Genomic DNA, 109,918 nt, shown 5'->3' with positions numbered 1-109,918 from the left:
AGTCCTCTATGACGTTTCTTTGACAGCGATTACGAGAGAACCCAACCATGCGTCTGGACCTAGGCGACGGGTTGTCTTTGTTCAAGGTTTGTCGCGTTCAAAAGGATGATGTTCGCGGCGCTTATCTAAAATCTTCATGCCCGTGCGAGGCCGCGATGGATGAAGATTGAGTAGGTTCCGTCCTCGTGGCTCCAAATCCGGGCCACCCTTTCCTCGACGATCTCCTCAACCATATCGCTGATGACGTCGAACTTGCTCTTGTCCGTCCATCGGCCGAATTCTTCGAAGATTTCAGCGCAGGCGATTGCGAGGCGATCAAAGTATCGGTCGAACCAGGAACTGGCCAACGCAGTTGTCACCTCCGGAACGTCGTCGCGACTTCTCCCCGCACCCGCAAGTGCGCCTTGGAGATAGCAGGCGAACTTCATCAGGTTGCCAAAGGCTCCGAAAACCGGACCGACGAGCGTGTCCGCGTTGCCGCCTTCGAACCCGGCCACGAGGTTGTCTACGTTGCCGTCGATCTCGGACAGAACTTTGAGGAATGTCTGGGCATAGCCGGGCACGGGATCGTAGCCGATATCGCCGCAGATTCGGCAGGCGGAATATTCATCCCAACAAGCAGACATAACCTGCGATCGCCAGGCATCCAGATTGCTTCGATAAGAAGTCCTCAACAATTCGCCGGGAAAGCATCGATCCCACGCAGCCGTCGTTTCAACATGGGCGGACTCGTGCGCGAGAGTGTGAACAATTCCCCGTTGGCGGTCGTCGTCAGCGTCAAGGAGCCCGTCTGCGATGTCGCCGGAAATCACGATGTGGCTTTTAAGGACATCATTGCGCAGGACTGAGGGTGTCATAGCTATGCCGATTGCGACGTCATTCGTTCTTTCGAGCACGAAACTCGTTTCGTAGCCACGGTCGAGTTGAGCCAGAGCATCGTCGTAATCATAGGCGACGGTCACGCCATCGAGACCCGCGATATCGATAATGCGGCCAAGTGACCGCAGAGCGCCCCCGATCTCTGCACCCAATCTCTCGGCGGCGTCCTGCTCATAGCCCCTGAAGCTGACGACGAAGTCTGGGCAGGTCGATGGGTTGGACCGCCAGTCGGAGGAACTCTCTTCTTCAGGAGATGCAGTATCCGCTTCCATCCATGTGCCTTCTAAAAGGTGACTCGGTTGATCCTGTTTTGTTCTGCTTGCCATTTCCAGGCGCCGAAGCGCCTGGAAATTCATGATATTACTGTGTCCTAATGTGGCGCGATGTCGAATCCAATGGCGCGCCACAAACACCTCCAGATTTAAAGTGCACCAATGTGACTTTTTGGCCCGTAGGTGTCGCATTTCTTGCAGGTGCCGTTGCAATCTGCCTCGCACCACATTGTAGGCCTTTCGTCCAGGCGCCGAAGCGCCTGGACCTCTTGCTGTGAAACATTTGCGACCTGTTTCACGTCAAAATGACAAAGTCCGTGTCAGCCTACAACTGAAGAACCGCAAGCCCGCTCAGCTGCACCCGCTCGTAGCCCCGCACGTGTCGCACTTCTCGCAGGTACCATTCCGCACCATCGTGAAGTTCTGGCACTCCGAGCACATATTGCCGGTGTACCCCTGCATGATCGAGCGCTGGCGGCGCTCGGCTTCCACCTTCTTGGCTTCCGTCTTGGCCGTCGCCGCGTCTGCTTCCGCCTTGTCGGAGAAGAGGGCGGTTGCGTCGCTGGCGATTTCCTCGAGCACCTCGTCGGCAATCTCTTCCGCCAATTCCTTGGCGCGCTCCTCGTAATCGCGCTTGAAGGCCACGATTTCAGAGGTGGAGATGGCAACCGTCGGTTCCAGCTTGCGGGCCGCGGCACCTGCAAAGGCAGTTACCGTGCCGGTGGAAGCGGCGCGGGCAGGGGCTGCGGTGGCGGCACCCTTGGGTTCACCCGCCTGGCGTTCGCCGCCGGTGCCGGAGACCAGGGTCGGCTTATAGCCGCGGGTCCAGCCGGTGGAGAGCAGGTTGGTCTTGCCTTCCTGGATGCCCTTGCCGAGCGCCGTGTTCGAGAAGTCGGACGTGTCGACATGCGCGAGGTCGTGGCGGCCGAGATAGGAGACGGCAAGTTCGCGGAAAACGTAGTCGAGGATCGACGTGGCGTTCTTGATCGCGTCATTGCCGATGACCATGCCGGCCGGCTCGAACTTGGTGAAGGTGAAGGCCTCGACATATTCTTCGAGCGGCACGCCATATTGCAGGCCGAGCGAGATGGCGATGGCGAAGTTGTTCATCATCGCACGGAAGGCAGCCCCTTCCTTGTGCATGTCGATGAAGATCTCGCCGAGGCGGCCGTCGCCGAATTCGCCGGTTCTGAGATAGACCTTGTGTCCGCCGACGGCGGCCTTCTGGGTGTAGCCCTGGCGGCGGTTCGGCAGCTTCTCGCGTTCACGCGAAACCCGTTCGATCACCCGCTCGATGATCTTCTCGGTGACGGTGACGGCCTGGGCGGCGACGGGCGCCTGCAGCAATTCCTCCAGCGCGTCCTCGTCGTCTTCGTCCTCGATCAGCGAGGCGTTGAGCGGCTGCGACAGCTTGGAGCCGTCGCGATAGAGGGCGTTGGCTTTGAGGCCCAGCTTCCAGGAGAGCAGGTAGGCGTTCTTGCAATCCTCGACGGTCGCCTCGTTCGGCATGTTGATCGTCTTGGAAATCGCCCCCGAGATGAAGGGCTGGGCAGCCGCCATCATGCGGATGTGGCTTTCCACGGAGAGGTAGCGCTTGCCGATCTTGCCGCAGGGATTGGCGCAATCGAAGACCGGCAGATGCTCGGCCTTGAGGAAGGGCGCGCCTTCCAGCGTCATCGCACCGCAGACATGGATGTTGGCGGCTTCGATGTCCTTCTTCGAGAAGCCCATATGGTCGAGCAGGTTGAAGCTCATGTCGGCGAGCTGCTCGTCGGAAACCTTCAGCGTGTCCTTCAGGAAGTCGGCGCCCAGCGTCCACTGGTTGAAGACGAACTTAATGTCGAAGGCGCTCTTCAGCGCAGCGTTGACGGCTTCCACCTTCTCGTCGGTCAGGCCCTTGGCCTTCAGCGTCGACGGGTTGATCGCCGGCGCCTGGTTCAGGTTGCCGTGGCCGACGGCATAGGCCTCGATCTCGGCGATCTGGCTTTCCGAATAGCCGAGCGTGCGCAGTGCTTCCGGCACGGCGCGGTTGATGATCTTGAAGTAGCCGCCGCCGGCGAGCTTCTTGAACTTGACGAGGGCGAAGTCGGGCTCGATGCCGGTCGTGTCGCAATCCATGACGAGGCCGATCGTGCCTGTAGGCGCGATGACCGAAACCTGGGCATTGCGGTAGCCGTGCTTCTCTCCGAGCTCGAGCGCCTTGTCCCAGGCCGATTTGGCATGGGCGACAAGATCCTGGTCCGGGTTTTCCGAATGGATCAGCGCGACCGGATCGATCGACAGGGCCTCATAGCCGGAGGTTTCACCGTAAGCGGCGCGGCGATGGTTGCGGATGACCCTGAGCATGCTCTCGCGGTTCGGCGCGAAATTCGGGAACGGGCCGAGTTCGCCGGCGATCTCGGCCGAGGTCGCATAGCAGATGCCGGTCATGATCGCCGTCAGCGAACCGGCGATGGCGCGGGCCTCGGTGGAGTCGTAGGGAATGCCCGACGACATCAGCAGGCCGCCGATATTGGCGTAGCCGAGGCCGAGCGTACGGTATTCGTAGGAGAGTTCGGCAATGCGCTTCGACGGGAACTGCGCCATCATCACCGAGATTTCGAGCACGACGGTCCACAGGCGAACGGCGTGTTCGTAGTCGCCGATATTGATGCGCTTGGTGGCCTTGTCCTTGAACTGCAAGAGGTTCAGCGAAGCGAGGTTGCAGGCCGTGTCGTCGAGGAACATGTATTCCGAGCACGGGTTCGAGCCGCGGATCGGGCCGCCGGCCGGCGAGGTGTGCCAGTCGTTCATCGTCGTGTTGAAATGAATGCCCGGATCGGCCGAAGCCCAGGCGGCATAGGAAATCGTTTCCCATAGGTCGCGCGCCTTCAGCGTCTTCATGACCTTGCCGTCCTTGCGGGCGGTCAGGTTCCATTCGCCGTCGTTCTCGACGGCGCGCAGGAAGTCGTCCTTGATCGAGACGGAGTTGTTGGAGTTCTGGCCCGATACAGTGAGGTAGGCTTCCGAATCCCAGTCCGTGTCGTAGGTCTTGAATTCGAGATCCTTGTAGCCCTGGCGGGCGAACTGGATGACGCGCTGGACGTAGTTTTCCGGAACCTGATCCTTCTTGGCGGCGCGGATCTCGCGCTTCAGGGCAGGGTTCTTGGCCGGGTCAAAGCAATCGCCGTTATCGCCTTCGCAATTGAAGCAGGCCTTCATGATCGCCTTCAGGTGCTTGGCGACGATTTTGGAGCCGGTGACGAGAGCGGCAACCTTCTGCTCTTCCTTGACCTTCCAGTTGATGTATTCCTCGATATCAGGATGGTCGATGTCGACGACCACCATCTTGGCGGCGCGGCGCGTCGTGCCGCCCGATTTGATGGCGCCGGCGGCGCGGTCGCCGATCTTCAGGAAGCTCATCAGGCCAGAGGAGCGGCCGCCGCCGGAGAGCTTTTCGCCTTCGCCGCGCAGCATGGAGAAGTTGGAGCCGGTGCCGGAGCCGTATTTGAACAGACGCGCTTCACGCACCCAGAGGTCCATGATGCCGCCTTCGTTGACGAGATCGTCTTCGACGGACTGGATGAAGCAGGCATGCGGCTGCGGATGTTCGTAGGCCGACTTGGACTTGGTCAGCTTGCCGGTGAAGGGGTCGACGTAGAAATGGCCCTGGCCCGGCCCGTCGATGCCATAGGCCCAGTGCAGACCCGTGTTGAACCACTGCGGCGAGTTCGGAGCGACGCGCTGGGTGGCGAGCATATAGGCAAGCTCGTCCTTGAAGGCGGCAGCATCTTCTTCCGAAGAGAAATAGCCGCCCTTCCAGCCCCAATAGGTCCAGGTGCCGGCGAGACGATCGAAGACCTGGCGCGCATCGATTTCAGAGCCGGTCTGCTCCTCCTTGGGCAGGGTCTTCAGCGCGGCATCGTCGGGAACGGAGCGCCACAGGAAGGAGGGAACGTCGTTTTCCTCGACCTTCTTCAGACGGGTGGGAACGCCGGCCTTGCGGAAATACTTCTGCGCCAGAACGTCGGTCGCGACCTGGGAGAACTGGGCGGGAACGTCGATATTCTCGAGGCGGAAGACGATCGACCCATCCGGGTTCTTGATCTCGCTCGTCGCCTTGCGGAATTCGATATCCGCATAGGCGCCTTGGCCGGCCTTCGTGAAACGACGTTCGATGCGCATAGTCTTGACCTCGCGTTGGCGCCTGTCCCCAGGGCGCAAATTTCCTATCCGGCGGCACATTGTCGTCGTGCAGCCAGTCTCGTTTCCGTGTCGTGACAGGGGTGTCATCCGGAGATGTCTTTCCTGTATCTTGTGGTGATGGTGGCTGCAAACGCTAAATATAGTATTAACAGCTTATTATCGCCAGTCCCGATGTCACTACTTTTGGAGGCAGAAAACCGCGCAGAAATCCACTCTGGCCTGGGCCGGTTCCGGCGCAACAGCCTGATTCTGCGTCTTGTTTTTCAAAGGGAACCGGGCTCGTTACCTCCGGTCCTGTCGCCGCCGCAACATCAGGAACAGTAAAGTTTGAAACCGCTGATTCCGTCAAGGGCTGGTTTTTAATTGAATGGTAACCACAACATCTTGTGGATGCGCCTGTGGAGATTGGGGAAAGCCGGGGAGTGCTGAAAATACAATGACTTGCGGGCGTTGCCGGTTAAGGAAAATGCCGCAGCGGCAAAAAAGTGTCCTGCGGCAAATCTTGTGATGGCATTTCCGGCGCAAATGCGCATGCCGATTCGCTGATGAAGCGAGCGCTGTCAAAGTGCGCCGATGGCGGCGCACTCCGTATTTGCGGCGATCAGCGCGCGCCTTTGGCAATCGGTTCCTGGTAGGTGAAGCCCATATCCCAGGGGAAGTAGATCCAGGTGTCCTGGCTGACCTCGGTGATGAAAGTATCAACAGTCGGCACACCCTTCGGCTTGGCATAGACACAGGCGAAATGCGCCTTCGGCAGCATGGCGCGCACCTGTGCGGCGGTCTTCCCGGTATCCGTCAGATCGTCGACGACGAGCACGCCTTCGCCGCCGTTTTCGGCAAGCTCGGGCGCGATTCCCTTGAGCAGCACCATGTCGCCCTGGTTCACATAGTCATGATAGGAGGCGATGCAGACAGTCTCAATCAGCCGGATATTCAGCTCGCGCGAGATGATTGCGGCCGGCACCAGGCCGCCGCGGGTGATGCAGACGATCGCCTTGAAGGCCTGATCGAGGCCGGCAAGCCGCCAGGCAAGGGCGCGCGCATCGCGGTGGAACTGATCCCAGGAAACGGGAAAGGCTTTATCGGGAAGGGACATCTGGCTGCTCCGCGGCATGAATAGAGATGAAACGCCGTTCACCGGCGACCGAACGGCTTGGAGCGGCAAAATGCAAATCGCGCAGCCGGAACTGCGCGACAGGTCGCCGGGGCTGGAAGCCTTCATCGGTCGCAGCAATTAGCGGGATTTGCCGGTAAAACGCAAGAGCAGCCGCTATCGCGACAACAGGGTCAGCGCCGTCATCGATTGCAGTAGGCTCTTCGTCGTGCCGCCGAAGATCGCCTGCCAAAGCCGGGAATGGGTATAGGCGCCCATGACGAGAAGATCGATGCTGCTGTCCGACAGCCGGTTTTCGATGACATGCGAGGTATTCCTGTCGACGCTGTGGCCCGTCGCAAGCGTCGTCTTCACGCCATGGCGTGCAAGTGCGGCGGCGATTTCGGCGCCTGATGTGAGCGGCGACTGCAGAGCGGTATCGGCCGGATCGACCGAAAAAATCTCCACCTCTTCGGCCGCTTTCAGGAAGGGCAGCGCATCGAAGGTTGCGCGCGCCGCCTCCTTCGAGCCGTTCCAGGCGATCAGCACACGCTTGATCGGCTTCGGCTGGCGGATGACGTAAGGGATCATCAGGACCGGCCGGCCGGCTTCGAAGAGGAAGCCGTCGACGTCGACATGGCTGTCGGAGGGGTTGGCCGGGTCGGCCTGCGATGCGATCAGAAGATCGGCGCTGCGGGCGCTTTCGATCAGCGGTGCGGAACCGTAGCCGGTGGAGGTGGCAAAGCTGCGCCATTCCGAGGAGGCGCCGGCGGCCTGCGCTTTCGCCTGAAAGATGCGCTCGACGGCGACCGTTTCACCATGCGCCATATCCTGCAGCGCCTGCACCGCGACGGGATCGGGAATTTCCATCGGCGCCACCAGCGGCACGGCCGATATGATTTCGGCATGCAGGCCGATCACGTGAGCACCGCTTTCTGCGGCAATGGCAAAGGCAAAATCGGCAACGGCGGCGCTATTGTCTGCCGTATCGAGAATGGCGAGAATGGTTTTGTAAGACATATCAATTCTCCTTGCGCTGAAATGACGTGCGCGAGGGACGGAATGCACCGGACGGTTCTCCCGTTCCTTGACGGGAATCAAGTCCGGCCCCTCATGCCTCGGCGGAATGGTTTTCTGCGATCTCCTTGTTCCGGCGGATGGCGTCGATCATCGCGTGCACCTCGGCGCCGGCTGCATCGATTGCCGGTTGCGAGCGACCGCGCACGACGATCTCGGTCGAGAATTTCTGGCCGATATAACGCGGATAGGAACCGATGCTGGTATCCGGATGCGCTTTCTGGATCGCGGCAAGCGGGGTCCCGATATCACCTTCGCCATAAGGGCAGGCGATGGCGAGCGAGAGCACCGGCGTGCCGGTCCGAAGCGTCGGCAGCACATTATCGACCATCGCCTGAAAGACCTGCGGTACGCCGGCCATGACATAGACATTGCCGATGATGAAGCCCGGCGCCGTCGACACCGGATTGGGGATATGGACGGCACCCCGTGGCATGCGCGCCATGCGCTGGCGCGCCTCGGTGAATTCCATCTCGCGGCGACGGTACATATCGGCAAGCAGGGTCATTGCCGCTTCGTCATATTCGCAGGGCAGACCGAACGCCTTGGCGATCGCATCGGCGGTGATGTCGTCATGCGTCGGCCCGATGCCGCCCGAGGTGAAGACGTAATCATATCGGGCGCGAAGCGCATTCAGCGCCTCGACGATCGCCTCCTCGTCATCGGCAACGATTCGCACTTCCTTGAGATCGATGCCTGACAGGGTGAGCAGATCGGCGAGGTGGCCGATATTCTTGTCCTTGGTGCGGCCGGAAAGGAGTTCGTCGCCGATGGCAAGCATGGCGGCGGTGACGACGGTGTCATGGCTCATGGGATGTTCCGTGATGTGAGGCTGGTCAATAGGTAGCGCCCTTGGGCCGCTTTGCAAACACGCGCGCGTAATGCCGAAAAATGTGAGCGGTTTTCGGAGGATATCATGCTCTTTGGCACCGGCCGATGCGTCACTTTCGCGCTGAAATGCCTGCTCATCCATTCCGTGGCGCTGCCGTCAGAGCCGATATTATTTTTACGCCCCACGGCTCTTCCCATAGTCAATGACGCGAGATATTGAAAACGCCGCAAGCGGGCGTGGCGAAACTGGTAGACGCAAGGGACTTAAAATCCCTCGGCCTTAGGCTATACGGGTTCGATCCCCGTCGCCCGCACCAGCCTACGCTCTGTGAGCTTCGGCTCGGCGAGCCGAAGAGAGCAGCCAAGCGAAGGCTGTCGCGCCGTAGTTCTGTTGGGAACGAAGGCGGACTGGTTCGATAATGCTCCGGTTAGCCGCAACAATCTTCATAATCGTGTTTGAATATGCCTGTATATTGCGCGCAAAAGCGCGTTATTGCTTGACAATGACATTTTCGGTGCAAGGATTGCGCCGCGGCGAGTAAGTGTTGTCTTCTGGGAGTAAGACGATGGTTTACGATTGGAGCGGGACCAGGGTTCGGCGCGTCCGGATATTCAAGACGAGCGTCGCACTTGTTCTTGCAACTGTTGTGGCTGCGATACCGCTGTTTTTCTGGGCACTGGATTTGCCGGGTTTCTGATCGGCAATAATCAGCGTTCTGCGAAAGGCAGGCTGTCTGGAGCTTTGCTCTCGCGCCATCTGTTGATCACCCAGCCGGCGACGAGGCCGACGGCGGCGCCCATGGCCTTGATGCCCGCGTCATGCAGGCGCGGATGGCGGGTCGGCGAGAAATACTGCAGATATTCGATGGCGACTGCCCCAATGATCAGCAGCACGGCCACCAGTTTCCACTGTTTCGGATAGGCGAGGGCAAAGGCGAGGCCGAGAAGAACATAGGCGGCGCCGCGGTCCGTGTCGACCGTCGTGACAGTATCCGGTCTCAGCCCGATCGGCGAAACCGTGACAAACAGGATAAGGGCGAGCAGCAGCCAGGCTACCGGTCTTGCGAATTTGAAGATCATCATCGCTCCATATAAGTGGCAGGGCTTTCCATTGACAGTTAAAATCAGTTCATCTGCCGTCGATTTTGCGATTGGCTTAAGAAAGGCCCTATGGGCTTAGCCGGCCGGTCAGTGAACCCTTTCCTTTGGCCGCCGGCCTGTGCCATAGCGGCGGTGACCAATCATGAGAATGGACCACGCCCGTGACGAGACTTGAAGTCGAAAGCGCCGAAGAGGCAATGCGCAGCCTCTTTCCGGCAACGCCGCTGCAGCTCAATGACCATCTCTCGGCCCGCTACGGCGCCGATATCTGGCTGAAGCGCGAGGATCTGTCGCCGGTGCGCTCCTACAAGATCCGCGGCGCCTTCAATTTTTTCCGCAAGGCGATCGGGCAGGGGGCGGCTGGCAAGACCTTCGTCTGCGCCTCGGCCGGCAATCACGCCCAGGGCTTTGCCTATGTCTGCCGTCATTTCGGCGTGCCGGGCGTCGTCTTCATGCCGGTGACGACGCCGCAGCAGAAAATCGACAAGACCCGCATGTTCGGCGCTGAATTCATCACCATCCGGCTGTTCGGCGACTTTTTCGATCAGTGCTATCAGGCGGCGCGCGAGCATGTCGAGGCGGTCGGCGGCGTCATGGTGCCGCCCTTCGATCATGCCGATATCATCGAGGGGCAGGCGACGGTCGCTGCCGAGATCATGCAGCAACTGCCCGAGGGAACGGTGCCCGATATGGTGGTTCTGCCGGTCGGCGGCGGCGGACTGGCCGCCGGCATCACCGGTTATCTCAACGGCATCGTGCCGAAATCGGCGTTCGTCTTCGCCGAACCGTCCGGCGCGCCGAGCCTCAGGCGCAGCATCGAGGCCGGCAAAGTGACGACGCTTGCCAAGGTCGACAACTTCGTCGACGGCGCAGCGGTCGCCCGCATCGGTGACCTGAATTTCGCCGCCCTTCGCGATTTTCCGGCAAGCCAAGTGCAACTAATGCCGGAAAACGCCATCTGCGTCACCATCCAGGAGATGCTGAACGTCGAGGGCGTGGTGCTGGAGCCAGCCGGCGCCTTGTCGCTGACGGCGGTCGCCGCGATGGATCGCCAGGCAATCCGCGGCAAGACCATCGTCGCCGTCGTCTCCGGCGGCAATTTCGATTTCGAGCGCCTGCCTGACGTAAAGGAAAGAGCCATGCGTTACGCAGGGCTGAAGAAATACTTCATCCTGCGGCTCGCCCAGCGCCCCGGGGCGCTCAGGGATTTCCTCAATCTGCTCGGCCCCGACGACGATATCGCCCGCTTCGAATATCTGAAAAAATCGGCGCGCAACTTCGGCTCCATCCTGATCGGCATCGAAACCAAGGCGCCGGAGAATTTCGCCCGACTGATTGCAAATTTCGAAGCTTCCGGCATGGGTTACGAGGACATCACCGAAAACGAGATCCTTGCCAACCTGATCATTTGACTTGGCGATCGCAAGGCCGCCGTGCTAGGACGCGTCATGGCTTCATTCATTTCAAATCTTTTTTCGATGTTCTCCGGCGGGGCCAAACCAGCCTCGCAGGCGGCTGGCCCGTCCAGCGAGCCGCAGCTTTACGGCGATTGCACGATCTATGCGGAGCCGCGCAAGGAAGGTAGCCAGTATCGTCTGGCCGGCCGCATCGAAAAGAAGGTCGCCGACGAGGTGCTGGTGCGCAATTTCATCCGCGCCGATATGTTTTCCTCCTCCGACGACGCGATCGAATGCACGGTGCGCAAGGCGCAGCAGATTATCGATCAGCATGGGTCGTCACTCTTCAGTGATGGCGAGAAGATCCGCCAGGTTTGAAGTCGGAATCCAGTCCCGTTCGGCGATTGCTTTTCAATCGTATGTCCTCGGTTCTGATTCCGCTCAGATGATCTTGCACACGCAATCTTAAAGGATTGCGGCGAAAGCTATCGTTTGCAGGATTTGCGGGGCCGCTCTTGTGCTTCAATTTTTCAGACGATCGATCAAAGGATCCGCTGTCGTGATCGCAGTGCCCGCCCGGCCGCGAAGACGCCTCCCGGACGTCTCGGTGCCGTGATGGAGGCACTCAACCTCGCGCTCTTCGTTGTCGAAGCCATCGCCTATTTCGTGCTGATGGTGACGCTTCTGCATTTCCGCCATCGGCTCGGCCTCGGGGTTTTCTTAACGGCGCTCGGCGTCATGCATTTCATGGAGACGTACCTGGCGGCGGTCTTTTACGTCTCGCTGCCGTTCGGCGATGTGTCCCCGGGCTCATCGGTCTTCTTCTCCGGCAAGCTGATGATGATCCTGATGCTGTATCTGTGGGAGGATGCCGCGACGGTGCGCCAGCCGATCTACGGTTTGTTTCTCGGCAATCTACTGACCGTCGGCATCGCCTGGGTGCTGCAGTTGCACCAGCCGCTGCAGCTGTCGTCGAGCCACACGCCCGACGTCGATTTCCTGAAGGAGATGGGCTGGCTGATGATCTGGGGCACGGCGCTGCTCTATGTCGATTCGCTCGGCATCATTCTGCTCTATGAAAAACTCGGCGATTTCTTCCGCAGGCGTGTCGTCCTGCGTTTCGTGATCTCCGGCTTTGTGCTGCTGACTTTCGACCAGGTCGGCTTCTTTGCCGCACTGCACTATTTCCTCGATGTTCCGGTCGCCGTATTCTGGGGTGGCTGGAAGGCGAAGATGCTCTCCGTCTGCCTCTATGGGGCGATGTTTGCCGTCTATGAATATCGGATCCGCCGCCTTGGCGCCGACGCCGCCGCGCGCTCCATCAGCGACGTCTTCGGTGATCTCACCTTTCGCGAGCGCTATAACGACCTTCTGGAGCGCACCGGCCGCGATATGCTCACCGGCGTCTATGACCGCACGCGTATGGAACTCGAAGCGCCGCTGATGCTGCGCGAGGCCTTGAGGCAGGGGCTGTTTGCCACCGTCCTTATTATCGACGCCGATCACTTCAAGGATGTCAACGATGGTCATGGCCATCTTCAAGGCGACGAGGTGCTGAAGGCGATCGCCGCCCGGCTCGGCTCGACGCTGCGATCCAGCGACCGCATCTTCCGCTTCGGCGGCGAGGAATTCGTCGCCGTCTGCCCCGGCACAAGCCACGAGGAAGGGCTGCTGCTTGCCGACCGGCTGCGCTGGACGATTGAGACCAGCGTCAAAACACCGGACAACAAGCCGGTGACGGTCAGCATCGGCGTTGCCACAGCTGACGAGGACGGTATCAGCTTTACGACGGTGCTCACCGCCGCCGACGGCAGGCTCTACGCGGCAAAGAAAAGCGGCCGCAACTGCGTCGTCGGCCGCTCCGGCATGATGCAACCGAGTTAGGCGGCTGATCGCGTCGATCACCGCAGCGCGAAGCTGCCGGCAACCTGATCGTTTCCTCCGGGATCCAGGCCATGCTGCAGGTCCTGCTCCTGCTTAGCCATTCTCAATGCGGCAATCGTCCTGTTTCGTATTACTCATCGCGCTATGCGTAAGAGCTGAGACAAAGTAGCCGTAGCAAGACTGGCTGCGCAGGGAACGGGGCTGGGCAGATTTGACTTGCCAGCCCCGCTTTAATCAGGGAGCGCGGAAGATCTTGGCGCCGGATGGCGCGCCCGTCATACCGCCGTCGACGGTGATTTCGATGCCGGTGACGTTGGCGGAATCATCCGAGGCGAGGTAGAGCACTGCCTTGGCGATTTCCTCGGCTTCGCTCATGCGACCGAGCGGGCTCAGGCCGCCCATGCGAGCTTCGAGCGCCGACATCGCATCTTCCGTTGGCGCCATCGGCGACCAGATCGGCGTCTTCGTGCCGCCTGGCGTCACCTGGTTGACGCGGATGCCGCGCGGCGCAAGTTCCGACGCCATATTGCGCGTCATGGCACGCACCGCCGCCTTGGTCGCCGCATAGGCCGACCAGCCGGGAGCGCCGAGCACGGCATGCACCGAACCGTTGAGAATGACCGAGCTGCCGTCGCTGAGATGCGGCAGGGCCGATTGCACGGTGAAGAACACTGCCGTCAGATTGGTGCTGATGATCCGATTGAACTGCTCCGGCGACGTGTCACCGAGTGGCGTCGCGCCGCCGATGCCGGCATTGGCGAAGACGATGTCGAACTTGCCGACCTTCGCGGCAGCTTCCGCAAAAGCCTTCTCGGTGGCGGCGGCATCGGTGACATCGACCTTCAGCGCCAGCACACCGCTCCCAAGCGCCTTTTCGGCGGCGGCAAGCGTTTCCGGGTTGCGGCCGGTGATCACCACCTTGGCACCCTCGTCGATGAAGACTCGGGCGGTCGCAAGACCGATACCGCTGTTTCCGCCGGTGATCAGGGCGACCTTGTTTCTTAGACGCATGATTCATGCTCCTCTTGGAAATGGCAACGATCTGGATTATGATCGTTATCTATAAGGATTATGATTGTAATCCACGGGAGTCAAGAGACAATTCGAGGAGGTTCCGATGGGGCGTTCGCAGCTGGAAAAACAGAAGACGCACGAGAAGATCGTCGAGACCGCGTCAAAGCGGCTGCGCGAAGAGGGGCTTGATGGCATCGGCGTCGCCGACCTGATGAAGGAAGCCGGCCTGACCGTCGGCGGCTTCTACAAGCACTTCGCCTCGCGTGACGATCTCGTCGCCGAAGCGATCAAGTCCGCCTTCGATTCATGGGGACACAGGCTCGAAGCAGAGGGGGTTGACCCGGCGAAGATGACGGCTGCCGACGTCGCCGATCGCTATGTCAGCGCCTATCACCGCGACAATCCGGGGGAAGGCTGCCCTTTTGCCGCGCTGACCTCCGATATCGCGCGCAGCGGCGAGAAGGCGCGGCGCATTGCGACGGAGCGGCTCGAACGCAATTTCGAGGCTTTGGCCAGCAAGGCCACGGGAGCGAATGAAGGGGAAAGACGGCGAAAGGCCATCATGGCTTTCGCCATGATGGCAGGCGGCGTCGGCCTTGCCAGGGTTTCCTCGGATGAGGGGCTTTCGGGCGAAATCCTGGAGACGATCCGGGATTTTGTCGCCGATATCGGCAAATGACGAACGGCCGGCAGGTGCCGGCCGTTCAATGGAGGGCTCTGAAGCCGATCAGGCTGCGAGTGCGATTTCCTCGACGCGCGACTTGGCGGCGCCGATGGCCTTTTCAGCGGCTTCCGGGCCGAAAGCCAGGCCTTCGACATAGATGGTTTCGATGTCGGTGATGCCGAGGAAGCCGAGAACCGATTTCAGGTAAGGCACGGCATGGTTCAAAGGTGCCGCCGGTCCCTGCGAGTAGACGCCGCCCGAAGCAAGCACCACATAAACCTTCTTGCCGGTCACGAGGCCGACCGGGCCGCTTTCCGTGTACTTGAAGGTCACGCCGGCGCGGGCGACATTGTCGATCCACGTCTTCAGCGACGAATAGATGTTGAAGTTGATCAGGCCGGTGCTGATGACGATCGTGTCGGCGGCAAACAGTTCGGCGACCAGTTCGTCGGAGGTCTTGATGGCGGCGATCTCTTCGGCGGTGCGGGCTTCCGCCGGCTTGCGGATCGCGCCCGTGAAGAGGTCGTCGATATGCGGCAGCGGGGTGGCGGCAAGGTCGCGGCGAACGATGACGCTGTCCGGCTTCTGGTTTTTCAGCTTTTCGGCGAGATCGGCGGCGATCGGCGTCGAGAGCGATTCGGCACGCGGGCTGGACGTCAGAAGAAGAATGGACGACATGGATCATTTCCTTTCGAATTGAACGGAACGGCTCGTTGCTGGGAGGTGAGCCGCGGTGTCGAACAGGAAAATAAGTCTGGCTTGCTATCGAAAAAACGGAGATAATGTCGATCGAAACTATCGATGGAATGGATGGAAGATGCTTCCGAACCCCACCCTGGATCAATTGCAGGTGTTTCTGACCGTTGCCGAAACCGGCAGCTTCTCGGCCGCGTCGCGGGCATTGAACCGGGCGCAATCGGTTATCAGCTATACGATCGCCAACCTGGAGGCGCAGCTGGAAGTGGCGCTTTTCGAGCGTTCCGGCGCGCGCCAGCCGAAGCTGACCGAGGCGGGCAAGGCGATGCTCGAGGATGCGCGCCGTATTCTGGGTGATCTGCAGGTCATGCGGGCGCGCGTCAAAAGCCTGAGGGAAGGGCTTGAAGCCGAGGTTTCCGTGGCCATCAGCGTCATGGTGCCCTCGCGGGCCGTGGTGGACGTGCTGCACGAATTCCGCGAGACGTTTCCGACCGTTTCATTGAACCTCAATGTCGGCGAGCTCGGAATGGTCATGGATCTCGTATTGAGCGGCAAGGCAACGATCGGCATCGGCGGCGCTGTGCTGAAGCAGGATGATTCGATCATCACCGAGCGGATTGGCCATTCCTTCATGTTGCCCGTTGCCGCGCCCAACCACCCGCTTGCCCAAATCAGCCGGCCGTTGACACTCGGCGATGTGCGCGAGGAAGTGCAGCTCGTCGTCACCGACGCCTCGGGCCGCACCAAGGGACGGGACTTCAATGTCTTGTCGTACAAGACGTGGCGGGTCAGCGATATCGCGACGAAACACCAGCTTATCAAGGCCGGTCTTGGCTGGGGCGGTCTTCCGGCTTCGATAATGCATGATGATTTGCGCAGCGGCGCACTCGTCCATCTCGATCTCGATGCCTATGAACAGGGCGAGTACGCCATCTATTCGATGCGCCAGCTCGCCAACCCGCCCGGGCCAGCCGCCAGCTGGATGATCGATGCGTTCCGCACGCGGCTATCCCACTGCCCGAACCAGGCCGATTTCCATGCCGAAATGGCGGAACTGCGTGACACCGCTCCGCCGCTTGCCGCCGAATGATGAAGGCGCGGAACCGCGCCTTCATTGGTATCCCTTCGCTTAAAGGACCAGCCGGAACTTCGAGAAGCCGTCGGCACCGTCGCCGGCATCCTCGATCTTGACGCTCTTGACCGCCGCGAGGAACTGCTTTGCCTTGGGACCACTTTCGAAGGTAACGGTCGTGCCCGGCAGCGGCTTGAAGGTCCAGTTCGCATCAGCCGACGGATTGATCGTGCCCTGGTCGTGGACGTAGCGGACGATGACGTCGCGATTGGTATCAGGCGCCTGGAAGATCACCTTGTCCGCTGCAACCTCCGGGAAACTGCCGCCGCCGCCGGCGCGGTAATTGTTGGTAACGACGACGAACTTCTGAGCCGGATCGATCGGCTTGCCATCGAAGGCGAGGTTCTGGATGCGGTTGGAGTCCGGATTGATCGTCTTGCCGGATGAATCATATTTCGGCGGCTGCGATAGGTCGATCTGATAGGTCACGCCGTCGATGACGTCGAAATTATAGGATGGGAAGTCGGTGTTGAGCAGCGGCGTATCCTTCGAGCCGGCTTCGATGTGATTGAACATGCCGGCCGACATTTCGAGCCAGTTCTTCACTTGCGCGCCGGTGATGGCGACAGCCTGCACCGTGTTCGGATAGAGGTAGAGGTCGGCGACGTTCTTGATGGCGATATCGCCGGCCGGAACGTCGGTATAATAATCCGCGCCGCCGCGACCGCCGGCCTTGAAGGGAGCCGCGGCCGAAAGCACCGGCAGATCCTTGAATTGCGTGTCGGCGAGCATCTGCTTGATGTACCAGGTCTGGGCCTGGCTGACGACCTGCACGGAAGGATCGTCGGCAACCAGCGCGAAATAGGAATAGAGCGGCGCGGAGGTCTTGCCGACGGGCGTGCGGACATAGGCGAGCGTCGCCTCATGCTCCGATTTGGCGGCCTCGACCACCTCTTTCTTGTCGGCGTAATCGGCAACTACTTTCTTCTTGTCGTCGCGATGATAGATCGGCCGGGCTTCCGAGGTGAAATCGACGATCTTCCAGCTGTTGCCGTCCTTTTCGAGCAGCAGGTCGATGAGGCCGAGATGCGAGCCCCAGAAGCCTGCCATCACGGCGGGCTTGCCATGCAGTGTGCCCTTGACCGGGTCGGCATTGGCGACGCCGTCCCAGCTCTTCGGGCCGGGGAAGACGAGATGCTGATGGCCGGTGAAGATCGCGTCGATCCCCTCCACGGCGGCCAGATGCAGCGAGGCATTTTCCATTTTTTCGGACGGCGCGCTGCCGTCGATGCCGGAATGGGAGAGGGCGATGACGATGTCGGCGCCGGCTTCCTTCATTGCCGGAACCCACGCCTTGGCGGCCTCGACGATGTCACGCGTCTGCGCCTTGCCCTCAAGGTTCTTGATGTCCCAGAGCATGATTTGCGGCGGCACGAAGCCGATGAAGCCGATCTTGACCGGGCTCTCCTTGCCGGCGCCGTCCTTGATCTGCTTTTCCACGATGACGTAAGGCTTGAAGAAGAGGTCGTCCTGCTTCGGGTCCGAGGCGAGCTGGCCCTTCGTCAGGTTGGCGCAGACGAAGGGAAAGTTGGCGCCCGACAGCACCTTGAACATGAAGTCGAGACCGTAGTTGAACTCGTGATTCCCGAGCGTGCCGACGGTATAGCCGAGCGTGTTCATTGCCTTGATCACGGGATGGACGTCGCCGTCCTTCATGCCGTGCTGATAGGCCATATAGTCGCCCATCGGATTGCCCTGCAGCACGTCGCCATTATCGATCAGCAGCGAGTTGACGGCTTCCGCACGGATATTGTCGATGATCGTCCCGGTGCGCGCCAGACCCATCGTGTCGTTCGGCTTGTCGGCATAATAGTCATAGGGGAAAACGTTGACGTGAATGTCCGTCGTTTCCATCAACCGGAGATGCGCCTGGTTGGCGCTGGCACGCGCACTGAATGGGTGCAGCAGCACCAGGGCGGAGGTGGCGGCAAGGCCGCCAAGCAGGGAACGACGGCTCATCAGGCCGACATCGAAAATGGAAGACATGGAAGCTCTCCTTCAAAGATCATGCATCGTCCGGCCCCTCAGCATTAGGACGATTTGGCGAGGAGTACACTGCGAAAATGACAGGACGGAAACAATCCGTGGCAAAGGGGAAATGGTTTTAAAACGCAACTTATCGCGAGATCTTCCGACCGAATCCCTCGGAGAGGGGTGCGAGCAGGGTCGTCATTGCAAAGGGTCAAAGATTTCGGACGCACCGCGCCCAGTGTGGTCGACAAAGCGCAGGCGCTTTACGGCGGCGATGTGCCTCGGCGCAAAAGCGGTGCGGCCTCACGATTTCAGCGTCGACGTCGCCAAATGAGATGGGCGGTCGCCGCTGGTCGCGGCTCTCAGCTGACGAACCGCCAGCACCGGCCGTATTTCCTTATGAAAAAAGCGGAAATAGGAGGAGACCTGTGCCCGCGCATTCGAATTCACATCGAATTGCACGCCGATCCGGCCATTGTGCTTCCAGCGGATGATGCCTTCGAGCAGTCCGATATTTTCGGCTTCGATGCGCACCTTGCTGCCGGAAGCAGCATGGAGCGGCGTCTTCGTCTCCAGGGCGGCGCCGGTCACCGACAGGTTGAGAATGCGGACATCCACTTCGCTGTTCAGATATTTGACGATGCCGAAGACACGGCAGTTTTGCCGATCGGCCTTTCTCGCCGTGATTTTCAAGTTGCGGGTCATACTGTCTCCCTCGGATACAGTCGAAGAGCATACCGCCCGAAAATTGAAATGGTTTTAGTGGCTTGGCTAAAATTGCAATGAAACTGCCGGTTGGCGTTACTGCATGTCGCCGAGATGCGTGCAGCGATTCTGGAAAGCCAATGGTGTAGGACCGGTTAACGCAGGTCGCCTGAATCAAATGCGACGCCGCGGGCGTTGCCCCTTCTGCGCGCCACCACATGTTCGCGCCAGACCGTGAAGATGCCGGCGGCGACCACGATCGCCGAGCCGATGACCGTGTTGAGGCTGAGCGTTTCGCCGTAGATAGTCACGCCGATGATGGAGGCATAGACAAGCGACAGATAGGTCAGCGGCTGAACGGCGGCGGCATCGAGACTGTCGTAGGCGCGGATCAGGAAATAATGGCTGGAAATGCTGGTCACGCAGACAAGCGCCATCCAGCCCCAGTCGCCTGATGACATCCAGCTCCAGTAGAACGGCCCGATCAGCGTCATCGCGGCGGCGCCGACGACGCCGGTATAGAAGAAGCTGGTCGTCGAAGAATCGTCGCGGCTGACGAGGCGTGTGGCGATGACGTAGAAGGCGAAATTGAAGCAGGAGGCGACGGCAAGAAGCAGCTTCACGTCGAAAAAATCGCCTTCCGGTTTCAGGATCAGCAGCACTCCAAAAAGCCCGGCGCCGATTGCCGCCCATCGCCGCCATCCGACTCGCTCGCCGAGGATCGGCATCGCCAGCAGTGCGATCAGGATCGGCGTCGCGGAAAAGATCGCCTGTGAACGAGCAAGGCCGATCACGGCAAAACAGGTGATGGCCAAAACCACCTGAACCGCAAGCAGCAGACCGCGCGCCATCTGCAAGGCGGGGCGTTTGGTGCGGGCCGTCGCCTTGAGACCGCCGCGCATCTTCGAAGCGAGAATGACTGTGAAAAGCCCAAAAGCCCAGTAGCGGATCATCGTCACGAAGATCGGCGGATAGGCGGATGCCAGGTGTTTGGAGATAGCGTCCTGCAGCGAAAAGATGGTCAGCGCCAGCAGGGCGAAAATGTAACCGTGGGTCTTCGATTTCATGACATGCCAAAAAACGGGAGACGCCCGCGCGCCCGAAAGTCTGGTCAGGCATTCGGAAAATAAGCAAGGGCTCAAAGCCCCACATTCGGCCTGTCGATGATTTCTCTGAGCGCGAAACTCGAATTGATCTTGACCACATGGGGGAGGGCCGACAGCCAGTCGCGATGGATACGCTCATAGTCTTCGAGGTCGCGGGCGGCGACCCTGAGGATGTAGTCATATTCGCCCGACATCAGGTAGCAGACGAGCACGTTCGGGCAGAGCTTCACCGCCGACTCGAACTCCGCCAGCGTCTTGGCGAACTGGCCTGAGAGTGAAATGTGCACGATGGCGATCATCTTGTAGTCGAGCGCCTTGTGCGAAAGCCGCGCATGGTAGCCGTCGATGACCCCGCTTCTTTCAAGAATGTCGAGCCGGCGCGAACAGGCCGAAGGGGAAAGCCCGATCCTCTCGGCGAGCTCGGCATTGGTGATGCGGGCATCGGCCTGCAACACCTTCAGAATCGCAAGATCGATGGTGTCGAGATCGGCCATTCGAAGAACCTTCGAAGATAGGAGGTGGAGACGCAATAATCGCCGAAAAATCGCGTCTGCGCAAACCGTCTTTGCAAGGACATTTCGCAGCCTTGGTGGTTGGATCGGTCGCAGAGGAGATCCGCGACCGCGGAGACAAAAGGAGAGGAACGCGAAATGCGTGTCGGTTGCCCGAAGGAAATCAAGAATCATGAATATCGCGTCGGCCTGACGCCTGCTTCGGTGCGCGAATATGTGGCGCATGGCCACGAGGTCTGGGTCGAGACCAAGGCGGGCGCCGGCATCGGTGCCGATGATGCCGCCTATGCCGCGGCTGGCGCGAAGATCGCCGCCTCCGCCAAAGATATTTTCGAAAAGTGCGACATGATCGTCAAAGTCAAGGAGCCGCAGCCCACCGAATGGGCGCAGCTTCGCGATGGTCAGCTGCTCTACACCTATCTGCATCTGGCGCCCGATCCCGACCAGACCAAGGGTCTTCTCGCCTCCGGCGTCACCGCAATCGCCTATGAGACGGTGACCGACGAGCGCGGCGGCCTGCCGCTGCTGGCGCCGATGTCAGAAGTCGCCGGGCGCCTGTCTATTCAGGCCGGAGCGACAGCCTTGCAGAAGGCCAATGGTGGTCTCGGTGTCCTGCTTGGCGGCGTGCCCGGCGTGCTGCCGGCCAAGGTCGCAGTCATCGGCGGCGGCGTCGTCGGCCTGCATGCCGCCAGAATGGCCGCCGGACTCGGCGCCGATGTCAGCATCCTCGACAAATCCCTGCCGCGCCTGCGCCAGCTCGACGACATCTTCGCTGGCCGTGTCCACACCCGTTATTCCAGCATCCAGGCGCTCGAGGAGGAGGTCTTCTCGGCCGATCTCATCATCGGTGCCGTGTTGATCCCGGGTGCTGCCGCTCCGAAGCTCGTTACCCGCGAGATGCTGTCCGGCATGAAGAAAGGCGCCGTCATCGTCGACGTCGCCATCGACCAGGGCGGCTGCTTCGAAACCTCGCATGCGACGACGCATTCCGATCCGACTTATGAGGTCGAGGGCGTGGTGCATTATTGCGTCGCCAATATGCCCGGCGCAGTACCGGTCACGTCGGCGCATGCGCTGAACAACGCCACGCTGGTCCATGGTCTGGCACTTGCCGATCGCGGCCTGCGCGCCATTGCCGAGGACAAGCATTTGCGGAACGGTCTCAACGTGCACAAGGGCCGTATCACCAACAAGCCGGTCGCCGAGGCGCTTGGTTACGAGGTCTTCGCTGCGGAAAGCGTGCTGAACGTAGCGTAAGCTGCTTGACCCACGGTCAGGTGAGGGCGCCGGTCTCTGCCAGGGCCGGCGCCTTTGCCTTGTCGATCCGACACTGGAAGCAATTGTTGCGCGCCGAACGCACATGGACATAGGCGATGTCGGCTCGTGCCAGCAGTGTCTCGGCATAGGCCGGGATTTCGTCGATATCGGTCACCGCGCCGGTGCCGTAGACGATGCGATCATTCGCACTGTAGCCGCGGACGATGAAATCGGGGCTCATCATCAGCATCGGCGGCTGGACCTCCTCGGCGACGTAGCGTCGGCACCGCTGTTTATGCAGGAAGATCGGCCCAGTTTCGGCGTAGGGCTGCAGCGCTGGGAAGGGCCGGTAGGCGAAGACCAGCAGTTCCTCGCCCTCCTCGATATTCTTCAAGCAATGGCGGCAAGGGTTGCCGTCACCGTCGGAAACCATCGTCTCGGGCGGCCTGTCATAAGCGTCGCGCCCGCCGTTCCAGAGATGCTCGGCGTCTCTGGTCGGCATGGCGACAAAACGAATGGCGGTCATGACAAATCTCCTTTGTGATTGCCATGAAATGCACCCGCATCCATCTATAAGCCACCCGTTTCTTGCGAAGCGGGATCGTGAAAGGAGACTTGCCTTGGCTGAAATCAATTTGGCGCTGCTGGCGCAGCAAAATGCCGAAATATTGGAAGAACTCAGGGCTTTGCGTCGGGAGGTGGCGGAACTGAAGGAGCAGTCGGACCGCACGCTCGACTTCGAGCGCCGCAATGATCCACGCCGCCCAACCAGCCTAACGCAGCGTTAGCTGCTTCTGCTCCCGTCTCTAGCTAAGGTCCTGCCACAGCAGCACATCTGGCGTGTCAGCCGTGGGCCTGCACAGATTCGGGATCTCCCGCGACCGGCATGGGAGCAGGGGCGAGTGCCTTGGTGATCAGAAGCGCTGTGACGACAACAGGGACGACCGCCCAATAGGAAAAGCGGATACCGAAATATTCGGCGATGAAACCGAGCAGCGGTGGACCAGCGAAAAAAACGACGAAGGTTGTCTGCCCCAGCGCTGCGACGTTGACCGGAGCCGGCCGGTCCTTGCGTCGGGCCGCAGCTGAGATGGCGAGCGGATAGACCGACGAGCAGCCGACACCGGTAAGGCCGAAGCCGATAAGGGCAATGACGGGGTGTGCCGCCGTTGCGACCATGAGAAGCCCGACGACGACGATTGCGAGAAGAACCGTTGCGACCGGGTATGGATTGAAGCGATCGATCACAGGGTCCATTCCAAGCCGGCCGACAGCGATGCACAGCGAGAATATCGTCACGCTGAGCCCACCGACGAAGGGTGCGGCTGCAAAGACGTCACGCATATAGATGGCCGCCCAATCGACGCTCGCGCCTTCAGCCAACAGCGGCGCCGCGCCTATCAGGCAAAGGGGTAACAGCCCGATGGTGGGAAAAGCGACGCGCGGATTCTCTCCGGTGTGCGCGCCCTGTCGCGGCGGCGCTGTCTCGATCTTCGAGAAAACGACCGATCCTGTAATAAGTATGGTCAGGAGAACGAGGAGGATGTGCAGTTCGATGGAGACGGCGGCTTGCCGCATGCCGGCGGCAACAAGGGCAGTCATGCAGAAACCGAGGCTCCACATACCGTGTGCACGGCTCATGATGCGCCGTCCAAGCAGCGCTTCGTGTCGGTCGGTTTCGATATTGGCATTGATCTCGAATGCGCCGGTGAAAAGACCGGCGATGAAGAACAATGGCATGGCGGAGAGGGCTGAAGGCATCCAGGCGATCACCGCAAAAGATATGGACGCACCGAAAACCGTGACGAAGGCGGTGGTGCGGGCACCGAGCCTCTCGATGATCCTCACCGAAAACGTCAATCCGCAGAGAACCCCTGATGACATAACAGCCAGCAGAAGTCCGAGCTCGCCTTCGGTTAGGCCAAACTTGCGCTGAAGATCCGGCAGTCGCGAAAGAAAGGCCCCCACGCAAAGGGCTACGGCAAACTGGATGAAGAAAATGCGGTGGTGCGGCTTCATCTCGGGACCTGCTCCGATCGGATATGGATTGAAACCCAGCTGATGCCGGCATAGCGAGGCTTTCCGGTGAGATAGCGACCGGTTCAGAAACCGGCGGCTTCCGGATTATCTACACCGCTGCTGACAGCTGCTGTCAGCATAAATCCCACCATGGGCAGCAAGTCTCAGCTTTTCCGCGCAAGTTCCAAGAGCTCCTTGTCACTCAGCGGCCGCACGATGCCGGTGCCTGTGGACACAGGGGAGAAGCCGTACATCTGATAGAGCTGCAATGCGCGCGGATGGTCGAGATTATTGGTGGTCGTGGTGACGCGCTTCGGATCGAGCGCCCAGATGGCATAGAGCGCCTGCAGCAGAAACCATTTGCCGATGCCGAGCCCGAGCGCATGTTCGATCAGGCCGAAATGGCTGAGTTCGATCGTCTCCTCGTCCTCGCAGAAATATTCGTAGAAGCCGGCCGGAGCGCCGTTCACGTAGAGGACGCTGATATTGTTGCGCTTGTCGTTCAGCGTTTCTGCCAGTTGCTCGTCGCTCATACGCAGCCGGTCCACCCACTGCCAGCGCGCGCCCACCTGTCGGTAGAGATAGCGATAGAAGGGCAGCGGTATACCGGGCGCGCGCATGATCGCCGTCTGGATATTGACGGGCACCGGCATGCTGGCCTTCGGCGGCGCCGCCATTTCAAGACGGGTGATATGCGCTTTGAGAGAAGCGGGCGTCTTTCCCATGGCGGTCAGGCTTTATCAGGCGTCGGCGGGCCGGTGACGACAGGCGTATCGTCACGGCTGCCCCATTCGCTCCATGAACCGTCATAAAGCTTGTTGTCGTGATGGCCGAGCGATTCCAGCGCCAGCGTGATGATCGCGGCCGTGATTCCCGAGCCGCAGGAGGTGACGACCGGTTTGGAGAGATCGATCCCTGCCTCTTCGATCGTCTGCCTGAGTTCGGGCAGCGATTTGAACCGACCCTGGTTGGTGAAGACACCGGAGGGCAGGCTTCGGGCGCCGGGCATATGGCCGGAGCGCATGCCTGCACGCGGCTCGGCTTCGGTAGCGGCGAAGCGGCCGGCGCTGCGGGCGTCGGCGATCTGCATCGCACCGCTGGAGACAATGTCGCGCATGGTATCCAGCGTCACCACCCGGCTGTCGTCGAAGTCAGGCGTAAACGTCGCCGGCGCATAGTTGGGGGCCGCTGTTTCGAGCGGACGGCCCTCGGCCTTCCAGCCGTCGAGACCGCCGTCGAGGACGAAGACGTTCTTTGCCCCCATCACCCGGAACAGCCACCAGACCCGGGGCGAGGCAAACACGCCGATACCGTCATAGACGACGATGCGATCATTCTCGCTGATGCCGAGCTTGCCGACTTCGGCGGCGAAGTAATCGGGCGAGGGGATCGTGTGCGGCAGCGCCGTCGAGTGGTCGGCGATCTTGTCCTGATCGAAGCGGATGGCTCCGGGAATATGGCCGGCCGCATATTCGGCGTCGGCGTCACGCTTCTGCGCTGGCAGGTAGAAAGAGGCGTCCAGCACCCGCAGATCCGGCTTGCCGAGTTCGGCCTGCAGCCATTCGGCCGAGACGACGAAACGGCTCTTGCTCTCAGTCATTCTGGTCTCCCTTGTCAGGCTTCTTGGCCGGGCGTGCCGAAGCGGATGCGGAAGCGCCGATTCTCCTTGCCCTTCTTTTCGATCTTGGCGATGTGGATCTGGCCGACTTCCTGCGTCTCCGACACATGTGTGCCGCCGCAGGGCTGGCTGTCAATCGAGGAGTTTTCGCCGATGCAGACGAGGCTGACCCGACCGAGCCCCATCGGCGGGCGCACGTTCTTCGACTTGACGATGTCGGGGTTGGCCGCCAGCTCGTCGTCGGTGATCCATTGCAGATAGACCGGGTGGTTCTGGCCGACCAGTTCCATCAGCTTGGCCGTGACTTCGTCCTTGTCGATCGTCTCGCTCATGTCGAAGTCGACGCGGCTTTCCTCCTCGCCGACGGCGGCCCCGGTGATCGGATGGGAGCAGATGACCGACAGCAGGTGGCAGGCCGTGTGCATGCGCATCAGCCGGTAGCGGCGCGGCCAGTCGACATGCAGCACCAGCGTCTCGCCAACCTCCGGCCGCGGCTCGTTCTCGAGCGGCACGTGGATGATGACGTCCTTGCCGGCGCCGTGTTTCGTCTGGCCGAGTATGATCTTGGTACCGTCTGCGCGTTCAAGCTGGCCAGTGTCGCCGGGCTGGCCACCTGATGTGGCATAAAAGCAGGTCTGGTTGAGTTCGATGCCCCCGTCGTCGTGAATGGCGGTGACGACCGCCTCGCACGTCGAGAGATAGAAGTCGTCGCGGTAGAGGGCATTGACGCGCATGAGGTCTCACACGGGCTCGTAGGGAACGTTTATGTCGGACGCACCAGTCATCCAGCCCGGAACGGGCAGTCCTTTCGACCGCAGAAAATCCGGATTGAAAAGCTTCGACTGGTAGCGGTTGCCGTAGTCGCAGAGGATTGTCACCACCGTGTGACCGGGTCCGAGATCGCGGGCGAGATTGACCGCGCCGGCAATGTTGATCGCGGTCGAGCCGCCGAGGCACAGCCCCTCGTTTTCGACGAGGTCGAAAAGATAGGGAAGCGCTTCGGCATCGGAAATCCGATAGGCATAATCGGGGGTAAAACCCACGAGATTGGCAGTGATGCGGCCCTGGCCGATGCCTTCGGTGATCGAGGATCCCTCGGATTTCAGCGTGCCGTTCTGATAGAACTCATAGAGTGCGGCGCCGTCGGGATCGGCAATGCCGATCTTGATGTCGGCCTTGAAAGCCTTCAGGCCAGTCGCCACACCCGCCAGCGTGCCGCCGGAGCCGACGGAGCAGATAAAGCCGTCGATCTTGCCATCCGTATCGTTCCAGATTTCCGGTGCGGTCGTTTCGATATGCGCCTGGCGGTTGGCGACGTTGTCGAACTGGTTTGCCCAGATCGCACCGTTCGGTTCACTCTTCGCCATTTGTTCGGCGAGGCGCCCGGACACTTTCACATAGTTGTTCGGGTTCTTGTAGGGAACGGCGGGCACCTCGACGAGTTCGGCGCCGAGCAGTTTCAGCGCGTCCTTCTTTTCCTGGCTCTGCGTTTCCGGGATGACGATGACGGTGCGGTAGCCGAGCGCCTTGGCGACCAGCGTCAGCCCGATGCCGGTATTGCCGGCCGTGCCTTCGACGATGATGCCGCCGGGCCGAAGCAGCCCCTTCCGCTCCGCATCGCGGATGATGTAGAGCGCGGCACGGTCCTTGACCGACTGGCCGGGGTTCAGGAACTCCGCCTTGCCGAGAATGGTGCAGCCGGTTGCCGCCGAGGCGCCCTTGAGTTTGATCAGGGGCGTATTGCCGATGGCTTCGAGGACGGAGGGATGGAAGGTCATGGAATCTGCCTCTTTCGAACTCTTACTTTAGGAACGGTCTTTTCCCTTCACAAGGCTGTGTTGGCAAGAAATGCTATTCCATGCCCCTGGCTGCCACGATAAAATTTCGCTTTCCTTACCCGAAACAGCGCTCGACCGCGATCCCACCGTGTCGCGGTGATCCGAAGATTGACGTTCCCCGTACGGATGATGACAAGGCGACAACGGAACACGGGTAGCCGGGCGTGGCCGAAAACCGAGATGATTCACGAGCAGATTGCCGACCGCGGGCAGCGCCTTGCGGCAATCTTCTCCTCCATTTCTCCCGATTCTGAGCCGCAGGCCGCCAGGAGACCCGAAACCGCCCTGTTTCCCCGGGCATTGCGCGCTCTTGTCGGCTTCGAGGTCGCGGACGTCCCCTGGCGCAAGTGGCTGCCCGGCCTTAAGGAATATTCGCTCGACATGGACGGCTGCGAGGTCCGTCTGATGTGGATCCGCCCTGGCCGCGCCTTGCCGGCGCACACTCATAAAGGCGTGGAGCTGATCCTCGTTGTCGACGGCGCTTTCAACGATGAGCGCGGCCATTTAGGCCCCGGCGACATCTCGATTGCCGACGAAACTGGCGGTCATCGGCCGGTTGCCGAACAGGACAGGCCTTGCATTGCTTTCGCGGTGTCCGACCGACCGATCCGGCTGACCGGGTCCTTTCGTCAGATAATCGGCGACCTGATCGGCTGAAAGCAGCCACAATGGTGTGATAGAGCCGTAAATCCGGGAGGCGCAAAGAACTTCCGGACCTGTTTTCGTGCTGGTTAGGCAGAGCCGGAGGAGCATGTGATGCGTGATTTCATTGCCCGTCCCGAACATGGAATCGTCTGGATATCAGGCGCGAGCTCGGGTATCGGCCGGGCCCTTGCGCTCAAGCTTGCCGCCGAAGGATATAAGGTCGCCGTCACCGCCAGAAGCCACGAGAAGCTGGTCGAGTTGCAGGCCGAAGCCAGCGGCCTGTCCGGCAATATTATCGTCCTCGACGGGGATGTCACCGATGCCGAGGACATGGAACATGTCCTGGCCTCCATCGAATATGAGCATGGCACGCTGGCCATGGCGATCCTCAATGCCGGTGTCTATCTGCCGGTCCACGCCGAGGACCTGAACCGCGCCGATTTCGAAAAGAGCTTTGCCGTCAATCTTTCCGGCGTCGTCAACTGTCTGTTGCCTGCGATCCGCCATATGAAGGCGAAAGGGCAGGGACAGATCGCCATCGTCTCTTCCGTCACCGGTTATGGCGGCCTGCCGACGGGGGCTGCCTATGGCGCCACCAAGGCGGCGTTGATCAACATGGCCGAAAGCCTGAAATTCGATCTCGACAAGATGGGCATCCGCATCCAGCTCATCAGCCCGGGCTTCGTTGACATGCCGACGGTGGGGAAGAGCGCCTTTCTCATGCCGGCGCCGGTGTCGCTCGAGGAGGCTGCCCGCCAGATTGCCGGCGGACTGAAATCGCGGGCTTTCGAGATCGCTTTCCCCAGGCGCTTCACCACGATGGTGAAGCTGGCGCGTCTGCTACCCTATGGCGCTTATTTCCCACTGATGAACCATCTGACTGGCTGGCGGCAGCGACCGCCGCTGGATGATCATCATCCGGTGATGCCGCACCCTGCGGAATGATCAACAGCGCAGGAGGACGGGTAGTCGGAACGCGCGGATCAAAAGTCTGATGCGGAAGAAGTCTCTATCTGCCGCGACATGAAAAGGCCGGCATAAACCGGCCTTTCCGAGGTGGTGCGCTTTTGCGCGACATGTTTCAAAGCGGCGATTACCTGCTCAGTTGTCGTATTCGCGGCAGGCTTCGCTGATCGATGCGCCGCTCTCACCGCCGCGCGTATCGACACCGGTCCCCTGCTGCGGCATGCCGGCGCATTCCATCGCCTGCGGCGGTCGGATGCTCTGGGTCGTGGTCGGATCGACGGGCGCGACCTGGACGGGGTGCATGCCATTGTCGCTGTTGGTGTAATCGGACGAATAGTTACCTGAACCCGGATCGGTCGAGCCGCCATTCGTCGGTCCGATGGGATCCGGATTCGACTGGGCAAAGGCTGACGTTGCCATGCCGATCGCGAGCAGCGAAGCGGCAATGAGGGATTTGGTCATGAGGATATCCTCCTTTGATTTTCATCATGGATGACCTCTGGGTAACCACCTGCAGGAGCCATTGTTCCGATATTTTTGAAAAACCTGCACGCGGAGTTTGCATCGTGCGCAAACCTTAATGGCCGAAGTTGCTGGAAAGGCTCCAAAGCACGCAGCGTCGCTGTCCTGCCCAGGCTTGCAAAACGCAGCGATTTGCCGTTTCATCGGCACCACCACCATCCGACACTCCTCCTTATCGAGATACGCTCTTGTACCCGCCGATGCCCCACGGCTTCGAGAAGCCTTATGCCGCCTTCCTCTTCGACATGGACGGCACCATCCTCAATTCGATCCTCGCCGCCGAGCGTGTTTGGAGCGACTGGGCAAGACGCCATGGGCTCGATGTCGCCGCCTTCTTGCCGAAGATGCACGGATCGCGCGGCATTGACACAATCACCCGGCTGAACCTGCCGGGTGTCGATCCCGAACATGAGGCAAGGCTGGTGACCGAGGCTGAAGTTGCCGATGTCGGCGATGTCGCTGCCATTCCAGGCGCAGCCGCCTTCCTGGCCTCGCTGCCGCCCGATCGCTGGGCGATCGTTACCTCGTCGCCCCTGCGCCTTGCCCGCCGCCGGCTGGAAGCGGCGGGCCTGCCTCTGCCGAAATTCATGGTGACGGCGGAAGATGTGACGGTCGGAAAGCCCGATCCGCAATGTTATATTCTCGGCGCCGAACGCCTCGGCGTCAGCACGCGGGATTGTCTGGTGTTTGAGGATGTCGCAGCCGGCATCAAGGCCGGCGAGGCGGCCGGCGCCGATGTCATGGTCGTTACCGCAACCCATCACCATAAGATGGAGACGCCGCATTCGACGATCTCGTCCTATGACGAAATCGCCGTCCGCATCTCAGCCGACCATAAAATGCTTGTGGTCCCGAGCGCCGCCTGACATCGCCAGATTCGCCGGTGCGCATTCACTCCGCCGCTGCGGCGAGACAGCGATCGATGATCCTGCCGATTTCGCTGCGGCAGGAGCCGCAATTGGTTCCGGCGCTCGTTTCCTTGCCCACCTCTTCGACGCTGTGGCATCCGCCGCGCACCGCGGCGGCGATCTGGTTGACCCCGACACTGAAGCAGGAGCAGACGGTCGCACCGGGATCCGGTCGGCCGCCGCCGGGACGACCTGCGACCAGCGCAAAGCGTTTCCTGAGGTCGCCATGCACGACAGAGAGTTGCGAGATTGCCCAGTTGCGTGCGACGGCAACCGGTTCGCCTGCAAGAAACAGTGCGGCAAGCAGGATCTCGCCATCGAAGAAGGCGAGCCTGAGGTCGCCCGATTGCCGGTCGGCGTAACCCAGGGGTTCGATCTCGGCCGGAATGGCGAACACCCTCCGGCACCAAGCCGTCCAGTCTTCGACAGCCTCGGTGAAGGCAAGTTCCAGCCGCCAGCCGCCGGCAGCCTTCGCCACCGCCCAATAGGCCGCGTCGGGTTTGTCCGGTTTGATGGCCGAGACCGCGAAACCATAATGGCTGGCGCGGAAGGGCCGAACGGCGACGGCAACGTTCTTCGACGCCGGCTGGCCGGAAAGAGGGTCGGTGATCGGCGCGACCACGGCGTCGATCCGCGCTTTTGCCGCGAACTGGTCGTTCCAGTGCATGGGTGCGAAAACACCGCCGCGCGCCTGGCGGTCGGTCACCAGCGCTCGCACGATCGCTTTGCCGTGGGGGCTCTCGATCTCGACGAGGCCGGCGCTTGATATGCCGTTCTCGATCGCATCGCGCGGATGGATCTCGGCAAAGGGTTCGGCGATATGGGCGGAAAGCCGCGCGCTCTTCCCGGTTCTTGTCATCGTGTGCCACTGGTCGCGGATGCGGCCGGTGTTCAGCGTGAAGGGGAAATCGGCATTGGTGCGATCGGTTGCCGGTGGTTTGACCGCGACGAAGCGCGCCTTGCCGTCGGGATGGTAGAAGCCGCCCTCGGCGAAGAAGCGGGTGACGCCAGGCGCCGTCCCTGCCGGCTGCGGCCATTGAAAGGGCGACAGTTCGTCGAAGGCGCAACCGCTGATGTCGGCGTGGACGCCGATGTCGAAGTCGCGGCTGCCGTTGTTTTCGAAGGCGGAAAGCGCTGCATGTTCCGCAAAGATTGCCGCCGGTGCGTGGAAATCGAAAGCGGCGCCAAATCCCATGCGCCGGCCGACCTCCGCAAGCTGCCACCAGTCCGCTCTGGCGTCTCCCGGGACATCGAGAAACGGCCGCTGCCTGGAAATGCGGCGTTCAGAATTGGTAACAGTGCCGTCCTTCTCGCCCCAGCCGAGCGAGGGCAAAAGCACATGGGCGTGGCGGGTCGTATCTGTCTCTCTCAGAATGTCCGACACGACGACGAAGGGACAGGCGGCAATCGCGCTTTCTACGCTGTCGGCATCCGGCATCGACACAACAGGATTGGTGGCCATGACCCAGAGCGCCTTGATGCGCCCGTCCGCCACCGCGCGGAACATGTCGACCGCCTTCAGGCCGGGCTTTGCGGCGATGACGGGCGAATTCCAGAAGCGCTGCACGCGGTCGCGGTCATCCGCATTCTCGATCGCCATATGGGCGGCAAGCATATTGGCAAGGCCGCCGACCTCACGCCCGCCCATGGCGTTCGGCTGGCCGGTCAGCGAGAACGGCCCCATGCCGGGGCGGCCGATGCGGCCGGTCGCCAGGTGGCAATTGAGAATGGTGTTGACCTTGTCGGTGCCGGAGGAGGATTGGTTGACGCCCTGGCTGTAGCAAGTGACGACTTTCTCAGTCGTCTCGAACAGGCGGAAGAGCTCCCGGATCTGCATGGCCGGCAGGCCGGTCCGTTCCAGGAGGTCGTTGATGTCAAGCGCGGCCGCTGCCGCAAAAGCATCGCCGAAACCTTCGGTATGGGCGGCAATATAATTCTGGTCGATTGCCGGGCTTGTCGCGAGATGCGCAAACAATCCCATGAACAGCGCGACGTCGCCGTCCGGGCGAATTGCGAGATGCAGGTCGGCGATGTCGCAGGTCATCGTCCGGCGCGGATCGATGACGACGATCCGCATGCTGGGGCGTGCCGCCTTTGCGGCGGCAAGCCGCTGGTAGATGACAGGGTGGCACCAGGCGAGGTTGGAGCCGGTCAGGACCACCAGATCGGCGAGTTCGATATCCTCATAGGTTCCGGGCACCGTATCGGCACCGAAGGCGCGGCGATGCCCCGCGACGGATGAGGACATGCAAAGTCTGGAATTGGTGTCGATATTGGCTGAGCCGACAAAACCCTTCATCAGCTTGTTGGCGATGTAATAGTCTTCGGTCAGCAGTTGCCCCGAGACGTAGAAGGCAACCGAATCCGGCCCGTGTTCGGCGATCGTTTCGGAAAAGCGCTGGGCGACGAGATCAAGCGCCTCGTCCCAGCCGCTGCGTTCGCCCGAGACTTCGGGATAGAGAAGCCGGCCGTCGAGATCGATGGTTTCGGCAAGGGCCGAACCCTTCGAGCAGAGCCGGCCGAAATTCGACGGATGCTCGGGATCGCCTTTGACGCTGACGGCGCCCGCCTCATCGACCGTGGCGATGACGCCGCAGCCGACGCCGCAGTAGGGACAGGTGGTCTTGACCTCTGTCGTCATCTATTCCGCCGCCATCATCAGGCTTTCGAACGCGATGAAGAGGGCGCCGCCCTCGTTGCGGACCGGTATGGTCCGCACCGCGCCCTCGTCGGCGCCGAGCGCCTTACCGGTTTCGAGAGAGATCACCCAGTTGTGCAGCGGGCAGGTGACGGCCTTGGCATGCACGATGCCTTGGGAGAGCGGACCACCCTTGTGCGGGCAGTGATCCTCGATGGCGAAGACCTCGTTTTCGGCGGTGCGGAAGACGGCGATTTTGCCCTGCGGTGTCTTTACGCAGCGCGCACCGCGAAGGGGGATGTCGGAGATGTCACCGATCGGATGCCAGTTTTCATTGGACCAGGTCATATCAATCTCCTTATTCAGCTGCCTGCGGATAACCGATCGTCGCCATCGGCTTGAATTCATGCTTGTCCTTGCCGGAGACACGCTCCGACCAGGGGTCGACCTGGGCAAATTTCTGAGAGAAGACAAAGCGGTCGTAATAGGCTTTGCGCTTTTCGGCGTCGCCCATGATCTGCCGACGGATTTCCTCCAGGCCGATGCGCTTGGCCCATTTGTAGATACGCTCGAGATAGCGGGCCTGCTCGCGGTACATCTGCGTCAGCGCCACGATATGCTCCAGCGCCTCGTCTTCGGTCTTCACAAGCCCGAGCACCTCGGTGCCCTTGATGTCGAGACCGGCCGCACCGGCGAAGTGGATCTCGAAACCGGAATCCACACAGATCACGCCGATATCCTTGCAGGTTGCTTCCGCGCAATTGCGCGGGCAGCCGGACACCGCCATTTTCAGCTTGGCCGGGGTCCAGGAGCCCCACATGAACTTCTCGATGCGGATGCCGAGACCGGTAGAATCCTGGGTGCCGAAACGGCACCAGTCCGAACCGACGCAGGTCTTTACGGTGCGCAGGCCCTTGGCATAGGCCTGGCCCGAGACGAAGCCGGCTTTGCCGAGATCGGCCCAGACGGCGGGCAGGTCTTCCTTCTCGATGCCGAGCAGGTCGATGCGCTGGCCGCCCGTCACCTTCACCATCGGGATCTCGAACTTGTCGACGACATCGGCGATGGCGCGCAGCTCGTTCGAATTGGTGACGCCGCCCCACATCCGCGGAACGACGGAATAGGTGCCGTCCTTCTGAATGTTGGCGTGGACGCGCTCGTTGATGAAGCGCGACTGGTAGTCGTCGGCATATTCATCCGGCCAGTCGCAGACGAGGTAATAGTTGAGCGCCGGCCGACATTTGGCGCAGCCGCAGGAGGTCTTCCACTCCAGCTCCTGCATAACGGCGGGAATGCTCTTCAGTCCCTTCGCCTTGATCAGCCGGCGAACGTCGTCATGGCCGAGTTCGGTGCAGGTGCACATCGGCTGAACAGCAGCCGGGTTATAGCTGTCGCCGAGCGTCAGCGCCATGAGTTGCTCGACGAGGCCCGTGCACGAGCCGCACGAGGCCGACGCCTTCGTATGGGCGCGCACGTCGTCAAGCGACGTCAGTCCCTTGCTCGTGATCGTCGAAGTGATCTTGCCCTTGCATACGCCGTTGCAGCCACAGATTTCCGCGTCATCCGGCAAGGCTGCAACGGCCGCCATAGGGTCCAGCGGCGACCCTCCCTGATAGGCCTGTCCGAAGATCAGCGTCTCGCGCATCTCCGAAATATCGGTCGCTTTCTTTTTCAGGTCGTTGAACCAGGCGCCGTCGGCGGTTTCGCCGTAAAGCACGGTGCCGATGATCTTGTTGTCCTTCAGCACCAGGCGCTTGTAGACGCCGGCACTGGCATCGCGCAGCACGATCTCTTCACGATCGTCGCCATCGGCGAAGTCGCCGAGCGAATAAAGCTCGATGCCGGTGACCTTGAGCTTGGTCGGCGTATCCGCGTGAACGAAGGCGGGCGAGCGATCGCCGGAGAGATGCGCCGCGGCGACGCGGGCCATTTCATAAAGGGGGGCAACGAGGCCGTAGACCATGCCGCCCACTTCGGCGCATTCGCCGAGCGCAAAAATGTCGCCGTCCGAGGTCTGCATGCCGGCATCGACGACGATGCCGCGGTTGACCGCAAGGCCGGCATCCTTTGCCAGACCGACGCTAGGACGAATGCCGACGGCCATCACGACCAATGTTGCCGGAATGATGCGGCCGTCATCGAGCTCGATGCCCTCGACCCTGCCGTTGCCGACGATCGCCTTGGTATTGGCCTTGCAGATGACCTTGATACCGCGTTCTTCGACGGCCCTCTGCAGGAGATAGCCGGCGGCGGGATCGAGCTGACGCTCCATCAGCGTCGGCATGACGTGCAGTACGGTGACGTCCATGCCGCGCTGGGCAAGACCGGCCGCTGCTTCCAGGCCGAGCAGGCCGCCGCCGATGACGACGGCCTTTTCACGCGCCTGGGCGGCAAGCAGCATCGCCTGCACGTCGTCGAGGTCGCGATAGGTGATGACGCCGGGCAGATCCTTGCCGGGAACCGGGATGATGAAGGGCACCGAACCGGTGGCGATCACCAGCTTGTCGTAGCTTTCAGTGACGCCATGGTCTGACGTGACGGTCTTGGCGTCACGGTCGATATTGACGATCCTGTGGCCCTTGTAGAGCGTGATGCCGTGTTTGATATACCAGCCGTCACCATGAATGATGATCTGCTCGTAGTCCTTTTCGCCGGAGAGAACCGGCGACAGCATGATGCGGTCGTAATTGACGCGCGGCTCGGCATTGAAGATCGTCACTTCATAGCGTCCGGGCGCCTGTTCGAAGAGGTGCTCCAGCATGCGCCCGGGCGCCATGCCATTGCCGATGATAACGAGTTTTTCAGTCATATTTACAGTCCTTGGATCAGGTTGCAGCCACGGGCGCAGAGTGCCCCTGGCGCGACAATTGCTTAACGGACAGGTGCATCCAGATGAGCGAGATCGCGACGATCGCGAAAAGCAGCAGGAAACAGCTGGACCAAAGGCCGGTCATGTCCTTGAGGAGCCCAAAGGCGATCGGCAGAATGAAGCCGCCGAGCCCGCCCATCATGCCGACGATGCCGCCGACCGCGCCGACGCTGTCGGGGTAATAGGCCGGAATGTGCTTGTAGACGGCGGCCTTGCCGAGGCTCATGAAGAAGCCGAGCACGAAGATGACGACGATGAAGATGACCGGAGTGATCGCGGTGGCCGGCAGCGAAAGGATGAGAGTGGCCACAGCCGACACCGCAAACATCGCGTACATGACGCTGCGCGCGCCTTTCTTGTCCGACAGCACGCCGCCGAAGGCACGGAAGATGCTGCCCGGGATGGAGTAGGCGGCCGCGATCATGCCGGCCGTTTCCAGGTTGAAGCCATAGACGCCGACGAGATAGCGCGGCAGCCACAAGGACAGGGCGACGAAGCCGCCGAAGGCGAAGAAATAGTAGAGCGAGAAGCGCCAGACCTGAACGTTCTGCAGCGGCGCGAATTCCTGGGCCAGGCTCTTGGAGGCGACGCCGCGCTCGCGGCGAAGGCTGAAGGCCGGATCATCTGTCGTGGTGAACCAGAAGACGATGGCCATCAGCGCCAGACAGACGGCCCAGATCTCGGCAACTGCCTGCCAGCCCCATGCGAGCAGAACGAAGGGGGCTGCGAATTTGGTGACGGCCGCGCCAACGTTACCGGCGCCGAAGATGCCGAGCGCCGTCCCCTGCTTCTCGGCCGGGAAGAAAGGCGAGACATAGGCGACGCCGACTGCGAAGGAGCCGCCGGCAAGGCCGACACCAAGGCCGGCGATCAGCATCTGCGTATAGGTGTGGGCGTAGGAGAGCAGGAACGTCGCCAATGCGGCGGCAAGCATCGTCAGCGTGTAGACGAGACGACCGCCGTAACGCCCGGTCCAGATGCCGAGAACGATGCGCACGATCGAACCGGTGAGCACGGGCGTACCGATCAGCAGGCCGAACTCGGCCTCGTTCAGCCCGAGTTCCTGTTTGATGCGGATGCCGATGATCGCGAAGATCGTCCACACCGCAAAACAGAGGGTGAAGGCCACAGTGGAGATCCACAGTGCTTTGGCTGGTTCGCCGGCTGACATGGGCTGCACTTTCTCGATGGCAGACATAGCTTCTCCGTGGCCCGACAAGGTCGTGCCGATCCATTGCTGGGGGTTAAAACAAAAAAGCCGCTGGTCAGGACGCGCTTGCACGAGGCGCGCGAATATCCTGATCAGCGGCTTTGCTGGTGGCGCCCGCCGTTGGACGCCCAATCATTGGCCTTCCGGCCTATCTATCTCAAAGCAATCCGAACACCGGGTTGCTGAAAATTTGATCGACTACTGTTTGCTTTGCATGTCGCAACGTAGCCCGTGTCTTGATGAGCGCCTGCGTGTGCCCATTTTGCCCCGATCGCCGTTGATCTGTGCAATACAAGCTAAGCAAGTCGCGTGCCAATTTTCCAGGTGTTGCTCAAGTCTTTGAAATAAAAGCTTTTCGAGGGAGATTTCAGCCTTGCCTGTTTTTCGCGCAGCGGCAGAGGTGCAAATCTTTTGTGCGTTGCGATAGGGCGAGCGGCGATCCGTGCTGGCGTTTTGTGCAGGCCGGTTTGGTATCAGGTTTCGTCGTTGCCGGTGAAGAAGGGCAGGGTGCTCCTGACGGCAAAGCCCGCGACATAATCCGGCAGCTCTGCGGGATCGAAGATCCGACCATCCATGAAGCGATCGTTCTCTTCGCCGCCTTCGACACGAATATCGGCGTCAACGGGCGCGTTGTTGTCACCTAGAGCTGCGCGATAGAGATCCGGCCGGTAGGCGGAGGTGGCGGCCCGTGCCTTGTTGAGGCTGGTCTCCGCCTGCCCCCAGCGGATCATCTGGCTGTAAATCCAGAGGGCATGGCTCGGCCTCGGATAGTTGGCGAAATCGGAGTGGAATTGAAAATATTCGGGAATGACGCGCCGGTTGCTCCTGGCATCGAGGTTGAATTCGCCAGCGAGGACGCGGCGGATGATGTTTACCGGGGCGGCGATGTAACGGGGATCGGCAAGGGCCGCTGCCAACGCGTCGTGATTGTCCGGGCGGTCGCACCAGCGCGCTGCAGCGTCGAGCGCCACGATCAATCGGGAAACGGTCTCGGGATGGCTTTCGGCCCAATCCGGCCGCATGCCGATCACCTTTTCAGGAGCCGAGGGCCAGATATCCTGCTTGGCGGCGACGATACGGCCGAGCCCGCGCTCGGAGGCAACCATATTCCACGGGGCGCCGACACAGAACCCGTCGATCGCACCGGCCGCCAACGCGTCTGATGTCATGGGCGGCGGCACGACGACGAGCTTGACGTCCTTGTCGGGATCGATGCCGCCGGCCGCCAGCCAGTAACGGAATTCGTAATTGTGGGAGGAGAAAGGATAGGTGACGCCGAAGGTCGGCAGCGGCTCTTCGCGCGCCTTCATTGCCGCCAATGTTTTTGCCAAGGCGCGGGCATTGTCGAGCGCGCCTGCCGTTTCCGGCAAGCGGGCGTCCTCGCGCATCCTCTCGAAGAGCCGGGCCGATAGGGTGATGGCATTGCCGCCGCGCCCCAACGAAAAAGGCGTGATCGTCGGCGACGGGTTGGAGCCGAGGCCGAGCATCGAAGCGACCGGCATCGGCGAAAGCATATGGGCGATGTCGAATTGGCGAAATGCCAGGCGGTCGCGAACATTCGCCCAGGAAACGTCCTTGGCGAGATCGAGCGTCAGGCCTTCTTTCCGTGCAAAACCGAATTCTGCCGCCGCAATCAGCACCGATGCGTCGACAAGCGGAATGAATCCCGCCCGCAGCACCTTCGCGCCTTCATTGTTCACGCGTGCGGGCAAGGGCAGCCCGCCGGAATTGCCGCTCTTCGTCATCATATCCACTCCGGTTTCCTCCGGAAATTCGCAATATCGGCCATTACATCAAAAGCCCCGCGGCGGTGACGACGCTCTGGGCGATCTCCGACATTTTCTTCTTTTCGTTCATTGCCGTCTGGCGCAGCAGGGCGAAGGCCTCTTCCTCGGAGAGGCCGCGCATCTTCATGAGTATGCCCTTGGCGCGCTCGATGAGCTTGCGTTCTTCAAGCGCCGAGCGGGCATCGGCGAGCTCGCGCCGCAGCCGGCTGAAGGCATTGAAGCGGCTGACGGCCATGTCGAGGATCGGCTTGACCCGCTCCTTCTTCAAGCCGTCGACGATATAGGCCGAGACGCCGGCGTCGACGGCGGCCTCGATCGAGGCCGTATCGGAGCGATCGACGAACATGGCGATTGGGCGGCTGACCGTGCGCGTCAGCTGGAACAGGTGTTCCATCATGTCGCGGTTGGGATTCTCGATATCGATGATGATCACGTCGGGCATCAGCGTTTCGATCGTTCGCGCGATGCCGTTGACCTCGTGCACGACGGTGACGCGCGCATGCCCTGCCTCGCGCAGTCCTTCCTCGATAATGGAGGCGCGTATGGCATTTTCGTCGATCACCAGAATTGTCAGATCGCGATGCGTCATTCGTATATTTATGACGCGCTGCAGCAATTTTTGCAAGGTGTCCGCCTGAAAAATGTGCATAAAATTGCATGCATAAAAAATAATCAAATGCCGTAGTTTCAGGCTCGCGGCGAGGTCGAGCGTCACCGTGCAGCGCGGGTCGTGTGCTTTGGGGGCGGCGATCGTTCGCCCGCGTCTCTTTCGTCGCGCATCTCTGCCGGAAAAATAATGCCGCAGCAGGCCGGAAATCGAAAGAGCATGCCTTCGGTTATCGTGGTATATGACTTACTTAAAGTCCTGGGATGGGATTTGCCTTTGGCCGGCGCGATCAAAGAGTCGCAATCTCACGGCCGCTTCCGGCGGACAGATCCTATGGCCTCGATTTTAGATGAATAAGATTGGACACAAGGCTTTGGAGGGCCGACCATGAGCTTACGTATCAACGATATTGCCCCCGATTTTACCGCCGACACCACACAGGGACCAATCAGCTTCCATGATTGGATCGGCAGCGGCTGGGCCGTCCTGTTCTCGCACCCGAAGAATTTCACGCCTGTCTGCACGACGGAGCTCGGCGCCATGGCCGGCCTCGCCGACGAGTTTTCCAAGCGCGGCGTCAAGATCATCGGCATCTCCGTCGATCCGGTCGAAAGCCATGCCAAGTGGAAGGGCGACATCAGGACCGCAACCGGCTTCGACGTCGATTATCCCTTGATCGGCGATAAGGACCTGAAGGTCGCCAAGCTCTACGACATGCTGCCGGCCGGCGCCGGCGACAGTTCCGAAGGCCGCACGCCTGCCGACAACGCGACGGTGCGTTCGGTCTTCGTCATCGGCCCGGACAAGAAGATCAAGCTGATCCTGACCTATCCGATGACGACGGGCCGCAATTTCAATGAAATCCTGCGCGCCATCGACTCCATCCAGCTGACGGCCAAGCACCAGGTGGCGACGCCGGCAAACTGGAATCAGGGCGAAGATGTCATCATCACCGCCGCCGTTTCCAACGACGACGCGATCGCGCGTTTCGGCTCCTTCGATACGGTTCTGCCCTATCTCAGGAAGACGAAGCAGCCGGCGGCCTGAAAACGGCTTTTCAAACCCGTTCCCGAAGCCGCCGGGGCCATTGCCCGGCGGCTTTTTTCATGCCTGCATTGCGAAATGGGGAAGCTTCACGCCTTGATCGATGTTATCTAACATGAGCGTCGCGATGGAAGTTAACCTGCTGAGATCCGATGATAGGGCGGAAGCGTCAGTCCGGCATTTTGAGGAGATCGGCGAAGGCCCTGCTTTCGCTCTGTTTTCTGTTTTCCGTCATCGATACGCCGAAAGCTCAACCGGAAGAGAGTGCTGCCGAGCCGGCCTGCCTCTATTCGGGACCCTCGGCTTCCGGTTCAGGCGAGCGGCTCTGCATCCGCAAGGACAGTTTCAATCGTGACCTCTGCAATGCGATCGAGCATTTCGCCGAGGCCAATCGGTTGCCGCCGGCTTATTTCGCTCGGCTCATCTGGCGCGAAAGCACGTTTCGCCCCGACGCGGTCAGCTTCAAGGGCGCGCAGGGCATTGCGCAGTTCATGCCCGGAACGGCGAAACTCCGCGGTCTCGAAGACAGCTATCAGGCGCTGGAAGCCTTGAGGAAATCGGCGCAATATCTTGATGAACTGCGCAACCGTTTCGGCAATCTCGGCCTTGCCGCCGCCGCCTATAATGCCGGCGAAAACGGTCTTGCGATTTATCTTACGTCAGGCAGGTTACCCTACGAGACGCGCGGCTACGTGATGGCGATCACCGCGCATACGGTCGAGGAGTGGAAGGACAATCCGCCTGAGGATGCGGCCGTCCCGCTCGACAAGGACAAGCCCTTCCTCGATGGCTGCGTGGCGCTTGCCGAAAGCCGAATATTGAAGGACACGCCTTGGCGTCAGGAGGGCATTTGGGCTCCCTGGGGCGTCCAGCTGGCGGCGAATGCCGATGTCGCAGTGGCCCGGCGCATGTTTCGCGATGCCGTGCAGGATCTACCGGCGCCATTGAATGCGGAGCAGCCGTTGATCTTGCGCCAGCGCGATCGCAGCTTCGGTTTTCGGCCGCGTTATGCCGCTCGCATCGCCCGGCAGACACGCATGGAGGCCAACTATGTCTGCAATCAGATCCGCAGACACGGCGGTACCTGCCTCGTTTTCAGGAACCAATAGCGGGCCTCCCCCATTCGCAATGAAAAGTCTGCTTGCAGGATCGCTGGACGGCGCAGCATAGTCGCAGCGGATCATGCCATCGGGAGGGAAGACAATGCGCGTTTTGGTCATCGGGGCAACGGGCCATGTCGGAACCTATCTCATTCCCCGTCTGGTGGAGGCGGGTCACGACGTCGTCACCATCAGCCGCGGCACGGCAAAGCCTTATACGGCAAACCGCGCCTGGGCCTCCGTCGATCAGCGCCAGATGGATCGGGTAGAGATGGAGCGGGCCGGTGATTTCGGTCCGGCCGTGCGGGGAGTGAAAGCCGATATCGTCATCGACATGATCTGCTTCACGCTGGAAAGCGCCGAGCAGCTGGTGACGGCGCTGTCAGGGCATGTCGGCCATTTCCTGCATACCGGCACCATCTGGACACATGGATACCCGGTGGCCGTGCCGGCGCGGGAGGAAGCGCCGAAGTCTCCCTTCGGTGACTATGGCATCCAAAAAGCCGCGATCGAAACCTATCTGCTGCAGCAGGCAAGACTCCGGGGCTTTCCGGCGACCATCATCCATCCCGGCCACATTGTCGGCCCCGGATGGGCGCCGCTCAATCCGGCCGGCAATTTCAGTCTGCAGGTCTTTTCGACCCTTGCCCGCGGAGAGGCTCTGGCGCTGCCCAATTTCGGCCTGGAGACCGTTCATCATGTCCATGCCGATGATGTCGCAGCGATGTTCATGGGTGCGATCGCCCATTGGAACGCATCGATCGGCGAGAGTTTCCATGCGGTTTCGGAACAGGCGTTGACGCTTCGCGGCTATGCGGAGGCGATGTCGCGATGGTTCGGGCATGAGCCGAAGCTCACCTTCTCGCCCTTCGACCGCTGGGCCGAAGGCCAGACGGCCGAGGACGCGGAGGCGACATGGGAGCACATCGCCCGCAGTCCGAACTGCTCGATTGCCAAAGCCCGGCGCCTGTTGGGCTACGCCCCGAGATATACCTCTCTGCAGGCGGTGCAGGAATCGGTCGGCTGGCTGGTCGGGCAGGGGCTGCTCAAGACCTGACCGCCGGTTAATCGTTCATGGGCTCTAACGGATGAGGATCGCTCGGAAATCGTTGACGTTGGTTCCGGTCGGACCGGTCTCGAAGAGATCGCCGATCGCCTTGAACGCCGAGTAGCTGTCATTGCCGTCGAGCCGCCGGCGCGGATCGAGCCCGGCGGCGCGAAGACGTTTCACCGTGCCGCCATCGGCAAAGGCGCCGGCATTGTCTTCCGAGCCGTCGATCCCGTCCGTGTCGGCAGCCAGCACATCAATGCCGTCCTGTCCATCGATCGCAAGCGCCATGGCAAGGGTGAATTCGCCATTGCGCCCGCCCTTGCCGCCCTTGGCTCTCAGCGTCACCGTCGTCTCACCGCCGGAAAGGATGACGACCGGCTTCGAGAATGGCTTGTTCCGCCCCAGGACCTCGCGGGCGATGGCCGCATGCACCAGCGCCACGTCACGCGATTCGCCTTCGATGGCATCCGAGAGGATTGCCGGCGTGATCCCTTGCGATGTCGCCCTGGCGGCCGCCGCCGCCAGCGAAACGCCGGCAGAGGCGATGATGTGATGCTCGTGCCGCAGGAATACCGGATCGTCCGGCCGCGGCGCATCAGCCTTCGGCGAGTTCAGGTGGTCGAGCGCTGCCTGCGGCAGCTGCAATCCATATTGCCTGATAATCTCGAGCGCTTCCTGCCGTGTTGAACCATCAGGCACCGTCGGCCCGGAGGCGACATGGGCCGGGTTGTCACCTGGAATGTCGGAAACGATCAGGCTGACGACTCTCGCTTTCGTCGCCGCCGCAAGTCTGCCGCCCTTGATGGTGGAGAGATGTTTGCGCACCACATTCATCGCCGAGATCGGCGCGCCCGAAGCGAGCAGCATTTCGCTGAGCGCAATATCGTCTTCGAGGCTCAGCCCCTCCGGAGGAGCGGGCAGCAGCGCCGAGCCGCCGCCGCAGATCAACGCGATCACCAGATCGTCTTCGGTCAGCCGGTTCACCGTTTCGGTCAACCGCTTGGCCGCCGCGAGCCCCGCAGCGTCAGGCACCGGGTGGGCTGCTTCGACGATCTCGATGAAGCGCGTTTCGCAGCCATAGCCGTATCGGGTGACCACCAGGCCCTCGAGCGGTCCATCCCATGCACTTTCGAGCGCCCGCGCCATCTGAGCCGCACCCTTGCCGGCGCCAATCACGACGGTTCTTCCCTTCGGTTTCTCCGGCAGGTGCGATTTGATGCCGGTCAGCGGATCGGCGGCGCGAACCGCCGCGTCGAACAGGCTTTTCAGGAAATCGCGGGGGGCGGTTATCGTCATCGTTGGTCTCTGCTGCCTCAAGGTGTCGATCATGATGGGGACTGTCGGCGCATCGGCGTGGCGGCGTCAAGGCCGAAGATGCGGTGATCTGACAGCAGTGACGCAGAGTCTCGCCATTGAAAGAGGCGAACGAATAGAAAGCATTAACCATCCTCCCGTAGACAACATATAGGATCAAAGGAAACCTGTGTTCGATGGCCACTGAAACGACCCGCCGCCCCGCCGCCTCCCACGAAGGCAAGGTTATTGCCTTTCCCTCCGCAACCGGAACTGCCAATGTCGAGCGTTGCGCTCGGGAACTCGGCCGCCGGCATGGCGCGGACGCGATCGAATTCTGGAAGGCCGAGTGCCGCAGGCTTGCCGATCAGCTTCTAGCGGCGGGAATGCCGGAGAGCCTTGTCGGTCAGCGGGTGATGGAGTTTCAGCAAGATGTCCAGATCGAACTAGTCCTCAGCCATCAGAGGCAGGCCGTTGCCAAATCGCAGAAACGCTGATTCATCAGGTCCGACACGTCTGACCTGCAATCTCACGCATTGAGCATGCCGTCCGGATCGAGCTCGACGGCATAAGGAACTTCCGCCCGGATGTGGAGTTGATGTTGTCGATTGACAGCATTGATGCTGCGGGAGCCTTCTCGAATGTCGAACAAATCCAACTTCTTCTCTTCCTTCGCAACCGCCGTCGCCGAGCTGTCGGGAAGGCCGTTCACCTTTATCGCAGCCCTCATGCTCGTCCTCCTCTGGGCGATATCAGGGCCTTATTTTGACTATTCCGAAACATGGCAGCTTGTGATCAACACGACGACCACGATCATCACCTTCCTGATGGTGTTTGTGTTGCAGAACAGCCAGAACCGTGACGGAAAGGCTTTGCAGGCCAAGCTTGACGAGCTCATTCTGACGAGTCAGGCCGCCAATAAATTTGTCGGCATCGAAAAGCTCGACGAGGGCGAGCTCAGGGAAATGAGCAAGACGCTTGCAGAAAAGGCCGAAAGCGTCGAGGAGAAGGCGGATGAGAAATCGGACGAGAAATCCGGCGCAGAGGCAACGTCCGGTTAGAGGCGCCCATCTCCTCACACTCGCTTCGCCGAAATCTGGTCTTGATGTTGCTGCCGCATCTCTTCAATGGCGTCGGCATCTTTCTTCTCGGCTGCAATCCAATGGTTTCCTGCCTCGCTTGATCGGATTAGTTCGTCGAGCTTGGCATGGAGTGCCTTCATGTCCCGATTTTGGGAGTGCTGCAGCAGCAGCAAAATAAGGAATGTGACGAGCGTGCCCACCATGTTGGTCAGCAGAAACCACTGCCGGGGAAAGGAAAATCTTAAACCGACTGCCGTCCATAGAGTTATGAACCCAAGCAGCGCGACAGGAACCACACGGTGCCCTGCCCATGAAACGGCGAGGTCGGAAATCAGTCGAAAGCGCCAGCGCATATGGCTCTCCACAGTCCCATAAAGGAAGATGGAGCAGATCGTAGCCGTGTCCATCACCAGGCGTGTGGCGATTATTCAGATGCGCTTTGGCGTTTCACGTCTTCATACGCTCCTCTACCGGCTTTAGCGTGACGTGCGTGCTTTTAGTCAGGCTGACTGCCGAGCCGAGGACTGGGGCGCGCCGTTGAGACCGCGCCCCCCTCAGTTAGAGGCGGGATGTGACGACGAGATCTTCCTCTGCGTCGCGTTGCGATCCTCCCAGAGCCGCAGCCGCAGCGGCTATGAAGGCGCCGACCAGAAGCGACAAGGATCCCAGCAATGCCGTGGTCGAGGCGGCTTTTCGTGCCTCGTCGGCAGCCTTCTGCGTGGCGGCCTTAGCGTCGTCAATACGCTTCAGCACAGCATCCACGCGGGCGCGTGCATCGGTTTCGGAGAGACCGGTCCGCGCAGAGACGATGGTGGCAAGATAGGCCTTGTCCTCATCTGGAACTTGCCCTTCGGCAGCGCCATTGAGGAGGATGCGGGAGACTTCCGACGTTGCCGCAGCATCGTTGGATGTCGCTGCCGCACGCGCCTGGTCAGGGCGTAGCAATGCGTCGGTAAAATAGGCGGTGGAAAGATCCAGCGGCGAGGTTGACGACGTTGCTGCTGCCGTACCGGCGGCCGCGGCGGTCGAGCCTACGGCTTGCGCGGCCGATCCTACCGCCTGTGCACCGGCGCCGGCGAGCGACGTCAGCGACGACGCAAGGAATCCGGCGACGAAGATGGTTGCCAGAGCCCAGCTTAGGAAACCATGCGCGGTGTCGCGGAAGAAAACCTCGTCGGTGTGGACGGCGGCCCATTTTGTGCGCAAGCGGCCGGTTACATAACCTCCGAGGGCGGAAGAGAGCCACTGCACGAGAACGAGCCAGATCGCCGCTGTGATGCCGAGTGTGCCGAGCGAACTGCTTTGTCCCGACCAGGGCGACACCATGGTCAGCCCAAGGCCGGATCCTAGAAGCAGAAGAATGAGGGTCACTCCAATGGCGGCGGCTGCGCCACCGAAGATGGGTCCCCACGTCATGGCGGATTTGGAGGATTCGACCGGAGTGGCAACCTCTCCGGAACCTGTCATTGAAACCGACATGATCCGTTCCTATCGCATAAACAGAGCCAAAAGAATGATGATAGGCAGTGGAACGCCAAGCAGCCAGAGTAGAATACCGCGACCCATGAGAGACCTCCTGTCAAAGGCGACGTTACGTGGTTGATGCCACACAACTTTTAAGCACGGTGTTTGTTCCCGGCTGGTGGGAGCGGTCGGTTTGAAGTGCGCGGTTCCTGTCAATCGCGCGGCAGCATTCGAAGGAGCAGCAGATTGCCGGAGCGGTTGCCGCATCCTTGGCATTGAAGGCGTTTGGCCAGACTGGCGAGAGACAGGTTCTGGCCGCAGCGCCGGGCAATATCCCGTCGGTCGATAAACATCTGGCGGCGACATGCGCGGCAACGGCCGTAAATGACGAACCACTCCGGTAACGTCGCCAATGTTGCCTCTTCGATTTCGACTGCGTGGCGATCAGGGGGCGCGAGGCCGATACCGCGACGATGTCTCATGGCCCTTCAAAACGTGTTGTCCGTTCACAGGCCATGCCGCGGCTCACGCCTTTATCTCTCAGGGCAAGCTGAAGTCTGAGATGATGGCAATCCAGCAGCAGCGTCGTAATGGCGGCACGGACATCCCCTTGGTGAAAAGCGACAACTGCGTCGACTTCTCCTTTCAACGTTTCTTCTGCTAATTTCTCGGCTGCCTGCGGACGCACGACCTCGATCTCCTTCAGAGCTTCCAATCCGATTTTCACCTGCCGCCTCGCCGATGTTCCTATTATGTTCTCATTGGCTTCCGAGTCAAGAATGAAGGGCGTTTCCGAGAACCGTTCGCTCATCATCCGAGGCGGTGCGCGACGCAGGAACGTTCGTGTACGTTTTCGAACTGAAACAATCTCCAGAGGCTTTTGTTTGCTGCCTATCGGCAATGAAGCAGCGAGGAGGAAATCCAATGCTTCTGAGAATGATGGCAGTAGCAGCAATCACGATTGGCCTGGCAACGTCGGCAATGGCGCAATCAGGTGGAGGCTCGGGATCGGGCAGCGGCAGCAGCGGCGGAGTTTCAGGTTCCGGCAGCGGCACCATGTCTGGTTCGGATGCTAGCGGTTCCGGCAACACCAACTCCAGCGGTGCCGGCGCAAATAAGACTACCGGCGCCGGTGCGACCGGTGCGAACGGATCCGGCGGCGATCCGAACGACTGCCAGCGCCAGCAGGCCGGCGGCACCGGCAACCCGGCTCCCACATCCGGCGATAGCTCGACACAACCCGATGCGGCAAATGCATGCCAGTGAAAGCTCGAGCCGCTTCGTCGACTTGCCCCGGAAGTCAGCATCGCTTCCGGGGCATGCGTCGGGTGCTTTCTGGTAATGCCGCCGGATTAGCCGGCGATACCCCGGTCTGGCATCCTAATTTATAAAGGCGGGCAGAATTTTCGCGACTGAAGCTGATGTCCGTCGAGGAGAGCGCCTATATTTTCAGGTGTAAAGTGATTTCGGGGAGATGAGCTCGGGAAATGCTCCCGTATTCTCGAAGGAGGGGCTCTCGCTTACCGACCGCAGCGGAATGGGAGAAGTATTTCATGAGCAGATTTCGCGCATCTTTAACAGCCGCAGCCATTTTTGTGACGGTCATTGCCTCAGCGTGCTCGACGCCGCCGAATTCATATGGCTCGGCATCGGGGTATCAGCCGGGCGATTCGATGAACCCGGCCTGCGCCGACGGCTTCCGACCCGGCGATGGGCGTTCGTGCAGCTATTAGGGCCTGCGCCGCTTCAAATCTGATGCGGGCATACTGAATCCCATATCGAGCCCTCCGGCGGCATGAGCGAGGGCGAATCCTGTCACTCGCTGCCCACATGAAGAATTTTGGTTCTGCAATGGTTGGCGGTTTGCCGAAGCGGAACCCTTATCGCTCGTCTCCGTTCCTCTTTCCTAACGACAGGAGGAATAAGCCATGGATTGGAACCGCGTCGAAGGTAATTGGAAGCAGATGAAAGGCAAGGTCAAGGAGCAGTGGGGCAAGCTGACGGACGACGATCTTGACGTCATCAACGGCAAGCGTGATCAGCTCGAAGGCAAGATCCAGGAGCGGTACGGCTACGAGAAAGACCGGACGCGCAGAGACATCGATGATTGGTATAATCGCCAGACCTGGTAAGTCGCTTTATCGGAGAACGGATCGTAACTCGGCACGCCCAACTTAATGGGCGTGCCATTTTCACATATTATCGGACATGCCGGCGGCAAGGCAGCAGCGCCGTCCGCGCCGCGTCGATAGCCGGTCGCCGCCTGCTGACTGCCCGTGGGCGCTTGCCCTGTCGCCTGTACACAGCATGAACACTAATGGCCGGCTCGAGCACCACCCGCGAGCACACAAGCTGCGCGTCGGCTGGTGTTCTCTATGAGCGGGCAGTCGTTCATCGGAGGTTAATGCTTATTAACCCAGAATCGCAGCCTGAAAGGATGCGCCGATGAAGATGCTTTTTTCCTCACTTGCAGCCATTGTCTTGTCTGCATCTTTCGCCCTGCCGCTAAGCGCCACGCCGATTGTCGTGCCAAAAGCGGTAGCAATGCACGCCGCCGACATCGATCTGGTCCATTATCGTCGCCACGGTAATGGACATGCGTATGGCCACTGGAAGAAACACCGGTACGCTTACCGCGACTGCCGGTATTACGGCGCGTGCTATCGTCCGCGATATTACGGCCACCGCGACTATTACGGCTATCGCGACGATTATCCCTATCGTCGTAGATCAGGTGTGACGGTGTACTTCGATTTTTAGTCGCCAGTGCCAGGGCCTAACAAGCGCGCCGCCAAACTCACCTGCCGGCGCGCGACAAGCGCTGGCCGCCCGGCATTGCACCGCTTGAAGGCGAATCTCGTTGAGCGGTTCGTTCGCACTTGCCATCGATGCCGAGCTCTAGACTGGGTGAAATTATGATTTCCCTTTAGGCGCTTCCGAACAGACGTCCAAAACGAGGCATAGAAGGCGTCATGTTGGGAGTCTTCACCACCAGGTGAGTTATCGACGACGCTTTCTGATGTGTTCTTCGGAAGTAACTGCCTGCCTTCAGATTTCTCAACAAAGACAGATATCTCTAGAAATGGCTCCCCGGGCCGGATTCGAACCGGCGACCTGTCGATTAACAGTCGAATGCTCTACCGCTGAGCTACCAGGGATCACTGCTTGGCGCGGTGTGAGTGGGCTAATACAAATGCTTGCCCGATTTGCCAAGCGGTTTTTTCAAAAAAATGAAATGAACTTGTATTTGGACGGTCTGCGCCCATCTCTGGGAAATGACAAATAGGAATGATCGCCAAGAGACAAGGGTCAACGAGAAGCGCAGAAGGCGGGCAGGGCGCTTCGGTATCGACCACGTAAACCACAGGCTTGTGCTCGGCTCTTTCAGCATCGGCATGCCGCGCTCACGCATCGGGCGAATGGCAATCGGCACGGCCCTCGTTTTCTGTGGATTGCTGGGTTTCCTGCCGGTCCTCGGTTTCTGGATGCTGCCGCTCGGCCTCCTTGTGCTCTCGCATGATCTTTCCATCGCCCGGAGGCTTCGGCGCCGGCTCGCAGTCTGGTGGCACAGGCGAGGAAAGCCGGCCGGGTAGCGCGGTCGCCGGAGGCGCCCTGCGGAACCGTGGATCGTTTGCTGCATTGGTGGTTTGGAGCTGAAACGCGCCGCGATGGTCGGGTGAGGATATGAAGCCATTTTTTGTTGCAGTCCTGTCGGTGGCGGCAATTCTCTCAGCCACATCAGCCGAGGCCCAAGCCGTAGACAGCCGCGGTTTTGACGCAAGCGGTATCTGCCGCCGCCCCGAAGGCTGCGTCATCGATCAAGGCCAAGGTGGTTATAACGGGCCTCGCAACTATCGCAATTTTAACGGCCGTAACGAGCGTGACGGCAGGAACGACCGTGGTCGGGACGATCGCCGCTTCCGTTCCCAGAACAGGACCTCGCTTGAGAGCGTTGGTATCATCGTTGGCTGATCACGCAGTCGCGGTCGTCGAGTTCGATCTGCCTGCATCCGGATGAATGCGATTCTAATTCGATCGCAGTTCGCTTTCCTCGAAAATCCCGCCATGGCCCTGATCGAGCTCGGTTGCCATCAAGAGACTGCAGGCGGCAAGAAGCAGAACGAGTTTCAGTCCGTGGACGACCATCGAGACCGGTTGACGACGGGCCGGTGAGACTCGCGATGGCGCGATATAATACCGGTAATAGAAGTGTGGATCGTCCGTTTCCAGAAGGTTCTGGTAGATATGTGGCGGAATGTTCGCATGTCTCACCGGCGCGGAACCGGCGAACTTTACGTGGAGATCCCGGGTCTCGGCATCATATGCCGCACGTCCCTGCCTTTCTTTGAGGGCAGCCCATTCCATCACAGCTCCTATCCCTCCCACGGCGATAAGATGGCGGGCAGGCGCTCTAAGTCAAGTTGGGAATTTGTTCGAATGCCGCCGGTGGTTCTTCGTGTCCCGAGTGGCAGGCAATTCACCAGGATCGGCCGGCGTCGAAATCTTCGCACTCTTCCTCGGTCATCTGGCGGTGAACAAACTTGCCGTCGACGACCTTGCGCATCACGTGGCCGGTGATCGGCATCTTCGTGTTGATGTCGGTCACAGGTTCGGTAACGAGGGCATAGCCCCACTCGTCTTCCTTGCCTCCGTTCACATAGATCATCGAGATGCGTTTGAGCGTGGCGAGCAGTGAAAAGAAGATGTCTTTGGCGGTCCCGCCGAATGTCGCGTCGTGCATGATTTCTCCCCAGAAGATGGGGATCAACCAAATCGGTTCGCATTACAATCGTAACTATTTGGGGTGATGCCGAAGGGCCGGACTTTTATTGGTATGTAGTTAACCGGCTATCATCATCCAAGCGTGGAGCCGGTCACGCAGGATTGTCCGCTAACGCCTAGTCGGAATGAAAAAAGGATCACATTCAGAATGAAAGGTCTTGCGCTCCTTCTAGAGCTGGTCTAAATCGCGGCCACCAAACGATATTTTTCGATGTCGGTCACAGGTGAGGCCTCGTGGCGGAGTGGTGACGCAGAGGACTGCAAATCCTTGTACCCCGGTTCAATTCCGGGCGAGGCCTCCAACAAATTCTCCAAGAAAAGCAGCGGCTTAGGAAAAGGCTCCGGACTTTCGGGGCCTTTCATGTGCCATTCATGTGTCACAAAACTTTCCCAGCAATTACAACCAATTTCCGTGAGTCTCTTTTGGCTACCGGCAGCTCCACGGCACATAGAATGGCACATGCGATGCCGGCCTAAACCCCGGCGGCGCCTCTCTTTTCCTGCCCTTGATGTTCTGTCATCCTTCCTCCATGCCCGATGTCCTCGAAACGCCGTCCACCGATCCGCATCGCTCCTTGCGGGCGGTGACGGTCGCGAATCCGTACACTCCGGCGCATTACGGTGAGGCGAGCAACCCGCGAACCGTTCCAGCGATCGTCAACCAAGAAAAGCGCCATCACGATGTTGGCCTCACGCGGTCGGATCGACGCCGCTCAGCTTACCGCTGCAACGAGATTCCGCGCCTTGTGGGAAGCGATGTGCCGGAGCACGCCTACGGTCGTGAGCCGGTGGATGGTGGCGGTCGTTCGGACCCGATCACCCACCGGCAGATGCATGCGGCCGAGGAGCTTCGTGTCGGGCCGTGCAGAGCGTCGCTTGGGAGCTGACCGGAAAATTGCCTCCGCACGACCCAACTCCAGGATGGGTGGATCGCTAAGAGGAAGGCATTATGCGAACTGGAACTAACTGGCTTTCTCCCGCGATCCGGTGAGTTAACCTCATTGTCCAGATGTGGTTCCGGTACGATGCCAAAAAAGCCCCGCCGAAGCGGGGCAGTTGACAACACTGGATCGCACAGGAGAAACACCCGTGCTTTCCTGATGCTACAACGAGATGAGATTGGTAAGGTTCCACGTACGGTCTCGTACTGAGGATCTACTCGCACCAGTCATTGCGCTGTTCCGGGCTCCAGCCACGAGCGAATCCTTCGGTAAGCAGCTTTTTTCCTATTTCCTTACCATTCATACGATAGATGTTCACAGCGGTGCCTATTGTTCCCGCTACGATAGTTCTTTTTATGAAGCCTTTCGTCCGGCCATGTAATTCCAGCAGCTTTTAGTAGTGCTCCTCGATCCTCCTGCATGCCTCCCGGGACTCACTTCCACCGCCGGTAATTACATCCAAAGGACGCCCCAATCGTCCTTTGAGCAATCTGGCAATAAGCGCAACGTCAGGATTAAGCTGTACGGGTTCGTGTTTGGAGAAGTGCCATGGTGCTGGTCGAATACTGCCTGCACAAGCTTGGAAGCTTTTTTTACGGCACTTACTATCTGAATGGTCGGGCAATGGTGCTCAGTTTCGCCATTTCCATTGGCCTGGTTCTGACGGTTTTCGCGGTGGAACTCACCTATGTGGGGTTCGGCAATTCCGGGTTCCGTCGGGTTTTCTTCGAACGCAGCAAATCCACAATCACCGACATCGTCTATTTCGTCCTTCAGGCGACGGGAATGATTACGCTGTTTGCGGCGCTCGCATCATTTGGTCTGTCCTATGCCATCACCCGCGCGGCTCAGGATGCCCCCCACCTGGACCTTGCCCGGAGGCTGCCAGGCTGGGCACATGTTCTCTTGTTCCTAGTGCTGTCAGACTTCTTGAGCTACTGGCAGCATCGGTTGATGCACCGGCTGCCCGTACTATGGCGGCTGCACGAATTTCACCACGCAGCCGAAGAGTTCAACGCGCTGACTTCGTCGCGGGAGCATCCGCTGGAGAAGGCCATAAACATGGCCATTATGGTCGTTCCGGCGCTGCTTATCGGCCTGCCAACGGCCGAATTCGCCATCGTGACCATCACCTTTGGCGCCATTGGTCTGGTCAAGCACAGCGCCATTCCCTGGCATGGCTGGTTTGGCAAATACGTGATCCAGTCACCACGCGACCACTTCATCCATCACTCCCGAGTGCGGGAACATCACGACAAGAATTTCGCCAATTATTTCCCGATCTGGGATCATTTGTTCGGCACCTATTACGAGGGCGATGCAGACGGTGCAAAGCTCGGTCTGGACCGCGACTACTTCAACCAAACCGATCCGTTCCGCGAAAGCATCGCCACAGAAATCCGTTTCTTCCAACGCGCGGGGCAAGCTGCCAAGGCCAAGTGCGGCATAAGCCCCATAAGCGGAAAACCTGCCTCGCCGCAGGGGCTGTCGGGCCCGGAACAGCGCCGGTAGCGCGAAGCTGGTATCGCTCTGTTGTGATAAGCGGCAGCTTTCTGGAATCCACGAACTAGCTAGGCCTCCAATCAACTTTTCACCCCGCGATAAGCGTCTAATTTTTCTGTAGAAACTTTCAGGTGTGGCAATTTGGACTTGAACAGTTCCGCCACACCAGAAGGCAGGTGTGGCAGTCTGTTCCCCATTCACCCTTCTGCAGCCTCGGCCTCGTCGGCGACTGCGTCAGAGCGCATGTACTCCATGCAGAGCCAACGGAAGGTGTTGGACTTCACGCCGCCGACAGGGCCTTCGCCTCTCCAGCGCGCTCTATGGCCCGCTCTGCGGCTTTCCTTGCCTTCCAGTAGGCCGTCGTGCTTCCCGCCAATAGGTAGAAGCCCATCGTGCCGTGTCGGCGGGGGGCGGGAGAGGCGGCCGCCGAGAACGGGAGCTCATTGGTGTCCCGCCCGCGGTACCTCATGGGGATGCCAGCGGCTCGGAATGCCGCGTCCGCAAGCATTTGGAAGCCACGACCACATTATAAGCCGTCACGGTGCGAAGCGAGTCGAGGTACTCGTTCTCGTCGTAAACCGCGTCACTTAGAAACAGGCGCGCAATCTTGTCTTGTGACTGAAGCATGAGGTCCTCTTCGGGCGAAAGCGGCAGATCATCGAAGAAGTTCATAGCGTTGTAGTTTCTGAAGTACGTCTCGTTGCCGCAAGCATATCTTATGTCATTCTGAACACAGAATTTGGCGATGGGGACAGCTATCCGATTAAGAAATTGAGATTGCTCGTATTTTCCGAACTCTCGGAGATACTCGATCGGAAATGCGACAAAAAGCAGTACAGGGAAGAAGATGATGAAGGCTGATGCCGCGAACAATATCTTGCGCACGATTGAGTAACATCCTCTCTGTAACGCGTTAGCGGGGTCCATCTGAGCCGATTAGCATATCAGAGTGGCGAAGACCCTACAGAAGATGCTGACTTACTGCCCGGTCGTCAAAAGCGTACATGTCATTAATCCGAGGAAGAGGTGGGAGCCGGACATTGTCACACGCCTCCTGGCAGAAATAGCTGTATTCGGCATTGCCGCCGGTGGACTGTTCTGGCTAGTGGCCGCCGCCGGCATCGAAAGACAGCCCGCTTCTGAAAACGTGTTTGAATAGCGGCTCTCGATATCGCGCCAGCCACCCTATCATCAAATGCTTGAGCATCCGGCTTTCAGGATTTTGACATGCGCTGCAGGAAACTCGCACGATTCGCTGCCCATTCGTCGTCAAGAAGACGCAAACCTTCATCGGTCCAGAACCCGCCTCCTAGCTCCGGCTTGACCAAGCCGTATGATGCCAACACTTCGACGGCCTTTTCGCCGGCGCTCATTGACTTGTGAACTAGCCCTTCCGGGCCTTCGTCCATGTATTGCAGACACATATGAGCCAGAGCCTTCAAAATCGTTCTTTCTTCTGATGTCATGGAAGTTATGTTCCTCGCAGTGCAAAGACTCGGCGCGCTGACTGCTACGGCAGTTTCTCGCTACCCACCACCCGATTGAGGCTTGCTGCCTTGACCCCAACCCAACTGCTCTTCGTTATCTTCCATGTCCGCGATGTTGTCAGCCATCACGGCCGCGTGCTCGGATAGAATGGCAGCCACATTGTCGAGAAGCATCGCCAGGTCAGGGTCGCCGTCGAAAAGCTGTTCCTGCTTAGCTTTCAACTTTTCGATATGGGATGCTCCATCGTGAGCGATAAGGTGTGGCAGGGTGTGGCAGCGCCCGTTGAAATTCAATGGAAATTATTTCAAACAAAGTATGGCAGTGGACGCCGCACCTGATTGAAATCACTCAGTTTGCCAATTCCGGGCGAGCCAGCCAATTTCTCCTCATGACTGCTAAAAGAGTTGCGAAATCTCGCTGATTTTCGAGGTGGCTGCCGCACACTATTTTACAAGCAAGCGCACACGACCTCCGTCGCCCGCGCGGATTGTCGTGGGCTCCATGCAAGTCGCGCCGGAGTTGCTTCGGCGCTCGATTTCCTCAGGTCGTTTCACCGTCCAGCAGCCCGCAGCAGAAGATGCCGACGAGCGCTGCGACGATAAGGAAATCGAATAGGGTGAAATATTCGAAAATCGCAGACATGGCCTGCTCCTCCTATTCCCTCCGCTGCAAATCATAACATGAAGGGGCAGGGCGTTCCACGCTTGCGTTGCTGCCCTTGCCCTCCTGTGGCGCGAAAGAGCCGACTGGCGGATTCTTTTCGCCGACCGCTGCCAAGCCTTGAAAGCATCCGTGGCGGAGATTAAGAGACGAGGGACAGGAACCGCTTTTTAAGAGCGAGAGGACATGATGGATTTCGAAGCAGCGCGCGCAAAGATGGTCGACACCCAAATCCGCACGACGGATGTTACCTCGCATTCCGTGCTGACGGCTTTTCTCACCGTGCCGCGCGAGACTTTCGTGCCGGAGAAGTCAAAGCTGCTCGCCTATATCGACAACGACGTCGAAATATCGGCCGCCGCACCGGGCAAGCCGGCCCGCTTCCTGATGGAGGCCTCTCCGCTTGCCAAGCTGCTGCAGCTGGCCGCCATCGGCAAAGACGATTTCGTGCTCGAGGTCGGGTGCGGCACGGGATATACATCGGCGCTGCTGTCGATCATCGCCGGCTCGGTCATCGCGCTCGAATGCGACGAGGCGCTGGCTGCCGAAGCGAAGGCAAAGCTTGCCGGCTACGGCAAGGTCGAGGTTGTGACCGGCCCCCTCGAAAAGGGCTACGCCGCCGGCGCCCCCTATGATCTGATCTTCGTCAACGGCGCTGTCGAGGAGGTTCCGGCCGCTCTTCTCGGGCAGTTGCGCGATGGCGGCCGTCTGGTCACCGTCGAAGGGCACGGCAATGCCGCTCGTGCCAAGGTCTTCGTCGCCGAGCGCGGCGCCATCTCGGAAAACGTCTTCTTCAACGCTTCGGTCAAGCCGCTGCCGGGTTTCGCCAAGGCGCGCGAATTCGTTTTCTGACGCGGTTCTCTCTGTTCAATTCGAGTGACGGGCGCCTTTTGCGCCCGTTTTTGTCCGTGCTGCGGAAAAGCCTTCACAAACATCATTTATTCTGACGCTGTCGTCTCCGAATGCCGGCGGCAAGCAGTGGGTAACAAAACTGTGCATGGCCGCATTCAATTGATTCGCGATGATTTTTTTCGCGTCTGGGGTATTCTAAGGTCGTGGTGATTCGGATGAACGCTCCACACCGTCCGATCGTTGTGTTGGAATAACGGGGATAGATATGGCTCAGCCAAGTGTAGCGCGTGAACCGTCCATGGAAGAAATTCTGGCCTCCATCCGCCAGATCATCGAAAGCAATGAACCCGGCGCCGGCAAGGCGATTTCAGCTTCCGTGCCGCCGGTTTACGGCGCCGACGACGACGAAAACGGTTCCGAAATCCATCTGACGGTGGATGACACCTATGCCGGCGTGGAGTTTCCCGAACCGGCCATGCGCTCTTCCGATCCGCGTTTCGTCGCCGCCAATTCGGCCGGCACCCCTGAGACCGAAGCGCCGGCCCGCGCGCTGTCGCTTGCCGATGTCGCAGCCCGCGTGCGCGCCGCCTCCGAGCGCAGCGCCGTGCAGGCCGGTCAAGCCTTGCGCGAAATTCCGAGCGGCTTCCGCCAGCCGGAGCCGCAGCCGGCCGTCATGCCGGAGCCCCCGCGCGCTGCAAGTCCACAGCCGCAGCCGACACAGCCCGTTTTTGCCGCTGCCGCAGCACCCGTTTCCTCTGTTCCCGTCCAACAGCCGGCAGAACCGACGCTTGCCGAAACACCGCGTGTCGCCGTCGCCGAGCAAGCCGCTGCTGCCGCCGAAACTGCGCCACCGGCTTTGGAGCCCGCTCCTTCGTCGACCGAGCGTTTCCTGCCGAGCGTTGTCGAGGAGGTCCAGCCGGCGCTGCTTTCGGAAGATGCCGGTCTGCAGATCAGCCGCTCCTTCGAGGAGCTTGCCGCGGCGATCGACGGTGCCGAGCGTCGGTCGCTGGACGAGATTGCCGAGGACATGCTGCGCCCGATGCTGCGCGAATGGCTTGACGATAATCTGCCGACGCTGGTCGAACGGCTGGTGCGCGAGGAAATCGAGCGCGTGGCGCGCGGCCCGCGCCGCTGATCGGATTGTTTTTTCCTGGAAAAGCCGCTCCGGTCTCCGGGGCGGCTTTTTTATTGACTTGGCCGTGGCCATCCTATTTACAACCCCCCATCCTCGAACCTCGAAATTGGTCAGAAAATGCTCGACAAGACCTATGATTCCGCTGCCGTCGAACCCAAAATCGCCGCGAAATGGGATGAGGCGGATGCCTTCCGCGCCGGCGCGAACGCCAAACCGGGGGCCGAGACCTTCACCATCGTGATCCCGCCGCCAAACGTCACCGGTTCGCTCCATATGGGGCACGCGCTCAACAATACGCTGCAGGACATCATGGTGCGTTTCGAGCGCATGCGCGGCAAGGACGTGCTCTGGCAGCCGGGCATGGATCACGCCGGCATCGCCACCCAGATGGTCGTCGAGCGCAAGCTGATGGAGCAGCAGCTGCCGGGCCGCCGCGAGATGGGCCGCGAGGCCTTCATCGACAAGATTTGGGAGTGGAAGGCGGAATCGGGCGGCCTGATCTTCAACCAGCTGAAGCGCCTCGGCGCCTCCTGCGACTGGTCACGTGAGCGCTTCACCATGGACGAAGGCCTGTCGCAGGCCGTTCTCGAGGTTTTCGTCACGCTCTATAAGGAAGGCCTGATTTACAAGGACAAGCGCCTCGTCAATTGGGACCCAAAACTTCTGACGGCGATTTCCGACATGGAGGTCGAACAACACGAGGTGAAGGGCCATCTCTGGCATCTGCGTTATCCGCTCGAGCCGGGTGTCACCTATCAATATCCGATCGCCTTCGACGAGGAAGGCAAGCCGACTGAGTTCGAGACGCGTGACTATATCGTCGTCGCCACGACGCGACCGGAGACGATGCTCGGCGATACCGGCGTTGCCGTGAACCCCGAAGACGAGCGTTACAAGCCGATCATCGGCAAGCATGTCATCCTGCCGATCGTCGGCCGCAGGATACCGATCGTCGCCGATTCCTATGCTGATCCGACGGCCGGCACAGGCGCGGTGAAGATCACACCTGCCCATGATTTCAACGACTTTGAAGTCGGCAAGCGCGCGAAGCTGCGGGCGATCAACGTCATGAATATCGATGGCACCATTGCCATCAAGGACAATGAAGACTTCCTTGAAGGTCTCGACAATCCGGCGGCGCTGCATGGCGCCTGGGACCGTCTGGAAGGGCAGGACCGTTTCTATGCGCGCAAGGTCATCGTCGAGATCTTCGAAGAGGCCGGCCTTGTCGACAAGATCGAACCGCACAAGCATATGGTCCCGCATGGCGACCGCGGCGGCGTGCCGATCGAGCCGCGGCTGACGGAACAATGGTTTGTCGACAACAAGACATTGGGGCAGCCTGCCCTGGAGTCCGTTCGCGAGGGAAGAACCAGATTTATTCCCAGGAATTGGGAAAACACCTATTTCAACTGGCTGGAGAACATCGAACCGTGGTGTATCTCCCGCCAGCTCTGGTGGGGCCATCAGATTCCCGCTTGGTACGGCCCCGATGGTCAGGTCTTCGTCGAAAAGACCGAGGAGGAGGCGCTGCAGGCGGCGATCCAGCATTACCTCTCGCATGAGGGGCCAATGAAGGCCTATGTCGAGGACCTGCTCGAAAACTTCAAGCCTGGCGAAATCCTGACGCGGGACGAGGACGTGCTCGACACCTGGTTCTCTTCTGCGCTCTGGCCTTTCTCGACGCTCGGCTGGCCGGACGAGACGCCGGAACTCGCGCGTTACTACCCGACGAATGTCCTCGTCACCGGTTTCGATATCATCCCCTTCTGGGTCGTTCGCATGATGCAGATGGGCCTGCATTTCATGAAGGACGAGAATGGCGATCCCGTCGAACCCTTCCATACGATCTATATTCACGCACTGGTGCGCGATAAGAACGGGCAGAAGATGTCGAAGTCGAAGGGCAACGTCATCGACCCTCTGGACCTGATCGACGAATACGGCGCCGATGCGCTGCGCTTCACCCTGGCGATCATGGCCGCACAGGGCCGCGATGTGAAGCTCGACCCGGCCCGCATCGCCGGCTACCGCAATTTCGGCACCAAGCTCTGGAACGCCACGCGTTTTGCCGAGATGAACGGTGCCAAGAGCGATCCGCACTTCGTGCCGGAGGCTGCCGAACTCACCATCAACCGCTGGATCCTGACGGAGCTTGCCCGTACGGAACGTGACGTTACGGAGGCACTTGAAGCCTTCCGCTTCAACGATGCCGCCAGCGCGCTCTACCGTTTCATCTGGAACGAAGTCTGCGACTGGTATCTCGAGCTGCTGAAGCCGGTCTTCAACGGCGAGGACGAGGGCGCCAAGGCCGAAGCCCAGGCCTGCAGCGCCTATATTCTCGAAGAGATCTACAAGCTCTTGCATCCCTTCATGCCCTTCATGACCGAAGAGCTCTGGGCGCATACCGCAGGCGAAGGCAAGGAACGCGACACGCTGGTCTGCCATGCCGAATGGCCGGCGCCGTCCTATGCCGACAACGCAGCCGCCGACGAGATCAACTGGCTGATCGACCTCGTCTCCGGCATCCGCTCCGTGCGCGCCGAAATGAACGTGCCGCCGTCGGCGACCGCCCCGCTGGTCGTCGTCAAGGCCAACAATCTCACGCGCGAAAGGCTGTTCCGCCACGACGCCGCCATCAAGCGGCTTGCCCGCGTGGAAGCGATATTGCTCTCCGACGATGCGCCGAAGGGCGCGGCCCAGATCGTCGTCGCCGAAGCCACCGTCTGCCTGCCGCTCGGCAATCTGATCGACCTTGCTGCCGAAAAGGCCCGCCTGGAAAAGGCGATTGCCAAGATGGACGGAGAAATCGCCCGCATCAATGGCAAGCTTTCCAACGAGAAGTTCGTCGCCAACGCCAATCCCGAGGTGGTTGAGGCCGAGCGCGAGCGTCTCGATGAGTTGAAGGGGCAGATCGCCAGCTTGAAAACCGCGCTTTCCAGGGTCAGCGAAGCCGGATAAATTTCATCGCCGATTTTGGTAAGTTATTTCAAAGGCGCGCCCGCTTCGGGCGCGTCTTTTGTCGTCTGGGGCAAGCCTGATTCGGTCTTGAGCGCGGCTGATTTGAGGCCCTGAGCCTGTGGATTTTGGCTTTACGACTATCCTTTTGGTGAAAACTGTCACTGTTGTCGGATTGATACAGCTTCTGCAATGTTTGGAATGAAAACCCAAAAGCCCACCTCAAAATCGATAGCTCTAGAATAATATTTTATTAACCAGATTTTTTGACGTGTCCGTCAATTTCTTTACGTAAGTTAGCCACTGCAATGCCTGGGAGCGCCGCCGTGGGGCGCGTTGCCATGTCGAGCGGACGCTTACTAAAGTGGCGTACATCAATTGCTGGAGTGGGGGAGACACAATGGCATCGCGTATGTTTTCCAAGAGCGTAACGTCGCTCGTTCTTCTTTCGTGGCTTGCCTCGCCGTCCTTTGCCGGTGGCCTGGAGCGCGGCGGCTATAACATCGATCAGCTGTTCGATACGTCGCCTTTCTCGTTTCAGTCGGGCGTGACCTACGTCACGCCGCAGCGCAAGCTGAAGGATGTCCGGGACACGAATACGTCGATACTGACAGGAGGCGGCAATCTGAACAGCCGTCCAGACACGGCTGACGATACCTCAAATTACACCATCCCCTATATTGGTTTTAAGGCTGGTTTTGGCGATGCAGTCGACTGCCTCGTTGACTATTCGGAGCCCTTCGGCGCGCACACCGACCCCGGCGTGAACTGGGCAGGCGCCAACGATAACATTGAGACAGAGATCAAAACCCGCAACTATGGCGGCACCTGCTCCTATCGTTTTGATGTCGGCCCTGGGCAGCTTCGCTTCATTGGCGGCGCTTTTTATCAGGAAGTCGAAGGCTTCAAGGAACGTCTGGTTTCAACGCTTCCGCTTCTGCTTGGTACTGGAACCGGCGTCGGTCGCCTGGATATCGACGATAGCGGTTGGGGCTGGCGCGCCGGCATCGCTTACGAGATCCCGGAATATGCGATGCGTGCGAGCCTCGTCTATAACAGTCGCGTCAAGTACGATGACCTGTCAGGGACCGTTGATCTCCGTCAGGTTCCGGTTGTGCCGTTGTACGGGGGCTTAGTCACACCTGTTTCCGGTTCCGCCGAAGCGCCGGATTCGCTGGAGTTGAAGCTGCAAAGCGGTATCGCTCCGGATTGGCTTGCATTCGGATCGGTTAAATGGACGAATTGGAGCGTCCTGCAGTCGGTAGCATTCTGCCCGACCAACGGTTTGCCTTGCCCCGCGGGTGGTCTAACTTCGCTCGACCTTCTTTATCGTGATGGTTGGACGATCTCCGGCGGTGTCGGCCATAAGTTCAATGAACAGTGGGCCGGTGCAGTCAGCCTGACATGGGATCGCGGCACCAGCCAGGGCTATGGCGCGCAGACAGACAGCTGGACGCTCGGTCTCGGTGCGGCCTATACGCCGACAGAACATATCGAATGGCGCTTTGCAGGTGCCGTGGGCGTGTTGACGAGCGGTTCGTCTGGTGCTGTGACCCGGAATGGCGTCACATACGGAGATGATGTCTCCTATTCCTTTGACGATGATCTGGTCGCTGCACTGTCGACAAGCATAAAGATCAAGTTTTAATTCCACGTTTTGAAGAATAGAGGAGCCCGGCACTGCCGGGCTCTTCTTTATGTGCGCCCATTAATCATATTATTTTCTGGTCTCGTTTTGTGACGATTCAGCAACAGTTTTTTACGATGAATGGCGTATGGTGGCGATGGGGTGAATTTGTCCATTTCCCGCCACAAAGAGAGCGCAGCGGTATTTGCGGGCGAGGTGATGGCAGACTTACGGTGCGTGTAATCAGTAGCATGAATCGATTTTTTTCCGGTAACAGCAAATCGTACGGCGCAAGTGGCGACAGCCGCGTGATTGCGGCCGTTTTTCTTTCCGGACAAGGCTATTGCGACCAGAAATTCGACCTCACTATCATGCCATCTATCCATCCATTGCTGTCGTTCTCTGCCCGTTCGAACAGGCAGCCGAGCTTAACGGCAGATGTCGATACCGGTTTGGTCACATTTGCTATTTACGAATGCGATAAAGGCGGGAAGGCGGATGGCGCGCCCGTCGAAAGAGCGCCGAGAAGGTTGCAGGCGGACCGTGCCGGGAGCCGGGTGGTCCTGAATGATGTGCTGAAAATTCGGCCTTTGAGAAAAGGCCTATGGGCTGGATGCGACGCGGGCAAAGGGGCCATGGAGCTCGCCGCGGGATCGCTCGCCTCGAAAGAATACATCCGCGGTATGCCTGGCGTCAGCGCCGGCTGCGCGCGATGAACGAAAGAAATCGGTTGAAATGGTAACGTCCGAGTTCAAACTGTTCAAATTCATGCTGGTGAGCATGTGGATGGCAATATCGCTGTCCGGTCCGGTTCAGGCTTTCGACATCAAGAGCGACGTCAGCAAGGAGTCCGGTCCTTTCGATCTGTTCAAGTTCGGCTTCAAGGCCTACAAAAACGGACAGAAAGAGGAGGCGGTCGAAGCCTACAAATACGCCGCCGAAAAGGGCCATACCGGTTCGCGCTGGGCGCTCGCCAACATGTATGCCGACGGCGACGGTGTTACCCAGGACGATTTCGAAGCCTTTAAGATCTACAGTGAGATCGCCCAGCAGGGTGTCGAACCCGGCTCGGAAGATACCGGCTTCTTCGTCAACGCGCTCCTCTCGCTCGCCAACTACTACAAGCATGGAATTGCCGGCAGCCCGGTCAAGATCGATCTCACTCAGGCGCGCCAGCTCTATTTTCAGGTTGCCTCCACCTTTGGCGTTCCCGAAGCACAGTTTCAGCTGGCGCAGATGATGCTGGCCGGCGAAGGCGGCAATGCCAGCCCGCAGCAGGCGAAAAAATGGTTGAACCAGGCCCGCAAGAGTGGCCACCCCGGCGCCATGGCGATTTTCGGAAATATTCTTTTCGACGAAGGCCAGACGGCTCGCGGTCTCGCGCTGATGACTGCCGCTCTCGACCGCTGCAAGCCCAAGGATTGCAGCTGGATGGAAGCGCTGCAGGAGCAGGCCTTCTCGGTTGCCAATGAGGCCGACCGTCGCACGGCAGTTTCGCTGTCGCACGCCATTGCGAGCGGTTCCGACTGACGCTTTCCGTTCAGCGCCACGCGGCACTCAACCCGTGCGTCTCCATCGCGCGCCCCTGAAATAACGCTGCCAAGGGCTCGGAATGTCAGGCCGCGAAATCGAAATAGGCGATCACCGGTACGTGGTCGGACGGCTTTTCCCACGCTCGCACATGTTTTTCGATAGCTGCCGACGTCATCCGGTCGGCCGCTTCCGGTGACAGCAGCAGATGGTCGATGCGGATGCCGTTGTTCTTCGGCCATGCACCCGCCTGATAATCCCAGAAGGAATAGAGACGCGTCGCGTCCGTCGTCGCGCGCACCGCATCGGTCAAGCCGAGATTTTCGAGCCTGCGGAAGGCCTGCCGCGTTTGCGGCAGAAACAGCGCATCGCTTTCCCAGACCCTGGGATCGAAGCAGTCGTGCGGTTCGGGGATGACGTTGTAATCGCCGGCAAGCACCAACATCTCTTCATAGGCCAGCCGTTCGGCCGCAAAGCTCCTCAGACGCTCCATCCAGGCGAGCTTGTAGGGGTATTTCTCGGTGTCGGCGGGATTGCCGTTCGGGAGATAGATGCTGCAGACGCGCAGGATGCGCGTGTCGGGCAGCGTGAACACCGCTTCCAGGAAACGCGCCTGTTCGTCCAGCGGGTCACCGGGCAGGCCGCGATTGACTTCAAAAGGTGAAGTCTTGGAGAGGATCGCGACGCCGTTGAATCCCTTCTGGCCGTGCGTCTCGACATGATAGCCGAGCGCTTCGATCTCCAGCCGGGGAAAGCCTTCGTCGATCGTCTTGATCTCCTGCAGGCAGACGATGTCGGGATCGGAATCCTTGAGCCATTGTGTGAGATTGTCGATGCGCGCCTTGACGCCGTTGATGTTCCAGGTCGCGATCTTCATGCTCTGTTCCGTTCGCTAGGGCATGTCGCGCAAAACTATGCGGCTGTTTTTGCGATTTACGACACGCGGAAAATCAAGAGCTAAAGCGTGGCAAGCGAATCTGAAAGATCGCGACGCGCTTCAGTGCGCTTCTTTTATCGCGGTCTTTCGCCGCTGGACAAGCCGATAAACCGGCTGGAAGCAATTCTTCCGCCGGTCGTTGGGGACAACGCTGTGTGTTCGGATATTCAGATCGAGAAGCTGGTGCCGCAGCCGCAGCTTGCCACCGCATTCGGGTTCTTGATCTGAAAGGATTGGCCAAGCAGATTGTCGACGAAGTCGATCTCCGACCCTGCCATATAGACGAGCGACAGGCTGTCGATCAGCACCTTCGCGTCGTTCTTTTCGACGACGATGTCGTCATCCCCAGCGCTGTCGGCAAGGTCAAATTTGTAGGAAAAGCCCGAACAGCCGCCGCCTTCGACGGAAACGCGCAGCGCGCTCTTGCCGGCCTCCGCACTGATGATGGCGGCGATACGCTTTGCCGCGGCATCCGAAAGGGTTACACTCGTATCCGTCATATTTCCTCCTGCCGGGGTCAAGATCCGGAGAGAATGGGTTTTGGCACTCGAATGTTCAAATGCCTGATATCAAAGGAACTTACCATGATCTTCGCGAAAAGGCCATGATGCGCCGAAGCGGTCGGCGAACACCGCTTTGCCGTTTCGTCGGGCTATAGGTATGAAGAGGGCAAAGCGGCGTCAATGGGCAGATGCGGCTACAGGCAGAATGACGGTGAAGAATGACGATTGACAGGCGAGCTCTAGGTTTCGGCGGCAGCGAAAGGGCGGTCTATGCGGCCGACCCGTGGACGACGCGTGGGCGTCTCTATCCGGAAGACAGCAGTCCGACTCGCTCCGATTTCCAACGCGACCGCGATCGCATTGTCCATACCACCGCCTTCCGCCGGCTGAAGCACAAGACCCAGGTCTTCATCGCCCAGGACGGCGATCACTATCGCACCCGGCTGACGCATACGATCGAGGTGGCGCAGATTGCCCGTGCGCTTGCCCGCGCCCTGAAACTCGACGAGGACCTGGCCGAGGGCGTGGCGCTGGTGCACGATTTCGGCCACACGCCGTTCGGCCATACCGGCGAGGACGCGCTGCACGAGGTGCTGCTGCCTTATGGTGGCTTCGACCACAATGCCCAATCGCTGCGCATCGTGACCAAGCTCGAGCGGCGATATGCCGAATTCGATGGCATCAATCTGACATGGGAAAGCCTCGAAGGGCTCGTCAAACACAATGGTCCCCTGCTGACGCCGGAAGGGGCCGGCACGCGCGGCCCGGTTCCGCAGCCGATCCTCGATTATTGCGAATTGCACGATCTCGAGCTCGCGACTTACGCCAGCCTGGAAGCCCAGGTCGCGGCGATCGCCGACGACATCGCCTATAACACCCACGATATCGACGACGGCCTGCGCTCCGGCTATCTGAGTTTCGAGATGCTGGAGGAAATTCCCTTTCTTGCCGGATTGATGGCGGAGGTGAGGGGGCGCTATCCGCATCTGGAACCGAGCCGATTCACCCACGAGATCATGCGCCGCCAGATCACCCGCATGGTCGAGGACGTCATCGGCGTCGCGCAGGAGCGCCTATCACTCCTTCGTCCCGAGAGTGCAGCCGAGATCCGCGGCGCCGGCCGGGTTATCGCCACCTTTTCCGAAGAGATGGCCGAAACCGACAGGCAGATCAAGGCGATGCTCTTCAAGCGCATCTATCGCAATCCCGATATCATGCGCATCCGCGCCGGTGCTGCCCAGATCGTCACGGACCTCTTTGCCGCTTACATGGCCAGTCCCAAGGAGATGCAGAGCCATTACTGGGTCGATCATATCGCGGGGCTCGCCGATGCGCCGAAGGCTCGTCATGTCGGCGACTATCTTGCCGGCATGACCGACACCTATGCGATCAGTGCCCACAGGCGATTGTTTGACCACACTCCGGATTTGCGATAGGCAGCGGTCGCCCGCCGAAGGCCGATTTGCGCCTTTGGCACAGCCTATGCATGGAAGAGTGCGATGAACCTTTTTACCGACTTCGAAGCCAGGATCAAAACCGCCCTTGAACAGATCGATCTGGTCAGGGAAAAGCGATCTGAGCTCGATTTCGGCCGCATCGCAGTCGAACCGCCGCGCGATGCGAGTCACGGCGACGTTGCGACCAACGCCGCGATGGTGCTGGCAAAGCCGCTCGGCACCAATCCTCGCGCCCTTGCAGACGTCATCATCGCCAAGCTCAAGGAGGATGCCGACGTCGCCGATGTTTCGGTGGCAGGTCCCGGTTTCATCAACATCCGTCTCGCCGTCGGCTATTGGCAGCGGCTGCTGGCTTCCGTCATCGGCGCCGGCACCGACTACGGCCGCTCGACCCTCGGTGAAGGCCGCAAGGTCAACGTCGAATATGTCTCGGCCAATCCGACCGGCCCGATGCATGTCGGTCATTGCCGCGGCGCCGTCGTCGGCGATGCGCTCGCCAACCTGCTCGCCTTTGCCGGTTACGGCGTCGAGAAGGAATATTACATCAACGATGCCGGCTCGCAGATCGACGTGCTCGCCCGGTCGGTCTTCCTGCGTTATCGCGAAGCGCTGGGTGAACGGATCGGCGAAATCCCGTCGGGTCTCTATCCGGGCGACTATCTCGTGCCCGTCGGACAGTCGCTTGCCGCCGATTACGGCGTCCGGCTGCACAACATGCCGGAAGAGCAGTGGATGCCGATCGTCAAGGATCGCACCATCGACGCGATGATGGTCATGATCCGCGAAGATCTGGCGGCGCTGAACGTCCATCACGACATCTTCTTCTCCGAGCGCACCTTGCACGCCAACGGCGCGGCAGCCATCCGCACCGCGATCAACGACCTGACCTTCAAGGGTTACGTCTACAAGGGCACGCTGCCGCCGCCGAAGGGCCAGCTTCCTGAAGACTGGGAAGATCGCGAGCAGACACTGTTCCGCTCGACCGAGGTTGGCGACGACATGGACCGGCCGCTGATCAAGTCGGACGGCTCCTATACCTATTTCGCCGCCGACGTCGCCTACTTCAAGAACAAGTTCGATCGTGGTTTCGACGAGATGATCTATGTGCTTGGCGCCGACCATGGCGGCTACGTCAAGCGCCTGGAAGCGGTTGCACGCGCCGTTTCGGAGGGTAAGGCGAAGCTGACGGTGCTGCTCTGCCAGCTCGTCAAGCTCTATCGCAATGGCGAACCGGTGAAGATGTCGAAACGTTCGGGCGATTTCGTCACGCTTCGGGACGTCGTCGAGGAAGTCGGCCGTGATTCGGTCCGCTTCATGATGCTTTATCGCAAGAATTCCGAACCGCTCGACTTCGATTTCGCCAAGGTGACGGAGCAGTCGAAGGATAATCCTGTTTTTTACGTGCAGTATGCGCATGCCCGCTGCATGTCGGTCTTCAGGCAGGCAAGAGAGGCTTTTCCCGGCCTCGATCTTTCGCCCGAGGATCTTGCGAAAGCCGTTGCTGGCATTGGCGATCCGGCCGAATTGCAGCTCGTCGCCAAGCTTGCCGAATTCCCGCGTATTGTCGAGGCGGCCGCTCAGTCGCAGGAGCCGCATCGCATCGCTTTTTACCTCTATGACCTCGCCAGTGCGTTCCACGCGCACTGGAACAAAGGTAAAGATCAGCCGGAATTACGATTTGTTAATGATAAAAACCGAGAATCAAGTATTGCCAGACTTGGGCTGGTGTACGCCGTCGCGTCGGTTTTGAAGTCGGGACTTGCCATTACAGGCACTGCCGCACCTGACGAAATGCGATAACGTCACCATTTACCCACAATGCGCTGGCATTTGAGCGTTGGCGTTTGCGAGTGGGATAGGCATGGCTGAGAAACAATTTGCGTATGATACGCGCGGAAAAGACGATCTGTTTGCCGATGACGATCCGTTGGCCGAACTTGCCCGGATCGTCGGTTTCGAGCCGCGTGTTGCAGCGAATACCGTAAGCGACGCCGCCCGGCGCGAACCTGCCTTCGATCTGGAGGATGAGCTCGGGCGAGAATTCGATCGCTACGATTCACCGCGTCCGCTGGCCGAACTCGATCGGCCGGCCGAGCCGATCTCCGACGGCATCGCTTCCGAAGACTATGTCGAGCCCATTCTCGATGCTTCTCCCGCTGCCGTAAGCGTGGATGTTCCGGAGCCCGTCTCCGTTGGTCCCGTCGCCGCAGAAGAAGCTGCCCAACCTCCGGCAAGGAACCGGGACGTAGCCGCTGCCGACGGGGCGGCCGGTCCGCAGCAGCTGTCCGTCGATCCTGTTTCCGAGGTGCCGGCTCAAACCGCTTTCGGCGGCGCCCGCGACCTGATCGAGGAACTCGAACTGTCGATCGGTGCAGCGCCGGTCTCTTCGCTGGCGCAGTCCGCCAAAGCCCCGCAATGGTCGGCCGCCAGCATCAGGCTGCCGCTCGCCAATTTCCACGCCCCGAAACGTGAGGAGCAGGTGGCAGTGGTCGAGCCGGCCGCCGAAGCAGTCGCTGCGCCTGCGGCTGAAGCCGTCGCTGAACCGATGGCTGAAGCAGCGGTTGCCGATCTTGCCTCGGCGGAGCCGGAGCCCGTGGTCGAGCGGCCGGCGCCCGTCGCCGCTGTCGAACTTCCCGAGGAGTTCGAATCCGCGGCGCCGTCGTTCGGCTTCCCGGCCGAGCTCGATCGCCACGATGAAGCAATTGCGCCGCAAGAAACTGCTGAAGCCGAGGAATTCGTTGAAGTCGAGGACGATCTGGAAGAGTTCGGTTCCGACGCCGGTTTCGATCTCGCGGCCGCCGTCGACGGCGAAATCCAGGCCGATGCCGCGCTGACCGAGGTCGGACCTGAAGTTCCGCATATCGCCGGCACCTTCGATGTCGACGACCTGCTGGCCGACGTCTCGCGCTATCCCGTGCCCCGCCCGGTATTGCAGCGTGCCAATCTGGCGCCGGTTTCGCCGGAGCCCGCTCCCGTCGAAGTCGCCCCGGTTGCTGCCGCACCGGTTCAGCCGGAGGCGATCGCGCCCGCGCCGATCCTGTCCGCTCCGATCGAAATAGCGCCTGCCTATGCTGCCGAAGCCGCAAGGCCGATCGCGCCGCAGCCTGCCGCGATCACGCAGTCCCAGCCTGACGCGACGGCCTATTCACGGGCGCCGCAGCCCGCGCCGGAAGCCGATGATCCCTTCGCGGGCCACGATTTCGAACTGGACCTCGCCGGTATCGAGCTGGAACTTGCCGATCTCGATTTTTCCGAAGCAGCAGAGCCGGCGCCGCAGCCAAAGGCACAGCCGGCGCCCGCTGCGCCCCAGCAGGCAACGCCTGAGCACCCGCAGGCCGCTGTCCCGGCGCAGCCCGCGCCGGTCCTGGTTTCCGAGCAGCCGGCTGCGGCTCCGGCTTTCAACTGGGCACCTGCCGCAGAGGCGTCCGCCGCTGAATCGACCGAAGATCTGCCCTTCGATCCGGCGATGATCTCCGATCCGGAGGATCGTCCCGAGACGGTGGACGACATGCATGTGCCGGCGCTGCCGCCGGTCGAGCAGCCCGCTCCGGTTGCAAAGACCGCGGATTTCGATTTCGATCTCGATGCGGAGATCGCGAGCTTTTTCGAACCGGCCAAGCCGCGCGAAACGGCGGCGTCCGCCCGTAATATGGCTGCCGCTGCGGCAACGCCGGTCAAGCCGACCATTGCCGACGGTCTCGATGATTTCGAACGGGCGCTGGAGGAGGATTTCCGCCGCAGCGTGCGCGAGCCGGTCGAACGCCGGGAGACCTCCGAGGTCCACATCGAGTCGGCAAGCCAGGCCGCTGATTTTAGCCGCGCCCGGTCGATGCGCCGGCTGCTGGCCGGGGCGGTCGTGCTGGTGGTCTTCGCCGGCGTCGGTTATGGGGTCTATTCCTCCGTCTGGAACGGCGAAGGGCTCGGCATTGTCTCGTCCGGCGAACCCCGTGTGATCACGGCCGACAAGGATCCGGTCAAGGTCGTTCCGGAAAATCCCGGCGGTAAGACGGTGCCGAACCAGGATAAGGCCGTCTACGACCGCGTTGCGGGTTCTGCCGAGGAGCCGAAGCAGAAGGCGCTCGTCTCCTCCGACGAGGCGCCGGTCGATGTTGTCCAGCGCACCTTGACGCCGGAGGCATTGCCGGAAGATGACGAGAACGCCGGCGCTGACGATCGGGTCACGCCGACGGCGGTTGGCGAGACGGAGGATCCGCGTCTGTTGCCGAACCACGCCAACGCCGACGACGCTTCTGCAACCGACGCCGACAAGACGCCATCCGTCTCGCCGCGCAAGGTCCGCACGATGATCGTCAAGCCTGACGGCACGCTGGTCGCCCGCGAGGAGTCCGCGCCGGCCGACCAGCCGGCGCCGTCTGCTCAGCCTATGCCGTCTGGCCAGCCGCCAGTGACGGCGCAGTCGGCCCCGTCTGCGCCATCGGCCCCGATCGCGCCGCCGGCTGCCGGATCGGCTGCGAGCTTCCCGGCAAGCGCCGAGATTGCTTCCGCCGATGCGCGTTCTGCAGCACCAGTTCAAACCGCGCCGGCACAGCCGTCGCCTGCCGCAAGTGCCGATGGGCAGGCGGCAAATCCCGCGCCGGTCGATGCGCCGGTACGGCCGGTGAAGACGGCAACGATCGCCGATACGGCCCCGGTTCCGATCGCCCGTCCGGCCGATCAGCCTGTCAACGTCGTTAGCACTGTTACCGATAAGGGCAATGTGCGCACGCCCGCGCAGCAGCCGAAGCCGACGCAGGTCGCCTCGGCAACGCCGGCCGCCGCCCAGCCGCAGCAAGCCGCTTCCGCCGGTGGCTACGGCCTCCAGATCGCTTCGCTGCCGTCGGAGGACGAGGCGAATAAATCTTATGCAAACCTGTCGAAAAAATTCGCCGGCGTGCTTGCTGGCCGCGCCCATGAGATCCGCAGGGCCGATATCGCCGGCAAGGGCACTTTCTACCGTGTCCGCATCCCGGTCGGCTCCAAGGATGAGGCCGCAGCGCTCTGCGAACAGTATCGCGCAGCGGGCGGAAGCTGCCTGATCTCCAAATAACATCGGCCATTGAATTATGAGAGCGGCGAGCCGGATCGGCCCGCCGCTCTTTTTTGTGCATCGCGTCCGCGCTTGCTCGCATTTGGCCAGCCGCTGTTTATGATTCTTCCATGACCGAATCAAAAGCGATGATCCTTGGCTGCAGCGGCCTTGCCCTCACATCTGAAGAAAAGGCCTTTTACCGGGGCGAACGGCCCTGGGGCTTCATCCTCTTCGGGCGCAATATCTCCGAAGCAGCGCAGATCACCGATCTCGTCGCCGAACTGCGCGACAGCGTCGGCTGGCATGCGCCGGTGCTGATCGATCAGGAGGGTGGTCGCGTCCAGCGCATCCGCCCGCCGATCCTGCCGCGTTATCCCTCAGGCCAGGCGCTGGGCGATCTCTATCGCCGAAACCCGGCGCTCGGGCTGCGCGCCGCCTGGGTGATGTCGCGCCTGCATGCCTTCGACCTTTCGAACCTTGGCATCAATGTCGATTGCCTCCCGGTTCTCGACGTGCCGGTCGAAGGCAGCAGCAATGTCATCGGCGACCGCGCCTACGGTGGCGATCCAAAGACGGTCATCGCAATGGGACGGGCGGCCGGCGAGGGGCTGAAGGCCGGCGGCCTGCTGCCCGTGATGAAGCATATGCCCGGCCATGGTCGCGGCTTTGCCGATTCACATCTGGAACTGCCTGTCGTCACCGTCTCGCGCGATGAGCTGGAGGCCCATGATTTCCCGCCCTTTATCGCGATGAAGGACGAGTTGATGTCAATGACCTGCCATCTCGTCTTCACATCAATCGATCCTGACAATCCGGCGACGACCTCGCGCAAGGTGATCGACGGCGTTATCCGCGAGCACATCGGTTTTGGCGGTCTGCTGCTTTCCGACGACAGTTCGATGAATGCTCTTTCCGGCACGATCGGTGAACGGGCGGCGAATATCATTGCAGGGGGATGCGATATCGTGCTGCATTGCAATGGCAAGATGGACGAGATGCTAGATGTCGTGGCAAATGTTCCGCCGCTGGCCGGTCTTTCGCTTGCCCGCGCAAAAGCGGTAGAAGCAGGTTTTACCGCTCCGGATAGTGCCGACGAGGCGGAGTTGAGGGCGGAATTCGAGGCGATGTTCGTGTCGGTGTGATCGTAGGAGAGCAGGGTGGTGAGCACGGTCAAAGGCACGGAACGTCCGCAGGCAGCAACGCCGATGGACAAGCTGTGGCAGGAGAACGGCGCCGAGCGTGCCACCCACGAGCCGGCGCTGGTGATCGACGTCGCCGGATTCGAAGGCCCGCTCGACCTGCTGCTCTATCTCGCCCGCAACCAGAAGGTCGACCTGTCGCGCATTTCCGTATTGGCGCTCGCCGAACAATATCTGCAGTTCGTCGAAAGCGCCCGGCGCATCCGCATCGAGCTTGCCGCCGATTATCTCGTCATGGCGGCCTGGCTTGCCTATCTCAAGTCGCGCCTGCTCATTCCCCAGCAGGTCAAGGATGACGGCCCTTCCGGCGAGGAGATGGCGGCAACGCTCGCCTTCCGCCTGAAGCGTCTCGAAGCCATGCGCCAGGCGGCGGAAGGCCTTGTCAACCGCAACCGTCTTGGCCGCGATATCTTCGCCCGCGGTGCGCCCGAGCATATTCCCGACCGGCAGCAATCCGCTTATGCGGCAAGTCTCTACGATCTCCTGACCGCCTATGCGGCGCTGCGCCAGCGCCATGCCGTGACCCAGGTGACGATCGAGAGGCGCAATGTCTGGTCGCTGACCGATGCCCGTGAGCTGCTGACCCAGATGATCGGCGAGGTCGGTGACTGGACGGCGATGGAGCATTATCTGCTGCGTTATCTCGCAGCGCCCGAGGAACGCGTCACGGCGATCGCCAGCGCATTTGCCGCCTCGCTGGAACTGGTGCGCGAGGGTAAGCTCGAAATCCGCCAGGACGGCGCCTTTCAGCCGATCTATATGCGCCGCGGTCCGAAACATGCGACGCTGCAGGTGGTGGAACAGGAGCGGCCGGTTTGATCGATCTGAAGGACGGCGAGGATTTCGAGGAGGAGGGCCGCGACCTGCAGGCCGAGATCGAGGCCGAACGCATCGCCGAGGCGCTGGTCTTTGCCTCCTCGCAGCCGGTCTCCGAGGGCTTCATTTCTGAGCGGCTGCCGAGGAACTTCAATGTGCATGCGATCATGCTGCGCCTGAAGGAGCAATATGCGCCGCGGGGGGTCAATCTTGTCCAGGTCGAAGGTGCCTGGGCCTTCCGCACCGCCGCCGATCTTTCCTTCGTCATCCGCCGCGACGACAACGAGGTGAAGAAGCTTTCGCGCGCCGCCCTGGAAGTGCTGGCGATCATCGCCTATCACCAGCCGGTGACGCGCGCCGAGATCGAGGATATTCGCGGCGTTCAGACCTCACGCGGCACGCTCGACGTGCTGATGGAAGCCGGCTGGGTGCGGTTTCGCGGCCGCCGGCGCACACCCGGCCGGCCGGTGACATTGGGCACGACGCGCGATTTTCTCGACCATTTCGGCCTGGAGGAGTTGCGCGATCTGCCTGGTCTCGAAGAATTGAAGGGGGCGGGCCTGCTGTCTGGCCGTATCCCGGCGAACTTCAATATTCCCTCGCCGTCGATGAACGACGAATTGACCGAGGACGAAGATCCGATCACTCAGATGGATCTCGAAGAACTGGGGTTGCTTGCCCCACGTTCTACCTCCGAAGATTGAAGGACTTCCTCTTGCTTTTGCAACGCATGACGAAAACAATAGTGCTCACGATTTTTCGACGGGTCAGTGGCTTGTCATAAAGGGCGATACCGTGACATTAAGCGCAGTTCAAAGGGCTTGATGTTGGAAACGGTGTTAGAAATCCTTACATCGTGGGAACATCGAAACAGGGAGTTAGAGTGATGGGTTCTCTTAGCATGTGGCACTGGCTGATCGTTCTGGTCATCGTGCTGTTGTTGTTCGGTCGCGGCAAGATTCCGGAACTGATGGGCGATGTCGCCAAAGGCATCAAGAGCTTCAAGAAGGGCATGACGGACGAAGACGCGCCGGAAACGGCAAAGACCGTCGATCACAAGGCCGACGAAACGAAGTAATCAAGTCCGGGAAAAAGCGCAGCCCCCGCGCTTCCCGTCCAGGAGCCTTGCATGTTCGATATTGGCTGGACCGAGCTTTTGGTCATCGCGGTCGTGCTGATCGTCGTTGTCGGTCCGAAGGATTTGCCGCCGATGCTGCGTGCTTTCGGCAAGATGACGCAGCGCGCCCGCAAGGTCGCGGGTGAGTTTCGGGCGCAGTTCGACGAAGCGTTGCGCGAAGCCGAGCTTGACGATGTGCGCCAGACGATCAGCGACGCCCAGAAGCTCAACCCGGTCAACAGCCTGCGTGAAGCGATGAACCCGCTTCGCCAGATGGGCAACGAGATCAAGGCCGACTTGCAGAAGACGACTTCGGCTCCGGAAAATAAGACCGAAGTGCCGCCGACTGCCGTCTCGGCCCCGACGCCGTCGATGAGCCTCCCGGAAATGCCGCCCCCGGTGCCGGCGCCGGCGCAGCCTGAGCCCGTCGCGGCAGCGATTGCCGAGACCGGTACGGTCGCCGACAAGCCCAAGGCCGTGCGCAAGCCACGCGTCAAGGCTGCTGACAAGGTCGACGCTGCCGCAGCCGTTGCCGTACCGGTGGAAAAGCCGAAGCGGGCCGCGGCCGTCAGGAGGCCTGCAACGGCGAAGAAACCGACGCAGACGAAGAAGAAGGACGAGGCATGAGCGGTGACATCGAAGACAAGCCGCAGCCACTGATCGAGCACCTGATGGAGCTGCGCACGCGGCTGATCTGGTCGATCGGGGCGTTCTTCATCGCCTTTATTGTATGCTTCTTTTTTGCCAAGCATCTCTTCAACTATCTGGTCATTCCCTACAAGACGGCCGTGGAATGGGCGCATCTCGACGTCGAGAAGGCCCAGCTGATTTATACCGCGCCCCAGGAGTTCTTCTTTACCCAGGTCAAGGTGGCGATGTTCGGCGGCCTGGTGGTCGCTTTCCCGATCATTGCGGCCCAGGTCTATAAGTTCGTGGCGCCCGGCCTCTACAAGAACGAGCGCCAGGCCTTCCTGCCGTTCCTGATCGCGTCGCCGGTCCTGTTCCTGATGGGGGCAGCGCTCGTCTATTTCTTCTTCACGCCGATGGTCATGTGGTTCTTCCTGTCGATGCAGCAGGCGCCGGGACATGACGAGGTGGCGATCTCGCTGATGCCGAAGGTCTCGGAATATCTGAGCCTCATCATGACGCTGGTCTTCTCCTTCGGCCTCGTCTTCCAGCTGCCCGTCATTACGACCCTGCTTGCCCGCGTCGGTCTGCTGACGTCGCAATGGCTCGCCGAGAAGCGCAAGTTCGCCATCGTGCTCGCCTTCGTCGTCGCCGCCGTGCTGACGCCGCCGGATCCGATGTCCCAGATCGGTCTTGCGCTACCAACGATCCTTCTCTACGAGATTTCCATCTATGCGGCGCGACTCGTGGAGCGCCAGCGTGCCCGGCAGGCGCTCGAAAAGGAAACCGGATCCGCGGACGTTGCCAAGACCGACAGCGTCTGAGGCGATCCGGAAGCCCTTTTACGACGCCGTCTCATCCGGTCGAGGCCCGGTCAGGCTTTGGCCGGGTCATTTCTGTTGCAACGACCTGGAACGACGATGCTCGATATCAAATGGATCCGTGAGAATCCCGAAGCGCTCGATGCCGCCCTTGCCAAGCGCGGCGCGGAGCCTCTGGCCCAAAGTCTCGTCGCCCTCGATGAAAAGCGCCGCTCGGCCGTGCAGAAGGCGCAGGACATGTTGTCTCGCCGCAACCTTGCCTCCAAGGAAATCGGCGCGGCGATGGCCCAGAAGAACGGCGAGCTCGCCGAGAAGCTGAAGGCCGAGGTCGCCGAACTCAAGACCCTGCTGCCTGCGATCGAGGAAGAAGAACGGCAACTGACGGCAGAACTCAACGACGCGCTTTCGCGTATACCAAACATCCCCTTCGATGACGTGCCGGTCGGTAAGGACGAGCATGACAATGTCGTCACCCGCATGGTCGGCGAAAAGCCGCGCTGGAACCACACGCCGAAGGAGCATTTCGAAATCGGCGAAGCGCTCGGCTACATGGATTTCGAGCGTGCCGCCAAGCTCTCCGGTTCGCGCTTCACGGTTCTGACCGGGCCGCTCGCCAGGCTCGAACGGGCGCTCGGCCAGTTCATGATCGACCTTCACACCAGCGAGCACGGCTATACCGAAGTCAGCTCGCCGCTGATGGTCCGCGCCGAAGCGCTGTTCGGTACCGGCAATCTGCCGAAGTTCGAAGAGGATCTCTTCAAGACGACCGACAGCCGCTATCTCATCCCGACGGCGGAGGTGACGCTGACCAATCTGGTGCGCGAGGAGATCCTCGACCAGGAAAAGCTGCCGCTCCGCTTCACCGCGTTGACGCCGTCCTTCCGCTCCGAAGCGGGCTCGGCCGGGCGCGACACACGCGGCATGCTGCGCCAGCACCAGTTCTGGAAATGCGAACTCGTCTCGATCACCGATGCCGAAAGTTCGATCGCCGAGCACGAGCGGATGACCGCCTGCGCCGAGGAAGTGCTGAAGCGCCTTGGCCTGCATTTCCGCACGATGACCCTTTGCACCGGTGATATGGGCTTCGGCTCGCGCAAGACCTACGATCTCGAAGTCTGGCTGCCGGGGCAGAATGCCTTCCGCGAGATCTCTTCCTGCTCGGTCTGCGGCGATTTCCAGGCCCGGCGTATGAACTCGCGCTACCGCGGCAAGGACGACAAGAGCAACAAGTTCGTGCACACGCTGAACGGCTCCGGTACCGCCGTCGGCCGCTGCCTGATCGCCGTCCTTGAAAATTATCTGAATGAAGACGGCTCCGTCACGATTCCGGACGTTTTGCTGCCCTATATGGGCGGAATGACCAAGATCGAACGGGCGGCCTGAGGCGATGCGCATCCTGCTCACGAATGACGATGGCATCCATGCCGAAGGCCTTGCCGCGCTGGAGCGGATCGCCCGCACACTATCCGACGACGTCTGGATCGTGGCGCCCGAGATCGACCAGAGCGGTCTGGCCCATTCGCTGAGCCTGTCAGAGCCGTTGCGGCTGCGCAAGATTTCCGACAAGCATTTCGCCTTGCGCGGCACGCCGACGGATTGCGTCATCATGGGCATCCGGCAGGTGATGGACATCAAGCCTGATCTCGTTCTCTCCGGCGTCAATTCGGGTTCGAACGTCGCAGACGACGTGACCTATTCCGGCACGATCGCCGGCGCCATCGAAGGCACGATGCAGGGCGTCCGCTCCTTTGCGCTGAGCCAAGCTTATCTTTACGAGAACGGCGCGCGCATCGTGCCCTGGGAGGTCTGCGAAGCGCATGCGCCGGCTCTTCTGGAAAAACTGATGGTGCTGGACCTGCCGGACGGTACGTTCCTCAATCTCAACTTCCCGAACTGCCGCCCCGACGAGGTCGATGGCGCAGAGGTCACCATGCAGGGCAAGCTTGCCTTCAACCTGCAGGTCGACGCCCGCTCCGACGGTCGGGGATTTCCCTATTACTGGCTGAAGTTCGGCGAACGTGCCGGTGCCTTCATCGAAGGCACCGATATTCACGCCCTGAAGCATAACAAGATTTCGGTAACGCCTTTGAAACTGGATCTGACCGATTATTCCGTGACGGACCGCGTGGCGCGGGCCCTGGGATACGGAGCACAAGTTTGACGGCAAGACTGGCGGAGAAGGAGGGCTTCGCGGCGCTTGTCCTCAGACTGCGCGCCGAAGGTATCTCGGATCTCGATCTGCTGACGGCGGTCGAGCAGACGCAGCGCTCGCTGTTCGTGCCGCCGCAATTTTCCGACGACGCCTATTCGAGCCGGACGATACCGATCGAATGCGGCGCCTTCCTTGAAGGCATCGATTTTGTCGTCCGCATCCTGCATCACCTGAAGCTCAAACCGGGGCAGCGCGTCCTGGAAGTCGGCACCGGCAGCGGCTTCACCGCCGCTGTCATGGGCCGTCTGGCCGAGCGTGTTCTGTCGATCGACCGCTACAAGACGCTGACGGCGGCAGCACAGCGGCGCATGGAATCGCTCGGTCTGCGCAACGTCGTCATCCGCCACGCCGACGGCAGCGCCGGTATGCAGGGAGAGGGCACTTTCGACCGTATTCTGGTCACCGCCGCATTCAATGCCATGCCGCGCTTTTATACCGATCAGCTCGTTTCCGGCGGTTCGATGATTGCGCCGCTGATGATTTCCGAAAATGAGTGTCGCATGGTGCGGCTGACGAAAACCGGCAGCCGTTTCGAACGCGAGGAACTGTTCGAAGCTCCTTACCTGCCGATCGTTCCGCGTCTTGCCTCGCTGCTGTAGAGCCGGCGTCCGAAAGCCCGCGCACTTTTCGGCATCACCTTCGGGACACTGCGATTTTTCACCCGTAAGCTATGGTTATCAACTTCTCAAAAATATCGCACTGATTCCAGCGTCTTAACCACGTGGTAATACTAACGCGTTTTAATAGACTCACAAATGGTTGCGTTCTCAGTGGGTCGAGTCAATGCGTTTCAGTCTTTCGCCGAAGTTCGGTAAGTCGGCCGGTAATCTCCTGGTTGTGGGCCTGCTGGCGAGTGCCGCAACAGGCTGCAGTTCCGATGTGACACGGTTCGGCGGCTTGTTTTCCTCCTCAGGGCAGGATCAGATCACCACCAGTTCCATTCCGCGCGGCGGTCAGCAAGGCGATCCGGTGCCGCGCGCCGATCTCGGCGGTTCCGCCGTCGCCAGTCAGTCGGGTTACGGTGGCGGCAATACGCTCAATCAGCCTTATCCGGCGCGCCAGAGTTACGAACCGGTGCGCACGTCGAGTGCACGCATCGCTTCCTCACCCGTCTCGATACAGCGTTCCGAGCTTGCTGCTCCGACCACTGCTGCGCCGTCCCGGCAGCGGGAAAGGGAAGTCGCGCTTGCCCAGCCCTTCCCGGCTTCGGCGCAGCCTGAAAAGCAGCGGCTCGTAGCGCCGGCCGCCCCGAAGCCGACGCCCGATTCTCTGACGACGGGCACGACGCCGAAGGTTTCCGGCTGGTCCGCGACCAACGCGCCTTCCGTCACGCTGCGTCCGGGTGAGAGCATTGCGACCTTATCCCGGCGCTTTGGCGTTCCGGAAAAGGAAATCCTGCGCGTCAACAATCTGAAGATGGCCTCGGCCGCCAAGCCCGGCCAGGCAATCCTGATCCCGACGTTCAATGGCGGAAATGCGGCCAAGGCGGCTTCGCAGGCGGCCGATCTTTCCAAGCCCGGCAATATGCCGGACCCGGCCAAGGCGCCGGAACAGAAGGTTGCTGTCGTCCCCGGCGCCAATTCCGCGCGGGACAAGACCGTGGCGAGCGCCGATCCCACCGGCAAGGTTCCGGTTGGCGCCGGCAAAGACCCGAAGACGCCGGCCGGCAGCTATGTCGTCAAGCAAGGAGATTCGCTGGCGAAGATCGCAAAGGCGACCGGCACCAACATCGACGATCTCAAGGCCGCCAACAACCTTTCGGCGAATTCGCTGCGTGTGGGACAAGCCCTGAAGCTGCCGAACGGCGGTGCCGACACTGTCAAGACCGCCTCGATCCCGGCTGAGAAGGTCGAGTCGAAGCCGGCTGATCCGGCGCCCGCCCAGCAGACCGCGTCCGTTCAGCCCTACAAGGCGCCGGTCGCCAGTCAGACCGTTGACGATGTCGAGAAGAAATCCGACGTCAGCTCCGACGCGCCGGAATCGACCGGCATCGGCAAATATCGCTGGCCGGTCCGCGGCCAGGTGATTGCCGCCTATGGCGCCAACGTCAACGGCAACCGCAATGACGGCATCGACATTTCGGTGCCGCAGGGTACGCCGATCAAGGCCGCGGAAAACGGCGTCGTCATTTATGCCGGCAACGGCCTGAAGGAGCTCGGCAACACGGTTCTTGTCCGTCACGACGACGGCACCGTCACCGTCTATGGCAACGCCGACACGCTGAGCGTCACCCGCGGTCAGAAGATCCAGCGCGGTCAGACCGTCGCCGTCTCCGGCATGAGCGGCGATGTCAAGCAGCCGCAGGTCCATTTCGAGGTCCGCAAGGACGCATCGCCGGTCAACCCGATGACTTTCCTGGAATAGGTATAGCGTACCAGGGAGCGCAAAAGCCCGGCCACCAGCCGGGCTTTTGTCATTTTTAGACCTGGTCGCAATGAAACGGATTGACGGAAGGCGCCTACGCCCGGTCGATATGAACGCGCATGCGTCCGGCCAGATCCTGGATATATTGCCAGGCGACGCGGCCGGAGCGCGCGCCGCGTGTCGTTGCCCATTCCAGCGCCTCGGCATGCATCTTGTCGCGGTCGAGGCCGAGCTTGAAGTGATCGGCATAGCCGTCGATCATGCCGAGATAGTCTTCCTGGCTGCATTTATGAAAGCCGAGCCAAAGACCGAAGCGGTCAGATAGCGAAACCTTTTCCTCGACGGCTTCCGATGGATTGATCGCCGTCGACTGCTCGTTTTCCATCATGTGGCGCGGCAGGAGGTGGCGCCGATTTGACGTGGCGTAGAAGAGCACATTGTCGGGCCGCCCTTCGACGCCGCCATCGAGTGCCGCCTTCAGCGACTTGTAGGCGGTGTCGTCGTGATCGAAGGAGAGATCGTCGCAGAAGACGATCACACGGTACGGCGTGTCTTTCAGGAGGTCGAGCAGGGTGGGCAGGCTGGCAATATCCTCGCGATGCACTTCGACCAGCTTCAGCGCGACGCCGCTTTCGCGCCTGACATCCTCATGCACGGCCTTGACCAACGAGGATTTGCCCATGCCGCGCGCGCCCCAAAGGAGCACGTTATTGGCGGCATAACCCTCGGCGAACCGCACCGTATTCTCATGCAGGATATCGCGCACGTGGTCGACGCCGCGGATGAGCTTCAGCGCCACCCGGTTCGGCTTCTTCACCGGCTGCAGATACTGACGCAACGGTGCCCAGACGAAACAGTCGGCCGCATTCCAATCGTTGACGGCAGGTGCCGGCCCGGCCAGCCGCTGCACGGCATCAGCGAGCCTTTTCAGTTCGGCAAGCAGGGCGGTGTTGATTTCCTCGGTCATCGTGGGCCTCCTGATTTCTCGCTGCGGCAAGCCGCTTTGATCTTTCGATGCCGCCTACCATGGCGTTTTGCCGACGGAAAGGTTATGAGGCAGCGGAATCGGTACTGTTCCCGGCTGTTTCTGTTGCATTCATCCAAGCGGCAACTATAGTCCGGCAACCTGAAAAGCAGGCGGAGTTCCGCCATAGAAGCCTGAGGAGTTTAGCATGTTCATCACCCCGGCATTCGCCCAGACTGCGACCGATACCGCAACAGGATTCGGCGGTTCCGGTTTCGAAATGATCATCCTGTTCGTGCCGCTGATGGTCGTCTGGTATTTCCTGCTGATCCGGCCGCAGCGCGCGCAGGCCAAGAAACGTGAGGAAACCCTCAAGGCGATCCGCCGTGGCGACCAGATCGTGACCGGCGGCGGTCTTGTCGGCAAGGTGACGAAGGTGGTCGACGATAAGGAAGTCGAAGTCGAGATTGCCGAAGGTGTTCGCGTGCGCATCGTCCGCAGCGGCATTTCGGACGTTCGCGTGAAGGGTGAGCCTGTCAAGGCCGACGCGGCGTAACAAGCGATAACGGCGGAACCGCCGGATCGGAAGATCGTCGAGAGAATGTTGCATTTTTCCCGCTTGAAAACACTTCTGATTTGGCTGGTTGCATTTGCGGCCGTCGTCGTTGCTGCGCCCAATCTCCTGAGCGAGGCGCAGCGCTCTTCTCTGCCGGGATGGTGGCAAAACGGCCGCGCGACACTCGGTCTCGACCTGCAGGGCGGTTCGCATATCGTTCTTAAGGTCGAGCGTTCCGATATCGTCAAAGACCGCTTGGAAGAGACGGTCGCGAATGTGCGCAAGGCGCTGCGAGGTGCCGGCATCCGCTATACCGGGCTGACCGGCAACGGCCAGACTGTCGCTGTCCGGATTACCGATCCGGATGAGGCGAAAAAGGCGGTCGATCTCCTGAAGCCTCTGACGACCGGGAACGAACATTCAGGCCCTGGCCTAGCGCTGCGGCAGGGCGAGGAAGGGCAGCTCTCGCTGCAGATATCCGATCCCGGCATCACCGCCGACGTTGCCTCGGCCCGCAACCGGTCGCTCGATATCGTTGGCCGCCGCATCGCCGGTTTCGGTTATAAAGACTTTCAGGTTCGCCCCGATGGCGAAGACCGGGTCGTCGTGCAGGTGCTGGGATCCGTCGACGCGGAGCGGCTGAAGAATATTCTGAACCAGCCGGCAAAGCTTTCCTTTCATCTGCTCGACGAAAGCATGTCGGGGCAGGAGGCGCTGAACGGCCGCTGGCCGGCCAGTTCGCAGGTGCTCTATTCGCTCGACGATCCGCCTGTTCCTTATCTCGTCGACCGCACGGAATTCGTCACCGGCAGCAACATGGTCGATATCGAGCCTGTCGTCGATCCGCAGACGCAGGATACCTCGATTGACTATCGCCTCGATGCGGAGGGCACGCAGCGGCTGGCGCAGGCGACAGCGCAAAATATCGGCAAGCACCTTGCCATCGTCTTTGATGATCAGGTGATGTCTGCACCGGTCATCGATGCGGCGATCACCGGCGGCGAGGGCCGGATTTCGGCGAATTTCTCCGAGGACGGCGTTCGCGACCTTGCGGTGATGCTGCGCGCCGGCGCTCTGCCGGCGACGCTGACGAGCGTCGAGGAGCGCAGTGTCAGCCCGAGCTTCGGCGCCGGCTCCATTTTCTCCGGCCTGATTGCCGGTCTCGTCGCCGTCGTGCTGGTCGCAGCGCTGATGATCGCGCTCTACCGTATTCTCGGCGCCATCGCGGTCGTCTCGCTCTTCTTCAACCTGATCTTCATCGTCGCCGCTCTTAGCCTCGCCGGCGCCACGCTGACTTTGCCCGGCATTGCCGGCATCGTGCTTATCGTCGGCATGGCGGTCGATTCCAACGTGCTGATCTATGAGCGTATCCGCGAAGAGGAAAGAGCCAGTTCCTCCTTTGAGCAGGCCGTCGGCCGCGGCTTCTCGCGCGCCTTCGCAACGATCGTCGACGCGAATGTCACGATCTTCATTGCCGCCATCATTCTCCTGTTTCTCGGCAGCGAGTCCATTCGCGGTTTCGCGGTGACGCTGGCGTTCGGCATTCTGACGACCGTCATCACGGCTTTCACGCTGACGCGCTCGATCGTCGCCGCCTGGCTGAAAGCGCGCCATCCCAGGCATCTGCCGAAGAGCGTTCTCGCGCATCTTTTCGAGCACGCCAATGTGCGTTTCATGGGGATCCGCCGTTATGTCTTCACGGCGTCGGCAGTGATCTCGCTGGCCGCCATGGCAGCCTTTGCTACCGTTGGCCTGCAGCTCGGCATCGATTTCACCGGCGGCTCGCTCATCGAGGTGACGGCGAAACAGGGCAATGCCGACATCGCTGACCTCAAATCGCGCCTCGACGATCTCAATCTTGGCGAGGTGAGCGTCGAGCGTACGGGCGGGCCGTCGAATGCACGAATCCGCATCGCGTCCCAGGGCGGCGGCGAGAATGCCGAGCAATCGGCGGCGACGCTGGTGCGCGGCGAACTCGAGGCCGATTACGATTTCCGCCGCGTCGAGGTCGTCGGCCCCGCCATTTCGGGCGAATTGACGATGATGGCGACGCTCGGTGTCGCAGCCGCACTCGCGGCGATCCTGATCTACATCTGGTTCCGCTTCGAATGGCAGTTCGCCGTCGGCGCCATCATTGCCACGCTGCACGACGTCATCATCATGCTCGGTCTCTTCGTGCTGACCGGCATCGAGTTCAACCTGACGAGCATCGCCGCCGTGCTGACCATCGTCGGTTACTCCCTGAACGACACGGTCGTCGTCTATGACAGGATGCGCGAGAATCTTGAACGATACAGGAAGATGCCGTTGCCGATCCTGATCGATGCCTCGATCAACCAGACATTGTCGCGCACTGTCCTGACGGCGGCGACGACGTTGCTCGCCTTGCTGGCGCTCTATCTGTTCGGCGGTGACGTCATCCGCTCCTTCTCCTTTACGATGCTCTTCGGAGTCGCTCTCGGCACTTTCTCTTCGATCTATATCGCTGCTCCCGTGTTGATCGTCTTCCGGCTGCGGCCGGAGGCTCCCGATGGAGAAGAGAGCAACAAGACGGATGCTGGTGTGAAATCCGGCACGGTGGTTTGAAAACATGGCAAAAGGCATAGAAATCCGCGCGGCGCATTTTCCCGGCCGGGCCCCGATCGACACTTACGGCAATGGCGGTTTCCGTTTTGCCGACATGTCGCATCGCGGCTCGATCCTTTGCCTGCCCTCCGGCATTTACGGCTGGGACATGGACATGTCGAAGCCGCTGTCGCCGGAAAACTTCCGCCGTGTGCTTGATGAGGCTGATGATATCGAGGTTCTGCTCGTCGGGACCGGAACCGAGCTTCGCCGTCTGCCCGACGAATTGAAACAGGCGCTGAAGGCGCGCGGCATTTCTTCCGATCCGATGAGCACGGGTGCGGCGGTGCGCACCTTCAACATCATGCTGTCGGAGCAGCGCGCCGTCGCGGCGGCATTGATTGCGGTCTGACGATGGCTGATACGAAAATAGCGACGAACCAGGACATCTGCCTGGCGATGCTGCGCGACAATGATCGCGACCGTTATCTCGCCTGTCTCCTGTCACCGCAGGAGAAGCGCGGCGCGCTAGCGGCCCTTTACGAGTTCAATGCGGAGCTTGCCCGCATCCGCGATCTGGTGCACGAGCCGCTGCCGGGCGAAGTGCGCATGCAATACTGGCGCGACCTGCTGCAGGGCAGCGCGCATGGCTCGACGGCGGCCAATCCCGTCGCCGCCGCACTTCTGACCGCGATCGAAACCCATCGCTTGCCGCGCAAGACGCTGGTCGACATGATCGATGCCCGCACTTTCGACCTCTATGACGATCCGATGGAGACGCGGGTCTCGCTCGAAGGTTATGCCGGCGAAACGGCCTCCGCGCTGATCCAGCTCGCAAGCCTCGTGCTTTCGCCGGAGGAGGCCCCGCGATCGGCGAATGCCGCCGGCCATGCCGGCGTCGCACAGGCGATTGCCGGGCTGTTGCTGCTGATGCCGCTGCATCGCCGCCGCGGCCAGCTCTATATTCCACTGCAGATCCTTTCCGCCACCGGCCTCGATCGCGACGCCTTCCTCGCCGGCGAAGACCGGCCGCGCGTCTCCGCCGCCATTGAGGCCTTCGCCGGCCTCGGCCTTGAGCATCTGGCAAAGGCGAGAGCGGCAGGGTCGATTGCGCCAGCCGTGTTCCCTGCCTTCCTGCCCGCAACCTTGGCCGAACCGGCGCTGCTGAAGGCGCAGAGGCTGGGCGCTCTCCTGTTCGACCGGCCGCTGCAGTCGCCGCAATGGCGCCGCCAACTCAGAATGGCGCTGGCTGCGGCCCGCCGGAAAATCTGATATCGGTCAAATTCGCGCAAGTCTCGCGCGCTACAAGACCTCACCACTATGCTTTGAACGGAGACTCGGCGTGGGCATTATCGTCTGGTGCGTCCTTTTCGCCATCGTCATCTTCTTTGCTTTCGTGGCCACACGCATGGCCGCGCAAAACAAGGAAGACAGTCTGCACGACACGGGCCTGGCCATCATCGAGTTCGGCCGCGCCTTTCCCAACGAGGCGATCCGCCAGCTGCAGGCCACCGAAAACGGTCAGGCGATCTTCGTGCGCCTGCACGACAACAAGGCCGGCCTCATGCGCAACATGGCACGCCATTTCTCCTGTCATCTGATCGAGCCCGGCCGTGTGCGTGCCGTAAGCACGGAGACGGGCAGGGGATTGATGATCGAATTTCCGGATGCGCCCAACCACAACGGCAGATTCGAGTTTGCTTCGCCGAAGGAGGCTTCCGAAGTGGCGCTCTGGCTGCTCGGCAATTACATCGCCGAGCCGGATAAGGATCTGCCGTCCGACAGTATTTCCGCCGCCAACAAGCAGTAGAACAGCTGCTTAGGCACTTTCGGCAAAGGTCGGTGTCTGACCGAGCCAGGCGGCGCAGTCTGCAAGCGCGCGACGCGCGATCAACTGCCGTTTCATGATCGTTTTGTCCTTGCCGCGAAAGCGCTTGACGCCCTCGGGCTTGACGATCGAGCCGGGCTCGAGCTCCGGAAACAGCCCGAAATTGATGTTCATCGGCTGGAACGATCGCTTGCCCGGCTCCTCCTCCGTCACAATGTGCCCGCCGGTGATATGACCGAGCAGCGAACCGAGTGCCGTCGTCGCCGGCGGCAGCGAGATCGCCTCGCCCTTGCGTTCGGCAGCGGCGAAACGCCCGGCCATCAGCCCGACGCTGGCGCTTTCCACATAACCCTCGCAGCCGGTGATCTGGCCGGCGAAGCGCAAGCCCGGCCGTGATTTCAGCGTCAGCGATGGGTCGAGCAAGGTGGGGGAGTTGATGTAGGTATTGCGGTGCAGGCCGCCGAGCCGGGCAAATTCCGCATTTTGAAGACCCGGAATCATCCGGAAGATTTCCGCCTGCGCGCCGTATTTCAGCTTCGTCTGAAAGCCGACCATGTTGTAGAGGGTACCGAGCGCATTGTCCTGCCGCAGCTGCACAACGGCATAGGCCTTGACGGTCGGGTTATGCGCGTTCGTCAAACCCATCGGCTTCATCGGCCCGTGGCGCAGCGTCTCGCGGCCGCGTTCGGCCATGACCTCGATCGGCAGGCAGCCGTCGAAATAGGGGGTGCCTTCCCATTCCTTGAAACCGACCGTGTCGCCTGCGATCAACGCGTCGACGAAGGCGTTGTATTGCGCTTCGTCCATCGGGCAGTTGATATAATCCTTGCCCGTGCCGCCGGGGCCGACCTTGTCGTAGCGCGACTGATACCAGCAGATATCCATGTCGATGCTCTCTCGGTAGACGATCGGCGCGATAGCGTCGAAGAAAGCAAGCGAATCCTCGCCTGTCTCCGCCTGGATGGCGGCTGCGAGCGACGGCGCCGTCAGTGGTCCGGTGGCGACGATGGCAAGATCCCAGTCGCTCGGCGGCAGGCCGGTGATCTCTTCACGCACGACAGTGATGAGCGGGTGGTCGTGGATGGCGCGGGTCACGGCATCCGAAAAGCCGTCGCGATCAACGGCGAGCGCCCCGCCGGCCGGTACCTGGTGGCGGTCGGCAGCGGCCATGATCAGCGAGCCAGCCATGCGCATTTCCGCATGGATGACACCGACGGCATTGCTGGTCGCATCGTCGGAACGGAAGGAATTGGAGCAGACGAGTTCGGCAAGATCGTCGGTCTTGTGCGCATCCGTGCCGCGCACGCCGCGCATCTCATGCAGAATGACGGGAACGCCCGCACTGGCGATCTGCCACGCGGCTTCCGAACCGGCGAGCCCGCCGCCGACGACGTGGATAGGGGAGTAGGAGGAGATAGTGTTCATTCCGGGCTGATATCATGTCGGCAGGTGCGATCCAACACCCCGGAATCAAAAACGGCGCCCTGATGGCGCCGTCTTGAAGCATCGTGCCCGTTACCAGGTCCGCGACTAGCGGAAAGAGCGGGATGCGATGTTGCGGATGTCGTAGCGGCTGACGCCGATATCGGACAGGGTCTGGTTCGACAGGCTGCCGAGTTCGTTGATTGTACGACGATAGCTGAGCCAGCTTTTTGCGATGCGGATCGGGTTCATTGTCTTCTTCCTCGAACAAATATCCGCGGGACGGCGGGATCGCCTGTCTCTCTGCGGTTGATGTTTATATAGGCGATATTGGTCGCATTGTGCAGTGCAAATAAAAGGCGTCTGCCATGCAATTGTGCACGATGATGCTCGCAATTTGAGCGGTGAATATTTTTTAAGCGGGCGAAAGAACGGGGAAGGTCGCAACCGGAGCGGCAGTAGGTTGCTTGCAAAAGAAAACGCCCGCTGCGGTGCAGCGGGCGTTTCAATCATCGGCGATCTGCTTGGGAGGAAGCAGTGATCGGCTTGAATTAGCGAGAAGAAGCTTCGCGAGCGACGCGATGGATGTCCGAACGGTCGATGCCGAGGTCATGCAATTCGCGGTTGGTCATGCGACCGAGTTCCGTGACGGTCTGACGATACTTGCGCCAGTTGTTAAAAGAGCGAGTGATGTTCATGTTGAGCCCCTTTCCGAGGGTTTGATCTGCCAGCAGCCAACGATCGGCGCTGACCTCTATTTGATGACCGGAATATATGTTGCGGCGCGAAGAACGAAAACAGCCAAGTTTTCAAATCACCCATGCGAGCTGTGCAATGCTTTACACAATCTTACCGCAGTCTGGTCAACGAATAGGCAAAATAATCCCTGGAGAATTCCGCCTTTTCTCCCGCTCACTCGCTGCGATGAAACAAAGCTGCCCTTGGATTGATCGGCCCGACGGCGTTTCGCTGAAGCGCCAGGCTATTCGTTCATCTCAACGCCGGCAGCAAAACCATGGGGTCGCGATGCGGTGCCACAGCTTCATACGACGAAGACGTCGGGCGCCTGCTTTGCCGGCAACGCTGCGGCGCGATGCCGATAAGTGGTTGAATTACATGCCGTGTTGTTGTCAAAACAAAACGCCCGCCGGGGGAGGATCCGGCGGGCGCATTATATTGACTGGCAACTGGGAGGAGGAGTGTTGCCAGTCTATCGCAGCGCGCTTGGGAGGAGGAGTGCGCGGCTGCGAATCTCGTCACGAACAAAGCATCCGTGGGCTTCCGGAAAACCGGGCCGGGGCGCCATCCCCGTCCTTAGAGCGATAAATAGTATGACTAATTGATATTTTGCAGTGCAATAAATACATGAGGAGTATGCGTAAACCGCATACCTCTCCTTCATATGCTCATATTAGCAGTTGCGACGTTAGCGGCCGGTTAACATCTGACCCAAATTAGACCAATGAGGAATTTGGATGTTTGTCGCCGGGACGGGCGTTTGCGAAGCCGCTCGCTGCGGCTATAACAATGGAAGCCGTAGCGCCGGAGCGAGCGTCACGGAAATGAGGGGTGGAGGCATGTATCGCGGCAGATTGGAGCGGGATCTCTCGCTCTGGGTGGGCAAGGGTCTGATTGGACAGGAAACGGCGGCCAAGCTTCTCACCGAATATGACAGCCGTCCGGCAAGTTTCAGCCTGGGCCGGGTGCTGATGGCGCTGGCGGCGGTGCTGCTTGCGGCTGCCGTCCTGCTGGTCGTCGCGTCCAACTGGGAGGCCATTCCGCGGCTCGTCCGGGTCGGCGCCATTCTCGCGCTGATCTGGGCTGTGCACATTGCCGCCGCCTCCATGTTTGCCCGGGGTGCGACAGCGGCAGCAAGCGGGCTGCTGGTCATCGGCGCGATGAGCTTCGGTGGCGCGATCTCGCTGGTCGGGCAGATGTATCATCTCTCCGGCGACGAGCAGACGGTGATGTATCTCTGGTTCGCGATTGCGACGATCTCGGCGATCCTGTTCCGCTCGGGCGCGGTGGTCGTTGTCGCGGGCTTTCTCTCCTGGGCGTCCTTCGCCGTCTACCTCGAGAACAACGACACGCACTGGATCGGACTTGATCCCTGGATGGCGCCGATCATGGCGGTGATCACAATCGCGCTGGTGCGTTACACCGGTGCCGAGCGGGCCCGGCATCTCGCCTATCTGCTGCTGATCGGCTGGCTCGCGTGGCTCTACACGCTTTATGAGGGGATCGCGGTGGCGCTCGCCTTCGCAATCGGCGGCATGGCGGTGTTCGCGCTGACGGCGTTGCCGTACCCCCGTATCGCTTCCCTCGTCAGGAGTGCCGGCGCAGCGCCGGCTTTCTACAGCTTCTTCATCGCCGTCATCGGCCTGCTGCTGCTGCATATCGAGATCGAGCAAGGCTGGCGGCTGGTGGTGCTCGGGGTGGCGACGCTCGCCGCTGCCGTGCTGGCGATTGCGCTGCATGGCAGGGACAACGGCGCGGTGCGTTATCTCGCCTATACGACCTTTGCCGCCGAGATGCTCTATCTCGCCTCCGTCACCGTCGGTTCGATCCTCGGCACGTCGAGCCTCTTCCTGTTCTCCGGTCTCGTGGTGGCGCTTGTCGCCTGGATCGTCATTCGTCTCGAACGGCGCTTTTCACGGGAGGCGCGCGCATGAGCTCGTTGATAGCAAGGTTGCAGTCCGGCAGGGGTTATCTCATTTCGGCGATCATCGTCGCCGGCTTGCAGACCTTAATCCTCGGCACGATCATCCAGAGCCGTGCGTCGATCCTCAGCAACGGCGCTGAAGTCCTGCTGAAGACGACCCCGGTCGATCCACGCGATTTCCTGCGCGGTGATTATGTCGTCTTGAATTACGACATTTCCACCGTCCCGGTGCAGACGGTCTTCGGCGGCATTCCCGCCGAACCCGGCGAACGCACGCTATGGGTCCGGTTGAAGAAGCAGGCGGACGGTTTCTGGACGGTGAGCGAATCGTCCTTCCAGGCGTTGCCGCCGCAGCCGGAGACGGTGATCCTGCGCAGCAAGCCTTTTTATAGCGGCGGGCTGGCCGCGGGCGACAGCATCCGGGTCGAATACGGCATCGAGCGCTACTACGTTCCGGAAGGTCAGGGCAAACCGATCGAGGAGGCCCGCAACGATGGCAACGTCGCCATAGCGGTGAGGGTCTCGCCGGATGGAAGCGCGCAGATTCGCAGCCTGCTCGTCGACGGCAAGCCGGTTTACGACGAACCGCTTTACTGATCCTTCAGGCCTTCGGGGCAGGGCGGGTTTGGGCCTTGAATAGCCTGTCATTGGACGTTCATTTTTCCTTTGCCTCGACCAAATCGGGTGATATAGAGACGCCGCGCTTCGGAAGGCCTCATGCGCAGGCATAGGCATGCGGTTCTGTGAACGCGGGTATGGTGAAATTGGTAGACACGCCAGATTTAGGTTCTGGTGCCGCAAGGCGTGGGAGTTCAAGTCTCTCTACCCGCACCAGGCTGTTTGCAGGGGGAGACTAAGAATTTAGTCCCCTGATACCCGGAAGCGAGTGCCGTTCCCCCTTGGGCGGAATGATGCAGGAATTGGGAAAAGCCACGCGCGGCACGCTGCCGGCGTCGTGCTCATAGAAACGAACGGCGTCTGGGCACGGCCGCCACGACATGAAGGTAGGAAGACATGCAGGTTATCGAAACGCTCGCTGAAGGGCTGAAGCGCGAAATCAAGGTCGTTATCCCGGCCAAGGACATGGAAGACAAGATGAATGAGCGTCTTGCCGATGTGAAGGACAAGGTCCGCATCAACGGCTTCCGTCCGGGCAAGGTCCCCGCTGCTCACCTGAAGAAGGTTTACGGCAAGTCGATCATGGCCGATCTCGTCAACGAGATCGTCCGCGAACAGCCCGCCGCCATCCTGTCCAGCCGCGGCGAAAAGTCGGCCACCCAGCCGGAAATCGCCATGACCGAAGACAAGGACGAGGCCGACAAGATCCTCACCGCCCAGCAGGATTTCGAATTCACGCTCTCCTACGAAGTTCTGCCGCCGATCGAACTGAAGTCCGTCAAGGGCATCAAGGTCACGCGCGAAGTCATCGACATCTCCGATGACGAAGTCAACGAACAGGTCTTGAAGGTCGCCGAAAGCGCCCGCTCCTACGAAAGCAAGACCGGCAAGGCCGCCAACGGCGACCGCATCACCATGGATTATGTCGGCAAGGTCGATGGCGAAGCCTTCGAAGGCGGCACCGACCAGGGCGCCGAACTGGTGATCGGCTCCGGCCGCTTCATCCCCGGCTTCGAAGACCAACTCGTCGGCGTCAAGGCTGGCGAAGAGAAGACCATCACCGTGACCTTCCCGGCCGACTATCCGGCCAAGAACCTCGCCGGCAAGGAAGCGACCTTCGACATCACGGTCAAGGATGTCGCAGCCCCCGGCGCTGTCGAAATCAACGACGAACTCGCCTCCAAGCTCGGCATCGAATCCGCCGATCGCCTGAAGGAAATCGTCCGTGGCCAGATCGAATCGCAGTACGGCTCGCTGACCCGTCAGAAGCTGAAGCGTCAGATCCTCGACCAGCTTGACGAGATGTACAAGTTCGAGACCCCGGCTTCGCTCGTCGATGCCGAGTACAACGGCATCTGGAGCCAGGTGAACAACGACCTCGCTCAGTCAGGCAAGACGTTCGAGGACGAAGACACGACCGAAGAGAAGGCGCGTGAGGAATACAAGACGCTTGCAGAGCGTCGCGTCCGCCTTGGTCTCGTTCTCTCCGAAATCGGCGAAAAGGCCGGCGTCGAAGTCACCGAAGACGAGATGCAGCGCGCGATCTACGATCAGCTGCGCCAGTATCCGGGTCAGGAAAAGCAGATCCTCGAATTCTTCCGCAGCCAGCCGGGTGCCGCCGCTTCGATCCGCGCCCCGATCTTCGAAGAGAAGGTCATCGATCACCTGCTGACCGAAATCGACGTCACCGACAAGAAGGTGACGAAGGAAGAACTGCTCGCCGAGGAAGAAGGCGAAGCCAAGGCTGAGACTAAGAAGGCCGCTCCGAAGAAGAAGGCCGCCGCCAAGGCTGAAGCTGCTGATGCCGGCGAAGGCGATGAAGCTGCTCCGAAGAAGAAGGCCGCTCCGAAGAAGAAGGCGGCTGACGAAAGCGCCGAATAATCGCTTTTCAGTTCTGAAGTTTGCAAAGGCCCCGCCATCGTGCGGGGCTTTTCTGTTTTCGGGTCATCCGGACGGGGTACTCGACGCCGTCTTCATCATGGTGTTATCTTCGCCAGCAACAACACATAGTTGAGCACTGTCATCCGCGCGGATTTTGCTGGCGCATGTCGCCCGGGATCACGACATCATAAAAACCAAGAGCTTTGGGTAGTGGAGGACCTGAAAATGACCGCGAAGAACGACATGAAGACGCTGGTGCAGGAAATATATTCTGTGCGAGACCGTGGTGATATCGAGGGTACGCTTGCGCTGTTCGGCGAGGATTGCACCTTTCGCATGGTCGGCAATGCACGACTGGCGCCTTTGACGACCGAATCGAGCGGGCATGACTTTCGCCAAACGATAACGCAGCTTATCGCGGCATGGGATCTATCTAAGGTTAGGACGACCGGCATCTATGTGGACGAGGATGAGCAGATGGTCTTTGCCCATCGTGAAGGCGAGGTAAGACACATCCCATCGGGCGTAACCTTCTCTACGGAATTCGTCGACAAGATCCATTTCCATGATGGCAAACCGGTCAAGATCGTCGAATTCGTCGACACCCTGCAAGTGGCCGAGACGAGCCGGATGATCCAAATCGCATAGAGCGTGACGCCGCAATCGTGTGAGCGGTTTGGCTGGGTTCCAGCGGAACGAATGTCAAAAGCCTCCGAGCTTCGACTTTGATGGTATCAATCATCTCCGGCCGATAGGGCGTCGGCCGCTATTGCAAGAATCGCCGCTCAATGCCCCGTCAGTTGCGCGACTTTCCTGACATGACTGACGGCTGCGGTTCCGCCGGATGTTTTGGTGAACAGGCTGAGCGTCTCTTCCTCATCATCGGCGACCGGCGTCAGCGCCTGATCCATATAGCTCTTCGATTTCGCATCCCTCGAGATCAGGAACGCCGAGATCGTCAGGCCGATGATCGTGCCGGCGAGTGAAGCATGTTTGCGGACGGTTTCCCACGCAAAGCGCGGCCAGAAGAGCAGCGGATGTTCGCGCGGGAGTTCCGGACGCCGCTCCGACGGCGTCTTCAGGCGAAAGAGGCCGCTCTGCAGCGGATGCACGTTTTCCAGCGGCACCGTGGTTGCGAACGAGACGAGAACCTTGACGAGCCTTGCCAGCGGCACCCCGGTCGCCACGGCGCGGCGCAGCAGCGTCTTCATATGATGAGGCGAATAATAGAGCGACCAGGCCTCATGGTAGATGTCTTCCCACTCCTGCTTGCTCATCTTGGGATGGGCGGTACAGACATGCTCGACATCGTAGATGTTGAGATCGTCGTTCATCTCGACACCCTTCTTCCAGAGAACCTGATGGTCCTCGGAACCAGGCAGCGGCGTCAGGATGAAGAATTCGATCACGTCGAGCGGCAGCTCTTCCTGGATGATCGCGATGTCGCGGCGGATCGATTCCGGCGTATCGGCAGGGAAGCCCAGAATATAGCCGGCAAGCGTCATGATACCTTGCGCCTTCCAAGCGAGCAGCATCTTGCGATATTCGGTGATCTTGTTCTGGTTCTTCTTGGCGGCGGTCAGATTATCCGGATTGACGTTTTCCAGACCGATGAAGACGCGGGTGACGCCGGCGCGCTTAGACTTTTCGATGAAATTGGGGATCTTGTGACAGAGCGTGTCGACCTGGATCATCAGGCCGAGCGGAATGCCGTCCCGCTCCTTGAGCTCGATCAAGCGGTCGAAGATCGCCTCCCAGTCCTTGTTGCGGGCGAAATTATCGTCGGTAATGAAGAACTTGTGGATGCCCTGCGCCCAGTTCATTCGCACCAGCTTTTCGACGTCGTCGGCCGAGCGGAAGCGCGATTTGCGCCCTTGCACGTTGATGATGGTGCAGAAGGAGCACTGGTAGGGACAGCCGCGTCCGGCATCGAAGCTGGTGCTGAGGCCGAGCGTTCGCTGGATGTTGTCCTTCGGCAGGAAAGGAACCGGCGTGCCGCCGATGCCGGGAAGGTCGTTCATGAAATTATAAAGCGGCTTCAGCTCGCCGGTGGCGGCATCCCGCAGCACCATGTCCAGCCGCCCCTCGGCCTCGCCGGCAAACATCGAGATGCCCATCTCGCGGCAGGCATCGAGCCCGACCGCCTTGCCGTCGAGCATCGACAGGCAGCCGGACACATGGAAGCCGCCCATCGAGACCGGCAGGCCGGCATTGCGGAAGGGGCGGGCAATATCGAGGGCGCGCGGATATTGGTTGGACTGGACGCCGACCAGCGCGACCATGCCGAAATTGCCGTGGCGCCTGAACTGGGCGAGCAGCCCGGCAAAATCGATTCGCGTATTGGTTTCATCGATCACGGTAATGTCGATCGCGGTATCCGGCCCGAGCACCTTGCGCTCGGCGCATTCGGCAGCGATGCCGTATAGGGCCGCGAGCGAATTGGAAGGGATCATCGCCCGCCACCAGCGGATGACGTAGCCGTCATCGTCATAATGCGACGGCTTGATCAGGATGAGCTGAAAACGTCTGCGCACGGCGTCCGAAGCATGGGGCAAGAGTATCTATCTTTCTTTAGAAACGTCTGCCCGGAGGCAAATGGCGTTGAAGGCACAAATCAGGCACGGCGTATCAATGCGATTGATCAGGGTTCAAACCAAGGCGTAAAAACATGAAACTGCGCGCAGAAGTTTCGCACAGCGCATCCCTCAATATACTACGCGATATCGAGCAGCAATGCGCGGTGGTCGGAGACCTCGGGCTCCTCGACCACCTCGAACTTGGCAACCTCCACGTCAGGCGTAATCAGCATGTAATCCGCGAAGCGGCCCTGCTTCAGATAGTGGGAGGTTCGCGTGTCGACAAGGCCGTTTCCGGTGACGAGATCGGAAAGACCCAACCGGGCAAGGACCCGAAAGGTCGCGCTGCCGGGCAGCACATTGAAGTCACCGCAGACCACGAGCCCTTCGTCGCCGGGCCAGATCCGCCCGATGAGGCCGGCCAATGCCAGCACCTGCTGTTCGCGCTGCGCCGTATCGCCCTTGCCGGCCGAATCGCGCAGACCATGCATATGGGCGATCGTCACGGTGCGGCCGTGCGCATGGTTGAAGAGGCGGATGCAATGGGCGTTGCGCGGTCTGGGATGGTCACCCCAGCCATCGGCGGAAAAACTGCCATGCACGAAGTCCAGCGCCTGGGCGATGACGGAATGCGATTTTCGGACGAAGGTCGCCAACCCGAATTCCGCGACAGTGGCGGCGTCGCCATCGAAAAGCTCACCTCTCGATGTCGGGCAGAAGAAGGCGTCGTGGCCGGGCAGGGCGGCGCTGATTTCCTGAAACAGATTGACACGTTGCGGCAGTTCCAGCCCCGCATCCCGGTATATCGACCATCCGCTATCCGCATTCGGCGCCCGCAGCACCTCCTGCAGGCACAGCACATCAGGGTCGGCCTGCTTGACATAGGCGATCAGGGCCTCGTGCAGTCGGCCGCCCCATGCATTCAGCGAAATGATGCGCAAGCTCTCGGCTCCATCTTAGCTGGCGGAATCAGATGGCGGCGCCGCCGTCGGGCTTTCAGAGTTCCGATTTGATGTCACCCATCCGATTCCAGGCGTCGAGGCCGGCGATCTTGTAGGCTTCGGCGAGCGTCGGATAGTTGAAGGTGTTTTCGACGAAATATTCGACCGTGCCTTTCAGATTGAGCACCGCCTGGCCGATGTGTACCAGCTCGGTGGCGCCTTCGCCGACGATATGCACGCCGAGCAGTCGGCGCGTCTTCAGCGAGAAGATCAGCTTCAGAAGCCCGGTATCGAGGCCCATGATATGGCCGCGCGAGGTTTCGCGGAAGCGGGCAATGCCGCATTCATAGGCGATGCCGCGCTCCTTCATTTCCTCTTCGGTCAGACCGCAGGTCGAGATCTCCGGCACCGCATAGATGCCGTAGGGGAAATATTTCTGCGGCTCCTTGGCGACCGCGCCGATCGCCACACGCGCGGCGATGCGGCCCTGTTCCATCGATGTCGAGGCAAGGCTCGGGAAGCCGACGACGTCACCGGCGGCGTAGACATTCGGCACAGAGGTCTGGAAGGTCTCCGGATTGACCTTGAGACGGCCACGGCTGTCGGCCTCCAGTCCAATGGCGGGAAGGTTCAGCGCGTCGGTCGCTCCCATGCGTCCGGCGGCAAAGAGCACCATGTCGGTCACCAGATGACGGCCGTTGTCGAGCGTCAGTTGGACCTTGCCGCTATCGAGCCGCTCGACCTTCTCGGCCTTCGTGCCGAGCAGCAGCTTCATATTGCGGTCGCGCAGCTGATAGGTGAAATCCTCGACGATTTCCTTGTCGATAAAGTCGAGCATGGTCGACTTTGGATCGATCACCGTCACGGCAGTATCAAGGGCCGAGAAGATCGTCGCATATTCGATGCCGATAACCCCGGCGCCGATGACAACCATGGTGCGCGGCAGCTCTTCGATATCAAGCAGCTCGTCGCTGTCGAGCACTGTCTTGCCATCGAATGGCATGTAATCCGGGCGGAAAGGTTTCGTGCCCACCGCAAGCAGAATGCTGGCGCCGTTCACCGTCAGCGCTTCGCCGTCATCCTTGATGACCTGCAAGGTGGTGGAATCGACGAAACTCGCCTTGCCGCGCATGTGGTGGACACGGTTTCGGGCGAACTGATGCTCGAGCACTTCCACTTCATGGTTGAGGGTAATCAGCAGGCGGCGACGCAGGTCTTCCGCACTGATCTCCTGCTTGACGCGGTAGGATCGCCCATAGAAGCCGCGCTCGCGCCAGCCGGAGAGATTGAGCGCGGTCTCGCGCAGCGTCTTCGAAGGGATGGTGCCGGTATGGACGGACACTCCTCCGACGCGCTTGCCCTGTTCGATGACAAGCACTTTCTTGCCGAGTTTCGCAGCCTGGATCGCGCCGCGGCGCCCTGCGGGACCGCTACCCACCACAACGAGATCGTACTGAAACATCCTCTAGCCTCGGATTGGAAATGGAATCATTTGCGACAAAAATGTCGCTCCTCTATCGGTAGCCGGTCAATGTTACAGATTGTTTTACGGCTGCCGATTCAGCCGGACCTGTGCTTTTCAGATCAGCTTCAGCCCTTTCAAGCTCACATGGCCGTCCTTGCCGATGATGATGTGGTCGTGGACAGTGATATCAAGTGCCATCGCCGTGTCGATGATCACCCTCGTCATATCGATGTCAGCGCGCGACGGTTGTTCATGTGCGAGTGATGTAATCCGTGGAAATATCGTTCACCCCAGTGACCCCGAGTAACGCCATATTGCTATGCAGTTCCGTCTTCAGGATATCCGCCGCTCTGAGCACGCCCGGTAGCCCCGCGACGGCTGCAGCATAAAGGAATGGCCTGCCCACGAACACGAAACAGGCGCCAAGCGCAAGGGCCTTCATGATATCCGTTCCACGCCGGATGCCGCCGTCGATCATGACGGCAATGCTGTCTCCGACACGTGCTGCAATCTCCGGAAGGACCTGAAGAGGAGATGCGGTGCCGTCGAGCTGGCGGCCGCCATGATTGGAGACGATCACCCCATCCGCGCCGGTATCTGCAGCCCTTGCCGCGTCTTCAGGATGCATGATCCCCTTGACCACGAGCTTGCCGGCCCAGCGCTTCCGTATCCGTTCCAGGTGACTCCAGTTGAGATGGTCACGCTTGCCGAAATCGCGCGTGACGTTCGAGGATATGATCGGCGGGCCTCTTGTGGAGTAGGAATTTTCAAAATGCGGAATGCCGTGCCGGACGATCGTGCGCAGGAACGTCCCGGTTGTCCAGCGGGGATGCGAGATGCCCTGCCATGCCAAGCGGAGCCCGGGACGCAAAGGCGTCGAAAACCCCGCCCTTACATTATTCTCGCGATTGGGCAGCGTGGCCGTATCCACGGTCAGCAGAATTGTGCCGATGCCGGCCGCAGCGACCCGATCGATGAGAGCGTCGATACGGTCGGGTTCTCCGGGGAGATAGGCCTGAAACCATGCCTGTGGCGAAACCGCAGCGATCTCTTCCAGGGGAATGAGTGACGAACCGCTTATGATCATCGGGATTCCCGATTGGTCCGCGCCTTGCGCGAGCACGATGTCGCCCCGATAAGCCATCAGCGCGCTGATCCCCATCGGCGCGATGCCGAACGGTGCGGCATGGGTCTTGCCGAAGAGGCTCGTCTCGGTGCTGCGCCTCGAGACGTCGCGAAGTACACGAGGCCGAAAGGCATAGGCCTGGAAGGCCTCTGCATTATGCCGCAGCGACGCGTTGGTCTCGGTCGCGCCGGCGATATAACCGAACAGAGGCTTTGGCAGATGTCGCCGTGCCCGCATTTCAAAGTCATCGAGGCAGAGCGCATCGCGGCAGAGCCTGGTCGATCGATCGGTGTTACCGCTGGAGATCGTCATGAAGCTTTATCTTCTCGGTATTTCGGGCGGGTATTATTCAGCGTAGCGGCGCAGGATTGCATAGAATCCCGCGCCGGCGACTGCTGTCAACTGAAGCTTTCCGCCAGTCTTCGCGCGCGTCGCATGCTTGGCTGCGACCTCTCCGGATCGAGGGCAGAATGAGCGTCAGCAGCATGCCGCCTGATCGTCTCCGTGCAGGGCTTGGGGCCGGGCAAGGTTGGGCGCTGGTTGTGTGGTCGCGCCTCAACGTAGCGGGATTACATCAACTTCAGCCCCTTCAGGCTGACATGGCCGTCCTTGCCGATGATGATGTGGTCGTGCACGGTGATGTCGAGCGCCTTGGCTGCCTCGATGATCACCTTCGTCATGTCGATGTCGGCGCGTGAGGGCGTCGGGTCGCCGGAGGGATGATTGTGGACGAGGATGATCGCCGTTGCCGATAGTTCGAGCGCGCGTTTGACCACCTCTCGGGGATAGACCGGCGTATGGTCGACCGTGCCGCGGCCCTGCACCTCGTCAGCGATCAGCACGTTGCGCTTGTCGAGGAAAAGGATTCGGAACTGTTCGCGTGTCTCGTGCGCCATGGCGGCGTGGCAATACTGGATGACCGAGGACCAGGAGGAGAGAACCTGCTTGCTTCTGATCTCGCTCTTCAGGGTCCGGTGAGCGACGGTGGCGATCAGTTTCAGGTCGAGGGCGACATTCTCGCCGACGCCCTTCACCTCCGTCAGGAGACCAGCCGGCGCGCCAAAGACGCCGGCGAGAGAGCCGAATCGTTCGATGAGCGCCTTGGCGATCGGCTTGGTGTCGCGTCGCGGGATCAGCCGGAAGAGCAAGAGCTCGAGGATTTCGTAATCGGCAAGCGCCGTATCACCCAGTTCGCGGAAGCGGTCACGCAGCCGCTCACGATGACCGTGATAATGTTCCGGCCCGGAGAGCGAGGCGGGTAGGGCGGTCCGGGCGTTCGGCGCGGCTGGTTTTTGCGGCCGGCCGCCGAAGAACGAGCGTTCGTCGACAACAGGCTCTTCAATCTCGAAAGGCAGCTCGTCGTCGGAAGATGTCGCAACAGGCCGCTTCGCCATCAGATCGTCACCTGGCAAGCGGCGGCAGTCCGGGCCGGTCGAGGCCACCCGGTGACAGCGTGAAGATTTCGCAGCCCTCGGCGGTGACGCCGACCGTGTGTTCATACTGCGCCGAAAGCGAGCGGTCGCGGGTCACGGCCGTCCAGCCGTCGGCGAGCACCTTTACATGGGGCCGGCCGAGATTGATCATCGGCTCGATGGTGAAGATCATGCCTTCGCGCAGCTCCGGCCCTTCATTGGCGCGGCCGTAATGCAAGATGTTCGGCGAATCGTGGAACAGCCGGCCGACGCCGTGGCCGCAGAAATCGCGCACTACCGAACAGCGCTCGGCTTCCGCATAGGTCTGGATCGCCTCGCCGATCGCGCCGGTGCGGGCACCGGGCCTGACGGCTGATATGCCGCGCATCAGGGATTCATAGGTGACTTCAAGCAGCCGCTCGGCGGCGCGCTTGATCGTGCCGACCGGATACATGCGACTCGAATCGCCATGCCAGCCGTCGAGCACGAAGGTAACGTCGATATTGACGATATCGCCCTCGCGCAGCGGCTTGTCGTTTGGAATGCCGTGGCAGACGACGTGATTGATCGAGGTGCAGGTGGATTTGGTATAGCCGCGATAATTCAGCGTCGCGGGAAAGGCGCCGTGATCCATGCCGAAATCTAATACGAATCGGTCGATCTCGTCGGTAAGCAGGCCGGGCCTGACGATATCGGCGAGCGCATCGAGGCAGCGTGCGGTCAGCTGGCACGCCCTGCGCATGCCCTCGAACGCCTGCGCATCGTAAAGCCGGATGGCGCCCGTATTCTTCGGCGGCGCGGAGGAGGCTTCGATATAATTCACCATTGCAGGGCCTTAGCGGAGATTGTTAGATTTGTTCATAATGCAGCTATGCCGGGTTCGTCCATCGCGATCAACCGTCGGGGCGAGATTTCTGAAAGGATTCGCTCCGTCTTCCGCGCCCATCCGACGCCGGATTCTAAGGGCTGGAGGAAATATCCACAATCTTCCCAAGGGGATAGGATTGATCGGATAAGGGCTCCCCGCTACTCACCGATTGGTGACAGCGGGGAAGGGTCGGTCATGCTGAATGAAGCTGAAAATCTTGATAATTCGCCCGCGGTCGACGCTGAGCCGGAACGGCGCGTGCGTGATCGCGGCGCCACCGAGCGTGCCATCCTTGCTGCCGCCAAGAGCCTGCTGGCGGAGGAGGGCTTCCAGAATTTCGGTATCAATGCGATCGCCCGCCGCGCCGGCTCCGACAAGCAGCTGATCTACCGCTACTATGGCGGCCTTGACGGTTTGGTCGAGGCGATCGGCGCGGATCTCGGCACATGGGTGAGGGATCGCATTCCGGAAGACGCCGGCGGCATGTTCATGCTCACCTATGGCGATCTGATGGAGCGGCTGGCGCTTCTCCTGCTCGACGCCTTGAGAAATGATCCGCTGATGCGCCGCATCCTCGCCTGGGAAGTATCGGAAAATACCGAGCAGGTGAGGCGGCTGTCCGAGGCCCGTTCGAAGGCTCTCGCCCTTTGGCTGGATCGCATGCGCGGTTCGCTGGCGCCGCCGAAGGGCGTGGATGCGGCAGCCGTCAATGCCGTCGTCATCGCGGCGATCCAGCACCTCGTGCTTTCCGGCGCAGCCGGCGGCCAGTGCGCCGGCCTATCGCTGAAGACGTCGAAGGACTGGGAGAAGGCCGCGACGGCACTGAAGCGTCTCGTGCGCGGCGTCTACGGCTGACACCCTTTCATCCACAGGGAGGCGGCGCGGCGTTAACCTTAACGAATGGTTTACGTTGCGTGGGGCCGGTTAAGCCGACAGTGTGGCGGGGAGCAGAGATGACACGAGTGAGAACCTGCGAGTTGACGCCCATGGAAAGCAAGATCGCCAAAGCCGCAATTCTGGTGACGGCAATGATGTTCTTCGCCGTCCTGGCGCTGGATATTGCAATTCCCACGCTGGTGCTTTGTATCATGGCATTGTCGACCTGGCTGGTTTCCCTCGATCTGCCCGTCGCCCGCAAGCAGGAAGGAGAAGCCGCATGAAGTGGTTTCTAGTCTTCTGGGCCGGTCCTATCGTCTTTCTGGGCGCATGGTACTGGCTCTCCTATTACGACATGAATTTCGGCATCTTCATGCTGACACGGCAGGTCCATGACCTGACCTTTGCGATTTATGGCGAAGCGCTCGGTATACCGCCGGAAACCATCCCGCCGCTCGTTGCTCGCGCCATTGCGGTGGACAGTCTCGTCGTCTTCGCCATCCTGGGCTTCAGAAAGCGGAAGTTGATAGCCGCCTGGTGGAAGGCGCGTCAGGCGCTGAATTCGTCTCCCGCAGACCTTGCGAGCGAGGACAGCCTGTCGAGGGCGCCCTGAAGGATGAAGCTTGCCGCGGCCGAATCGATCCGTTCGGCCCGCTTGGCGCGTGAGACGTCCATTTCGATGAGCGTCCGTTCGGCCGCGACCGTCGAAAGCCGTTCGTCCCAATAGACGAAGGGCAGCGCCGTTTTCTGCTCCATGTTGCGCACGAAGGCGCGCGTCGCCTGCACGCGCGGCCCCGCCGATCCGTCCATATTCATCGGCAGGCCGATGATGAAGCCGGCAACCTTTTCCGCCGTCGCGAAGTCCAGCAGCGCCTGCGCATCGACCGTGAATTTGACGCGGCGGATCACCGGACGTGGCGTGGCGAAACGCCGGCCGAGATCGGACATCGAAATCCCGATCGTTTTGGTGCCGAGATCGAGCCCGGCGATCGCCTGCCCGGGAGCAAGGATTTCGGCCAATTCCTCGATCGTCAGCACCGTCATTGCCGTTTCATCCCGTCAAAAGAAATTGAAGCCGCCGCCGCTTTCCTTTGCCGGGGCATGAGATATGTCCTTACCATCGAAATCAGATTTTGCATCACGTAAGGAGAGATTTCATGAAGATCACCTGGCTTGGCCATTCCGCCTTCCGCATCGAGACATCAAAGGCGAAGATCCTCCTCGATCCCTTCCTCAGCCATAACGCCTCCTTTTCCGGCCAGGACATCAAGGATGTGTCGGCAGGCATTACCCATATCCTGCTGACCCATGGCCATGGCGACCATGTCGGCGATACGGTGGCGCTTGCCAAGGAGACGGGCGCCGTTGTTCTTGCGAACGCCGATCTCGCCGCCTGGCTCGGCTCCAAGGGCATCGACAGGATCGAGATGGGCAATACCGGCGGAACGGTCACGTTCGGCGGCTTCTCCGCGACGTTCACCAATGCGCTGCATTCCTCGGCCCAGATCACCGAGGACGGCATCTCGCATGCGCTCGGCAACGCCAATGGTCTGATGCTGCATTTCGACGACGAAGCCTCGATCTTCGCCATGGGCGACACCGACATCTTTTCCGACATGGCGCTGATCAACGAGTTGCACCAGCCCGATATCGGCTTCGTGCCGATCGGCGACCGCTTCACCATGGGCGGCGCGGTGGCGGCACTCGCCTGCCAGCGCTATTTCAGCTTCAAGACCGCAATCCCCTGCCACTACGGCACCTTCCCGATCATCGACCAGACGGCCGATAAATTCGTTGCCGGCATGGAGGGATCGAAGACTGAGGCGAGGGCGCTGAAGCCTGCCGAGAGCCTGTCGATCTGACGAAACCCCGTTGCACCGGGCGGACATGGCCTTTATAGCGGGTAGGAAAAATCCTATCCGGAGAATGCCATGTCCGTCGATCTTGCCACCGTGAAGCGTGTCGCCAAACTTGCTCGTATTGCCGTCTCCGAAGATGAGGCAAATCGCATGGTCGGCGAGCTGAACGGCATTCTCGGCTTCGTCGAGCAGCTCTCCGAAGTCAATGTCGACGGCGTCGAGGCGATGACGTCGGTGACCCCGATGGCGATGAAGAAGCGGACCGATGAGGTGACCGACGGCAACAAGGCTGCCGATATCGTCGCCAATGCGCCCGTCACCGACCATAATTTCTTCCTGGTGCCGAAAGTCGTCGAATAAGGCTTCGAAAGCCTCTTTCCGACCCTGTTGCCATTTAAAGATCTGAAGCGAAAACACGATGAGCGAACTCACCAGCCTGACCATTGCCGAAGCCCGCGAGAAGCTGCGCGCCAAGGAAATCACCGCAATCGAACTGACCGAAGCCTATATTTCGGCGATCGATGCGGCCAATGACCGGCTGAACGCCTACATAAAAACAACGCCGGATCTCGCCCGCGTCATGGCCAGGAAGTCCGACGAGCGGATTGCCGCCGGCACGGCGGGCGAGCTCGAAGGCATCCCGCTCGGTATCAAGGATCTCTTCGCCACCGTCGGCGTCCACACCCAGGCTTGCAGCCACATTCTCGATGGTTTCGAGCCGCGTTACGAATCGACCGTGACACAGAACCTCTGGGATGACGGCGCCGTCATGCTCGGCAAGCTTAATATGGACGAGTTCGCCATGGGCTCGTCCAACGAGACGTCCTATTACGGCCCGGTGATCAATCCCTGGCGTGCGTCGGGCTCCAACCAGCAACTCGTCCCGGGGGGCTCCTCCGGCGGCTCGGCCGCAGCCGTTGCCGCCCATCTTTGCGCCGGCGCCACCGCGACCGATACCGGCGGCTCGATCCGCCAGCCGGCCGCCTTCACCGGCACCGTCGGCATCAAGCCGACCTATGGCCGCTGCTCGCGCTGGGGCACGGTCGCCTTCGCCTCCTCGCTCGACCAGGCGGGCCCGATCGCCCGCGATGTGCGGGACGCAGCCATCCTGCTGAAATCGATGGCAAGCGTCGATGCGAAGGACACGACCTCAGTCGATCTGCCGGTGCCGGATTACGAAGCCGCCCTCGGCCAGTCGCTGAAGGGCATGAAAATCGGCATCCCGAACGAATATCGTGTCGACGGCATGCCCGAGGAGATCGAGACGCTGTGGCGCCAGGGCATTGCCTGGCTGAAGGATGCCGGCGCCGAAATCGTCGATATCTCCCTGCCGCACACCAAATACGCGCTGCCGGCCTATTACATCGTTGCCCCGGCCGAGGCATCTTCGAACCTCGCGCGCTACGACGGCGTACGCTACGGCCTGCGGGTCGACGGCAAGGATATCGTCGACATGTACGAGAAGACGCGCGCCGCCGGTTTCGGCCAGGAAGTCAAGCGGCGCATCATGATCGGCACCTACGTGCTGTCGGCCGGCTACTACGACGCCTATTACATCCGTGCCCAGAAGGTCCGCACGCTGATCAAGCGCGATTTCGAACTGGCCTTCGATGCCGGTGTCGACGCGATCCTGACGCCGGCGACGCCGTCCTCCGCCTTCGGCGTTGCTGACGAAAACCTCGCCGCCGATCCGGTGAAGATGTACCTGAACGACATCTTCACGGTGACGGTCAACATGGCGGGCCTGCCTGGCATCGCCGTGCCCGCCGGCCTCGACCATAAGGGCCTGCCGCTCGGCCTGCAGCTGATCGGCAAGGCCTTCGACGAGGAAACCCTCTTCAAGACCGCCTACGTCATCGAACAGGCTGCCGGCAAATTTACGCCGGCCAAGTGGTGGTAACGGCTCTCACGATCCGAAAGATGACGCCCGCCGACCACGAAACGGTCGGCGCCGTCGGCTTCACCGCATGGGCCGCAGGCGATGCTTTCGAGGACAGTTATCGCGATCCCGATGTGATTGCTAAAGTCAGGCAAGAGTTCACCGTGTTTCCGCAAGAGACATAAGGCGAGATCTTCGTTGCCGAACTCGACGCGGAGATCGTTGGCTGGGGCGCACGTGAAGGCGAACCCAACCATATCTCCGATCTCTGGGTGCATCCCGATCATCAGGGCAAGGGGTTGGGCGGGGCTCTGCTATTGCATCTGTGCGAGCTGATGACGGCCGAAGGGCTGACGACTGCCCGCATCGACACGCATGCCAGGAACATGGGCGCGATCCGGCTTTACAAACGCTGCGGTTTCACCATCATCTGGCACGGCATCGAATTCTCCAGCAGCATGGGCGTCCCGCTCGAAAAGGTGCATCTGGAAAAGCAGCTAGGCTGAGCAATAGCCGAAACTGGGAGGGCTTCATGGCAGGCAATGATCTTATGCGCCTGATCGAGGCAATCGATCGCCTTGCCGCCGGCGGCTTCGCCATGGGCGCGGATTGGCAGGCGGTTCACGATATCTGTCAGCGCCACGAAGGCGAACAGCCGTTCGACTGGGGCCACGCCCTCTGCCATCGCATCGAGGGCGACGATTGGAATGCCGACTACTGGTATCGCCGCGCCGGCAAGATGCGCGGCTCGGGCGCACTGCCCGACGAATGGTCGGCGATGCGGGCGGAACTATCTGCAAAGGCTTAAGGACATCCCGACGGTGCTCGGTCGAGCGCGGCGGGGCGTTGTCTTGTTTACCTGTTGTCCAGTTGCGACCTGACCAGCCTCAGCCCTCTTTCGGTGATCCGGTTCGGCTGCCCGCGCGAAGACTTGATCGCCTCAGGCGCTTCAGCTTGCGGAAGAGGTAGGGGTGGTCAATGCCGGGATAGAGCCAGCCGTCGCGGTGCGGCCCTACGCCGGTCGCATCGAGCAGGTCGGCGGTACCATAAAAGATCCAAGATACGCAGAGTGGTTAAAATGATGGAAAGATTCAATGAAAAACAGCTACTGAGCGATCTTGCGCCGCTGTCGCAACGAGATTGCTCCTTTTTGGCGATAGCGTCTGCAGCCAGGCAGAAAAGCAGCTTTTGTTGGTACCACGAAGTAACTGGAAGCGGCCGACCAGAATTTTTTTCGGAATGCATCGAAAGTCTTTGGGGCGCAACTGAAGAAGATAGAGCGCCGCCCGATTGGGAAGAGTTGTTTGAGCAGTCGATGAAAATGATGCCGGCTGACGACCGGCCATGGGCCATTGTTGACGCGCTAGCAGAAGATGCGTTGGCGTCACTATGCTACTCGATAAGAGCAAAAATTGCGCCTAGTGTGCAAGAAGTGGCTTGGGCTCTTCGACGCGCGTATGAGGCTGCAGATCAGGTCGCGATTTACCTTTTACGGAGAGATAGCCGCGAACCTTCGGAGGAAGAGATTTTGATGCATCCCGTCGTACAACGCGAATTGTCGCGGCAAAGAAGAGATCGTAGCTTGGCCCTTAAGAGTGAATTTCTCGAAATCATATCGGCTTCTTCCAAGGAAGAGTTGATCCAGCGAAACGAACGGCCTGTCATCGCCGCTGTCAATGCGACCTGAGCGAGAGCCGCCGATGAAGAAGATGAACTTGCATCGAGTTTTATTCAGCCGATGCCCACACCGCTTCGATCAATTACATCAATGGCGTGACGACCAGCTTCAGCTATTCGCCGACCCGGCACTGGCTGGACCGGGTGACGACGGCGAAGAGCACGACGGTGCTGATGGACAATCAGTACAGCCGCGACAAACTGGGCCGGATCAAGACGATCACCGGTCTGGCAGCCAACGACAATTGGACCTATAGCTATGACGATCTCTCTCGCCTGACCGGCGCCGACAATATCGGCGACAACACCCTCGACGAGACCTACAGCTACGACAGCAATCACAATCTCCTCTCCCGCACGCGGATCGGCACCTATGTCTATCCGACGACGGCATCAGCGATCCGCCCGCATGCGGCAACGCAGATTGGCGCCAAGACCATCGACTATGACGCCAACGGCAACATGGTCTCCGATGGCACTCGCACGCTGAGCTGGGACGGCGCCAACCGGCTGGCGAGCGTCACCCAGAACGGCGCCACGGTGAGCTTCGCCTATGGCCCGGACGGCGCCCGGGTGAAGAAGAGCTGGGGCTTCGGCACGACGCTCTATCCCGACGCCAATGTCGAGATCGACCGCTCGACGCCGGGCACGAATATCTACACCCTCTATCCGCATCCCGACGCCAAGATCGTCGTCACGTCAGGCAGCACCGTGCAGGACAAGTTCTTCCTGCACCGCGATCATCTCGCCTCGGTGCGGCAGGTGACCAACGAAAGCGGCTATCGTGTCGAGCAGACCGGCTATGCCGCCTATGGCGAAGCCACCAACACGACCTTCCAGACCAAGAAGAGCTACATCGGCGAACGCTTCGATGCCGAAACCGGGCTGATGTATCTCAATGCCAGGTACTACGATCCAGCGTTCGGGCGGTTCATCTCACCGGATGACTAGGGGCCCTGAGCAAAGATACAACTACTCTCTACAGAGCTGTGAGCAAAGAAGAACTAAGCGGAATTCAGGCGACCGGCAAATTTTCTGCAGGGAAAAATTCAATGGAGGGAAAGTGGTTTGCCGAAAGTGCCGACGATGCCGTAAAGTGGGGTGATACAATGAATGGGCCTGGTAACTCGACGGTCGTGCGTACTGAGGTGCCCACTGGGCAAGCGGAAAGATTCTTTCGTGTTGAGCGTTTGGACGGCATTGGTCCAGCGCGATACGCCGATTTGGAACAACTTCATGATGTAAAAATACATTGGTGAGTGAGCATGAGCGATATTGTAAACGTGGAAATTTGTTGGTCTGAATGGAAGCTACCTCGGATCGACGCTCCGGGGCGATATGTTGCGCCGGCAAAATTTCAGGAGGACATGGAAACCTGGCCAAACGACGCCTGGAGCATTGTTCTGGATTTTGAGGAAACTAATCGGTCAAAAAGAGTCAGCCGTGGTACCGCACATTTTTTAGCCCGGGACGCCCCAATGGAAAGGCTGACAAGCGGAGCTTTTTTTGAAATGTACGAAGGCTTGAAGTTGTCGGCTACCGTTAATATTCTTTAGTGTTTCGAACCGAGGCGCACGGTCCATGAACAGCTTGGCGGACCGCTTTAGGTCGGCGATCAGAGCGTCGAAGACCGGGCGAAGCTGGAATCTAGCCCTAGGTCGGATCGACATTCAGGATTCCCAAATCAGTTGATCGCTGATTCATAGGACACCGTGTTGAGCACGGAGGTCTGACATGGCGTTTAAGCG

Annotated in this window: 112 protein-coding genes, 4 tRNA genes and 4 pseudogenes; 69 read left to right on the top strand and 51 right to left on the bottom strand. The window is 60.5% G+C overall.

Going from position 1 to position 109,918, the window contains the following annotated elements:
* Positions 1-134: 134 nt before the first annotated feature.
* The 5 genes from GGD53_RS00580 to GGD53_RS00560 form a co-directional block, all read right to left on the bottom strand.
* Positions 135-1,235 (bottom strand): hypothetical protein, encoded by a 1,101-nt coding sequence (locus GGD53_RS00580; protein ID WP_246717679.1) that lies wholly within the window; start codon positions 1,233-1,235, stop codon positions 135-137.
* A gap of 267 nt (positions 1,236-1,502) precedes the next feature.
* Entirely contained in the window at positions 1,503-5,315 is a 3,813-nt protein-coding gene (locus GGD53_RS00575; protein WP_184452676.1) for a vitamin B12-dependent ribonucleotide reductase, read from the bottom strand.
* 622 nt (positions 5,316-5,937) lie between these two features.
* Positions 5,938-6,432 carry a xanthine phosphoribosyltransferase gene (gene gpt / locus GGD53_RS00570; RefSeq protein WP_184452674.1) on the bottom strand — a complete coding sequence of 165 codons (495 nt, stop codon included), beginning with the start codon at positions 6,430-6,432 and terminating at the stop codon, positions 5,938-5,940.
* Positions 6,433-6,606: 174 nt separating this feature from the next.
* Positions 6,607-7,449 (bottom strand): universal stress protein, encoded by an 843-nt coding sequence (locus GGD53_RS00565; RefSeq protein ID WP_184452672.1) that lies wholly within the window; start codon positions 7,447-7,449, stop codon positions 6,607-6,609.
* Positions 7,450-7,540: 91 nt separating this feature from the next.
* Positions 7,541-8,317, bottom strand: a complete 777-nt coding sequence (locus GGD53_RS00560; RefSeq protein ID WP_184452670.1) for a competence/damage-inducible protein A — start codon at positions 8,315-8,317, stop codon at positions 7,541-7,543.
* Between the two features lie 251 nt (positions 8,318-8,568).
* On the opposite strand from GGD53_RS00560, the gene GGD53_RS00555 reads away from it, so the two are divergent.
* A tRNA-Leu gene (locus GGD53_RS00555) sits at positions 8,569-8,654 on the top strand.
* A 391-nt stretch (positions 8,655-9,045) separates the two neighbouring features.
* Here the strand turns inward: GGD53_RS00555 and GGD53_RS00550 are convergent.
* On the bottom strand, positions 9,046-9,420 hold the full coding sequence (locus GGD53_RS00550; protein ID WP_184452668.1) for a VanZ family protein: 375 nt from the start codon (positions 9,418-9,420) through the stop codon (positions 9,046-9,048).
* A 179-nt stretch (positions 9,421-9,599) separates the two neighbouring features.
* Here GGD53_RS00550 and ilvA point away from each other — a divergent pair, with 179 nt between their 5' ends.
* The 3 genes from ilvA (at position 9,600) to GGD53_RS00535 (ending at position 12,719) form a co-directional block, all read left to right on the top strand.
* Positions 9,600-10,850, top strand: coding sequence for a threonine ammonia-lyase (ilvA, locus tag GGD53_RS00545; protein WP_184452666.1), 1,251 nt, complete (start codon positions 9,600-9,602; stop codon positions 10,848-10,850).
* A gap of 36 nt (positions 10,851-10,886) precedes the next feature.
* Complete coding sequence (locus GGD53_RS00540) at positions 10,887-11,213, top strand: HlyU family transcriptional regulator (RefSeq protein ID WP_184452664.1); 327 nt, start codon at positions 10,887-10,889, stop codon at positions 11,211-11,213.
* A gap of 234 nt (positions 11,214-11,447) precedes the next feature.
* A complete protein-coding gene (locus GGD53_RS00535) occupies positions 11,448-12,719 on the top strand; it encodes a diguanylate cyclase (protein ID WP_184452662.1) in 1,272 nt (423 codons plus the stop codon).
* Positions 12,720-12,953: 234 nt separating this feature from the next.
* Here GGD53_RS00535 and GGD53_RS00530 read toward each other — a convergent pair whose 3' ends face one another.
* Positions 12,954-13,730, bottom strand: coding sequence for an SDR family oxidoreductase (locus tag GGD53_RS00530; protein WP_184452660.1), 777 nt, complete (start codon positions 13,728-13,730; stop codon positions 12,954-12,956).
* A 106-nt stretch (positions 13,731-13,836) separates the two neighbouring features.
* Between GGD53_RS00530 and GGD53_RS00525 the strand changes: the two genes are divergently transcribed.
* A complete protein-coding gene (locus GGD53_RS00525) occupies positions 13,837-14,412 on the top strand; it encodes a TetR/AcrR family transcriptional regulator (RefSeq protein ID WP_184452658.1) in 576 nt (191 codons plus the stop codon).
* Between the two features lie 48 nt (positions 14,413-14,460).
* On the opposite strand, the gene GGD53_RS00520 is transcribed toward GGD53_RS00525, so the two are convergent.
* Complete coding sequence (locus GGD53_RS00520) at positions 14,461-15,075, bottom strand: FMN-dependent NADH-azoreductase (RefSeq protein WP_184452656.1); 615 nt, start codon at positions 15,073-15,075, stop codon at positions 14,461-14,463.
* Positions 15,076-15,214: 139 nt separating this feature from the next.
* On the opposite strand from GGD53_RS00520, the gene GGD53_RS00515 reads away from it, so the two are divergent.
* Positions 15,215-16,183: a LysR family transcriptional regulator gene (locus GGD53_RS00515; RefSeq protein WP_184452654.1), complete on the top strand. Its 969-nt coding sequence runs from the start codon at positions 15,215-15,217 to the stop codon at positions 16,181-16,183.
* A gap of 39 nt (positions 16,184-16,222) precedes the next feature.
* On the opposite strand, the gene GGD53_RS00510 is transcribed toward GGD53_RS00515, so the two are convergent.
* The 4 genes from GGD53_RS00510 to GGD53_RS00495 all read right to left on the bottom strand — a co-directional run bounded on the left by GGD53_RS00510 (position 16,223) and on the right by GGD53_RS00495 (position 20,501).
* Positions 16,223-18,211 (bottom strand): bifunctional 2',3'-cyclic-nucleotide 2'-phosphodiesterase/3'-nucleotidase, encoded by a 1,989-nt coding sequence (locus tag GGD53_RS00510; protein WP_184452652.1) that lies wholly within the window; start codon positions 18,209-18,211, stop codon positions 16,223-16,225.
* Between the two features lie 288 nt (positions 18,212-18,499).
* A complete protein-coding gene (locus GGD53_RS00505) occupies positions 18,500-18,901 on the bottom strand; it encodes a PilZ domain-containing protein (RefSeq protein WP_184452650.1) in 402 nt (133 codons plus the stop codon).
* Positions 18,902-19,056: 155 nt separating this feature from the next.
* A complete protein-coding gene (locus GGD53_RS00500) occupies positions 19,057-19,968 on the bottom strand; it encodes a DMT family transporter (protein ID WP_184452648.1) in 912 nt (303 codons plus the stop codon).
* A gap of 71 nt (positions 19,969-20,039) precedes the next feature.
* On the bottom strand, positions 20,040-20,501 hold the full coding sequence (locus tag GGD53_RS00495) for an Lrp/AsnC family transcriptional regulator (RefSeq protein ID WP_064802037.1): 462 nt from the start codon (positions 20,499-20,501) through the stop codon (positions 20,040-20,042).
* A 156-nt stretch (positions 20,502-20,657) separates the two neighbouring features.
* Here GGD53_RS00495 and ald point away from each other — a divergent pair, with 156 nt between their 5' ends.
* Positions 20,658-21,776 carry an alanine dehydrogenase gene (gene ald, locus GGD53_RS00490; RefSeq protein WP_184452646.1) on the top strand — a complete coding sequence of 373 codons (1,119 nt, stop codon included), beginning with the start codon at positions 20,658-20,660 and terminating at the stop codon, positions 21,774-21,776.
* A gap of 16 nt (positions 21,777-21,792) precedes the next feature.
* On the opposite strand, the gene GGD53_RS00485 is transcribed toward ald, so the two are convergent.
* Complete coding sequence (locus GGD53_RS00485; RefSeq protein ID WP_184452644.1) at positions 21,793-22,302, bottom strand: DUF1203 domain-containing protein; 510 nt, start codon at positions 22,300-22,302, stop codon at positions 21,793-21,795.
* Between the two features lie 28 nt (positions 22,303-22,330).
* Here GGD53_RS00485 and GGD53_RS00480 point away from each other — a divergent pair, with 28 nt between their 5' ends.
* Positions 22,331-22,564 carry a hypothetical protein gene (locus GGD53_RS00480; protein WP_348647396.1) on the top strand — a complete coding sequence of 78 codons (234 nt, stop codon included), beginning with the start codon at positions 22,331-22,333 and terminating at the stop codon, positions 22,562-22,564.
* Between the two features lie 55 nt (positions 22,565-22,619).
* Here GGD53_RS00480 and GGD53_RS00475 read toward each other — a convergent pair whose 3' ends face one another.
* The 5 genes from GGD53_RS00475 to GGD53_RS00455 form a co-directional block, all read right to left on the bottom strand.
* Positions 22,620-23,795, bottom strand: coding sequence for an MFS transporter (locus GGD53_RS00475; protein ID WP_184452640.1), 1,176 nt, complete (start codon positions 23,793-23,795; stop codon positions 22,620-22,622).
* Between the two features lie 164 nt (positions 23,796-23,959).
* A complete protein-coding gene (locus GGD53_RS00470; RefSeq protein ID WP_184452638.1) occupies positions 23,960-24,520 on the bottom strand; it encodes a GNAT family N-acetyltransferase in 561 nt (186 codons plus the stop codon).
* Between the two features lie 5 nt (positions 24,521-24,525).
* Positions 24,526-25,395, bottom strand: a complete 870-nt coding sequence (gene sseA / locus GGD53_RS00465; protein WP_184452636.1) for a 3-mercaptopyruvate sulfurtransferase — start codon at positions 25,393-25,395, stop codon at positions 24,526-24,528.
* A 14-nt stretch (positions 25,396-25,409) separates the two neighbouring features.
* The gene (locus GGD53_RS00460; RefSeq protein WP_184452634.1) at positions 25,410-26,147 is read right to left on the bottom strand and encodes an alanyl-tRNA editing protein; all 738 of its coding nucleotides are present in this window, start codon (positions 26,145-26,147) and stop codon (positions 25,410-25,412) included.
* A 6-nt stretch (positions 26,148-26,153) separates the two neighbouring features.
* A complete protein-coding gene (locus GGD53_RS00455) occupies positions 26,154-27,191 on the bottom strand; it encodes a cysteine synthase A (RefSeq protein ID WP_184452632.1) in 1,038 nt (345 codons plus the stop codon).
* A gap of 255 nt (positions 27,192-27,446) precedes the next feature.
* Between GGD53_RS00455 and GGD53_RS00450 the strand changes: the two are divergent.
* Together GGD53_RS00450 and GGD53_RS00445 are read left to right on the top strand one after the other, a co-directional pair.
* Positions 27,447-27,908: pseudogene (locus GGD53_RS00450) on the top strand (cupin domain-containing protein); the annotation flags it as partial.
* Positions 27,909-28,007: 99 nt separating this feature from the next.
* On the top strand, positions 28,008-28,841 hold the full coding sequence (locus tag GGD53_RS00445) for an SDR family NAD(P)-dependent oxidoreductase (RefSeq protein ID WP_184452630.1): 834 nt from the start codon (positions 28,008-28,010) through the stop codon (positions 28,839-28,841).
* Positions 28,842-28,997: 156 nt separating this feature from the next.
* Here GGD53_RS00445 and GGD53_RS00440 read toward each other — a convergent pair whose 3' ends face one another.
* Positions 28,998-29,324: a hypothetical protein gene (locus GGD53_RS00440; RefSeq protein WP_184452628.1), complete on the bottom strand. Its 327-nt coding sequence runs from the start codon at positions 29,322-29,324 to the stop codon at positions 28,998-29,000.
* A gap of 260 nt (positions 29,325-29,584) precedes the next feature.
* Between GGD53_RS00440 and GGD53_RS00435 the strand changes: the two genes are divergently transcribed.
* Positions 29,585-30,250 (top strand): HAD family hydrolase, encoded by a 666-nt coding sequence (locus GGD53_RS00435; RefSeq protein ID WP_432443130.1) that lies wholly within the window; start codon positions 29,585-29,587, stop codon positions 30,248-30,250.
* A gap of 25 nt (positions 30,251-30,275) precedes the next feature.
* On the opposite strand, the gene GGD53_RS00430 is transcribed toward GGD53_RS00435, so the two are convergent.
* From GGD53_RS00430 to GGD53_RS00405, 6 genes are all read right to left on the bottom strand, one after another.
* Positions 30,276-32,933 carry a nitrate reductase gene (locus tag GGD53_RS00430; protein WP_184452624.1) on the bottom strand — a complete coding sequence of 886 codons (2,658 nt, stop codon included), beginning with the start codon at positions 32,931-32,933 and terminating at the stop codon, positions 30,276-30,278.
* Positions 32,934-33,278, bottom strand: coding sequence for a nitrite reductase small subunit NirD (nirD, locus tag GGD53_RS00425; RefSeq protein ID WP_184452622.1), 345 nt, complete (start codon positions 33,276-33,278; stop codon positions 32,934-32,936). It abuts the gene before it with no gap.
* Between the two features lie 10 nt (positions 33,279-33,288).
* Complete coding sequence (gene nirB, locus GGD53_RS00420) at positions 33,289-35,739, bottom strand: nitrite reductase large subunit NirB (RefSeq protein WP_184452620.1); 2,451 nt, start codon at positions 35,737-35,739, stop codon at positions 33,289-33,291.
* Between the two features lie 16 nt (positions 35,740-35,755).
* Positions 35,756-36,997 (bottom strand): MFS transporter, encoded by a 1,242-nt coding sequence (locus GGD53_RS00415; RefSeq protein ID WP_184452618.1) that lies wholly within the window; start codon positions 36,995-36,997, stop codon positions 35,756-35,758.
* A 485-nt stretch (positions 36,998-37,482) separates the two neighbouring features.
* The gene (locus tag GGD53_RS00410; RefSeq protein WP_184452617.1) at positions 37,483-38,763 is read right to left on the bottom strand and encodes an ABC transporter substrate-binding protein; all 1,281 of its coding nucleotides are present in this window, start codon (positions 38,761-38,763) and stop codon (positions 37,483-37,485) included.
* A 34-nt stretch (positions 38,764-38,797) separates the two neighbouring features.
* Entirely contained in the window at positions 38,798-39,385 is a 588-nt protein-coding gene (locus tag GGD53_RS00405; protein ID WP_011425077.1) for an ANTAR domain-containing response regulator, read from the bottom strand.
* Positions 39,386-39,592: 207 nt separating this feature from the next.
* Between GGD53_RS00405 and GGD53_RS00400 the strand changes: the two genes are divergently transcribed.
* From GGD53_RS00400 to GGD53_RS00385, 4 genes are all read left to right on the top strand, one after another.
* Positions 39,593-39,760, top strand: coding sequence for a hypothetical protein (locus tag GGD53_RS00400; RefSeq protein ID WP_184453521.1), 168 nt, complete (start codon positions 39,593-39,595; stop codon positions 39,758-39,760).
* Between the two features lie 30 nt (positions 39,761-39,790).
* Entirely contained in the window at positions 39,791-40,450 is a 660-nt protein-coding gene (locus GGD53_RS00395) for a peroxiredoxin (RefSeq protein WP_184452615.1), read from the top strand.
* 149 nt (positions 40,451-40,599) lie between these two features.
* Positions 40,600-41,556: a lytic transglycosylase domain-containing protein gene (locus GGD53_RS00390; RefSeq protein WP_184452613.1), complete on the top strand. Its 957-nt coding sequence runs from the start codon at positions 40,600-40,602 to the stop codon at positions 41,554-41,556.
* A 94-nt stretch (positions 41,557-41,650) separates the two neighbouring features.
* On the top strand, positions 41,651-42,604 hold the full coding sequence (locus tag GGD53_RS00385) for an NAD-dependent epimerase/dehydratase family protein (RefSeq protein WP_184452611.1): 954 nt from the start codon (positions 41,651-41,653) through the stop codon (positions 42,602-42,604).
* A 24-nt stretch (positions 42,605-42,628) separates the two neighbouring features.
* Here the strand turns inward: GGD53_RS00385 and GGD53_RS00380 are convergent, their stop codons facing one another.
* Complete coding sequence (locus tag GGD53_RS00380; protein ID WP_184452610.1) at positions 42,629-43,894, bottom strand: glycerate kinase type-2 family protein; 1,266 nt, start codon at positions 43,892-43,894, stop codon at positions 42,629-42,631.
* 194 nt (positions 43,895-44,088) lie between these two features.
* Between GGD53_RS00380 and GGD53_RS00375 the strand changes: the two genes are divergently transcribed.
* On the top strand, positions 44,089-44,388 hold the full coding sequence (locus GGD53_RS00375) for a DUF6074 family protein (protein WP_184452608.1): 300 nt from the start codon (positions 44,089-44,091) through the stop codon (positions 44,386-44,388).
* Positions 44,389-44,420: 32 nt separating this feature from the next.
* On the opposite strand, the gene GGD53_RS32090 is transcribed toward GGD53_RS00375, so the two are convergent.
* Positions 44,421-44,549, bottom strand: a complete 129-nt coding sequence (locus tag GGD53_RS32090; RefSeq protein ID WP_281413891.1) for a hypothetical protein — start codon at positions 44,547-44,549, stop codon at positions 44,421-44,423.
* On the opposite strand from GGD53_RS32090, the gene GGD53_RS00370 reads away from it, so the two are divergent.
* Positions 44,533-44,952 (top strand): low affinity iron permease family protein, encoded by a 420-nt coding sequence (locus GGD53_RS00370; RefSeq protein ID WP_184452606.1) that lies wholly within the window; start codon positions 44,533-44,535, stop codon positions 44,950-44,952. The genes GGD53_RS32090 and GGD53_RS00370 overlap by 17 nt on opposite strands.
* A 14-nt stretch (positions 44,953-44,966) precedes the next feature.
* Here GGD53_RS00370 and GGD53_RS00365 read toward each other — a convergent pair whose 3' ends face one another.
* From GGD53_RS00365 to GGD53_RS31540, 3 genes are all read right to left on the bottom strand, one after another.
* A complete protein-coding gene (locus GGD53_RS00365; RefSeq protein ID WP_184452604.1) occupies positions 44,967-45,326 on the bottom strand; it encodes a low affinity iron permease family protein in 360 nt (119 codons plus the stop codon).
* A 205-nt stretch (positions 45,327-45,531) separates the two neighbouring features.
* A complete protein-coding gene (locus tag GGD53_RS00360) occupies positions 45,532-46,452 on the bottom strand; it encodes a hypothetical protein (RefSeq protein ID WP_184452602.1) in 921 nt (306 codons plus the stop codon).
* A gap of 463 nt (positions 46,453-46,915) precedes the next feature.
* Positions 46,916-47,362, bottom strand: coding sequence for a hypothetical protein (locus GGD53_RS31540; RefSeq protein ID WP_246717677.1), 447 nt, complete (start codon positions 47,360-47,362; stop codon positions 46,916-46,918).
* Between GGD53_RS31540 and GGD53_RS00350 the strand changes: the two genes are divergently transcribed.
* The 4 genes from GGD53_RS00350 to GGD53_RS00340 all read left to right on the top strand — a co-directional run bounded on the left by GGD53_RS00350 (position 47,362) and on the right by GGD53_RS00340 (position 49,197).
* A complete protein-coding gene (locus GGD53_RS00350; protein WP_184452600.1) occupies positions 47,362-47,703 on the top strand; it encodes an oxidoreductase in 342 nt (113 codons plus the stop codon). The genes GGD53_RS31540 and GGD53_RS00350 overlap by 1 nt on opposite strands.
* Before the next feature lie 287 nt (positions 47,704-47,990).
* Positions 47,991-48,170 (top strand): hypothetical protein, encoded by a 180-nt coding sequence (locus GGD53_RS31535; protein ID WP_246717676.1) that lies wholly within the window; start codon positions 47,991-47,993, stop codon positions 48,168-48,170.
* 195 nt (positions 48,171-48,365) lie between these two features.
* Complete coding sequence (locus tag GGD53_RS00345; protein WP_009986102.1) at positions 48,366-48,569, top strand: CsbD family protein; 204 nt, start codon at positions 48,366-48,368, stop codon at positions 48,567-48,569.
* Between the two features lie 313 nt (positions 48,570-48,882).
* Entirely contained in the window at positions 48,883-49,197 is a 315-nt protein-coding gene (locus tag GGD53_RS00340) for a hypothetical protein (protein ID WP_184452598.1), read from the top strand.
* A 323-nt stretch (positions 49,198-49,520) separates the two neighbouring features.
* On the opposite strand, the gene GGD53_RS00335 is transcribed toward GGD53_RS00340, so the two are convergent.
* Positions 49,521-49,595, bottom strand: a tRNA-Asn gene (locus tag GGD53_RS00335).
* Between the two features lie 117 nt (positions 49,596-49,712).
* Between GGD53_RS00335 and GGD53_RS00330 the strand changes: the two genes are divergently transcribed.
* Positions 49,713-50,030, top strand: a complete 318-nt coding sequence (locus GGD53_RS00330) for a hypothetical protein (protein WP_184452596.1) — start codon at positions 49,713-49,715, stop codon at positions 50,028-50,030.
* A 91-nt stretch (positions 50,031-50,121) separates the two neighbouring features.
* Complete coding sequence (locus GGD53_RS00325) at positions 50,122-50,409, top strand: hypothetical protein (RefSeq protein ID WP_184452594.1); 288 nt, start codon at positions 50,122-50,124, stop codon at positions 50,407-50,409.
* 54 nt (positions 50,410-50,463) lie between these two features.
* Here the strand turns inward: GGD53_RS00325 and GGD53_RS00320 are convergent, their stop codons facing one another.
* Positions 50,464-50,802: a KTSC domain-containing protein gene (locus GGD53_RS00320; protein WP_184452592.1), complete on the bottom strand. Its 339-nt coding sequence runs from the start codon at positions 50,800-50,802 to the stop codon at positions 50,464-50,466.
* 112 nt (positions 50,803-50,914) lie between these two features.
* Positions 50,915-51,178, bottom strand: coding sequence for a hypothetical protein (locus GGD53_RS00315; RefSeq protein ID WP_064802091.1), 264 nt, complete (start codon positions 51,176-51,178; stop codon positions 50,915-50,917).
* A 269-nt stretch (positions 51,179-51,447) separates the two neighbouring features.
* Here GGD53_RS00315 and GGD53_RS00310 point away from each other — a divergent pair.
* The 3 genes and pseudogenes from GGD53_RS00310 to GGD53_RS00305 all read left to right on the top strand — a co-directional run bounded on the left by GGD53_RS00310 (position 51,448) and on the right by GGD53_RS00305 (position 53,672).
* Positions 51,448-51,521 (top strand) — tRNA-Cys (locus GGD53_RS00310).
* Between the two features lie 228 nt (positions 51,522-51,749).
* Positions 51,750-52,073, top strand: a pseudogene (locus tag GGD53_RS31530) (hypothetical protein); the annotation flags it as partial.
* 636 nt (positions 52,074-52,709) lie between these two features.
* Entirely contained in the window at positions 52,710-53,672 is a 963-nt protein-coding gene (locus tag GGD53_RS00305) for a sterol desaturase family protein (protein ID WP_184452590.1), read from the top strand.
* Positions 53,673-54,128: 456 nt separating this feature from the next.
* On the opposite strand, the gene GGD53_RS00300 is transcribed toward GGD53_RS00305, so the two are convergent.
* On the bottom strand, positions 54,129-54,548 hold the full coding sequence (locus GGD53_RS00300) for a hypothetical protein (RefSeq protein WP_184452588.1): 420 nt from the start codon (positions 54,546-54,548) through the stop codon (positions 54,129-54,131).
* Between the two features lie 64 nt (positions 54,549-54,612).
* Here GGD53_RS00300 and GGD53_RS00295 point away from each other — a divergent pair, with 64 nt between their 5' ends.
* Positions 54,613-54,822, top strand: a complete 210-nt coding sequence (locus tag GGD53_RS00295; protein ID WP_184453519.1) for a hypothetical protein — start codon at positions 54,613-54,615, stop codon at positions 54,820-54,822.
* Between the two features lie 55 nt (positions 54,823-54,877).
* Here the strand turns inward: GGD53_RS00295 and GGD53_RS00290 are convergent, their stop codons facing one another.
* Positions 54,878-55,129: a hypothetical protein gene (locus GGD53_RS00290; protein ID WP_184452586.1), complete on the bottom strand. Its 252-nt coding sequence runs from the start codon at positions 55,127-55,129 to the stop codon at positions 54,878-54,880.
* Positions 55,130-55,189: 60 nt separating this feature from the next.
* On the bottom strand, positions 55,190-55,444 hold the full coding sequence (locus GGD53_RS00285; RefSeq protein ID WP_246717675.1) for a hypothetical protein: 255 nt from the start codon (positions 55,442-55,444) through the stop codon (positions 55,190-55,192).
* Between the two features lie 553 nt (positions 55,445-55,997).
* Between GGD53_RS00285 and GGD53_RS00280 the strand changes: the two genes are divergently transcribed.
* The 6 genes from GGD53_RS00280 to exoR all read left to right on the top strand — a co-directional run bounded on the left by GGD53_RS00280 (position 55,998) and on the right by exoR (position 63,913).
* Positions 55,998-56,663, top strand: coding sequence for a protein-L-isoaspartate O-methyltransferase family protein (locus GGD53_RS00280; RefSeq protein WP_184452584.1), 666 nt, complete (start codon positions 55,998-56,000; stop codon positions 56,661-56,663).
* A gap of 265 nt (positions 56,664-56,928) precedes the next feature.
* Positions 56,929-57,798: a PopZ family protein gene (locus GGD53_RS00275; RefSeq protein WP_184452582.1), complete on the top strand. Its 870-nt coding sequence runs from the start codon at positions 56,929-56,931 to the stop codon at positions 57,796-57,798.
* 117 nt (positions 57,799-57,915) lie between these two features.
* Positions 57,916-60,759, top strand: a complete 2,844-nt coding sequence (locus GGD53_RS00270; protein WP_184452580.1) for a valine--tRNA ligase — start codon at positions 57,916-57,918, stop codon at positions 60,757-60,759.
* Positions 60,760-61,156: 397 nt separating this feature from the next.
* A complete protein-coding gene (locus GGD53_RS00265; RefSeq protein ID WP_184452578.1) occupies positions 61,157-62,404 on the top strand; it encodes an OmpP1/FadL family transporter in 1,248 nt (415 codons plus the stop codon).
* A gap of 89 nt (positions 62,405-62,493) precedes the next feature.
* Positions 62,494-63,099, top strand: a complete 606-nt coding sequence (locus GGD53_RS00260; protein ID WP_246717674.1) for a hypothetical protein — start codon at positions 62,494-62,496, stop codon at positions 63,097-63,099.
* A gap of 19 nt (positions 63,100-63,118) precedes the next feature.
* On the top strand, positions 63,119-63,913 hold the full coding sequence (gene exoR, locus GGD53_RS00255) for an exopolysaccharide production regulator ExoR (RefSeq protein WP_184452575.1): 795 nt from the start codon (positions 63,119-63,121) through the stop codon (positions 63,911-63,913).
* A gap of 85 nt (positions 63,914-63,998) precedes the next feature.
* Here exoR and xth read toward each other — a convergent pair whose 3' ends face one another.
* Entirely contained in the window at positions 63,999-64,790 is a 792-nt protein-coding gene (xth, locus tag GGD53_RS00250) for an exodeoxyribonuclease III (protein ID WP_184452573.1), read from the bottom strand.
* Between the two features lie 227 nt (positions 64,791-65,017).
* Complete coding sequence (gene erpA, locus GGD53_RS00245) at positions 65,018-65,350, bottom strand: iron-sulfur cluster insertion protein ErpA (protein ID WP_064709130.1); 333 nt, start codon at positions 65,348-65,350, stop codon at positions 65,018-65,020.
* Positions 65,351-65,571: 221 nt separating this feature from the next.
* Here erpA and GGD53_RS00240 point away from each other — a divergent pair, with 221 nt between their 5' ends.
* The 13 genes from GGD53_RS00240 to GGD53_RS00180 all read left to right on the top strand — a co-directional run bounded on the left by GGD53_RS00240 (position 65,572) and on the right by GGD53_RS00180 (position 80,995).
* Positions 65,572-66,789 (top strand): deoxyguanosinetriphosphate triphosphohydrolase, encoded by a 1,218-nt coding sequence (locus tag GGD53_RS00240; protein WP_184452571.1) that lies wholly within the window; start codon positions 65,572-65,574, stop codon positions 66,787-66,789.
* Positions 66,790-66,852: 63 nt separating this feature from the next.
* Positions 66,853-68,610: an arginine--tRNA ligase gene (argS, locus tag GGD53_RS00235; protein ID WP_184452569.1), complete on the top strand. Its 1,758-nt coding sequence runs from the start codon at positions 66,853-66,855 to the stop codon at positions 68,608-68,610.
* A gap of 61 nt (positions 68,611-68,671) precedes the next feature.
* Positions 68,672-71,857, top strand: coding sequence for an SPOR domain-containing protein (locus GGD53_RS00230; RefSeq protein WP_184452567.1), 3,186 nt, complete (start codon positions 68,672-68,674; stop codon positions 71,855-71,857).
* Positions 71,858-71,967: 110 nt separating this feature from the next.
* Positions 71,968-72,981 carry a beta-N-acetylhexosaminidase gene (nagZ, locus tag GGD53_RS00225; protein ID WP_184452565.1) on the top strand — a complete coding sequence of 338 codons (1,014 nt, stop codon included), beginning with the start codon at positions 71,968-71,970 and terminating at the stop codon, positions 72,979-72,981.
* Between the two features lie 18 nt (positions 72,982-72,999).
* The gene (locus tag GGD53_RS00220) at positions 73,000-73,857 is read left to right on the top strand and encodes a segregation/condensation protein A (protein ID WP_184452563.1); all 858 of its coding nucleotides are present in this window, start codon (positions 73,000-73,002) and stop codon (positions 73,855-73,857) included.
* The gene (scpB, locus tag GGD53_RS00215) at positions 73,854-74,558 is read left to right on the top strand and encodes an SMC-Scp complex subunit ScpB (protein ID WP_088396391.1); all 705 of its coding nucleotides are present in this window, start codon (positions 73,854-73,856) and stop codon (positions 74,556-74,558) included. The genes GGD53_RS00220 and scpB overlap by 4 nt, the downstream gene beginning before the upstream one ends.
* 182 nt (positions 74,559-74,740) lie before the next feature.
* Positions 74,741-74,932 (top strand): twin-arginine translocase TatA/TatE family subunit, encoded by a 192-nt coding sequence (locus tag GGD53_RS00210; protein ID WP_011425113.1) that lies wholly within the window; start codon positions 74,741-74,743, stop codon positions 74,930-74,932.
* Positions 74,933-74,983: 51 nt separating this feature from the next.
* Positions 74,984-75,598, top strand: coding sequence for a Sec-independent protein translocase protein TatB (gene tatB / locus GGD53_RS00205; protein WP_184452561.1), 615 nt, complete (start codon positions 74,984-74,986; stop codon positions 75,596-75,598).
* Positions 75,595-76,422: a twin-arginine translocase subunit TatC gene (gene tatC / locus GGD53_RS00200; RefSeq protein WP_064802115.1), complete on the top strand. Its 828-nt coding sequence runs from the start codon at positions 75,595-75,597 to the stop codon at positions 76,420-76,422. The genes tatB and tatC overlap by 4 nt, the downstream gene beginning before the upstream one ends.
* A 96-nt stretch (positions 76,423-76,518) precedes the next feature.
* Entirely contained in the window at positions 76,519-77,802 is a 1,284-nt protein-coding gene (gene serS / locus GGD53_RS00195) for a serine--tRNA ligase (protein WP_184452559.1), read from the top strand.
* 4 nt (positions 77,803-77,806) lie between these two features.
* Positions 77,807-78,580, top strand: coding sequence for a 5'/3'-nucleotidase SurE (gene surE / locus GGD53_RS00190; protein WP_184452557.1), 774 nt, complete (start codon positions 77,807-77,809; stop codon positions 78,578-78,580).
* Positions 78,577-79,230 carry a protein-L-isoaspartate(D-aspartate) O-methyltransferase gene (locus GGD53_RS00185; protein ID WP_184452555.1) on the top strand — a complete coding sequence of 218 codons (654 nt, stop codon included), beginning with the start codon at positions 78,577-78,579 and terminating at the stop codon, positions 79,228-79,230. Before surE ends, GGD53_RS00185 begins: the two co-directional genes overlap by 4 nt.
* Before the next feature lie 184 nt (positions 79,231-79,414).
* Positions 79,415-80,995, top strand: a complete 1,581-nt coding sequence (locus GGD53_RS00180) for a peptidoglycan DD-metalloendopeptidase family protein (RefSeq protein ID WP_184452553.1) — start codon at positions 79,415-79,417, stop codon at positions 80,993-80,995.
* Positions 80,996-81,089: 94 nt separating this feature from the next.
* Here the strand turns inward: GGD53_RS00180 and GGD53_RS00175 are convergent, their stop codons facing one another.
* The gene (locus GGD53_RS00175) at positions 81,090-81,962 is read right to left on the bottom strand and encodes an ATP-binding protein (protein WP_184452550.1); all 873 of its coding nucleotides are present in this window, start codon (positions 81,960-81,962) and stop codon (positions 81,090-81,092) included.
* 205 nt (positions 81,963-82,167) lie between these two features.
* On the opposite strand from GGD53_RS00175, the gene yajC reads away from it, so the two are divergent.
* The 5 genes from yajC to GGD53_RS00150 all read left to right on the top strand — a co-directional run bounded on the left by yajC (position 82,168) and on the right by GGD53_RS00150 (position 86,890).
* Complete coding sequence (gene yajC / locus GGD53_RS00170) at positions 82,168-82,515, top strand: preprotein translocase subunit YajC (RefSeq protein ID WP_064696006.1); 348 nt, start codon at positions 82,168-82,170, stop codon at positions 82,513-82,515.
* Positions 82,516-82,560: 45 nt separating this feature from the next.
* Positions 82,561-85,101: a protein translocase subunit SecDF gene (gene secDF / locus GGD53_RS00165; protein WP_184452548.1), complete on the top strand. Its 2,541-nt coding sequence runs from the start codon at positions 82,561-82,563 to the stop codon at positions 85,099-85,101.
* 4 nt (positions 85,102-85,105) lie between these two features.
* Positions 85,106-85,492 carry an Mth938-like domain-containing protein gene (locus GGD53_RS00160; protein WP_184452546.1) on the top strand — a complete coding sequence of 129 codons (387 nt, stop codon included), beginning with the start codon at positions 85,106-85,108 and terminating at the stop codon, positions 85,490-85,492.
* 2 nt (positions 85,493-85,494) lie between these two features.
* The gene (locus GGD53_RS00155; protein WP_184452544.1) at positions 85,495-86,352 is read left to right on the top strand and encodes a phytoene/squalene synthase family protein; all 858 of its coding nucleotides are present in this window, start codon (positions 85,495-85,497) and stop codon (positions 86,350-86,352) included.
* A 70-nt stretch (positions 86,353-86,422) separates the two neighbouring features.
* A complete protein-coding gene (locus GGD53_RS00150) occupies positions 86,423-86,890 on the top strand; it encodes a hypothetical protein (protein ID WP_184452542.1) in 468 nt (155 codons plus the stop codon).
* 9 nt (positions 86,891-86,899) lie between these two features.
* On the opposite strand, the gene trmFO is transcribed toward GGD53_RS00150, so the two are convergent.
* From trmFO to GGD53_RS00135, 3 genes are all read right to left on the bottom strand, one after another.
* The gene (gene trmFO, locus GGD53_RS00145; protein ID WP_184452540.1) at positions 86,900-88,333 is read right to left on the bottom strand and encodes a methylenetetrahydrofolate--tRNA-(uracil(54)-C(5))-methyltransferase (FADH(2)-oxidizing) TrmFO; all 1,434 of its coding nucleotides are present in this window, start codon (positions 88,331-88,333) and stop codon (positions 86,900-86,902) included.
* Between the two features lie 105 nt (positions 88,334-88,438).
* Entirely contained in the window at positions 88,439-88,582 is a 144-nt protein-coding gene (locus tag GGD53_RS00140) for a DUF1127 domain-containing protein (protein ID WP_085777942.1), read from the bottom strand.
* A 299-nt stretch (positions 88,583-88,881) separates the two neighbouring features.
* Positions 88,882-89,028, bottom strand: a complete 147-nt coding sequence (locus GGD53_RS00135) for a DUF1127 domain-containing protein (RefSeq protein WP_004678838.1) — start codon at positions 89,026-89,028, stop codon at positions 88,882-88,884.
* Positions 89,029-89,907: 879 nt separating this feature from the next.
* On the opposite strand from GGD53_RS00135, the gene GGD53_RS00130 reads away from it, so the two are divergent.
* From GGD53_RS00130 to GGD53_RS00110, 5 genes are all read left to right on the top strand, one after another.
* Positions 89,908-91,002: a DUF2157 domain-containing protein gene (locus GGD53_RS00130; protein WP_184452538.1), complete on the top strand. Its 1,095-nt coding sequence runs from the start codon at positions 89,908-89,910 to the stop codon at positions 91,000-91,002.
* Entirely contained in the window at positions 90,999-91,589 is a 591-nt protein-coding gene (locus tag GGD53_RS00125; protein ID WP_184452536.1) for a GDYXXLXY domain-containing protein, read from the top strand. The genes GGD53_RS00130 and GGD53_RS00125 overlap by 4 nt, the downstream gene beginning before the upstream one ends.
* A 152-nt stretch (positions 91,590-91,741) precedes the next feature.
* Positions 91,742-91,826: transfer RNA gene (locus tag GGD53_RS00120), tRNA-Leu, on the top strand.
* A 180-nt stretch (positions 91,827-92,006) separates the two neighbouring features.
* Positions 92,007-93,491 (top strand): trigger factor, encoded by a 1,485-nt coding sequence (tig, locus tag GGD53_RS00115; protein ID WP_184452534.1) that lies wholly within the window; start codon positions 92,007-92,009, stop codon positions 93,489-93,491.
* Between the two features lie 225 nt (positions 93,492-93,716).
* A complete protein-coding gene (locus tag GGD53_RS00110; RefSeq protein ID WP_184452532.1) occupies positions 93,717-94,139 on the top strand; it encodes a nuclear transport factor 2 family protein in 423 nt (140 codons plus the stop codon).
* A 137-nt stretch (positions 94,140-94,276) separates the two neighbouring features.
* Here the strand turns inward: GGD53_RS00110 and GGD53_RS00105 are convergent, their stop codons facing one another.
* The 7 genes and pseudogenes from GGD53_RS00105 to map all read right to left on the bottom strand — a co-directional run bounded on the left by GGD53_RS00105 (position 94,277) and on the right by map (position 101,837).
* Complete coding sequence (locus GGD53_RS00105; protein WP_184452530.1) at positions 94,277-96,046, bottom strand: B12-binding domain-containing radical SAM protein; 1,770 nt, start codon at positions 96,044-96,046, stop codon at positions 94,277-94,279.
* Positions 96,047-96,204: 158 nt separating this feature from the next.
* Positions 96,205-97,008: an endonuclease/exonuclease/phosphatase family protein gene (locus tag GGD53_RS00100; RefSeq protein ID WP_184452528.1), complete on the bottom strand. Its 804-nt coding sequence runs from the start codon at positions 97,006-97,008 to the stop codon at positions 96,205-96,207.
* Between the two features lie 55 nt (positions 97,009-97,063).
* On the bottom strand, positions 97,064-98,470 hold the full coding sequence (gene sthA / locus GGD53_RS00095) for a Si-specific NAD(P)(+) transhydrogenase (protein WP_184452526.1): 1,407 nt from the start codon (positions 98,468-98,470) through the stop codon (positions 97,064-97,066).
* Between the two features lie 117 nt (positions 98,471-98,587).
* A pseudogene (locus GGD53_RS00090) lies at positions 98,588-98,719 on the bottom strand (JAB domain-containing protein); the annotation flags it as partial.
* Positions 98,720-98,723: 4 nt separating this feature from the next.
* Positions 98,724-99,911, bottom strand: coding sequence for an alpha-hydroxy acid oxidase (locus GGD53_RS00085; protein WP_184452524.1), 1,188 nt, complete (start codon positions 99,909-99,911; stop codon positions 98,724-98,726).
* A gap of 257 nt (positions 99,912-100,168) precedes the next feature.
* The gene (radC, locus tag GGD53_RS00080) at positions 100,169-100,993 is read right to left on the bottom strand and encodes a RadC family protein (RefSeq protein ID WP_184452522.1); all 825 of its coding nucleotides are present in this window, start codon (positions 100,991-100,993) and stop codon (positions 100,169-100,171) included.
* 7 nt (positions 100,994-101,000) lie between these two features.
* Entirely contained in the window at positions 101,001-101,837 is an 837-nt protein-coding gene (gene map, locus GGD53_RS00075; protein WP_184452520.1) for a type I methionyl aminopeptidase, read from the bottom strand.
* A 237-nt stretch (positions 101,838-102,074) separates the two neighbouring features.
* Between map and GGD53_RS00070 the strand changes: the two genes are divergently transcribed.
* The 3 genes from GGD53_RS00070 (at position 102,075) to GGD53_RS00060 (ending at position 103,368) form a co-directional block, all read left to right on the top strand.
* Positions 102,075-102,734, top strand: coding sequence for a TetR/AcrR family transcriptional regulator (locus tag GGD53_RS00070; protein ID WP_184452518.1), 660 nt, complete (start codon positions 102,075-102,077; stop codon positions 102,732-102,734).
* Between the two features lie 98 nt (positions 102,735-102,832).
* The gene (locus GGD53_RS00065; protein ID WP_184453518.1) at positions 102,833-103,039 is read left to right on the top strand and encodes a hypothetical protein; all 207 of its coding nucleotides are present in this window, start codon (positions 102,833-102,835) and stop codon (positions 103,037-103,039) included.
* Positions 103,036-103,368, top strand: coding sequence for a DUF6105 family protein (locus tag GGD53_RS00060; protein ID WP_064802170.1), 333 nt, complete (start codon positions 103,036-103,038; stop codon positions 103,366-103,368). Before GGD53_RS00065 ends, GGD53_RS00060 begins: the two co-directional genes overlap by 4 nt.
* Here GGD53_RS00060 and ruvX read toward each other — a convergent pair.
* The gene (ruvX, locus tag GGD53_RS00055; RefSeq protein WP_184452516.1) at positions 103,305-103,799 is read right to left on the bottom strand and encodes a Holliday junction resolvase RuvX; all 495 of its coding nucleotides are present in this window, start codon (positions 103,797-103,799) and stop codon (positions 103,305-103,307) included. The two genes, GGD53_RS00060 and ruvX, sit on opposite strands and share 64 nt — an antisense overlap.
* Positions 103,800-103,912: 113 nt before the next feature.
* Between ruvX and GGD53_RS00050 the strand changes: the two genes are divergently transcribed.
* From GGD53_RS00050 to GGD53_RS00030, 6 genes are all read left to right on the top strand, one after another.
* The gene (locus GGD53_RS00050) at positions 103,913-104,617 is read left to right on the top strand and encodes a metal-dependent hydrolase (RefSeq protein WP_184452514.1); all 705 of its coding nucleotides are present in this window, start codon (positions 103,913-103,915) and stop codon (positions 104,615-104,617) included.
* 69 nt (positions 104,618-104,686) lie between these two features.
* Positions 104,687-104,974 (top strand): Asp-tRNA(Asn)/Glu-tRNA(Gln) amidotransferase subunit GatC, encoded by a 288-nt coding sequence (gatC, locus tag GGD53_RS00045; RefSeq protein ID WP_009992749.1) that lies wholly within the window; start codon positions 104,687-104,689, stop codon positions 104,972-104,974.
* Between the two features lie 58 nt (positions 104,975-105,032).
* Positions 105,033-106,514, top strand: coding sequence for an Asp-tRNA(Asn)/Glu-tRNA(Gln) amidotransferase subunit GatA (gene gatA, locus GGD53_RS00040; RefSeq protein ID WP_184452512.1), 1,482 nt, complete (start codon positions 105,033-105,035; stop codon positions 106,512-106,514).
* A 20-nt stretch (positions 106,515-106,534) separates the two neighbouring features.
* Entirely contained in the window at positions 106,535-106,678 is a 144-nt protein-coding gene (locus GGD53_RS32220; RefSeq protein ID WP_348647390.1) for a hypothetical protein, read from the top strand.
* A gap of 6 nt (positions 106,679-106,684) precedes the next feature.
* Complete coding sequence (locus tag GGD53_RS00035; RefSeq protein WP_348647395.1) at positions 106,685-106,999, top strand: GNAT family N-acetyltransferase; 315 nt, start codon at positions 106,685-106,687, stop codon at positions 106,997-106,999.
* Positions 107,000-107,025: 26 nt separating this feature from the next.
* Positions 107,026-107,301 (top strand): hypothetical protein, encoded by a 276-nt coding sequence (locus tag GGD53_RS00030; RefSeq protein WP_184452510.1) that lies wholly within the window; start codon positions 107,026-107,028, stop codon positions 107,299-107,301.
* Between the two features lie 47 nt (positions 107,302-107,348).
* Here GGD53_RS00030 and GGD53_RS00025 read toward each other — a convergent pair.
* A pseudogene (locus GGD53_RS00025) lies at positions 107,349-107,497 on the bottom strand (YjhX family toxin); the annotation flags it as partial.
* A 74-nt stretch (positions 107,498-107,571) separates the two neighbouring features.
* On the opposite strand from GGD53_RS00025, the gene GGD53_RS00020 reads away from it, so the two are divergent.
* The 4 genes from GGD53_RS00020 (at position 107,572) to GGD53_RS00005 (ending at position 109,726) form a co-directional block, all read left to right on the top strand.
* Positions 107,572-108,180, top strand: coding sequence for a DUF416 family protein (locus tag GGD53_RS00020; protein WP_184452508.1), 609 nt, complete (start codon positions 107,572-107,574; stop codon positions 108,178-108,180).
* A gap of 86 nt (positions 108,181-108,266) precedes the next feature.
* Positions 108,267-109,121 (top strand): RHS repeat-associated core domain-containing protein, encoded by an 855-nt coding sequence (locus GGD53_RS32215; RefSeq protein ID WP_184452506.1) that lies wholly within the window; start codon positions 108,267-108,269, stop codon positions 109,119-109,121.
* Between the two features lie 38 nt (positions 109,122-109,159).
* Entirely contained in the window at positions 109,160-109,429 is a 270-nt protein-coding gene (locus tag GGD53_RS00010; protein WP_184452504.1) for a hypothetical protein, read from the top strand.
* 6 nt (positions 109,430-109,435) lie between these two features.
* Positions 109,436-109,726, top strand: a complete 291-nt coding sequence (locus GGD53_RS00005) for a hypothetical protein (protein WP_184453516.1) — start codon at positions 109,436-109,438, stop codon at positions 109,724-109,726.
* Positions 109,727-109,918: the final 192 nt, after the last annotated feature.

Origin of the sequence: Rhizobium aethiopicum (assembly GCF_014197535.1) — a bacterium.
Taxonomy (GTDB): domain Bacteria; phylum Pseudomonadota; class Alphaproteobacteria; order Rhizobiales; family Rhizobiaceae; genus Rhizobium; species Rhizobium aethiopicum_A.
Note: the sequence above shows the minus strand (reverse complement) of the source record. Positions and strands in the feature narration are given on the sequence as shown.

What these genes read in the sequence shown, in the direction of transcription:
- GGD53_RS00580 (WP_246717679.1), bottom strand. Translation starts at nt 1,235, where the DNA reads ATGAATTTCCAGGCGCTTCGGCGCCTGGAAATGGCAAGCAGAACAAAA.
- GGD53_RS00575 (WP_184452676.1), bottom strand. Translation starts at nt 5,315, where the DNA reads ATGCGCATCGAACGTCGTTTCACGAAGGCCGGCCAAGGCGCCTATGCG.
- gpt (WP_184452674.1), bottom strand. Translation starts at nt 6,432, where the DNA reads ATGTCCCTTCCCGATAAAGCCTTTCCCGTTTCCTGGGATCAGTTCCAC.
- GGD53_RS00565 (WP_184452672.1), bottom strand. Translation starts at nt 7,449, where the DNA reads ATGTCTTACAAAACCATTCTCGCCATTCTCGATACGGCAGACAATAGC.
- GGD53_RS00560 (WP_184452670.1), bottom strand. Translation starts at nt 8,317, where the DNA reads ATGAGCCATGACACCGTCGTCACCGCCGCCATGCTTGCCATCGGCGAC.
- GGD53_RS00550 (WP_184452668.1), bottom strand. Translation starts at nt 9,420, where the DNA reads ATGATGATCTTCAAATTCGCAAGACCGGTAGCCTGGCTGCTGCTCGCC.
- GGD53_RS00540 (WP_184452664.1), top strand. Translation starts at nt 10,887, where the DNA reads ATGGCTTCATTCATTTCAAATCTTTTTTCGATGTTCTCCGGCGGGGCC.
- GGD53_RS00530 (WP_184452660.1), bottom strand. Translation starts at nt 13,730, where the DNA reads ATGCGTCTAAGAAACAAGGTCGCCCTGATCACCGGCGGAAACAGCGGT.
- GGD53_RS00525 (WP_184452658.1), top strand. Translation starts at nt 13,837, where the DNA reads ATGGGGCGTTCGCAGCTGGAAAAACAGAAGACGCACGAGAAGATCGTC.
- GGD53_RS00520 (WP_184452656.1), bottom strand. Translation starts at nt 15,075, where the DNA reads ATGTCGTCCATTCTTCTTCTGACGTCCAGCCCGCGTGCCGAATCGCTC.
- GGD53_RS00515 (WP_184452654.1), top strand. Translation starts at nt 15,215, where the DNA reads ATGCTTCCGAACCCCACCCTGGATCAATTGCAGGTGTTTCTGACCGTT.
- GGD53_RS00510 (WP_184452652.1), bottom strand. Translation starts at nt 18,211, where the DNA reads ATGTCTTCCATTTTCGATGTCGGCCTGATGAGCCGTCGTTCCCTGCTT.
- GGD53_RS00505 (WP_184452650.1), bottom strand. Translation starts at nt 18,901, where the DNA reads ATGACCCGCAACTTGAAAATCACGGCGAGAAAGGCCGATCGGCAAAAC.
- GGD53_RS00500 (WP_184452648.1), bottom strand. Translation starts at nt 19,968, where the DNA reads ATGAAATCGAAGACCCACGGTTACATTTTCGCCCTGCTGGCGCTGACC.
- GGD53_RS00495 (WP_064802037.1), bottom strand. Translation starts at nt 20,501, where the DNA reads ATGGCCGATCTCGACACCATCGATCTTGCGATTCTGAAGGTGTTGCAG.
- ald (WP_184452646.1), top strand. Translation starts at nt 20,658, where the DNA reads ATGCGTGTCGGTTGCCCGAAGGAAATCAAGAATCATGAATATCGCGTC.
- GGD53_RS00485 (WP_184452644.1), bottom strand. Translation starts at nt 22,302, where the DNA reads ATGACCGCCATTCGTTTTGTCGCCATGCCGACCAGAGACGCCGAGCAT.
- GGD53_RS00480 (WP_348647396.1), top strand. Translation starts at nt 22,331, where the DNA reads ATGCACCCGCATCCATCTATAAGCCACCCGTTTCTTGCGAAGCGGGAT.
- GGD53_RS00475 (WP_184452640.1), bottom strand. Translation starts at nt 23,795, where the DNA reads ATGAAGCCGCACCACCGCATTTTCTTCATCCAGTTTGCCGTAGCCCTT.
- GGD53_RS00470 (WP_184452638.1), bottom strand. Translation starts at nt 24,520, where the DNA reads ATGGGAAAGACGCCCGCTTCTCTCAAAGCGCATATCACCCGTCTTGAA.
- sseA (WP_184452636.1), bottom strand. Translation starts at nt 25,395, where the DNA reads ATGACTGAGAGCAAGAGCCGTTTCGTCGTCTCGGCCGAATGGCTGCAG.
- GGD53_RS00460 (WP_184452634.1), bottom strand. Translation starts at nt 26,147, where the DNA reads ATGCGCGTCAATGCCCTCTACCGCGACGACTTCTATCTCTCGACGTGC.
- GGD53_RS00455 (WP_184452632.1), bottom strand. Translation starts at nt 27,191, where the DNA reads ATGACCTTCCATCCCTCCGTCCTCGAAGCCATCGGCAATACGCCCCTG.
- GGD53_RS00445 (WP_184452630.1), top strand. Translation starts at nt 28,008, where the DNA reads ATGCGTGATTTCATTGCCCGTCCCGAACATGGAATCGTCTGGATATCA.
- GGD53_RS00440 (WP_184452628.1), bottom strand. Translation starts at nt 29,324, where the DNA reads ATGACCAAATCCCTCATTGCCGCTTCGCTGCTCGCGATCGGCATGGCA.
- GGD53_RS00435 (WP_432443130.1), top strand. Translation starts at nt 29,585, where the DNA reads ATGCCCCACGGCTTCGAGAAGCCTTATGCCGCCTTCCTCTTCGACATG.
- GGD53_RS00430 (WP_184452624.1), bottom strand. Translation starts at nt 32,933, where the DNA reads ATGACGACAGAGGTCAAGACCACCTGTCCCTACTGCGGCGTCGGCTGC.
- nirD (WP_184452622.1), bottom strand. Translation starts at nt 33,278, where the DNA reads ATGACCTGGTCCAATGAAAACTGGCATCCGATCGGTGACATCTCCGAC.
- nirB (WP_184452620.1), bottom strand. Translation starts at nt 35,739, where the DNA reads ATGACTGAAAAACTCGTTATCATCGGCAATGGCATGGCGCCCGGGCGC.
- GGD53_RS00415 (WP_184452618.1), bottom strand. Translation starts at nt 36,997, where the DNA reads ATGTCTGCCATCGAGAAAGTGCAGCCCATGTCAGCCGGCGAACCAGCC.
- GGD53_RS00405 (WP_011425077.1), bottom strand. Translation starts at nt 39,385, where the DNA reads ATGACGCATCGCGATCTGACAATTCTGGTGATCGACGAAAATGCCATA.
- GGD53_RS00400 (WP_184453521.1), top strand. Translation starts at nt 39,593, where the DNA reads ATGCCGCAGCAGGCCGGAAATCGAAAGAGCATGCCTTCGGTTATCGTG.
- GGD53_RS00395 (WP_184452615.1), top strand. Translation starts at nt 39,791, where the DNA reads ATGAGCTTACGTATCAACGATATTGCCCCCGATTTTACCGCCGACACC.
- GGD53_RS00390 (WP_184452613.1), top strand. Translation starts at nt 40,600, where the DNA reads ATGATAGGGCGGAAGCGTCAGTCCGGCATTTTGAGGAGATCGGCGAAG.
- GGD53_RS00385 (WP_184452611.1), top strand. Translation starts at nt 41,651, where the DNA reads ATGCGCGTTTTGGTCATCGGGGCAACGGGCCATGTCGGAACCTATCTC.
- GGD53_RS00380 (WP_184452610.1), bottom strand. Translation starts at nt 43,894, where the DNA reads ATGACGATAACCGCCCCCCGCGATTTCCTGAAAAGCCTGTTCGACGCG.
- GGD53_RS00375 (WP_184452608.1), top strand. Translation starts at nt 44,089, where the DNA reads ATGGCCACTGAAACGACCCGCCGCCCCGCCGCCTCCCACGAAGGCAAG.
- GGD53_RS00370 (WP_184452606.1), top strand. Translation starts at nt 44,533, where the DNA reads ATGTCGAACAAATCCAACTTCTTCTCTTCCTTCGCAACCGCCGTCGCC.
- GGD53_RS00365 (WP_184452604.1), bottom strand. Translation starts at nt 45,326, where the DNA reads ATGCGCTGGCGCTTTCGACTGATTTCCGACCTCGCCGTTTCATGGGCA.
- GGD53_RS00360 (WP_184452602.1), bottom strand. Translation starts at nt 46,452, where the DNA reads ATGTCGGTTTCAATGACAGGTTCCGGAGAGGTTGCCACTCCGGTCGAA.
- GGD53_RS00350 (WP_184452600.1), top strand. Translation starts at nt 47,362, where the DNA reads ATGCTTCTGAGAATGATGGCAGTAGCAGCAATCACGATTGGCCTGGCA.
- GGD53_RS31535 (WP_246717676.1), top strand. Translation starts at nt 47,991, where the DNA reads ATGAGCAGATTTCGCGCATCTTTAACAGCCGCAGCCATTTTTGTGACG.
- GGD53_RS00345 (WP_009986102.1), top strand. Translation starts at nt 48,366, where the DNA reads ATGGATTGGAACCGCGTCGAAGGTAATTGGAAGCAGATGAAAGGCAAG.
- GGD53_RS00340 (WP_184452598.1), top strand. Translation starts at nt 48,883, where the DNA reads ATGAAGATGCTTTTTTCCTCACTTGCAGCCATTGTCTTGTCTGCATCT.
- GGD53_RS00330 (WP_184452596.1), top strand. Translation starts at nt 49,713, where the DNA reads ATGACAAATAGGAATGATCGCCAAGAGACAAGGGTCAACGAGAAGCGC.
- GGD53_RS00325 (WP_184452594.1), top strand. Translation starts at nt 50,122, where the DNA reads ATGAAGCCATTTTTTGTTGCAGTCCTGTCGGTGGCGGCAATTCTCTCA.
- GGD53_RS00320 (WP_184452592.1), bottom strand. Translation starts at nt 50,802, where the DNA reads ATGGAATGGGCTGCCCTCAAAGAAAGGCAGGGACGTGCGGCATATGAT.
- GGD53_RS00315 (WP_064802091.1), bottom strand. Translation starts at nt 51,178, where the DNA reads ATGCACGACGCGACATTCGGCGGGACCGCCAAAGACATCTTCTTTTCA.
- GGD53_RS00305 (WP_184452590.1), top strand. Translation starts at nt 52,710, where the DNA reads ATGGTGCTGGTCGAATACTGCCTGCACAAGCTTGGAAGCTTTTTTTAC.
- GGD53_RS00290 (WP_184452586.1), bottom strand. Translation starts at nt 55,129, where the DNA reads ATGACATCAGAAGAAAGAACGATTTTGAAGGCTCTGGCTCATATGTGT.
- GGD53_RS00280 (WP_184452584.1), top strand. Translation starts at nt 55,998, where the DNA reads ATGATGGATTTCGAAGCAGCGCGCGCAAAGATGGTCGACACCCAAATC.
- GGD53_RS00275 (WP_184452582.1), top strand. Translation starts at nt 56,929, where the DNA reads ATGGCTCAGCCAAGTGTAGCGCGTGAACCGTCCATGGAAGAAATTCTG.
- GGD53_RS00270 (WP_184452580.1), top strand. Translation starts at nt 57,916, where the DNA reads ATGCTCGACAAGACCTATGATTCCGCTGCCGTCGAACCCAAAATCGCC.
- GGD53_RS00265 (WP_184452578.1), top strand. Translation starts at nt 61,157, where the DNA reads ATGGCATCGCGTATGTTTTCCAAGAGCGTAACGTCGCTCGTTCTTCTT.
- exoR (WP_184452575.1), top strand. Translation starts at nt 63,119, where the DNA reads ATGGTAACGTCCGAGTTCAAACTGTTCAAATTCATGCTGGTGAGCATG.
- xth (WP_184452573.1), bottom strand. Translation starts at nt 64,790, where the DNA reads ATGAAGATCGCGACCTGGAACATCAACGGCGTCAAGGCGCGCATCGAC.
- erpA (WP_064709130.1), bottom strand. Translation starts at nt 65,350, where the DNA reads ATGACGGATACGAGTGTAACCCTTTCGGATGCCGCGGCAAAGCGTATC.
- GGD53_RS00240 (WP_184452571.1), top strand. Translation starts at nt 65,572, where the DNA reads ATGACGATTGACAGGCGAGCTCTAGGTTTCGGCGGCAGCGAAAGGGCG.
- argS (WP_184452569.1), top strand. Translation starts at nt 66,853, where the DNA reads ATGAACCTTTTTACCGACTTCGAAGCCAGGATCAAAACCGCCCTTGAA.
- GGD53_RS00230 (WP_184452567.1), top strand. Translation starts at nt 68,672, where the DNA reads ATGGCTGAGAAACAATTTGCGTATGATACGCGCGGAAAAGACGATCTG.
- nagZ (WP_184452565.1), top strand. Translation starts at nt 71,968, where the DNA reads ATGACCGAATCAAAAGCGATGATCCTTGGCTGCAGCGGCCTTGCCCTC.
- GGD53_RS00210 (WP_011425113.1), top strand. Translation starts at nt 74,741, where the DNA reads ATGGGTTCTCTTAGCATGTGGCACTGGCTGATCGTTCTGGTCATCGTG.
- tatB (WP_184452561.1), top strand. Translation starts at nt 74,984, where the DNA reads ATGTTCGATATTGGCTGGACCGAGCTTTTGGTCATCGCGGTCGTGCTG.
- tatC (WP_064802115.1), top strand. Translation starts at nt 75,595, where the DNA reads ATGAGCGGTGACATCGAAGACAAGCCGCAGCCACTGATCGAGCACCTG.
- serS (WP_184452559.1), top strand. Translation starts at nt 76,519, where the DNA reads ATGCTCGATATCAAATGGATCCGTGAGAATCCCGAAGCGCTCGATGCC.
- surE (WP_184452557.1), top strand. Translation starts at nt 77,807, where the DNA reads ATGCGCATCCTGCTCACGAATGACGATGGCATCCATGCCGAAGGCCTT.
- GGD53_RS00180 (WP_184452553.1), top strand. Translation starts at nt 79,415, where the DNA reads ATGCGTTTCAGTCTTTCGCCGAAGTTCGGTAAGTCGGCCGGTAATCTC.
- GGD53_RS00175 (WP_184452550.1), bottom strand. Translation starts at nt 81,962, where the DNA reads ATGACCGAGGAAATCAACACCGCCCTGCTTGCCGAACTGAAAAGGCTC.
- yajC (WP_064696006.1), top strand. Translation starts at nt 82,168, where the DNA reads ATGTTCATCACCCCGGCATTCGCCCAGACTGCGACCGATACCGCAACA.
- secDF (WP_184452548.1), top strand. Translation starts at nt 82,561, where the DNA reads ATGTTGCATTTTTCCCGCTTGAAAACACTTCTGATTTGGCTGGTTGCA.
- GGD53_RS00160 (WP_184452546.1), top strand. Translation starts at nt 85,106, where the DNA reads ATGGCAAAAGGCATAGAAATCCGCGCGGCGCATTTTCCCGGCCGGGCC.
- GGD53_RS00155 (WP_184452544.1), top strand. Translation starts at nt 85,495, where the DNA reads ATGGCTGATACGAAAATAGCGACGAACCAGGACATCTGCCTGGCGATG.
- trmFO (WP_184452540.1), bottom strand. Translation starts at nt 88,333, where the DNA reads ATGAACACTATCTCCTCCTACTCCCCTATCCACGTCGTCGGCGGCGGG.
- GGD53_RS00140 (WP_085777942.1), bottom strand. Translation starts at nt 88,582, where the DNA reads ATGAACCCGATCCGCATCGCAAAAAGCTGGCTCAGCTATCGTCGTACA.
- GGD53_RS00135 (WP_004678838.1), bottom strand. Translation starts at nt 89,028, where the DNA reads ATGAACATCACTCGCTCTTTTAACAACTGGCGCAAGTATCGTCAGACC.
- GGD53_RS00130 (WP_184452538.1), top strand. Translation starts at nt 89,908, where the DNA reads ATGTATCGCGGCAGATTGGAGCGGGATCTCTCGCTCTGGGTGGGCAAG.
- GGD53_RS00125 (WP_184452536.1), top strand. Translation starts at nt 90,999, where the DNA reads ATGAGCTCGTTGATAGCAAGGTTGCAGTCCGGCAGGGGTTATCTCATT.
- tig (WP_184452534.1), top strand. Translation starts at nt 92,007, where the DNA reads ATGCAGGTTATCGAAACGCTCGCTGAAGGGCTGAAGCGCGAAATCAAG.
- GGD53_RS00110 (WP_184452532.1), top strand. Translation starts at nt 93,717, where the DNA reads ATGACCGCGAAGAACGACATGAAGACGCTGGTGCAGGAAATATATTCT.
- sthA (WP_184452526.1), bottom strand. Translation starts at nt 98,470, where the DNA reads ATGTTTCAGTACGATCTCGTTGTGGTGGGTAGCGGTCCCGCAGGGCGC.
- GGD53_RS00085 (WP_184452524.1), bottom strand. Translation starts at nt 99,911, where the DNA reads ATGACGATCTCCAGCGGTAACACCGATCGATCGACCAGGCTCTGCCGC.
- radC (WP_184452522.1), bottom strand. Translation starts at nt 100,993, where the DNA reads ATGGCGAAGCGGCCTGTTGCGACATCTTCCGACGACGAGCTGCCTTTC.
- map (WP_184452520.1), bottom strand. Translation starts at nt 101,837, where the DNA reads ATGGTGAATTATATCGAAGCCTCCTCCGCGCCGCCGAAGAATACGGGC.
- GGD53_RS00070 (WP_184452518.1), top strand. Translation starts at nt 102,075, where the DNA reads ATGCTGAATGAAGCTGAAAATCTTGATAATTCGCCCGCGGTCGACGCT.
- GGD53_RS00065 (WP_184453518.1), top strand. Translation starts at nt 102,833, where the DNA reads ATGACACGAGTGAGAACCTGCGAGTTGACGCCCATGGAAAGCAAGATC.
- GGD53_RS00060 (WP_064802170.1), top strand. Translation starts at nt 103,036, where the DNA reads ATGAAGTGGTTTCTAGTCTTCTGGGCCGGTCCTATCGTCTTTCTGGGC.
- ruvX (WP_184452516.1), bottom strand. Translation starts at nt 103,799, where the DNA reads ATGACGGTGCTGACGATCGAGGAATTGGCCGAAATCCTTGCTCCCGGG.
- GGD53_RS00050 (WP_184452514.1), top strand. Translation starts at nt 103,913, where the DNA reads ATGAAGATCACCTGGCTTGGCCATTCCGCCTTCCGCATCGAGACATCA.
- gatC (WP_009992749.1), top strand. Translation starts at nt 104,687, where the DNA reads ATGTCCGTCGATCTTGCCACCGTGAAGCGTGTCGCCAAACTTGCTCGT.
- gatA (WP_184452512.1), top strand. Translation starts at nt 105,033, where the DNA reads ATGAGCGAACTCACCAGCCTGACCATTGCCGAAGCCCGCGAGAAGCTG.
- GGD53_RS32220 (WP_348647390.1), top strand. Translation starts at nt 106,535, where the DNA reads ATGACGCCCGCCGACCACGAAACGGTCGGCGCCGTCGGCTTCACCGCA.
- GGD53_RS00030 (WP_184452510.1), top strand. Translation starts at nt 107,026, where the DNA reads ATGGCAGGCAATGATCTTATGCGCCTGATCGAGGCAATCGATCGCCTT.
- GGD53_RS00020 (WP_184452508.1), top strand. Translation starts at nt 107,572, where the DNA reads ATGATGGAAAGATTCAATGAAAAACAGCTACTGAGCGATCTTGCGCCG.
- GGD53_RS00005 (WP_184453516.1), top strand. Translation starts at nt 109,436, where the DNA reads ATGAGCGATATTGTAAACGTGGAAATTTGTTGGTCTGAATGGAAGCTA.